The sequence below is a fragment of the Domibacillus epiphyticus genome (genome assembly GCF_001975785.1).
Lineage (GTDB): Bacteria > Bacillota > Bacilli > Bacillales > Domibacillaceae > Domibacillus > Domibacillus epiphyticus.
The window spans coordinates 1-115343 of sequence record NZ_MSFI01000006.1 but is presented as its reverse complement, the minus strand read 5'-3'; the positions used below and the strand labels follow the sequence as shown (position 1 = coordinate 115343).

The 115343-nt window shown below is 43.0% G+C and carries 105 protein-coding genes, 2 tRNA genes, 1 pseudogene and 4 riboswitches (1 of these 112 running past the window's edge); of the genes and pseudogenes, 23 read left to right on the top strand and 85 right to left on the bottom strand.

What is annotated here, in order from left to right:
- A protein-coding gene (pabA, locus tag BTO28_RS03755) for an aminodeoxychorismate/anthranilate synthase component II (RefSeq protein ID WP_076764164.1) crosses the window boundary here: on the bottom strand, positions 1 to 4 show its start. 587 nt of this gene lie to the left of the window's left edge; only the first 4 of its 591 coding nucleotides appear in the window; it begins with the start codon at positions 2 to 4; its stop codon lies beyond the left edge, outside the window.
- Positions 1 to 1371 (bottom strand): aminodeoxychorismate synthase, component I, encoded by a 1371-nt coding sequence (gene pabB / locus BTO28_RS03750; protein WP_076764162.1) that lies wholly within the window; start codon positions 1369 to 1371, stop codon positions 1 to 3. Before pabB ends, pabA begins: the two co-directional genes overlap by 4 nt.
- A 64-nt stretch (positions 1372 to 1435) precedes the next feature.
- A complete protein-coding gene (locus BTO28_RS03745; RefSeq protein WP_076764160.1) occupies positions 1436 to 1951 on the bottom strand; it encodes a class I SAM-dependent methyltransferase in 516 nt (171 codons plus the stop codon).
- Between the two features lie 73 nt (positions 1952 to 2024).
- Positions 2025 to 2126: riboswitch (SAM riboswitch) on the bottom strand.
- Positions 2127 to 2225: 99 nt separating this feature from the next.
- Between BTO28_RS03745 and BTO28_RS03740 the strand changes: the two genes are divergently transcribed.
- Complete coding sequence (locus BTO28_RS03740) at positions 2226 to 3002, top strand: carbon-nitrogen family hydrolase (protein ID WP_076764158.1); 777 nt, start codon at positions 2226 to 2228, stop codon at positions 3000 to 3002.
- Between the two features lie 98 nt (positions 3003 to 3100).
- Here BTO28_RS03740 and metA read toward each other — a convergent pair whose 3' ends face one another.
- A complete protein-coding gene (gene metA / locus BTO28_RS03735; protein ID WP_076764156.1) occupies positions 3101 to 4009 on the bottom strand; it encodes a homoserine O-acetyltransferase MetA in 909 nt (302 codons plus the stop codon).
- A 239-nt stretch (positions 4010 to 4248) separates the two neighbouring features.
- Positions 4249 to 6405 carry a DNA topoisomerase III gene (locus BTO28_RS03730; RefSeq protein ID WP_076764154.1) on the bottom strand — a complete coding sequence of 719 codons (2157 nt, stop codon included), beginning with the start codon at positions 6403 to 6405 and terminating at the stop codon, positions 4249 to 4251.
- A 255-nt stretch (positions 6406 to 6660) separates the two neighbouring features.
- On the opposite strand from BTO28_RS03730, the gene BTO28_RS03725 reads away from it, so the two are divergent.
- Complete coding sequence (locus BTO28_RS03725; RefSeq protein WP_076764152.1) at positions 6661 to 7110, top strand: C40 family peptidase; 450 nt, start codon at positions 6661 to 6663, stop codon at positions 7108 to 7110.
- 39 nt (positions 7111 to 7149) lie between these two features.
- On the opposite strand, the gene BTO28_RS03720 is transcribed toward BTO28_RS03725, so the two are convergent.
- Positions 7150 to 8475 carry a hemolysin family protein gene (locus BTO28_RS03720; protein ID WP_076764150.1) on the bottom strand — a complete coding sequence of 442 codons (1326 nt, stop codon included), beginning with the start codon at positions 8473 to 8475 and terminating at the stop codon, positions 7150 to 7152.
- Between the two features lie 111 nt (positions 8476 to 8586).
- The gene (locus BTO28_RS03715) at positions 8587 to 9618 is read right to left on the bottom strand and encodes an STAS domain-containing protein (RefSeq protein WP_076764149.1); all 1032 of its coding nucleotides are present in this window, start codon (positions 9616 to 9618) and stop codon (positions 8587 to 8589) included.
- A 132-nt stretch (positions 9619 to 9750) separates the two neighbouring features.
- Between BTO28_RS03715 and BTO28_RS03710 the strand changes: the two genes are divergently transcribed.
- Together BTO28_RS03710 and BTO28_RS03705 are read left to right on the top strand one after the other, a co-directional pair.
- The gene (locus BTO28_RS03710) at positions 9751 to 11307 is read left to right on the top strand and encodes an ABC-F family ATP-binding cassette domain-containing protein (RefSeq protein ID WP_076764147.1); all 1557 of its coding nucleotides are present in this window, start codon (positions 9751 to 9753) and stop codon (positions 11305 to 11307) included.
- 18 nt (positions 11308 to 11325) lie between these two features.
- Positions 11326 to 12000, top strand: a complete 675-nt coding sequence (locus tag BTO28_RS03705; RefSeq protein WP_076764145.1) for a Dph6-related ATP pyrophosphatase — start codon at positions 11326 to 11328, stop codon at positions 11998 to 12000.
- 47 nt (positions 12001 to 12047) lie between these two features.
- Here BTO28_RS03705 and BTO28_RS03700 read toward each other — a convergent pair whose 3' ends face one another.
- A complete protein-coding gene (locus BTO28_RS03700) occupies positions 12048 to 13193 on the bottom strand; it encodes a DEAD/DEAH box helicase (protein ID WP_076764143.1) in 1146 nt (381 codons plus the stop codon).
- 115 nt (positions 13194 to 13308) lie between these two features.
- Between BTO28_RS03700 and BTO28_RS03695 the strand changes: the two genes are divergently transcribed.
- Entirely contained in the window at positions 13309 to 13521 is a 213-nt protein-coding gene (locus BTO28_RS03695) for a hypothetical protein (RefSeq protein WP_076764140.1), read from the top strand.
- Between the two features lie 93 nt (positions 13522 to 13614).
- Here the strand turns inward: BTO28_RS03695 and BTO28_RS03690 are convergent, their stop codons facing one another.
- Both BTO28_RS03690 and BTO28_RS03685 read right to left on the bottom strand, forming a co-directional pair.
- The gene (locus tag BTO28_RS03690) at positions 13615 to 14235 is read right to left on the bottom strand and encodes a DNA-3-methyladenine glycosylase (protein WP_076764138.1); all 621 of its coding nucleotides are present in this window, start codon (positions 14233 to 14235) and stop codon (positions 13615 to 13617) included.
- Positions 14189 to 15433, bottom strand: coding sequence for a DUF2254 domain-containing protein (locus BTO28_RS03685; protein WP_076764137.1), 1245 nt, complete (start codon positions 15431 to 15433; stop codon positions 14189 to 14191). Before BTO28_RS03685 ends, BTO28_RS03690 begins: the two co-directional genes overlap by 47 nt.
- A 141-nt stretch (positions 15434 to 15574) precedes the next feature.
- On the opposite strand from BTO28_RS03685, the gene BTO28_RS03680 reads away from it, so the two are divergent.
- Both BTO28_RS03680 and BTO28_RS03675 read left to right on the top strand, forming a co-directional pair.
- Complete coding sequence (locus BTO28_RS03680; RefSeq protein WP_076764135.1) at positions 15575 to 15904, top strand: DUF948 domain-containing protein; 330 nt, start codon at positions 15575 to 15577, stop codon at positions 15902 to 15904.
- A gap of 292 nt (positions 15905 to 16196) precedes the next feature.
- Positions 16197 to 17846, top strand: coding sequence for a glutamine--tRNA ligase/YqeY domain fusion protein (locus BTO28_RS03675; protein WP_076764134.1), 1650 nt, complete (start codon positions 16197 to 16199; stop codon positions 17844 to 17846).
- Between the two features lie 42 nt (positions 17847 to 17888).
- Here the strand turns inward: BTO28_RS03675 and BTO28_RS03670 are convergent, their stop codons facing one another.
- On the bottom strand, positions 17889 to 19361 hold the full coding sequence (locus tag BTO28_RS03670; protein ID WP_076764132.1) for an alpha-amylase: 1473 nt from the start codon (positions 19359 to 19361) through the stop codon (positions 17889 to 17891).
- Between the two features lie 131 nt (positions 19362 to 19492).
- Entirely contained in the window at positions 19493 to 19951 is a 459-nt protein-coding gene (locus BTO28_RS03665) for an N-acetyltransferase (RefSeq protein WP_076764130.1), read from the bottom strand.
- Positions 19952 to 20117: 166 nt separating this feature from the next.
- Here BTO28_RS03665 and argJ point away from each other — a divergent pair, with 166 nt between their 5' ends.
- The 3 genes from argJ (at position 20118) to BTO28_RS03650 (ending at position 22015) form a co-directional block, all read left to right on the top strand.
- Positions 20118 to 21266 (top strand): bifunctional glutamate N-acetyltransferase/amino-acid acetyltransferase ArgJ, encoded by a 1149-nt coding sequence (gene argJ / locus BTO28_RS03660; protein WP_233129815.1) that lies wholly within the window; start codon positions 20118 to 20120, stop codon positions 21264 to 21266.
- Between the two features lie 102 nt (positions 21267 to 21368).
- On the top strand, positions 21369 to 21704 hold the full coding sequence (locus BTO28_RS03655) for a DMT family transporter (RefSeq protein WP_076764128.1): 336 nt from the start codon (positions 21369 to 21371) through the stop codon (positions 21702 to 21704).
- Positions 21701 to 22015 carry a DMT family transporter gene (locus tag BTO28_RS03650; RefSeq protein ID WP_076764126.1) on the top strand — a complete coding sequence of 105 codons (315 nt, stop codon included), beginning with the start codon at positions 21701 to 21703 and terminating at the stop codon, positions 22013 to 22015. Before BTO28_RS03655 ends, BTO28_RS03650 begins: the two co-directional genes overlap by 4 nt.
- Before the next feature lie 33 nt (positions 22016 to 22048).
- On the opposite strand, the gene BTO28_RS03645 is transcribed toward BTO28_RS03650, so the two are convergent.
- From BTO28_RS03645 to BTO28_RS03625, 5 genes are all read right to left on the bottom strand, one after another.
- Positions 22049 to 23380 (bottom strand): DUF2252 domain-containing protein, encoded by a 1332-nt coding sequence (locus BTO28_RS03645; protein ID WP_076764124.1) that lies wholly within the window; start codon positions 23378 to 23380, stop codon positions 22049 to 22051.
- Between the two features lie 255 nt (positions 23381 to 23635).
- Positions 23636 to 24529 carry an acyl-ACP desaturase gene (locus BTO28_RS03640; protein WP_076764122.1) on the bottom strand — a complete coding sequence of 298 codons (894 nt, stop codon included), beginning with the start codon at positions 24527 to 24529 and terminating at the stop codon, positions 23636 to 23638.
- A 92-nt stretch (positions 24530 to 24621) separates the two neighbouring features.
- Positions 24622 to 25311, bottom strand: a complete 690-nt coding sequence (locus tag BTO28_RS03635; RefSeq protein WP_076764120.1) for a phosphoribosylaminoimidazolesuccinocarboxamide synthase — start codon at positions 25309 to 25311, stop codon at positions 24622 to 24624.
- A gap of 123 nt (positions 25312 to 25434) precedes the next feature.
- Positions 25435 to 26130, bottom strand: a complete 696-nt coding sequence (gene tenA, locus BTO28_RS03630) for a thiaminase II (protein WP_076764119.1) — start codon at positions 26128 to 26130, stop codon at positions 25435 to 25437.
- A 104-nt stretch (positions 26131 to 26234) separates the two neighbouring features.
- A riboswitch (TPP riboswitch) is annotated at positions 26235 to 26340 on the bottom strand.
- Between the two features lie 44 nt (positions 26341 to 26384).
- The gene (locus tag BTO28_RS03625) at positions 26385 to 27377 is read right to left on the bottom strand and encodes a zinc-binding dehydrogenase (protein WP_076764117.1); all 993 of its coding nucleotides are present in this window, start codon (positions 27375 to 27377) and stop codon (positions 26385 to 26387) included.
- A 229-nt stretch (positions 27378 to 27606) separates the two neighbouring features.
- Here BTO28_RS03625 and BTO28_RS03615 point away from each other — a divergent pair, with 229 nt between their 5' ends.
- Entirely contained in the window at positions 27607 to 28167 is a 561-nt protein-coding gene (locus tag BTO28_RS03615) for a DUF3267 domain-containing protein (protein ID WP_076764115.1), read from the top strand.
- Between the two features lie 107 nt (positions 28168 to 28274).
- Here BTO28_RS03615 and BTO28_RS03610 read toward each other — a convergent pair whose 3' ends face one another.
- Entirely contained in the window at positions 28275 to 29279 is a 1005-nt protein-coding gene (locus BTO28_RS03610) for a zinc-binding dehydrogenase (RefSeq protein ID WP_076764114.1), read from the bottom strand.
- Positions 29280 to 29555: 276 nt separating this feature from the next.
- Between BTO28_RS03610 and BTO28_RS03605 the strand changes: the two genes are divergently transcribed.
- Positions 29556 to 30272 (top strand): MerR family transcriptional regulator, encoded by a 717-nt coding sequence (locus tag BTO28_RS03605; protein WP_076764112.1) that lies wholly within the window; start codon positions 29556 to 29558, stop codon positions 30270 to 30272.
- 107 nt (positions 30273 to 30379) lie between these two features.
- Here BTO28_RS03605 and BTO28_RS03600 read toward each other — a convergent pair whose 3' ends face one another.
- From BTO28_RS03600 to BTO28_RS03590, 3 genes and pseudogenes are all read right to left on the bottom strand, one after another.
- Complete coding sequence (locus BTO28_RS03600; RefSeq protein ID WP_076764111.1) at positions 30380 to 31048, bottom strand: thermonuclease family protein; 669 nt, start codon at positions 31046 to 31048, stop codon at positions 30380 to 30382.
- A 214-nt stretch (positions 31049 to 31262) separates the two neighbouring features.
- Positions 31263 to 31385: pseudogene (locus tag BTO28_RS03595) on the bottom strand (PadR family transcriptional regulator); the annotation flags it as partial.
- Between the two features lie 134 nt (positions 31386 to 31519).
- A complete protein-coding gene (locus BTO28_RS03590) occupies positions 31520 to 31915 on the bottom strand; it encodes a hypothetical protein (protein ID WP_076764109.1) in 396 nt (131 codons plus the stop codon).
- 325 nt (positions 31916 to 32240) lie between these two features.
- Between BTO28_RS03590 and BTO28_RS17855 the strand changes: the two genes are divergently transcribed.
- Positions 32241 to 32441 (top strand): YflJ family protein, encoded by a 201-nt coding sequence (locus BTO28_RS17855; RefSeq protein ID WP_076764107.1) that lies wholly within the window; start codon positions 32241 to 32243, stop codon positions 32439 to 32441.
- A gap of 108 nt (positions 32442 to 32549) precedes the next feature.
- Here BTO28_RS17855 and BTO28_RS03580 read toward each other — a convergent pair whose 3' ends face one another.
- The 3 genes from BTO28_RS03580 to BTO28_RS03570 form a co-directional block, all read right to left on the bottom strand.
- On the bottom strand, positions 32550 to 33158 hold the full coding sequence (locus BTO28_RS03580; RefSeq protein WP_076764106.1) for an AmiS/UreI family transporter: 609 nt from the start codon (positions 33156 to 33158) through the stop codon (positions 32550 to 32552).
- Positions 33159 to 33160: 2 nt separating this feature from the next.
- Positions 33161 to 34270, bottom strand: a complete 1110-nt coding sequence (locus BTO28_RS03575) for an AAA family ATPase (protein ID WP_076764104.1) — start codon at positions 34268 to 34270, stop codon at positions 33161 to 33163.
- Between the two features lie 70 nt (positions 34271 to 34340).
- On the bottom strand, positions 34341 to 35387 hold the full coding sequence (locus tag BTO28_RS03570) for an aliphatic amidase (protein ID WP_076764102.1): 1047 nt from the start codon (positions 35385 to 35387) through the stop codon (positions 34341 to 34343).
- Between the two features lie 291 nt (positions 35388 to 35678).
- On the opposite strand from BTO28_RS03570, the gene BTO28_RS03565 reads away from it, so the two are divergent.
- Entirely contained in the window at positions 35679 to 38009 is a 2331-nt protein-coding gene (locus tag BTO28_RS03565; protein ID WP_076764101.1) for a transporter substrate-binding protein, read from the top strand.
- A 157-nt stretch (positions 38010 to 38166) separates the two neighbouring features.
- Complete coding sequence (locus BTO28_RS03560) at positions 38167 to 39183, top strand: C40 family peptidase (protein ID WP_076764099.1); 1017 nt, start codon at positions 38167 to 38169, stop codon at positions 39181 to 39183.
- Positions 39184 to 39283: 100 nt separating this feature from the next.
- On the opposite strand, the gene BTO28_RS03555 is transcribed toward BTO28_RS03560, so the two are convergent.
- Together BTO28_RS03555 and BTO28_RS17645 are read right to left on the bottom strand one after the other, a co-directional pair.
- Positions 39284 to 41257, bottom strand: a complete 1974-nt coding sequence (locus BTO28_RS03555; RefSeq protein WP_076764098.1) for a methyl-accepting chemotaxis protein — start codon at positions 41255 to 41257, stop codon at positions 39284 to 39286.
- 296 nt (positions 41258 to 41553) lie between these two features.
- Complete coding sequence (locus BTO28_RS17645) at positions 41554 to 41682, bottom strand: hypothetical protein (RefSeq protein WP_269843856.1); 129 nt, start codon at positions 41680 to 41682, stop codon at positions 41554 to 41556.
- 72 nt (positions 41683 to 41754) lie between these two features.
- Here BTO28_RS17645 and BTO28_RS17235 point away from each other — a divergent pair, with 72 nt between their 5' ends.
- Positions 41755 to 43143 (top strand): RidA family protein, encoded by a 1389-nt coding sequence (locus BTO28_RS17235; protein WP_198936736.1) that lies wholly within the window; start codon positions 41755 to 41757, stop codon positions 43141 to 43143.
- Between the two features lie 146 nt (positions 43144 to 43289).
- Here the strand turns inward: BTO28_RS17235 and BTO28_RS16760 are convergent, their stop codons facing one another.
- The 5 genes from BTO28_RS16760 to BTO28_RS03515 all read right to left on the bottom strand — a co-directional run bounded on the left by BTO28_RS16760 (position 43290) and on the right by BTO28_RS03515 (position 49182).
- Complete coding sequence (locus BTO28_RS16760; RefSeq protein WP_456297748.1) at positions 43290 to 43775, bottom strand: methyl-accepting chemotaxis protein; 486 nt, start codon at positions 43773 to 43775, stop codon at positions 43290 to 43292.
- Positions 43776 to 43936: 161 nt separating this feature from the next.
- Positions 43937 to 45238, bottom strand: a complete 1302-nt coding sequence (locus BTO28_RS03535; protein ID WP_233129814.1) for a tryptophanase — start codon at positions 45236 to 45238, stop codon at positions 43937 to 43939.
- A gap of 454 nt (positions 45239 to 45692) precedes the next feature.
- The gene (locus tag BTO28_RS03525; RefSeq protein ID WP_076764093.1) at positions 45693 to 47366 is read right to left on the bottom strand and encodes a ribonuclease J; all 1674 of its coding nucleotides are present in this window, start codon (positions 47364 to 47366) and stop codon (positions 45693 to 45695) included.
- Positions 47367 to 47516: 150 nt separating this feature from the next.
- Positions 47517 to 48890 (bottom strand): 23S rRNA (uracil(1939)-C(5))-methyltransferase RlmD, encoded by a 1374-nt coding sequence (gene rlmD, locus BTO28_RS03520; protein ID WP_076764091.1) that lies wholly within the window; start codon positions 48888 to 48890, stop codon positions 47517 to 47519.
- Between the two features lie 16 nt (positions 48891 to 48906).
- Complete coding sequence (locus tag BTO28_RS03515; RefSeq protein WP_144289446.1) at positions 48907 to 49182, bottom strand: phospholipase D-like domain-containing protein; 276 nt, start codon at positions 49180 to 49182, stop codon at positions 48907 to 48909.
- A 139-nt stretch (positions 49183 to 49321) separates the two neighbouring features.
- Between BTO28_RS03515 and BTO28_RS03510 the strand changes: the two genes are divergently transcribed.
- Positions 49322 to 49738: a pyridoxamine 5'-phosphate oxidase family protein gene (locus tag BTO28_RS03510; RefSeq protein WP_076764087.1), complete on the top strand. Its 417-nt coding sequence runs from the start codon at positions 49322 to 49324 to the stop codon at positions 49736 to 49738.
- A gap of 61 nt (positions 49739 to 49799) precedes the next feature.
- On the opposite strand, the gene BTO28_RS03505 is transcribed toward BTO28_RS03510, so the two are convergent.
- The 6 genes from BTO28_RS03505 to BTO28_RS03480 all read right to left on the bottom strand — a co-directional run bounded on the left by BTO28_RS03505 (position 49800) and on the right by BTO28_RS03480 (position 56523).
- Positions 49800 to 51533 carry an ABC transporter ATP-binding protein gene (locus BTO28_RS03505; RefSeq protein ID WP_076764086.1) on the bottom strand — a complete coding sequence of 578 codons (1734 nt, stop codon included), beginning with the start codon at positions 51531 to 51533 and terminating at the stop codon, positions 49800 to 49802.
- Entirely contained in the window at positions 51514 to 53244 is a 1731-nt protein-coding gene (locus BTO28_RS03500) for an ABC transporter ATP-binding protein (protein WP_076764084.1), read from the bottom strand. The genes BTO28_RS03505 and BTO28_RS03500 overlap by 20 nt, the downstream gene beginning before the upstream one ends.
- Before the next feature lie 63 nt (positions 53245 to 53307).
- A complete protein-coding gene (locus BTO28_RS03495; protein WP_076764081.1) occupies positions 53308 to 54492 on the bottom strand; it encodes an MFS transporter in 1185 nt (394 codons plus the stop codon).
- Positions 54485 to 54913, bottom strand: coding sequence for a MarR family winged helix-turn-helix transcriptional regulator (locus BTO28_RS03490; RefSeq protein ID WP_076764080.1), 429 nt, complete (start codon positions 54911 to 54913; stop codon positions 54485 to 54487). Before BTO28_RS03490 ends, BTO28_RS03495 begins: the two co-directional genes overlap by 8 nt.
- 106 nt (positions 54914 to 55019) lie before the next feature.
- On the bottom strand, positions 55020 to 55937 hold the full coding sequence (locus tag BTO28_RS03485; RefSeq protein WP_076764078.1) for a diacylglycerol kinase: 918 nt from the start codon (positions 55935 to 55937) through the stop codon (positions 55020 to 55022).
- A 22-nt stretch (positions 55938 to 55959) separates the two neighbouring features.
- A complete protein-coding gene (locus tag BTO28_RS03480) occupies positions 55960 to 56523 on the bottom strand; it encodes a thioredoxin family protein (protein ID WP_076764076.1) in 564 nt (187 codons plus the stop codon).
- Positions 56524 to 56691: 168 nt separating this feature from the next.
- Here BTO28_RS03480 and argC point away from each other — a divergent pair, with 168 nt between their 5' ends.
- From argC to BTO28_RS03465, 3 genes are all read left to right on the top strand, one after another.
- Entirely contained in the window at positions 56692 to 57729 is a 1038-nt protein-coding gene (gene argC / locus BTO28_RS03475; RefSeq protein WP_076764075.1) for an N-acetyl-gamma-glutamyl-phosphate reductase, read from the top strand.
- 70 nt (positions 57730 to 57799) lie between these two features.
- On the top strand, positions 57800 to 58567 hold the full coding sequence (gene argB, locus BTO28_RS03470; protein WP_076764073.1) for an acetylglutamate kinase: 768 nt from the start codon (positions 57800 to 57802) through the stop codon (positions 58565 to 58567).
- The gene (locus BTO28_RS03465; protein WP_076764071.1) at positions 58564 to 59706 is read left to right on the top strand and encodes an acetylornithine transaminase; all 1143 of its coding nucleotides are present in this window, start codon (positions 58564 to 58566) and stop codon (positions 59704 to 59706) included. Before argB ends, BTO28_RS03465 begins: the two co-directional genes overlap by 4 nt.
- A 58-nt stretch (positions 59707 to 59764) precedes the next feature.
- Here BTO28_RS03465 and BTO28_RS03460 read toward each other — a convergent pair whose 3' ends face one another.
- The 39 genes from BTO28_RS03460 to groES form a co-directional block, all read right to left on the bottom strand.
- The gene (locus BTO28_RS03460; protein ID WP_269843857.1) at positions 59765 to 59992 is read right to left on the bottom strand and encodes a tautomerase family protein; all 228 of its coding nucleotides are present in this window, start codon (positions 59990 to 59992) and stop codon (positions 59765 to 59767) included.
- 90 nt (positions 59993 to 60082) lie between these two features.
- Positions 60083 to 60844, bottom strand: coding sequence for an alpha/beta hydrolase (locus tag BTO28_RS03455; protein ID WP_076764069.1), 762 nt, complete (start codon positions 60842 to 60844; stop codon positions 60083 to 60085).
- A 158-nt stretch (positions 60845 to 61002) separates the two neighbouring features.
- The gene (gatB, locus tag BTO28_RS03450) at positions 61003 to 62430 is read right to left on the bottom strand and encodes an Asp-tRNA(Asn)/Glu-tRNA(Gln) amidotransferase subunit GatB (RefSeq protein ID WP_076764067.1); all 1428 of its coding nucleotides are present in this window, start codon (positions 62428 to 62430) and stop codon (positions 61003 to 61005) included.
- 14 nt (positions 62431 to 62444) lie between these two features.
- On the bottom strand, positions 62445 to 63890 hold the full coding sequence (gene gatA, locus BTO28_RS03445) for an Asp-tRNA(Asn)/Glu-tRNA(Gln) amidotransferase subunit GatA (protein ID WP_076764065.1): 1446 nt from the start codon (positions 63888 to 63890) through the stop codon (positions 62445 to 62447).
- Positions 63891 to 63902: 12 nt separating this feature from the next.
- Positions 63903 to 64193: an Asp-tRNA(Asn)/Glu-tRNA(Gln) amidotransferase subunit GatC gene (gatC, locus tag BTO28_RS03440; RefSeq protein ID WP_076764064.1), complete on the bottom strand. Its 291-nt coding sequence runs from the start codon at positions 64191 to 64193 to the stop codon at positions 63903 to 63905.
- 172 nt (positions 64194 to 64365) lie between these two features.
- The gene (gene aceA, locus BTO28_RS03435) at positions 64366 to 65655 is read right to left on the bottom strand and encodes an isocitrate lyase (RefSeq protein ID WP_076764062.1); all 1290 of its coding nucleotides are present in this window, start codon (positions 65653 to 65655) and stop codon (positions 64366 to 64368) included.
- 148 nt (positions 65656 to 65803) lie between these two features.
- A complete protein-coding gene (gene zupT, locus BTO28_RS03430; protein WP_076764060.1) occupies positions 65804 to 66613 on the bottom strand; it encodes a zinc transporter ZupT in 810 nt (269 codons plus the stop codon).
- A 121-nt stretch (positions 66614 to 66734) separates the two neighbouring features.
- Positions 66735 to 67934: a CamS family sex pheromone protein gene (locus tag BTO28_RS03425; protein ID WP_076764298.1), complete on the bottom strand. Its 1200-nt coding sequence runs from the start codon at positions 67932 to 67934 to the stop codon at positions 66735 to 66737.
- Positions 67918 to 69927 carry an NAD-dependent DNA ligase LigA gene (ligA, locus tag BTO28_RS03420; RefSeq protein WP_076764059.1) on the bottom strand — a complete coding sequence of 670 codons (2010 nt, stop codon included), beginning with the start codon at positions 69925 to 69927 and terminating at the stop codon, positions 67918 to 67920. Before ligA ends, BTO28_RS03425 begins: the two co-directional genes overlap by 17 nt.
- A 17-nt stretch (positions 69928 to 69944) precedes the next feature.
- Positions 69945 to 72134 carry a DNA helicase PcrA gene (gene pcrA / locus BTO28_RS03415; protein ID WP_076764057.1) on the bottom strand — a complete coding sequence of 730 codons (2190 nt, stop codon included), beginning with the start codon at positions 72132 to 72134 and terminating at the stop codon, positions 69945 to 69947.
- Between the two features lie 32 nt (positions 72135 to 72166).
- A complete protein-coding gene (pcrB, locus tag BTO28_RS03410) occupies positions 72167 to 72865 on the bottom strand; it encodes a heptaprenylglyceryl phosphate synthase (RefSeq protein WP_076764055.1) in 699 nt (232 codons plus the stop codon).
- Between the two features lie 150 nt (positions 72866 to 73015).
- The gene (locus tag BTO28_RS03405) at positions 73016 to 73315 is read right to left on the bottom strand and encodes a YerC/YecD family TrpR-related protein (RefSeq protein ID WP_076764053.1); all 300 of its coding nucleotides are present in this window, start codon (positions 73313 to 73315) and stop codon (positions 73016 to 73018) included.
- Positions 73316 to 73317: 2 nt separating this feature from the next.
- The gene (locus BTO28_RS03400; RefSeq protein ID WP_076764052.1) at positions 73318 to 74292 is read right to left on the bottom strand and encodes a DUF3048 domain-containing protein; all 975 of its coding nucleotides are present in this window, start codon (positions 74290 to 74292) and stop codon (positions 73318 to 73320) included.
- A 35-nt stretch (positions 74293 to 74327) separates the two neighbouring features.
- Positions 74328 to 76064: an adenine deaminase C-terminal domain-containing protein gene (locus tag BTO28_RS03395; protein WP_076764050.1), complete on the bottom strand. Its 1737-nt coding sequence runs from the start codon at positions 76062 to 76064 to the stop codon at positions 74328 to 74330.
- A 232-nt stretch (positions 76065 to 76296) separates the two neighbouring features.
- Positions 76297 to 77565: a phosphoribosylamine--glycine ligase gene (gene purD, locus BTO28_RS03390; RefSeq protein WP_076764048.1), complete on the bottom strand. Its 1269-nt coding sequence runs from the start codon at positions 77563 to 77565 to the stop codon at positions 76297 to 76299.
- A gap of 16 nt (positions 77566 to 77581) precedes the next feature.
- Positions 77582 to 79117 (bottom strand): bifunctional phosphoribosylaminoimidazolecarboxamide formyltransferase/IMP cyclohydrolase, encoded by a 1536-nt coding sequence (gene purH / locus BTO28_RS03385; protein WP_076764046.1) that lies wholly within the window; start codon positions 79115 to 79117, stop codon positions 77582 to 77584.
- The gene (gene purN / locus BTO28_RS03380) at positions 79117 to 79701 is read right to left on the bottom strand and encodes a phosphoribosylglycinamide formyltransferase (RefSeq protein ID WP_076764044.1); all 585 of its coding nucleotides are present in this window, start codon (positions 79699 to 79701) and stop codon (positions 79117 to 79119) included. The genes purH and purN overlap by 1 nt, the downstream gene beginning before the upstream one ends.
- Positions 79698 to 80723, bottom strand: coding sequence for a phosphoribosylformylglycinamidine cyclo-ligase (gene purM, locus BTO28_RS03375; protein WP_076764042.1), 1026 nt, complete (start codon positions 80721 to 80723; stop codon positions 79698 to 79700). The genes purN and purM overlap by 4 nt, the downstream gene beginning before the upstream one ends.
- Before the next feature lie 18 nt (positions 80724 to 80741).
- Positions 80742 to 82175 carry an amidophosphoribosyltransferase gene (gene purF, locus BTO28_RS03370; RefSeq protein WP_076764040.1) on the bottom strand — a complete coding sequence of 478 codons (1434 nt, stop codon included), beginning with the start codon at positions 82173 to 82175 and terminating at the stop codon, positions 80742 to 80744.
- The gene (gene purL / locus BTO28_RS03365) at positions 82151 to 84379 is read right to left on the bottom strand and encodes a phosphoribosylformylglycinamidine synthase subunit PurL (RefSeq protein ID WP_076764038.1); all 2229 of its coding nucleotides are present in this window, start codon (positions 84377 to 84379) and stop codon (positions 82151 to 82153) included. Before purL ends, purF begins: the two co-directional genes overlap by 25 nt.
- Entirely contained in the window at positions 84363 to 85046 is a 684-nt protein-coding gene (gene purQ / locus BTO28_RS03360) for a phosphoribosylformylglycinamidine synthase subunit PurQ (RefSeq protein ID WP_076764037.1), read from the bottom strand. Before purQ ends, purL begins: the two co-directional genes overlap by 17 nt.
- The gene (purS, locus tag BTO28_RS03355; protein ID WP_018395498.1) at positions 85043 to 85297 is read right to left on the bottom strand and encodes a phosphoribosylformylglycinamidine synthase subunit PurS; all 255 of its coding nucleotides are present in this window, start codon (positions 85295 to 85297) and stop codon (positions 85043 to 85045) included. The genes purQ and purS overlap by 4 nt, the downstream gene beginning before the upstream one ends.
- A complete protein-coding gene (purC, locus tag BTO28_RS03350; RefSeq protein WP_076764035.1) occupies positions 85297 to 86010 on the bottom strand; it encodes a phosphoribosylaminoimidazolesuccinocarboxamide synthase in 714 nt (237 codons plus the stop codon). The genes purS and purC overlap by 1 nt, the downstream gene beginning before the upstream one ends.
- A 30-nt stretch (positions 86011 to 86040) precedes the next feature.
- Positions 86041 to 87336: an adenylosuccinate lyase gene (gene purB, locus BTO28_RS03345; RefSeq protein WP_076764033.1), complete on the bottom strand. Its 1296-nt coding sequence runs from the start codon at positions 87334 to 87336 to the stop codon at positions 86041 to 86043.
- A gap of 27 nt (positions 87337 to 87363) precedes the next feature.
- Positions 87364 to 88491, bottom strand: coding sequence for a 5-(carboxyamino)imidazole ribonucleotide synthase (gene purK, locus BTO28_RS03340; protein ID WP_076764031.1), 1128 nt, complete (start codon positions 88489 to 88491; stop codon positions 87364 to 87366).
- A complete protein-coding gene (purE, locus tag BTO28_RS03335; RefSeq protein WP_076764029.1) occupies positions 88484 to 88972 on the bottom strand; it encodes a 5-(carboxyamino)imidazole ribonucleotide mutase in 489 nt (162 codons plus the stop codon). Before purE ends, purK begins: the two co-directional genes overlap by 8 nt.
- A gap of 97 nt (positions 88973 to 89069) precedes the next feature.
- Positions 89070 to 89169, bottom strand: a riboswitch (purine riboswitch).
- A 74-nt stretch (positions 89170 to 89243) separates the two neighbouring features.
- Entirely contained in the window at positions 89244 to 89438 is a 195-nt protein-coding gene (locus tag BTO28_RS03330) for an NETI motif-containing protein (RefSeq protein WP_076764028.1), read from the bottom strand.
- Positions 89435 to 89977 (bottom strand): DUF2179 domain-containing protein, encoded by a 543-nt coding sequence (locus tag BTO28_RS03325; RefSeq protein ID WP_076764026.1) that lies wholly within the window; start codon positions 89975 to 89977, stop codon positions 89435 to 89437. The genes BTO28_RS03330 and BTO28_RS03325 overlap by 4 nt, the downstream gene beginning before the upstream one ends.
- Before the next feature lie 88 nt (positions 89978 to 90065).
- Complete coding sequence (gene ptsG / locus BTO28_RS03320; RefSeq protein WP_076764024.1) at positions 90066 to 92132, bottom strand: glucose-specific PTS transporter subunit IIBC; 2067 nt, start codon at positions 92130 to 92132, stop codon at positions 90066 to 90068.
- A gap of 178 nt (positions 92133 to 92310) precedes the next feature.
- On the bottom strand, positions 92311 to 93153 hold the full coding sequence (gene glcT / locus BTO28_RS03315) for a glucose PTS transporter transcription antiterminator GlcT (protein WP_076764022.1): 843 nt from the start codon (positions 93151 to 93153) through the stop codon (positions 92311 to 92313).
- Between the two features lie 93 nt (positions 93154 to 93246).
- A complete protein-coding gene (locus tag BTO28_RS03310) occupies positions 93247 to 94584 on the bottom strand; it encodes an NCS2 family permease (protein ID WP_076764020.1) in 1338 nt (445 codons plus the stop codon).
- A 97-nt stretch (positions 94585 to 94681) separates the two neighbouring features.
- Positions 94682 to 94783, bottom strand: a riboswitch (purine riboswitch).
- Between the two features lie 87 nt (positions 94784 to 94870).
- On the bottom strand, positions 94871 to 96424 hold the full coding sequence (gene guaA, locus BTO28_RS03305; RefSeq protein ID WP_076764019.1) for a glutamine-hydrolyzing GMP synthase: 1554 nt from the start codon (positions 96422 to 96424) through the stop codon (positions 94871 to 94873).
- Positions 96425 to 96597: 173 nt separating this feature from the next.
- On the bottom strand, positions 96598 to 97419 hold the full coding sequence (gene nadE / locus BTO28_RS03300) for an ammonia-dependent NAD(+) synthetase (RefSeq protein ID WP_076764297.1): 822 nt from the start codon (positions 97417 to 97419) through the stop codon (positions 96598 to 96600).
- Between the two features lie 169 nt (positions 97420 to 97588).
- The gene (locus BTO28_RS03295) at positions 97589 to 100804 is read right to left on the bottom strand and encodes a DEAD/DEAH box helicase (protein WP_076764017.1); all 3216 of its coding nucleotides are present in this window, start codon (positions 100802 to 100804) and stop codon (positions 97589 to 97591) included.
- A gap of 296 nt (positions 100805 to 101100) precedes the next feature.
- Positions 101101 to 103068 (bottom strand): methyl-accepting chemotaxis protein, encoded by a 1968-nt coding sequence (locus BTO28_RS03290; RefSeq protein WP_076764016.1) that lies wholly within the window; start codon positions 103066 to 103068, stop codon positions 101101 to 101103.
- A gap of 435 nt (positions 103069 to 103503) precedes the next feature.
- Positions 103504 to 104421, bottom strand: coding sequence for a DMT family transporter (locus BTO28_RS03285; protein ID WP_198936735.1), 918 nt, complete (start codon positions 104419 to 104421; stop codon positions 103504 to 103506).
- A 358-nt stretch (positions 104422 to 104779) separates the two neighbouring features.
- The gene (locus tag BTO28_RS03280) at positions 104780 to 105064 is read right to left on the bottom strand and encodes a hypothetical protein (protein WP_076764014.1); all 285 of its coding nucleotides are present in this window, start codon (positions 105062 to 105064) and stop codon (positions 104780 to 104782) included.
- A 240-nt stretch (positions 105065 to 105304) separates the two neighbouring features.
- On the bottom strand, positions 105305 to 106942 hold the full coding sequence (gene groL / locus BTO28_RS03275; RefSeq protein WP_076764012.1) for a chaperonin GroEL: 1638 nt from the start codon (positions 106940 to 106942) through the stop codon (positions 105305 to 105307).
- A gap of 59 nt (positions 106943 to 107001) precedes the next feature.
- Complete coding sequence (groES, locus tag BTO28_RS03270; protein WP_076764010.1) at positions 107002 to 107286, bottom strand: co-chaperone GroES; 285 nt, start codon at positions 107284 to 107286, stop codon at positions 107002 to 107004.
- A gap of 208 nt (positions 107287 to 107494) precedes the next feature.
- Here groES and BTO28_RS03265 point away from each other — a divergent pair, with 208 nt between their 5' ends.
- Positions 107495 to 108232 (top strand): CPBP family intramembrane glutamic endopeptidase, encoded by a 738-nt coding sequence (locus BTO28_RS03265; protein ID WP_076764009.1) that lies wholly within the window; start codon positions 107495 to 107497, stop codon positions 108230 to 108232.
- Positions 108233 to 108244: 12 nt separating this feature from the next.
- The gene (locus tag BTO28_RS03260) at positions 108245 to 108442 is read left to right on the top strand and encodes a YdiK family protein (RefSeq protein ID WP_076764007.1); all 198 of its coding nucleotides are present in this window, start codon (positions 108245 to 108247) and stop codon (positions 108440 to 108442) included.
- Positions 108443 to 108474: 32 nt separating this feature from the next.
- Here the strand turns inward: BTO28_RS03260 and tatC are convergent, their stop codons facing one another.
- From tatC to BTO28_RS03245, 3 genes are read right to left on the bottom strand one after another with little or no spacing between them, the layout of a single operon-like run.
- Positions 108475 to 109218, bottom strand: a complete 744-nt coding sequence (gene tatC / locus BTO28_RS03255; protein ID WP_076764005.1) for a twin-arginine translocase subunit TatC — start codon at positions 109216 to 109218, stop codon at positions 108475 to 108477.
- Between the two features lie 17 nt (positions 109219 to 109235).
- Positions 109236 to 109418: a twin-arginine translocase TatA/TatE family subunit gene (locus BTO28_RS03250; RefSeq protein WP_095532638.1), complete on the bottom strand. Its 183-nt coding sequence runs from the start codon at positions 109416 to 109418 to the stop codon at positions 109236 to 109238.
- Between the two features lie 58 nt (positions 109419 to 109476).
- Positions 109477 to 110130: a redox-sensing transcriptional repressor Rex gene (locus BTO28_RS03245; RefSeq protein WP_076764001.1), complete on the bottom strand. Its 654-nt coding sequence runs from the start codon at positions 110128 to 110130 to the stop codon at positions 109477 to 109479.
- 144 nt (positions 110131 to 110274) lie between these two features.
- On the opposite strand from BTO28_RS03245, the gene BTO28_RS03240 reads away from it, so the two are divergent.
- Entirely contained in the window at positions 110275 to 112197 is a 1923-nt protein-coding gene (locus BTO28_RS03240) for an ABC-F family ATP-binding cassette domain-containing protein (protein ID WP_076763999.1), read from the top strand.
- 164 nt (positions 112198 to 112361) lie between these two features.
- Here BTO28_RS03240 and tsaD read toward each other — a convergent pair whose 3' ends face one another.
- From tsaD to BTO28_RS03210, 6 genes are all read right to left on the bottom strand, one after another.
- The gene (tsaD, locus tag BTO28_RS03235; RefSeq protein ID WP_076763997.1) at positions 112362 to 113381 is read right to left on the bottom strand and encodes a tRNA (adenosine(37)-N6)-threonylcarbamoyltransferase complex transferase subunit TsaD; all 1020 of its coding nucleotides are present in this window, start codon (positions 113379 to 113381) and stop codon (positions 112362 to 112364) included.
- Positions 113381 to 113827, bottom strand: a complete 447-nt coding sequence (gene rimI / locus BTO28_RS03230) for a ribosomal protein S18-alanine N-acetyltransferase (RefSeq protein ID WP_269843855.1) — start codon at positions 113825 to 113827, stop codon at positions 113381 to 113383. The genes tsaD and rimI overlap by 1 nt, the downstream gene beginning before the upstream one ends.
- On the bottom strand, positions 113820 to 114530 hold the full coding sequence (tsaB, locus tag BTO28_RS03225) for a tRNA (adenosine(37)-N6)-threonylcarbamoyltransferase complex dimerization subunit type 1 TsaB (RefSeq protein ID WP_076763995.1): 711 nt from the start codon (positions 114528 to 114530) through the stop codon (positions 113820 to 113822). The genes rimI and tsaB overlap by 8 nt, the downstream gene beginning before the upstream one ends.
- A complete protein-coding gene (tsaE, locus tag BTO28_RS03220; protein WP_076763993.1) occupies positions 114511 to 114993 on the bottom strand; it encodes a tRNA (adenosine(37)-N6)-threonylcarbamoyltransferase complex ATPase subunit type 1 TsaE in 483 nt (160 codons plus the stop codon). Before tsaE ends, tsaB begins: the two co-directional genes overlap by 20 nt.
- Before the next feature lie 117 nt (positions 114994 to 115110).
- Positions 115111 to 115187: transfer RNA gene (locus tag BTO28_RS03215), tRNA-Asp, on the bottom strand.
- Between the two features lie 5 nt (positions 115188 to 115192).
- Positions 115193 to 115266: transfer RNA gene (locus BTO28_RS03210), tRNA-Met, on the bottom strand.
- Positions 115267 to 115343 lie beyond the last annotated feature (77 nt).

Sequence of the window (115343 nt, the reverse complement as noted above, 5' to 3'; positions counted from 1 at the left end):
TCATCGCTGTTCCTCCGCCAGTTCCATCGCTCTTAACATAGCCGCTGCTTTTTTAAGAGATTCTTTATATTCATATTCCGGTTTCGAGTCAATGACAATACCCGCACCTGCTTGAACATACCCATGACCATTTGCCGCAAGCATCGTCCGAATGACTATGTTCAATTCCATATCACCGTTGAATCCAATCCAGCCAATTGAACCTGTATATATACCGCGGCGCACTGGTTCGAGCTCTTCAATAATTTCCATTGTCCTCACCTTTGGGGCACCTGTTATTGTGCCGCCAGGGAATACTGCATCAATGACATCGGCGTTCGTTTTGCCATCCGCGAGCTCTCCCCGCACGTTCGAAACAATATGCATTACGTGTGAATACTTTTCAATGACCATGAATTCGTTCACATCAACTGTACCGTAACGCGATACGCGTCCAAGATCATTTCTCTCTAAATCCACGAGCATCACATGTTCTGCCCGCTCTTTTTCATTATGAACCAGTTCCGCTGCGAGCCGTTCATCTTCTGCATCGTCCTTGCCCCGCGATCTCGTACCAGCGATCGGGCGCGTCGATAGCTCTTTGCCATCTTTTTTCACAAGCAATTCCGGCGAGCCGGAGACCACTTGAAAATCTGGCGTATGAATGTACCCCATATACGGTGATGGATTCAATTCACGGAGTTTTGCATAAACAGCCAGCGGCGGCACATCGAGCTGTTTTGATCGCCGCACCGATAAATTCACCTGAAATACATCACCTGCGGCAATATATTCCCGTACTTTTTCGACAGCCGATTTAAATTGTTCCTCCGGAAATGAAACGTCTGTTTTCTCTTTTAATTCACCTGATGGCCATGTGACCGGTTGAGCCAGATCGAGCCACTGTTCGTAAAATTCCTCAAGCCCATCTTCATTTTCGCCCATTTTCATCACATACAATTCGTTCGTGTGATGATCAAATGCGGTCCATTTTTCAAACAGCAGAAACTGAATATCAGGAATTCCGATGTCTTCTATTGCCGTTTCCGGAAGTGATTCAATGAACCGGACGTAATCATAGCTGATCCAACCGACCGCTCCGCCTTGAAAGTCCGGAAGGTCTTCCCTCTTCGGAATCTTCCGCTCATCCAAAATCCGGATGAGCTGATGAAGCGGATTTCCTTTGTATATTTTCTCTTTTCCTTTTTCCTGAAGAAGAAGACCTTCATCAGTAGAAGATGCAATAGCAGATGGATGAATGCCTGCAAAGCTGTATCGCCCACCCCGTCCGCTTTCAAGCAGCGCATGATGCGTTTCGTTTTTTGTGAGGGCTGTATATTGATTGAAAAATTGATCTTTATCGTAACTGGTTTTTCGGTAAAAAATATTCACGTGGTGCCACCTTTCGGATCATTGTTGCTTTTATCATAATACGGCATAACGTGTTTGAAAATGGTTATTTTACGGCAATAAATCGATTCACTGTTACCGGATATTTTGCTGCTGCAAGTTCTGTCCAGCCATTTAAAACAGCTTCTTTCGCTGTCTCTGCTGACAGCTGATGAAATAAAATCGTCTTAAACCCTGCTGCTTTCAGCCGTTCCCAGTATCGGGGAAACGTTTCCGCGTATGGATAATCTGATGCGGATGGCAGCGAACTGGATTCCGCAAAGTCAACGACAAACCGTCCGCCTGTTTTCAGTGCGTCATATGCCTTCGATGTCCATTGCGCTCCTTCCGCATATTCATGAATCGAAAGGGGTGCCGCTACTGTATCAAAGTTACCATCTCTTGCCTGTGTAAAAGCGGCAACTGGCAAAACCACTGCCCCTGCATCAGAACATCGCGCAGTGAGGGTAGCCGATCCGCCGATCACCATGATCCGTTCTCCTGGCTGCGGCTGAATCGTGTTGTATAAGTTACCTGCTGTAATTTTCAATTCTTTTTCCTGTTGTTTCTCTGCGATGACCATACTTTTTCCTCCCTTGAAAATCAGAAAATTAAAAACCCCTCTTCTCGAATAAGAAGAGGGGCATTGTCGTATCTTCTTATCTCCCAGCCGAAACTGCAAGAATTAGCACCGTGCCTATAAAAGGTCGGTTGCCGGGCTTCATTGGGCTTGTCCCTCCACCTGCTCTTGATAAGATATATAAAATTGTCCGTTTATTGTTAAACAGGATTATGACACGTTTCATTTTCACTGTCAACCATGATACAATTTTTGAAAAGAAGCGGAGGATAGAGTTATGAAAATATCATGTTTACAAATGGATATCGCATTTGGCAGCCCGCATGTAAATTATGAACGGGCAGCTTCCTTGTTGGAGCAAGCTCATAAAGCCGGATGCAAAATCGCTGTATTGCCCGAGTTATGGACGACCGGCTATGATTTAACTCGTCTTGATGAGATTGCAGATAAAAATGCAGCAAAAGCGAAAACATTTTTGTCTGACACCGCAAAAAAATACGGCATGCACATTGTTGGCGGCTCCGTTGCAAACGATACGGAAGACGGTGTAAAAAATACGATGATTGTTGTAAACAACAAAGGTGAAGTCGTAAAGGAATACAGCAAGCTTCATTTGTTCCGCCTGATGAATGAAGAAAAATATTTAATTGCTGGTGACGAAGATGGATTGTTTGAGCTGGAAGGTGAAAAGATGGCCGGCTTTATTTGCTACGATATCCGTTTTCCTGAATGGTTCCGGAAACAAGTATTAAACGGCGCCCGCGTCCTGTTCGTTCCTGCTGAGTGGCCGCTTACACGTGTTGATCACTGGCGAACACTCCTCATTGCCCGGGCGATTGAGAACCAGGCCTATGTTATCGCGTGCAACCGCTCAGGATCCGATCCGGATAATAAATTTGCGGGCCATTCGATGATCATTGGTCCATGGGGAGAAGTCATTGCTGAAGCAGGAGAAGCGGAAGAGTTACTAGTCGGAGAAATTGACTTTGCATTTATTAAAGAGATCCGAAGCCGCATCCCGGTATTTGAAGACCGACGTGAATCATATTATTAATGCTGAGCGCCCCGATTAAATCGGCGGCGCCTTTTCTTTTATTTTTCATCAAAAAAACCCGTCCACTAGCTGTGAACAGGTTTTTGAGCCTTACTCTTTCATTTCCACTCATACGGCGTCTGCTGGTAAACGTAGTAGTTTAGCCAGTTGGAGTAGAGTAAATGAGCATGTGACCGCCATTTGTTCGGCGGTCGTTTCGTCGGATCGTCATCTGGAAAATAGTTTTCCGGCATAGCAATATCGACTCCTTTTGCAAGATCGCGCTCATATTCTTCCGCAAGTGTTGTCGCGTCATATTCAAGATGGCCTGTAATCATGATGTTTCGGGCATCCTTTGACATCATAAGAAGCGGACCCGCATCAGGCGACGAGGCGAGCAAGATTAAGTCTTCATGTGCTTCAATCGCTTCTATGCTCACATCTGTGTATCGAGAGACCGGCGAGAAAAATTCGTCATCAAATCCGCGCAATAATTTAATTGTCGGATCGGTTATCGAATGCTTGAATACACCGGAACATTTTTTAGGCAGTTCAAATTTCCCAATGCCATAATGATGATAAAGAGCGGCCTGTGCCCCCCAGCAAATGTGAAGTGTAGACGTCACATTTGTTTTTGCCCAGTTCATAATATCCTGCAATTCCGCCCAGTAATTGACGTTTTCAAATTCCATCAGCTCAATTGGCGCGCCGGTAATGATTAAACCATCATAACGGCGGCTTTTCGCCTCTTCAATTGTAATGTAAAATTGCTCAAGATGTGATTTACTTACATTTTTTGACTCGTATGTCGCTGTATATAAAAACGAAACATTCACCTGCAGCGGCGTGTTTCCGAGCAGACGCAGCAAATGGGCTTCTGTTTTTTCTTTTTCCGGCATTAAGTTCAGAATGAGAATATTGAGCGGGCGGATATCCTGCATCCGGGCACGATCCGCATCCATAATGAAAATATTCTCTCTCTCAAGAACCTCACGTGCCGGCAGCTGATATGGTATATTAATCGGCATTTGATTACCCCCCTTGAATTTTTACTAAATAGCGGCGTCGCTTGTCCATTCGCGGTATACGCCTGGATTGAACAAAGGCAAAATAAGCGCTCATCATCGGCACCTTTGTAACTCATATCGTGAGTGCCTTGATAACGCCCGTCGCTAGATACAGTATACTAATTATAGGCACCTTTTTCGAAAAAAAACAACCGTTCCTAATCATTATTTTCCAATAACAATTAGAAACGGCTTTCGATTTATAATTTCAAATTTTTCAGCGCATCAGCAAGTGCCGTATTGATAGGTTCATCGTTACTTTGCTTTTTCAAATATTGATTGACATCGCGTTTGTTCGCGGCACCTTTCCCGCTTTTTTGTTTCCGTTTTTCAAATGCAGACAGTTTTTCACGGTATCCGCATTTGCAGACAAACAGCCTTCCTTCTCCTTCGCCCCGCATTTCCATCTTTTTATGACAGTTCGGGCAGCGTGCATTCGTCAAGCGGGCAACCTGCTTACGATGACCGCATTCGCGATCCTGACAGACAAGCATTTTGCCTTTTTTCCCGTTTACCTCAAGCAATAATTTCCCACAGTCCGGGCACTGCTTTCCACTGATGTTATCATGCTTAAATTTAGCATCGCTATTTTTAATTTCATTCGTCACATCTTTTGCATAACGGCGAATGTCCGTCATAAACGACTCGAATTTTAGCTTGCCTTTTGCAATCGCATCAAGTTTTTGCTCCCAATCGCCTGTAAGTGCCGGTGTCTGCAAGTCTTCGGGTACAATATCAAGCAGCTGTTTCCCTTTCGACGTAACACGAATATTTTGCCCCTGTTTTTCGATTAAAAATGTATTAAACAGTTTGTCTATTACATCTGCTCGTGTCGCTACTGTTCCAAGTCCGCCTGTTGCAGTGAGCGTTTTCTTCAATTTCTGGTCATCGGCACTCATAAATTTCGCTGGGTTTTCCATCGCAGACAGTAATGTGCCTTCGTTAAAATAGGGAGGCGGTGCCGTTTCGCCTTCAGTCCCCTTTACGGAGCTAACCTCAAGTTCCACTCCTTTTTGTACAGAAGGAAGGGATGGCTCTGCATCGTCATCGTATCCGTACACCTCTTTCCAGCCTGCCGATTTGACAACATTTCCTTTCACCGAAAATGTTTCACTGCCTATTTTCGCTTCAACAGTCGTCTGTTCATATTCATAAGGCGGCATTAAAACGGCTAAAAAACGCTTCACAATTAAATCGTAAATTTTTCGCTCTTTATCACTTAATTCATTTAATAATGGCGGCTGCTCGGTCGGTACAATCGCATGGTGATCACTTACTTTTGCGTCATTAATAAAAGACTTGGCCGGTTTAATCCCCCGCCGCAAAACTTTTGACGCAAATGGTGTGTATGGACGCACTTCAACCGCTTCAACACGTTCTCTTAATGTTGACACCATATCTTCCGGCAAGTAACGGGAATCCGTTCTCGGATAGGTTACCAGCTTATGGCGTTCATATAAATTTTGCATGGCATTCAATGTTTCTTTTGCCGACATACCAAATAATTTATGCCCGTCGCGCTGCAGCTCAGTTAAATCGTATAGTTCAGGTGCAAAAGATTTTTTCGCTGTCATCTTTACATCCGTTATGACCGCTTTTTTTCCTTGAAGTGAATGTAACAGTTCATCCCGTTTTTCTTTTAAAAACGTTTGACTGTTCCCTTTTGCGTCCTTCCACGTCAGCTTCATGCCGCCTGCGGATGCTTGTATGCCGTAAAAGCTTTTCGGCTGGAAGTTTTTAATTTCCTCTTCCCGCTTCGCTATAATCGCTAGCGTCGGGGTCTGCACGCGTCCGCATGACAACTGAGCATTGTATTTTGTCGTCAGAGCCCGTGTCGCGTTAATGCCGACAAGCCAATCTGCTTCTGCTCGGGCAACAGCGGAACGATATAAATTTTCGTAGTCACGTCCATTGCGTAAATTTTTAAATCCTTCTTTTATCGCTTTGTCAGTGACCGAAGAAATCCAGAGCCGCTTCACCGGTTTTTTCGCATGTGCTTTCTCAATAATCCAGCGGGCTACAAGCTCTCCTTCCCGCCCGGCATCCGTAGCAATAACGATTGAGCTTACGTCTTTTCGAGTCAGCTGTGCTTTCACTGCATGAAATTGCTTGCTCGTCTGGCGAATGACAACCGTTTTTAATTGATCCGGCATAAGCGGCAAATCGGCGATATTCCATGTCTTATACTGGTCACCGTAACCTTCTGGATCCGCATGCGTTACAAGATGGCCAAGCGCCCAAGTGACAATATATTGGCTTCCTTCTAAAAATCCGTTCCCTTTTTTGCTGCATCCGAGAACGCGGGCAATGTCGCGGGCAACAGATGGTTTTTCTGCAAGTACAACTGTTTTGCTCATTCGAACATTCCTTTCTTCCTTTTCCTTCACATATTATATCATACCGGTAATTGTTATCCTGAAATAACAATACGAAAATATAACGCAATTTGATTGACTGTTAGAGAGCCTCTCAAGATCTTAAAATCGTTATTTGTAATAGAACTGTAACAAGAATAAAACCTATGTGTAACTCTATGAGCAGAACTTTCTGATATATTTACATTAATAAATAAGGACCGTTTTGAAGCGGATGATCTGACCGGAGGGGCTATATTGAAAAAATTGTTATTTGTTATTCTTAGTACTTGTTTCATGATTTTCGGTGTCATTGCACCTTCACAGCAAGCTGAAGCAGCTTATTCAGCTGGTGTAACGATTAAAGAAGCAAAAAAACATATTGGCACGCCTTATAAATTTGGCGGTACAACCCCGGCCGGTTTTGACTGCTCAGGATTTATTCAATACGCACATAAAAAAACAGGTTACTCATTGCCGCGTACAGCTGCTGAAATGTACAAAAAAGGAAAAGCTGTAGCGAAATCCAAAATGGAGCCTGGCGACTTAATGTTCTTTACTACATATAAAAAAGGTGCCTCTCATGTTGGCATTTATCTTGGTAATAATCAATTCATTCACGCTTCTTCTTCAAAAGGCGTGACCATCGATAAAACATCTAATTCATACTGGAATAAACGTTATATCGGTTCTAAAACACTTGATTAACGATTAAAAGGAGCGGCGCTGTTGCGCCGCTCCTTTTAATTATTCCGTAATTAATTCTTCTTCCGGTTTTGATTTTGCTTTTTTTGCTTCTATCGCATGAATGTGGTGTCCTTCAGCGTCACGAATAATGAACTCGTACCCATCCTGCACAATCGAGTCACCCAATTTTACGTCAATGTTTTCGGTAAGTGCCCAGCCGCCAAGTGTATCGACTTCCTCATCAGACAAATCAGTGCCCAGTAAATCATTGACCTCAGATACAAGAACACGGGCATTGAACAAATAATTTTTTTCTCCTAATTTCTGAATTTCCGGCTTTTCATCCGAGTCAAATTCATCACGAATATCTCCGACAATTTCTTCTAAGATGTCTTCAACGGTTACAAGTCCGGAGGTTCCGCCGTATTCATCCATTAAAACAGCCATGTGAATCCGCTCTTTTTGCATTTTCAATAGCAAATCATGAATCGGAATGGTTTCAATTACACGGATTACCGGCTTTACAAACTCTTCCAATGGCCGGCTGCGGTCACTATCACGGTTTAAGTAATAAGATAACAGCTCTTTCATATTAATCATGCCGAGAATGTTATCTTTGTCCCCATCATCAACCGGGTAGCGTGTATATTTTTCAATTTTGATTATTGATGTGATTTCATCCCATGTTAATTCTTTCGATAACGTAATCATGTCTGTGCGCGGCACCATGATTTCTTTGGCAACCCGTTCATCAAATTCAAAAATACGGTCGACATATTTATATTCAGATGGGTTGATTTCACCACTTTTCAAACTTTCTGATAAAATAATCCGCAGCTCTTCTTCTGAATGAGCGATTTCATGTTCCGAAGCTGGTTTCAACCCAAACAGCCCGACCAAAAGACGCGCAGAACCATTTAAGATTTTAATAAACGGATACATGACTTTATAAAAAAGAATGATTAAGGGTGCAAATGTCAACGTTATCAATTCCGCTTTTTGAATAGCGACCGTTTTTGGCGCAAGCTCCCCAACGACAACGTGCAAGAACGTGACAAAAGAAAACGCGATCGCAAAGGAAAGAATACTTGCAAGCGCCGGCTCAACTTCAAGTCTCTCAAACAGCGGATGAAGAATTTTTTCAACAGTCGGCTCCCCAAGCCACCCTAGTCCAAGCGCTGTTACGGTAATGCCGAGCTGACAGGCGGATAAATATTCATCCAGGTTCTTGACGACTTTTTTCGCCGCTTCCGCCCGCTTATTCCCTTCTTCGATCAGCTGGTTAATACGTGACATACGCACTTTTACGATGGCAAATTCAGTTGCGACGAAAAAGCCGGTTAGTACGATTAATAAGGAAAATATAAGTAAATTAACGAATATCAATATACGGAAAAAAACAGATACTCTGTTTTTCCCCCTCACCTCCCGGGTCAAAAAATAACGTGTTAATTCTATACCCGTTTTTCCCTAATCATAACAATCCCTTTTTAAAAATTATTGATTTCCAGCTCTCGTAATATGCATGCCTTCAAGTGCAATCGCGTAGTGAACAGCATGCTTTAATGTCGCGAAACATTTTAAATCTTTCAAATAGATGCCTTTCGATGCCATTTCCATCCCGAGTTCAGGTGAAATACCCGCAACAATAGGCACCGCGCCAATTAGTTGAATGGACTGTGTTACTTTCTCGAGCGTGCTTAAAACGAGTGTATTCATCTCTTTAATACCAGTGACATCCAATATAAGCATATTAGCTTTATGATCAACAATTGCCTGCAATGCTTTTTCAATAAAATCATCTGATCTCTCTTGGTCAAACCGTCCCATAAGAGGTGTAACCAGAATACCGTCCAAAACTGGAATGACCGGTGATGACAACTCACGGATCATTTTTCTAAGCTCCAGCGTCCGGTTTTCAACCATTGCCTCAAGCTGCATAATTGTCTGCTGCTCCTGGGATTGAATATGTTCACGCACATTTTCCGCTGGTGTCATTGGCGATGGGTATAGTTCAATTTCTTTATAAGAACCCATTTCATCCGCTTTATAGTCTACCACTTTATACCAGATCGTCTCGCCTAATAATCCGCTGAATAGGCCTGCCCAGTGGCCGCCAAGAAACGTGCCATGCCGTTCTTTTTCCTGTTCAAAGGCGACTTTGCTTTCCCAGTCGTTTCGAATTTCGAGCACTGCGCGTTTTTCTTTTAAACAAAGCCGCTTAAATTCCGTGGCACCCCACCCGGCAGACGCATAAATATCCGGCAGCGATTCAAGCACTTTTTGTATGTCTTTGCCGCCTGCTGCATAAAAACTGCTGACAATTTTCCCTGTGCGGTATCCCGCTGTTTCCATGACAACACGGGCAGAATCCCTACCGGTTACTTCTTCGATTGTATCAATAAACGTCTTAAGAGCGGTCTTTGTCCAAAATAAAACAACGTCTTCTCCTTCGAATTGAAACAATCCTTCTTCTCTATTCCAGTAAAGATTAGCTCCGCCTACTTTCGCATTATATTCATGCTCCATTACAAAATCCCTCCTGAATTTCCCTCATATCCCTATCTTACATTGAACATGTTTCATTCACCAGTTTCCCCCCCATTTTTTCATGAAAATGATATAATCATGTTAAAAATGAACGAGAGGATTTTTATACGTATGAGTATTTTATCAGTAAGCCGCCTAAGCCATGGTTTTGGTGATCGCGCTATTTTTAATGATGTATCTTTCCGCCTCTTAAAGGGCGAACATATAGGACTTGTCGGAGCGAATGGAGAAGGAAAATCAACGTTTATGAATATTATTACCGGAGAACTCCAGCCGGATGAAGGAAAAGTCGAATGGTCGAAAAATGTCCGTGTCGGCTACCTCGATCAGCATGCTGTATTAAAGCAGGGCATGACCATTCGTGACGTGCTCCGGACTGCGTATCAATATTTATTTGATGTGGAAACGGAAATGAATGAACTTTTTGGCAAGATGGGGGACGTGACGCCGGAAGAGCTTGAAACCTTGCTTGAGCAAACAGGCACCATGCAGGACCTGCTGACGAATAATGACTTTTACATTATTGACGCGAAAATTGAAGAAACAGCCCGCGGCCTTGGCCTTGATGATATCGGTCTTGAACGCGATGTTCACGACTTAAGCGGAGGCCAGCGGACGAAAGTATTGCTTGCCAAGCTGCTGCTTGAAAAACCGGATATTTTATTACTCGATGAGCCGACAAACTATCTGGATGAGCAGCATATCGAATGGCTGAAGCGTTATTTACAGGAATATGAAAATGCTTTTGTTCTGATTTCCCATGACATTCCGTTTTTAAACAGTGTTGTCAACTTAATTTATCATATGGAAAACCAGGAATTAAACCGCTACGCCGGCACTTATGATGACTTTTTGAAAGTTCATGAAATGAAAAAACAGCAGCTTGAAGCGGCGTATAAGAAGCAGCAGCAGGAAATTGCAGGTTTAAAAGATTTTGTTGCCCGTAATAAAGCGCGCGTCTCCACACGCAATATGGCGATGTCTCGTCAAAAAAAGCTGGATAAAATGGACGTTATTGAACTTGCAGCGGAACGTCCGAAACCAGAATTTCATTTCAAAGAAGGACGGACGCCCAGCAAGCTGATTTTCGAAGCGCGAGACCTTGTCATCGGATACGGCGAGCCACTTTCCCGCCCGCTGAACCTGCGCATGGAGCGCGGACAAAAGATTGCCTTAACAGGCGCAAACGGTATCGGGAAAACAACACTATTAAAGAGTTTACTCGGTGAGATTTCCCCGGTTTCCGGCAAGGTTGAACGCGGGGAAAACTTATTAATCGGCTACTTCCAGCAGGAAATGAAGACGGACTCCGGAAATACTTGCATTGAAGAGATGTGGACGGAGTTCCCTTCATATACGCAATACGAGATTCGCGCAGCCCTTGCGAAATGCGGATTGACGACTAAACATATCGAAAGTAAAGTCGCTGTGTTAAGCGGTGGTGAAAAAGCGAAAGTCCGTCTTTGCAAATTAATTAATCAGGAATCAAATATCCTTGTCCTGGACGAGCCGACTAATCACCTTGACGTAGATGCAAAAGATGAATTGAAACGGGCGATTAAAGAGTACAAAGGCAGCGTCCTTCTTATTTCACATGAGCCTGACTTTTATCAGGACGTTGTCACTGACATCTGGAATGGTGAATCATGGACGACTAAAGTCTTTTAATGAGAGGGCGATCGAAAAATGAATAAAAGATATGCATTGTCCTGGAGCGGCGGAAAAGACTGCACGATGGTGCTGCATTTGTTAAAAGCACAAGGTGTTGATGTCGCCTGCCTCGTCACAACAGTTCCAATCGAAACCGGCCGCACGTTCGGGCACGATGAAAAAATGGACTTAATTGACGCGCAAAGTAAATCACTCGGTATTCCGGTTCATTTCATCCAATGCAGATATGATCACTATACGGAAGATTTTATTCATGATTTAAAAAAGCTGAAAGATGAGTTTGCACTCGATGGTATTGCTTATGGTGATATTTACCTTGATGGGCACTTTGAATGGGGAGAACGTACAGCAGAAGCAGCCGGTATCGAAGCAGTATTCCCGTTGAAAGGCAAGCAAGCTGAAAGTGCAGCCATGCTCGATCGGTTTATTGAAACCGGCTATAAAGCTTTGATTATTCGCGTTCGGCGCGATAAGATGGATCCGAAGTTTCTCGGCCGGAAACTGGATGAATCATTCGCTGAAGATGCAGCTAAAACGGATTGCTGTCCGATGGGTGAAAATGGTGAATTTCATACATTTGTGTACGACGGCCCGCTTTTCTCTGAGCCTATCAATATCGAACCTGGCGAAGTCATTGAGTCCGAAGCATCATTCCGGCTCGATATTTCTCTCAGCATACCTGCTCGTTAAGTATTTAAATACACTAAAGCCCGCTCATCCATTGAGCGGGCTCTTCTTTATTTTTTCGCAGGAACAGCTTTCCCTTTAAAAAACTCATATTTTTCGAGTTCAACACCTGTTTGTCTGGCGATTTTTTTGAGTTCTTTTTCTTGAAACTCACTTGTAATGAGTGTTATCACGGTTCCATCTTCACCCGCGCGTCCTGTACGCCCGGAGCGATGTGTATATTCTCTTGCATGATGTGGTGCTTCAAAATGCAAAACGTGTGTTAGTCCTTTCACATCTAAACCTCGTGCAGCAACGTCCGTAGCAAATAAAATCGGCGCTGTTCCATTTCGGAATTCTCGTATCGCTTTTACGCGCTCTTCTTTTCGCAGTTCACTGTGCAGTACGCCATTCTTCCATCCTTTATACGCAAGCTTTTCAGACATGACATTGACGTCTGTAATATCTTTGATGAACGCCAGCATTCGCTCAGGATCAAAGGCACGCATTACTTTTTCGATCATTTGCTGCTTTTCTTTCCACGTGCATGTGAAATATATGTGGCGTACTTCCCCTTCTTGCGGCAAGCTTCCTTTTGAAATTTTTACCGTTTCCGGATCATTCATAATTTCTTTTGCTTTTTCTTCAGCCGCAGCCGGTAATGTGGCGGAAAAGAGAGCAAGCTGACGGTCTTTCATAGCAGACTTAATAACAGATTGAACCGGTTCAGCAAGCGCTGTTCCAAAAAGCTCATCCCCTTCATCGAGCACAATCAGCTTTACTTCATGCATTTTCAGTTTTTTCATTTGAATAAGTTCAAGCAGCCGGCCTGGTGTACCGCATACAATGTGAGGCGGCTTTTTCAACCGCTCGATCTGACGTTTAATGTTCGCACCGCCAATCATACCGGCTGATGTGACAACTCCACCGCCAAACGTGCGGATTTCTTCTTGAATTTGCATAATCAGTTCGCGTGATGACGCCATTACAACCGCCTGGACTTGCTGGCGTTTTGGGTCAATTTTATGAAGCATTGGCAATACATATGCGAGTGTCTTTCCTGTTCCTGTTGGCGATTCAGCGATGACATCCCGTCCTGTCATCAAAAGCGGAATCGCTTCTTCCTGTACAGGCATTGCTTGTTTAAACGCCGCTTTTTGCCATGCTTCCTGCAAAAACGGCTGTAATGATGATAAAAATGTTGGTTGATTCGACATATTGACTCCTTCTCGTTTTTGTCCATTATCCATTGTTTTCATCAGGAGTGCAATGATGTTTAATCCTTCTGAAATACGGTTAGAGTAAATTAACTAATCATGATGGGGTGAAAAGATGGAAAACAATGATAAGCAGCCATTAAATAAAGGGAAAATGGATAATCCTGATCAGATGAATACCGAGAGAGAAAGCATATACGACAAATTTGAAGAAGAACAGACAGTTGACTCGATTCCTCTTGAAGATTTAAGGATTGAGCAGCAGGATGAAAAAAAGAAACATCATACAAAGGATTCTTCGTCCAGTGAAAAGAAATTTCCTGGATAAAGAAATATAAGCCCTAGAGAATGTATATTTCTCCAGGGCCTTTTTCATTTCACGTCCATTTCATGATTAGGAAGTAATGATAAAAGGCTGCTACTATCTCGACACATGCATGTTTCCAGTAACCCAAAACCGCCACGGGTAGTCTTTTGCCTCTCCGCTATTTGGAATGCCAATTCGCGGACCGGATGAAATATCATCCGGCGTATATCCGGATGCTATATAAATAGGGGGTTCATGAAAACAGCGTCCGTAATCCTCCATCGTAATGCCAAGCGCTTTCGTCAATTTTCCCGGCCCGCTTGTTACATTTTTCAACGTTGTAACACCCCTCCGCTCCATCATGAGATCGATCCCTTCATACGGTTCGACCGCACGAATTAAAACCGCTTCGGGTACGTCCACTTCCCCACTAACTACATTCACTAAACAGTGCGTGTGCATCACATATGTGTAAACGCGTCCAGCTTCGGCAAACATGATTTCCGTCCGCTTCGTCCGCCGGTTGTTAAAACTATGAGCTGCCTGGTCAAGTGGTCCGCGGTATGCTTCTGTTTCCACAATAAAACCGGACGCCACTCCTTCTTCCGTTTCCTTTACAAGCAGGCAGCCAAGTAAATTTTTAGCCATCTGCAACGTCGGTCGTTGAAAAAAATCTGCTCCAACGGGTTCATAATTGCATAAATCTCTCGGTAATTTTTCGCCGGTCCGTCTCATTTAGTATATCCTCCTCCACTTTTGCCCGCACATACTCGCCAAAATTCCTTACTTTTGCTTTAATCGACGGCGTATTTCCATCCGAGATCATTTCAAGCGCTTCAAATACTGCTAACAGAACTGAAACGCGGTCACGGCCGGAATAACATATTTCATATAATGTTTCATATAAAATTTCTTCAAACGGACGCTGCGGAATGATCAGCTGCACTGTTTCCCTGTCTTTATATATAATATATTTTCCATCAAGACGGCTCGCTTCATCAAGTGCCATTCCGATATGACGAATGCCGTCAATGGCTGTATTCGGATCATTCGCCCCCGGAGCCAATGCCCTCAGCGTAATCTCGCTCATTTTCTGAATCGCAAACTCAAGATCCTGTGCAATGGTTCGATCGTCTCCAATCTTTATATACTTTCGAATATCTTCATACCCATTTTCTATCTTGTATACTTTCCCCAATGGTGTTTTCTTTGTTACAAATGAGCCAATCGGCAGTGTTAGTTCGATAACGCATTTATGCCTGCGGGCAGTCTCAAGCAATTTATTCACTTCATAAAGCTGAAGATAGCCTTTATTTTCGGCCAATAGCATGGCGGGTGCTGTATCAGGCAGCTCGGGACGAGTTTTTACCCGCATGCCTGATGTTTCATTTTTTTCGACCAATTTCACCGCATCATCCGCAAGCCGGTTGATCAGTTTCGTCACCTGAATCGAGTTCGCAACGTGCTGTAAAAAATGTGCAAAATAAGCGAGACAAATGAAGGCAATAAACACACCAACTGCAGCTGAAATAACCGGGTCATCATTATTCACTTCTCGAATAAACAAAAGGGAAAACATCGAATAAACAAAACCGCCCATGAAGACGCCTAGCACACGCAGCGTCACTTTATCTTGAATAAAATTTTGCAGAATCCGCGGTGAAAACTGGCCTGAATAGGTCGTTAAAACAACCATTAACGTCGAAAACGTAATGGAGGTCATCGTAAGCAATGAACCCGCAATCGACCCGAGAATCGTTTTCGTCAACTCGGTGCTCGTTAGCAATCGATTGGGGACTATTTTCTTGACTGTTTCATAATGAGAAATATCTATCCATATGACGATCATCGCCAGAATAAATGCCGCTAAACTGTAAAAGCCGGGCACAATCCATATGTGCCGCAAAAATAGCAGCCAAGTCCTCTCCTTCATTACCATCCACTCCTCACTCTTCTTTTTTCCTTTTTCATCTTCAATTAATCCGTTTCATCCATTTTTCAAACATTTTACTGTTACAATTGCCATCATTCAGGGTACAGTAATTAGAAAGCGCAATTAATCAGGAGGGATTTTATGGAATGGATTGGGTGGCTCAGTCTGGCTATTGTGATCGCTGGACTTGTTTATTTCGGCGTTTCGGCGTTTTCAACATTTAAATCAATGAAGCCGAAAATCGACCGGTTAAAAGAAGCACAGTCGCACATTCAAACACAGACAGATAAAATTAAGGGTGAGACAGACGAATTAAAAGTTCACCAAGAGCAAATTATGGCCGATGTGGATCATGCAAAGCAGGCGGTTACATTGACAGTAAATGAAGCAAAACAAATTCCGAATAACGCGGTCTTTTTAGCTAAAACAACCATGGATTCGGTAAAAAACAACAAAACGGCAAACTCTTGATAAAGAAAAGCGGGAGCATTTGACACAAGTCAGATGCTTCTTTTTGTATTAAATCGTTAACGATTTTAAACTGTTCTTTATCGGGTATAAAAAACGTCTAATGAAACAGACTACCATGCCTGAAGACCAGGGTTTCCTTCCATCTCATCGTCTCTCATGCAAGATTACTTTTACTGACTGATTCGATGGATTTACGGTGAAAATGAAAGAATCATGTCCGCCCCTTTCTTTCGAGCGGTCAGTGAAATATAATAAGCATACATGACTTCAACAGAGAAAGGCTGGTATCACTTTGGAACAATCATCCAATTTTATCAGAACAATTATTAAACAGGACCTGGAATCAGGGAAACGTGACCACGTTATAACCCGCTTCCCTCCTGAACCGAACGGCTATCTTCACATCGGCCATGCAAAATCAATTGTTATCAACTTTGGTTTAGCAGACGATTTCGGCGGCAAAACGAATTTACGTTTTGACGATACAAACCCATTAAAAGAAGACCAGGAGTATGTTGATTCGATTAAAGAAGATGTCGCATGGCTTGGCTACGAGTGGGATGAGCTCCGCTACGCATCTAATTATTTTGATGAAATGTACAAGAGAGCGGTTTTGCTCATTCAAAAAGGTCTGGCATACGTGGACGAATTGACTGCGGATGAAATTCGTGAATACCGCGGTACGCTGACCGAAGCAGGAAAAGAGAGCCCTTACCGTCATCGTACGAAGGAAGAGAATCTTGATTTATTTGAACGGATGAAAAATGGCGAATTTACGGACGGTAGCAAAGTGCTTCGCGCGAAAATTGATATGGCATCTCCAAATTTAAACTTGCGCGACCCTGTCTTATACCGTGTCTCACATACGTCTCATCATAATACGGGTGACACGTGGTGTATTTACCCAATGTATGATTTTGCACATCCGCTGGAAGACGCGATCGAAGGCGTGACTCATTCACTCTGCACAACGGAGTTTGAAGATCACCGTCCGCTGTATGACTGGGTTGTGCGCGAATGCGAAATGGACATGCAGCCGCAGCAAATTGAATTTGGCCGATTAAATATTACAAATACGGTCATGAGCAAGCGGAAGCTAAAGCAGCTTGTCGATGAGAATCACGTCGACGGCTGGGATGATCCCCGTCTTCCGACAATCTCCGGCATGCGCCGCCGGGGTTTTACAGCAGAGGCCATTCGTGATTTTGTAAAAGAAACGGGTGTATCAAAAGGATCAGGTACCGTTGATTCAGCGATGCTCGATCATTTCGTGCGTGAAGATTTAAAGTTAAAAGCTCCACGGACAATGGGTGTGCTTCGTCCGTTAAAATTGGTTATTACAAATTACCCAGAAGATCAAGTGGAATGGCTGGATGCAGAAGTAAATCCAGAAAATCCTGACATGGGCATGAGAAAAATTCCTTTCTCCCGCGAGATTTACATCGAGCAGGAAGATTTTATGGAAGATCCGCCGAAAAAATATTTCCGCCTCTTCCCTGGAAATGAAGTGCGTTTAAAACATGCTTATTTCGTCAAATGTGAAAATGTTATAAAAGATGAGGATGGCAATGTCGTAGAAATTCATTGCACGTATGATCCTGAAACAAAAAGCGGTTCCGGATTTACTGGCCGTAAAGTAAAAGGAACGATTCACTGGGTTGATGCAGCGAATGCAATACCGGCAGAGTTCCGCTTATACGAACCGCTTATTTTAGATGATGAGGCCGATGAATCAGAAGACAAAACATTCCTTGATCACGTGAATCAAAACTCACTGGAAGTGATTAATGGGTTTATTGAACCGAATTTGGAAAACATTGAAGCTCAGGAAAAATTGCAGTTTTTCCGCCATGGCTATTTCAATGTCGACCCGAAACATTCAGAAAAAGGGAAGCCGGTCTTTAACCGTATTGTTTCATTGAAAAGTTCATTTAAACTATAATAAAAAAGTTCCTGCAGCGATGCAGGAACTTTTTTTGCAACTTTATTCTACATCTTGATCCGGAAGCCCCCAGACTGACACACTGCCAGCATTTACCGGGAAGACCGCCCAGCCGTCTTCACCAATTTCAATAGTTTCTTTACAAGACTTCAAGAAATCGACCCAATTCTCACCAGCTCTATCCTCACCTACATACATTTTTTTGCTTCCGCCTTCTTCGCTATTGTTTATTACAACTGCACAGCCTGACCGCTCAATTTCCTTCACACCCCTGCGAACCCATCCAATCGTATTCGGATGATCAAAATAGTCCTCTTGTTCGCCGTATGCTTTATGCAGTCTGCTGTATAATAAAGGGTCAATGGCTTCTTTCTTGCCGTCGACTGGCTTCTCCCCGCCTATCCCGTAGTAATCCCCGTAAAATACACACGGGTAGCCATCTTTTCGGAGCAGGATCAATGCATACGCACTCTGTTTAAACCAGTCCGCTAAAAATGATTCAAGTGATTCCCCGGGCTGCGTATCGTGGTTGTCGACAAATGTCACCGCATTTAGCGGATAATTTTCAACAATGGATCCTTCAAAAATTTTTGTCAAATCGTACTTAGCCCCTTCCTGTGAGGCGTTAAATAGATTGTATTTTAGCGGTACATCAAACAAATGAATGCGGCCATCTGTTATTTCAATCATTTTCGCACAGTCATCAAGCTCCGGCACCCAAAATTCTCCGACATAGAAAAAATCATCCCCGCGCTCTGACTGTATTTCTTTCGTGAATTGATCGATAAATTCGTGATCAATATGCTTGATTGCATCAAGCCGAAAGCCGTCACAATCAAGCGTCTCGGCTATCCATTTCCCCCAGCGGATCATTTCTTCCCGTATTTTCGGATGATTGTAGTCAATGTTTGCAAACATTAAAAAGTCATAGTTTCCAAACTCATCGTCCACATTTTCGCTCCATTTTTTATTCTCTCCTTCGATACGGAAAACGCCATTCCGATCTTTTTTCGCATCATAATCTGTGCCATTGAAATGTTCAAATGTCCAAATAAAATCAGAATACTTTCCTTTCCGTCCAGGGAACGTAAATTTCGTCCATCCTTCAATATCAAACGGTTCTTTCGAGATGACCTTTTCCCGATTTTCCTGATCCACTTCGACAACTTTAAATACTTCTTTTTCGTCCGCACCCGCTTTATGATTCATGACCACATCAATATATACAAACACACCAGCATCGTGGCATGCTCTTATCGCATTTTCAAGCTCTTCTTTTGTTCCGTATTTCGTTGGGATTGCCCCTTTTTGGTCAAATTCTCCGAGATCATAAAAATCGTACACACCGTACCCGTTATCCTCACTTGACACCCCTTTTGTCACAGGAGGGATCCATACAGCACCGATTCCCGCTTCTTTTAATTCTTTCGCCCGTTCCTCCAGCCGGATCCAGTGCTTATGATCGGGCTGCAGATGCCACTCAAAAAATTGCATCATTGTGCGGTTGCGTTCCATTTTCCTCTCTCCCATCGTCTGCTGATGAAAACTATACAGCTTTACTTATACCCGAAATTGAGAAAAAAACGTCCCGCTGCATAAAAAATAAAGGCTGCCCCGATATATACGGAACAGCCGATTATTTTGTTTTACGCTGTTTGAATCGCCATCGCAATTTCATCACAGCTTGGAAATTTTGGACAGTGAATGCAATCTGTCCATACTTTTTGCGGCATCTCGGTTTTTTGAATGACTTTAAAACCGCATTTTTCAAAAAAGGCAACTTGATAGGTCAGGGATATAAGTTTTGGGATACCAATTTTTTTCGTTTCTTCAACAACCCGAGCGACAAGCATTCTTCCAATTCCTCGTCCTTTTGCTTTTTCCGACACGGCGAGGGAACGAATTTCGGCGAGGTCATGCCCGAGTATCGCAAGGCTGGCAATCCCGAGAATCTCCCCTTCCTCTTCCGCAACAAAAATCGACTGCAAATTTAAAACAAGAGAGTCTCGTGTTCGTGGCAGCATCAGCCCTTCATTAGCATATTGATTCACGAGTTCAAATACTTGCTCCACGTCTTTCAGTACCGCTTTGCGTACTTCGATCATGATTTCTCACCCTTTCTGTCAATGTTTTCTTTCTATCTTACTCATTTTTTTTACTATGTCAATAGTTTTTATTCATTTTGTTTGAATAAATATTCAAAACTTCTTCACGTACATCAGTGTTCCGTTGTATAATAAAAACAATATGATGAAACTAGGAGGTTTTTCTTTGAACACTTTTCCAAAAGGCTTTATGTCTTGCTCTATAAATGCAGGTATAAAAGATAATACGCTGGACTTTACTATTTTATATTCAAAAGTTCGTGCTTCTGCAGCAGCCATGTTTACAAAAAACCAATTTTGCGGCGCACCGGTTGTGATTGGGAAACAAAATGCAGCAGACGGTTATTTACAGGCAATTGCCGTTAACAGCAAAAACGCAAATGTGGCAACAGGTGACAAAGGTCTTAAAGACGCCCAAAAAGTGACCGAGGCGGTTGCAAAGGAACTCTCCATCGATTCACGTGATGTCCTCCCTTCCTCCACTGGTGTCATCGGTGTACCCCTGCCTGTTGAAAAAATATTGACGTCTATTCCCGGCCTGAAAAATCAGCTGACTGAAAATGGACTTGAACAGTCAGCTAAAGCGATTATGACAACGGATACGTATCCAAAATTCCGTACAAGAAAAATTGGTAATGTGACAATTTCTGCGATGGCAAAAGGGTCAGGGATGATTGAGCCAAATATGGCGACAATGCTCAGCTACATTTTGACAGACGCAGCGATCGAGCCGGCACAACTGCAAAAAATGCTCAAAAATGCCGTCGATGTTTCATTTAACAGCGTGTCAGTTGATGGTGATACAAGCACAAGCGACACAGTGGTCGCCATGGCGAATGGGCTTGCCGGAAAAGTAGATCTTGTTGAATTTGAAGCGGTATTGACGGATCTTTGCATTGAGCTTGCAAAAGAAATTGCCCGTGACGGTGAAGGTGCAACGAAGCTTGTCGAAGTTCAGGTAACAGGTGCAGATGATCACGTTATTGCAAAAAAAATCGGAAAATCTATCATTAATTCACCGCTAGTCAAAACAGCGATTTTTGGTGAGGATCCGAACTGGGGCCGTATTATGTCGACAATCGGAAACTCAGAACACCAGGTAAATACAGGAGCTGTGTCCGTTTCGTTTGGTGATGTGTATGTGTTTAAAAATGGTGCGCCTGCTGAAGATAAACGGACTGAACTGGAAGAGTATTTAAAAACAAATGAAGTACTGATTAAAATTTCACTCGGGGATGGACAGGGATCTTCAACCGTTTGGGGCTGTGATTTGTCGTATGACTATGTAAAAATTAATGGTGAATATACAACGTAATACAAAATGCTCGATTAAAAGCAGCGATGATTTTAATCGAGCATTTTTTGTCTATTTATGATATAAGTACGGAAACAGGATAAAGAAAGGAAATTTATAAAGTTGAATAGGAAATGGATTCTTGTATTATTTGCCGGATTTTTTGAAGTTGGCTGGGTAGCAGGATTGAAGCACTCAAACAGTTTCATCGAATGGATTTTAACTTTTATTGCGATTGCGGTCAGCTTCGGGTTACTTATCTATTGCTCAAAACAACTGCCAACAACCACCGTATACGCTGCGTTTGTCGGTCTTGGAACGGCCGGTACGGTTATTCTCGAAATGACACTATTTGATGAGCCGTTTAGTTGGGTGAAAATACTTTTAATCGCTGTCTTGCTGGCGGGAATTATCGGCTTGAAAGTTGTTACATCTGAAAAGGATGCCGCCACTTCATGATGTGGGTATTATTAATTATAGCCGGATTATTCGAAGTCGTTGGGGTAACGGGCATGTCGATGGTAAACACAAAAAAACATGTGCTGTCTTGGATCGTTCTGATCGGCGGTTTCAGCCTTAGCTTTCTCTGCTTGTCTATTGCCATGACAGCCATTCCAATGGGGACTGCATACGGCGTCTGGACCGGTATCGGTACCGTTGGCAGCACGATTGTCGGCATGACGATATACGGTGAACCCCGTGATGTGAAACGGATCTTCTTTATTACAATGATCATCGTATCCGTTGTTGGATTGAAAATCGTATCGTAATACAAAAAAACTGCCGCCACCTGGCAGTTTTTTCTACGAAAACTTATAATTCAGCCAGCCGCAAAACAGCACGTAGTCTTGTTTGACGCGCTCTTTGTATGCATTCGATAAGAATACGATCTGGGCAGCAAATGCGTCATAGTCATCCCCGATGGCATTTAAAATTTCCTTTTCACTATGGTATGAAAGCAAGGAATGGTCAATATCCACATCAGCACGAGCATGAATTTTAGCAGCAATCCCGCCAAACACTTCAAGCACCTTATCAAATTCCTTGGCGTTTTCAATGTCTTCCGGCTTCACCCGTTTTTTATAAGGTGATCGTTCACGCACGTAAAAATGCCTGTTGTCGATCGTCACAAAACCAAGTAAAGGATCGTCGTGATGGTGCATTGCTTTTTGCGTCGTCACAACACGCTCCCCTTGATGGCTGTATGACGCCCAAAAATTTTCATTGTACGGCACAAAATAGGCCGGAACAGGCGCGCGCACTTCTTTCATTTCTAAAATAATATCATCTAGATGCTCTTCACAATCTTGTTTTCCTTCAATTAAAATATAATAACGATCAAGACCGATTGATGCCGTACCGGAGCCTTGCTTCCGGACAATATGCTTGATTTCATAAAACTCGCTCTTTTCCCGGTCTGCATCGTCCAGACTCTCTATATAATCCTGCCAGACAGCTTCAATTTTTTCACGTTCTTTATGAGTCAAGTGAATAAGTTCATCCGACAGTTCAAACATGCGGGTCCCGTCTTCCCGAACCGTCCATTTTTCCAGAAGCCGTGATGATTCTCGCTTCTCAAGCTTTTTCAATACTTTCCTGATGGGTCCTTTCGTATGATCCGCCGTATAAAAAAACGTGACGGGATCTTCTGTTCCTTTCACAAACTTTTTTAGCTGCTTATAATATGACTCAAGAAAGGTGTGCATTCTTTCTTCAGCATTTTCAAATCCGTACTGTTCGCAGTAAAGGGCGATGCTCACGGTCATCCGAAGCAAATCGTACACGTATGAACCCATATAGCCTTCGTCAAAATCATTCACATCGTACACAATATCGCCTTCGCTATTTTGAAAAGCGCCGAAATTCTCAACGTGCATATCTCCTTGTATCCACGTCGGTTTATCATCAGGTGTATGAAAAGAAAATGGAATTTTCGTCACATCATAATAAAATAAATACGCGCTGCCTCGGAAAAAACGGAATGGATTTTCAGCCATTTGCCGATATTTATGCTTCCGCTTTTCATGATTTAATCCGGTAATACGAGAGTCAAACTCATTGAGCACTGTTTCAAGTAAATTCGAACGAAGCGCCCGCCGCGTTTTCTGTACTTCTTCCATCCAGTTTTCAATCATCCTCAGTTCCCTCCCTGTCGTATTTATTTTATCATATGAAAAAAGCATGACGTAACAGAGTGTCTTAATAGCTGCAGTAATTATCTTTTCAGCGAGGAAAATGAAAGAAAAGACGTATACCGCTGTAAAAGATGAATATAATTCTAAGCGGTCTAACTTTTCTTCTGAAGTTTCAATCTTGACTATATACTCCTTATGGTTGATCAAATGTAGATTAATAAAAAAATCCCGCAAATAAAGCGGGACAACAGATCATTATGTTTGTGATCGCATAAAGCGTTCCTTCACGCGTTTCATGCGGGCATGATAATTTAAAATATCGAGCCGCGCCTTTTCAGCTTCTGGCGCGATCGGGCGCAAGTTTTCGATATCCCAATAGTCAATAATAACATCCAGCACCTGGTCAAAATATTCGAGCGGGCCATAGTTTGCCTCTTTTGCAATAATCGCCATGCGGTCTTCAAAATCAGGCATAACAGCACCGGGCATCTGGAAGTTTTTAATCACATGCCCTAAGTGGTAACAGTAGTTCGGTTCTAGCTGCAAGTGGAACTTAATGACATCACGGTAAAACGCGTAATGAAGCGTTTCATCTTTTGCCAGGCGGCGCAAAATTTTGCCGAGATCCGGATCATGCTTGTTGGCTTCTTTTGAAACATTGTTGTAAAAGACCATCGTTGCAAGTTCCTGCATAGATGTGTACACCATTGTTTCAAAAGGTGTGTGGAAGTCCGGACTCCAGCCATTTTCCACCGTCATCTTGTGAAGTTCATGAAGACGGCTTGGGTCCACACTTCGCGTAATAAGCAAATAGGTTTCTAATAAATTTGAATGCTGATCTTCTTCTGCTGTCCACGTATGGACGAAGTCTTGAATAACTGTCAGTGATCCTTTAAACGTCTGTGCTAAATGCGACGTGAACCACGGCAAGTTTACTTCCGTTAAGAGAGCGGTTTCAATTGCTGTTATAACACTTGAGGGCAGCGTTACCTGGCTCGGGTCCCAAGGTACACGGCGAAAATCCTGTGCTTTATCCCACGGCAAAAATTCATGGTAGCCCCAGTCAATTTTTGCCGAACGTTTTTTATGTTCCTCATATAACTCCAGCAATCGCGGTTCTAGGCGAAAATCAAGATCATTTGTTAACAATACATCTTCCTCCTTCGTAAGACCTTTCTTCTATTTTACATGAAAACTGAAAAAACTACCCGAAAAGTCTGTATTTTCGGGCAGTTTGTTCCTTATTCTCCCGCAAGCATTAACTGCTCTAGTTTGAGCGGCTCGATATACTCGCCATCTTTGTACGCACGCATGTTGCCTCCGGAAATTTCATCAATCAAAATGATGTTTCCTGTCGCCTGTTCGCGGCCAAATTCAAATTTAATATCGTACAAATCAAGCCCTTTTTTCGCCAGTTCTTCTTTCACAACAGCACCAATTTTTTGTGTCTGCTCTTTCAATACGGCGTATTCTTCTTTCGTCAGAATGCCAAGCATATCGAGTGCATCACTTGTAATAGGGGGATCTTCACGTTCGTCATCTTTTATAGTAACTTCTACGAACGCATCAAGCGGCTGTCCGTCCTTTGCATACGCACCGTAACGGCGGAGAAAGCTTCCGACTGCACGGTAGCGGCAAATTACTTCAAGACCTTTTCCGAAAACATTAGCGGGTTTTACTGTCATGGTCGCTTCTTCAATGTTTGCGTCAACGTAATGTGTGTCAATGCCTTTTTCCTGCAGCTTTTCAAAAAAGAATTTTGTTAAACGGAGCCCAGCCTGTCCGGCACCCTCAATTGTAAGCCCTACTGTGTTCGCACCCGGATCAAATACGCCATTTTCCCCAGTTACATCATCTTTAAATTTAAGAAGGAAGTTTCCATCTTCCAATTTAAATACATCTTTCGTTTTCCCTGTGTAAATCTGTTCCATTTCACCACTTCATTCCTCTCATCGGAAAATTTCGAACATTTTCTATTATACAAGAGAAATCATTCGGAAAAAAGAGATGATTCAGGCATATTCATGAATAATTCTTCCACATTCAAGTCTTTTTTAAACAATTCCTTTGGAAATTCCCTCATTTCCTGGCCACATTTCTCCATTATACGCCATGTCCCAAAACATGTATTCAAAACGGGTAGTATTCAGAAAAATCCCTTCCAATTTAGTAAGCTCTGCTTCTGCCTTACCCGCTGTATGCTGATCGAGAAGATCGATGCACCACTGTGCCATCTGGCTAAATTCATCAGAGGCGTACATGTTAATCCATTCACCGTACAGCTCATGGTCAGCAGCGCCCGGAATGGCGTACAGTTCTTTTCCGATTTCCCAGTAGCTCCACGCGCATGGCAGGACAGCAGCAATTACCTCTGCCAGCGTTCCATTCTGCGCCGTATGCAGCATATAATGTGTGTAAGCGAGCGTAATCGGTGACGGTTGAGCCGTTTCAAGCTCTTCTTCTGTAATGCCAAAGCGGGCCGCATATTGCCGGTGGAGTGCCATTTCTTCGTTTAATGTACCGTCTAATAGTGCGGCGAACTTTCCCATTGTCTCAAGATCATCCGCTTTGACTGCCCCGAGCGCGAATACTTTTGCATACCCGATTAAATATAAATAATCCTGGATCATATAAAAGCGAAACTTTTGCGGATCAAGTGTACCGTCTGCCATCCCTCTTACAAAAGGGTGGTGATGATTTTTGCGCCAAATAGGCTGCAGTTTTTCATGCAGCCGCTCGCTAAATTTCATTAGGGTATGCCTCCTTTTTACATCCAGTTGTAGTCTGAAAAACAAAAAAGCCGTTTCTTCGCCAGGAAGAAGCGGGTGTCATGACGTTATAAAGAATGATACAACGACTCAAAACACCCCTTCCCTACGCCGGCATGATCCGGTTCAGGTTGTAAGAGTTAAGGCAGTTCGCCTTTCTCAGCTCAATTGCGAGCACCCCTAGCGGTGATTCCTATTTAATTTATGTTAGAAAAGTTTCATCAAAGCAAATTGTTTTATTCAATCGCAAAAGCAATTTTCCCAATCTGTTCCGCTTTGTCCATTCGTGTAAATGCCTCTTTAAATTGATCAAGAGGGTACACACGATCGATGACTGGTTTGATATTATGTTTCTCAATGAATTGGATCATTTCCCGAAGCTCTTCCCCGCTGCCCATTGTCGAGCCATGCATGTTGAACTGACCATAAAAAAAGGTTCTCAGGTTTATTGTCACTTCATCGCCTGCTGATGCACCAAATGTAACAATCGTACCGCCTATTTTCAGCTGATCTAGTGATTTGTTAAACGTTGCTGCCCCGACGCTTTCGATAACGAGATCCATCTTTTGACCACCGAGCGCTTCTGACCAGTCACCTTCTGAATCAATTGCTTTGTCCGCACCAAGTTCCAGAGCTTTTTGGCGTTTTGCTTCTGAACGGGATGTAACATACACTGTCGCTCCTGCTGCTTTTGCAAATTGAAGCAAGAAAGTTGCAACACCGCTGCCTATCCCCGGGATAAGGACATTCATGCCTTTTTGTATGTTTCCTCGTGTGAAAAGAGCACGGTATGCGGTCAGTGCCGCAAGCGAAAGAACACCCGCTTCTTCCCACGATAGATGGGACGGTTTTTTGACAGCATTTTCTTCCGGAATCACAATCGATTCCGCAAATGTACCGTGAAACGGCAGACCGACAATTTCAAATCCTTCCGGCGGTGCATCGCTTTTGTTTGGCCAGCCAAGACCCGGATTGACAATTACTTCATCACCTACATGGACAGATGTAACACCTTCTCCAACTGCATCAACAATACCGGCTCCATCTGATCCAATGATGAGCGCTGGTTCATTTTCTTTATGGCGGTGCAGGACGAACAAGTCGCGATGATTTAACCCTGCGGACTTTAATTTCACCCTTACCTCTTTCGCAGACGGTGCAGCTTCTCCGATATCACGATATGTGACGCCTTGTAAACCAGCTGTTCCTTCATGAATGATTGCTTTCATTAGAAATCCCCCCAAAATTATGTACGTATGCTATGATTTTACCATATACTGTTTTGTTCGTAACGTCATACGAATGTTAGAAACATTCGATGGCTGGTATATAAAGCATTTTTTCACAGGAGAAGCAGCACGTAATGAAGGAAAGCTGCACCAGGGCACCAGTCATGCGATCCAATGTGTGCTTCAAAAAGGATGATGTATAGCGAATCAAAGAGGAGAGGTTAATAACATGGACTTACCGCGTGAACCGGATCGAACCATTACGTTTCATATAAAAAAAATTCAAATTCAGGCACTAATTATCACTATCGCAACTTTAGTATTGGGCGCTGTTATGATGGCGTTCATCCATTTGGAAAGTGGTTTTAACATTACTTTCTTGAATTTCTTTTTATGGCTGGTTTTATATATCATATTGATCATTTTGCATGAAGTGTTTCATTTGATCGGTTTTGTTATATGGGGAAAGTGTAATAGAAGCGATCTGGTCTACGGCATTAACCGCGAACTCGGTGTCGCATATGCCGGAACGAAAAAAATTATACAAAACCAAGCGATGAAAAAAGCGCTCCTTCTGCCGTTCTGGTTGACGGGCTTTCTGCCTTTCATAATCGGCATCTGGCTGAACAGTGCAGTTCTCATGACCGTCTCCGCGTTTTTAATCGGCGGCGGCGCCGGTGATTTTTCAATGTATCAACAGCTTCGAAAAGTCAAAAAAGATGCGTATATTATTGATGATATAAATGAGCCAAAGTTATATGTGTTTGAAGAAAATCCTATAACTGATTAATACGTTGAAAGTGGCGCGCCCTTATCACGAGGGTGCGCGCCTTTATTGCGGATTTTGATACAAAAATCACCGCTGTTCATTAAACCACCTTAAAAAGGCATCCTTGCTTATGAAATATCCAGCACAATTTTCCCGAATACGCTGCCTTCCTCCATATATTTCAATGCAGATGCGGCGTCGGCAAGAGGAAATTGCTTGTCGATGACCGGCCGGATTTCGTGCTGCTCAAATAATTGAAGCATGTCCGCAAATTCTTGAGGGCTTCCCATCGTTGTCCCTCGTATATCAAGGTGTTTGAAGAACACGCGCGGCAAAACAAGCTCTGGGACGGGACCGGCTGTCGCGCCAAAGTTAATGATTTTCCCTCCTGGTTTTGCAAGATGGATAAGATCTTTAAACGTTTCACCGCCAATCCCGTCGATAATCACATCGGCACTGCCCATCTCTTCTTTCAAAGTTTTCACCCAACTTTCCGAGCGATAATTTACCCCGCCTTCAGCGCCCATTCGTTTCGCCCGCGCAATCTTTTCATCACTGCTTGACGAAACAAAAACGCGAGCCCTTCTTGCAATAGCAATTTGCAAGGCAAACAAGGCGACGCCGCTTCCGATGCCAGGAATAAACACAACAGTGCCGCTTTTCACATCACCACGTGTGATAACGGCGCGGTATGCTGTAAGTGCCGACAATGGGATTGCCGCTGTTTCCATCCAAGATAAATAAGCAGGTTTTCGGTAAACATTTTCAGACGGCACTTTTATAAATTCCGCAAATGTACCGTCCGCCGGCATTCCTAAAACATGAAAGTCCGGTGCATTATAATTGATGTCGGGACCCCAATTAATCCCTGGATTAATGACAACCTCATCCCCTACCATCAAACTCTCCACATTATCACCAACAGAATACACAACGCCTGCACCGTCCGCACCTAAAATTGACGGCAAGTTCATCCCGGGATACATTCCATATGTAATAAATACATCACGCCGATTTAATGAAGCGTTTTTCAGCCGCACGACAACATCGCCAATGCCAGGTATCGGTTGTTCTACATTCATATATTGAACATTGTCCGGTCCACCGGTTTCACTTAATAAAATGCCTTTCATTTAGTCATCCCCTTTGAATAAGTGTTTTTTCCTTTAATGCCAGCGTTGAGGAAAAAAGAATTACACGGCAATTCCCATAACTAGCGCTCAATTCTTAATATGTTCTATGCAGTGGATACACAGTCATCGTCTTTTTCCTATACCCATCCCCAAAAATGGAAGCGTTATTATTAATTTATCATAAAACGACTGGATTGGTCTGTCCATGTACCAATTAAGATTATTGACTCTCACGTATCGTTATACTTTATAGTGATTTTTGAAGGGGGAAGATAAATGAAAATTAAAGAAGCAGCCGATTTAGCAGGGATCAGTGTGCGTACACTGCATCATTATGATGAAATTGGATTGTTGACTCCAGAATCTATAACGGAAGCCGGATATCGTGTTTACTCGGATGAAAACCTTGAAACATTGCAACAAATTTTATTCTTTAAAGAACTCGGCTTCCCTTTAAAGAAAATTAAGGAAATTATCAGCAATACGTCATTCGACCGATTCGAAGCGCTTAAACTGCACGAAAATATGCTTTTAGAAAAACGGCGCCGGCTTAATCTAATGATTGAGACCGTCCAAAAAACCATTCAGCATGCGAAAGGAGAAATTGACTTGACGAATGAAGAAAAATTTGAAGGATTTGATTTCAGCCACAATCCATTCGAACAAGAAGCTCGTAAACGTTGGGACGACAGAGCAGTAGATGATGCCAATAAAAAAATAAGCAGCTTGTCAAAAGACAAATTCAACGCCATTTACAAAGAATTAGCGGGCATCCGCCACCTCTCGCCAGATTCAAACGAAGCTCAAACTTCAATTACAAAATGGTACAAGATGCTTAACAAAATTGGGAGTTATCCACCTGATGTTTTTAAAGGACTCGGGCAGATGTATGTGGACGATGAACGATTCACGAAAAACATCGACCAGTTTGGTCAAGGACTTGCCCAATTTATGCGGGACGCGATGGCGGTGTACGCCGATCGGAATAAATAATCACCATCAAGCGCATGGAGAAGTCCATGCGCTTGTTCATTCGGTGAATATTTCATAAAATCACGATCCAGTTCCTTGCCCTTCATTTAACAATACAAGCAATCCGATTACTTTGATTGAAAGCCCCGATCTGTTACGTAATTTTCAATCGCCCATATGCCGATTTCTTTCTTTTTTGCTGTCTCTTGTTTTATCTCAAAATCATTCAAATAACGTGTATTCGGGGGATATATATACGCTACCCGTGCCATCCCTTCTTCAAGAAGCGTTTCCTGTACGCTTTTTCCGTTAACATACACATACACAAGAATGCGGTCATATTTATCCAGCCTCTGTCCAACATCAAATTCAATTGTAACGTCTCCGCTTTCCAGCAATTCCTCTGTCCTTTTTTTCGCTTCTTCACCTAGCGGCTGTTTTCCAAGCTGCGGATGTCTCGTTTCAGGCGTATCGATTAATAAAAAACGGGCGCTGAACTCCTCATCATTTCCATCTCCGTCCGCATCAAATGCAAACACTGCCGTATCGCCATCAACTGGTCTGACCAGCATAGCCGGAATCGGATCGGTTATTCCCTTTGTTTTTAATAAATTCGTCGAGCCACTAACTGGCTGGTCTTTATCTTCTGAATTTGATTTTTCTTGAGCCTGCTCATTTTCAATTGCTTTCAGTACATCATCCGCCACGTCCAATAACTCATTTACTTCCTCAACTGAGCATGCAGTCAAAAAGAAAAAACTACTCAATAAGACAGCCAGAATACGTCTGCTTCTCATACATCATTTCCTCATTTCTTTCCATTCTCTCTATTAAAATCGTTCTCCATAAAAAGACATCTCCTTTTTCAGGAGACGCTTTTCATTGTATCATTTAATCAGCCTGAAGCTTAACATCACCTGCTTCATAAATTCACAGTAGGACCGCCTGGTTGAACTGCACCGCTGAAATCATTAAACGGCATTTATGTCTGAATGTCCACCGTTATCATGGTCCCTTCTGAATTTCAAATTTCTTTGAAATCTCTTCCGACAATTCATAGCCGCAGCGGTCTTTTTTCGCTGTTAATGTACGCCCACAAAGCTCCAGTACACTTTTTTTAAATTGAACATTTATGCATTCTATCATCACTTTACCCAGTACTGTTTATTGAAAGGCACCTGACGATAAACTTTTACACGCAGGAGAATTTTTTCCTTATTAATGTAAATAACCTTTCTCATGGTATTTGAGAAAGGTTTTAAATGAATTTACTCCGCCTCGGCGGATTGTTCTACATACTCCGCAATAACGGGAATCGTCAATTCAATATTGCTGGTAGCTAAGCTGTTTCTTACATACACCGGCTTGCTTCCGTCACTTGCATACGGCTGAATCCCCAGCACATTATTAATATACAAAATTCCTTTATTCGTAATCATCGGTTTAATAATCTGTCCGTCTGTCTCATCATACAAACGAATTTTTTCCAGTCCATTGATGAGCTCTTTATCAAACAAATCATTCATCGCAATCTCATAGACCGCAGGCTCCATATTTTCACTCATGCGCTCATGAAGTTCATACATCGTATCCGGCGTGTTTTTCAAGTAATACTGCACGTAATACGCGAGAAGCACTTGCTCTTTTACGGCTAGTTTCCCCACACACATTCCTCCTTTTCCTCTTCTCTCCATCATATTATTTCGCCATACTAACTAACATTCCCTCTTTTCTTCTTTACATTTCACTATAGGAATGTCCGGTATAAACGATTAAAGAGGAGAGCGATCCCATACATACAATCATATTCGATAATATGAATTTTAGACTAAAAATATTTTCCTTCCTTAACTCATTTATATGCAGAATTCTTCTCCCCGTCGCTGCACGACACCGACTATATCCATTCCACCTCTTTAAAAAAATAAACTGGAAGAACGTTGTAACAATATATCTGCATAGTATATAGAAAGGAAAGGAGGAATCCCATTGGCTCATTTAGGATCAAAAGGATGGTATGTAAAAAGGCTAAAAGAAGATTGTAACGTATCAAAATTGGAAGGAAAAAAAGTAGAAACCTTTAAAACACATATTTTGCATAACTATTATTATCGTTTACTGGAAAATTCAACAGGAATGGATGAAACCAACAGCCCATCCCCTCCACCAACAGATGGCTCTATTAAATAAGATCTTCCCAGACACCTCTATGTATACCCAAATAGTAATCTTCTGCAGTTTTACAGATCATAAATAAAAAAACGAATCGACTTTAAACTCGATTCGTTTTCATTACAGCTAACTCAGCTTCATTTTTTTCACTGAATGGTGCTGTGTGATATAAATTAGCAAAAACAGCACAATCACGCTGACAAAAACCGTGCACGCTGCAAAAAAAGAGACGTGCTGCCAATAACCAATAAGCGATAGAAATGCTGGTATTGCTGCCGTCACCCAAGACTGGATAATCGCTACCCAACCCGTAAATACCGCGATTTCCTTTTTCTTTGCAAGAAGAAGGTAAAAGAGAGCCCACAAGAATGACCAGAACAGCCAAATGACGCCAAACTTAAACTCTTGGAAATGAATGAAGTTTACGAGAGAATAGCCGACAGCTAATATGGATACCCAAAGCGAGTAGTAGCCAATGCCACTGGAATCTGCATTCATTAAATTAGCGATCCCGACATACAAATACGTAAATCCAAAGAGGAAAATACCAGACGCCTGAAAAATGGACCAATTGTCGCCTTCTGCTGTGATGATTAAAAAAAGCGGAGTAAATACTTGGAGCGCACCAACAAAAAGATTAAAAATACCTGCACTTTTTGGTTCTACTTTCCCAATAAGCATTAACCCATTTATGAATAAAACAGCACCAACGTACAAAAGACCGACATTTGACATCTTTATTCCTCCTTTTCGACTTGAATAAAGGTCAGTTTTCTGCCATCCGATGAAACAGTATAATACACTTTCTTTTCATGATGCGCTTGCTCTAATATCGTTGCGAGAGGAATTTCAAGGTACTTTCGAATGCATCGTTTAAGTGCCCGTACACCGTATTGTTTGTCATAGCCGTTTGTAATCAGAAAATCTTTCGCTGGTGTCGTTACCTCTAGTTCAATATCGTACTTTTCGAGACGCTTATTTATTTCAGCGGTTAGTTTGTCAATAATGGAATGAACCGATCGGTCATTAATAAAATTAAAGACAAGGATATCGTCAATTCGATTAAGGAATTCAGGACTAAAACGTTGTTCAAGCTGTTTTTTAATGATCCTATTTAATATGACTTGATCCGCTCCAGACCAGTTTCCTGTTTTAAGTCGATAGAAATATTTTTTTAATTTTGTTTTCACATCATTTTTTGAGTATTCTATGATTTCTTTTGATCCCAGGTTGCTTGTCATGAAAATCATGGAGTTTCGGAAATCAATTGTATGGTCACCAGATGCAATTAAAAGCTTTCCGTTGTCCATGACATTTAGAAGCGATTGAATGACCGTACTGTCCGCTTTCTCAATCTCATCAAATAAAACAATACCGGGTTTGCTGAATGTACCTTTAATTTTCTCTTCATCAAATAATGTAGTGCCTTCTTTACTCCCTACATACCACGGGGGAGCGCCCGTTATCGCTGCCGCGTAATGTTCCTGTGCCAGTGTATTCATATCAATTCTGCTTAACGCTTCCCGATCCCCGTAAATGGATTGGGCTAGAATGCGAACCGTCTCTGTTTTTCCAACACCGGTCGGCCCTAAAAAAAGAGCAACATAAAGGGGTCGATGCGGCTCCGTAATATCCACTCGGACAACACGCAGCAAATTTTCAATTTGATCGATAACGTCATCCTGTCCAAAAATGGCGTTGCGAAGCTTTTCGACTATAGCTTCCGGCTGTAAAATAAATCGGCTTTGGTTTTTATTCATCTTTCTTGCCATTTGCTCGTCATCATCCGTTTTGCTCATTTTCAGCTTTTCTTCATTCGCCCGCATCCGATCCGTGATAAAAGGCATATGCATTCCTCCTTGCACATGTATAGGAATGGAGGCAGACCAGACGGCGTGCCTCCATTTCATCATCTATTTATCTTCCTGCTTCCATTTCCTTTTTTTCATGAGGAAGTCCTTCAATTGGACATTCCGCTGTTCCGACCGTCCGCCGGGTAATTTTCTCTACATTTTCCCGCGCCTGTTCCGCATCCATCACCCATGTTCGGTAAAAATCAAAAGGACACTCTGCGACACCTTTATCTCCGTCGCCTGATTTAATGGTTCCTGTGTAACCCCGATGGAGCAGCTTGAACAAATGATTTTGCGACTGCCAGTTTTGTCGTGCATCACGAATTTGCGATACGGAAAGCTCCGCATATTGAATACCATTTTCTTCTGTTCCGCAAGCACCCAGTACACTTCCATCAAATCCAATAAGGCTTGAATGCCCAAAGAATGAATAAACGCCGTCAAAACCGCTCGCATTAGCTACTGCTACATATGATGTATTCATCCATGCCATTGTTTTCGCAACCATGATTTGCTGTTCTTTTGCTGGATACATATACCCTTGGCAACGTACGATTAATTCTGCTCCTTTCATCGCACAATCACGCCAAATTTCCGGATAATTCCCGTCATCACAAATGATCAAGCTAATTTTCAATCCTTTCGGTCCTTCTGCAACATGTGTTGTATCTCCAGGATACCAGGCTTCAATCGGGTTCCACGGCAGTATTTTCCGGTACTTTTGGACAATTTCCCCGCGATTGTTCATTAAGATCAATGTGTTATACGGTGTTTTCGCAGGATGATTTTCGTGACGTTCACCTGTTAACGAGAACACGCCCCAAACATTCGCTTTACGGCAAGCTTCAGCAAAAATATCGGTTTCAGGTCCTGGTATAGTAGTGGCTGTTTCGTTCATTTCCTGTTCGTCATACATGATCCCTTGGGTACTGTATTCAGGAAATACGACAAGATCCATTCCAGGAAGACCTTTTTTCATTCCGATGATCATATCGCTAATGTTTCTGCAGTTATCCAAAACTTCTTCTTGTGTATGAAGCCGCGGCATTTTATAATTGACGACTGCTACACCTACCGTATCTTTACTGCTGCTAATGTCTCCGTGTCTCATTTCATCCTGTCTCCCTTCGATTTTTATTCGTCCCCTTTTCATCCTCACTATAAGCTGGGAATTACCAGGGGTTATCTTACTATTGCAAGTTAAGTGCCAACTTTACAAAGAGGATATTCTCAAGCTTTAAGGGTGAATGTTTCAATAAAAGACTGTTTTAATTTGATACAAACAAAACAGATATAAATTTTCAGAATTATTAAAATAGCGTATAATTAAGTTTCCTATTAATATGTTCTATTTTGATACACTGTCCTATTTTGACACTACCAATTAGGGGAGGAAGCATATATGCATACAATTGGTTTGTTATTTTCATTGACTGGCACGACCTCTTTCACGGAACAAGCCATATTCGATTCATCTATTTATGCATTAAATGAACATAATGAAAATTCCTTGAATAGTAATGACCTCGTTCAATTTATTATCCGCGATATTAAATCAGATCCAGAAGAATCAAGAAAACAAGCAGAGGAACTGGCCAAATCCGGTGTACGTCTTTTTATCGGGACATACACTTCCGCATGTCGAAAAGCCATCTTGCCTGTACTGGAAAAGTATAACTGCCTATTGCTATATCCCGCTTTATACGAGGGGAACGAAACACATCCTCATGTATTCTACACCGGAGAAGTGCCCAACCAGCAAGTGGATACGATGATGAAATTCATTGTTGAAAACTTTGGCCCCAACATTTATTTAATTGGAAATGACTATATCTACCCTCAAGAAACAAATAAACAAGCAAAAAAGTATATAAAATCATTAAATGGGAAAGTGGCCGGTGAACGTTATGTTCCTTTTGGGTACTCGCAATTTGCGGAAGAATATCAGAAGATCAACGCCAGCAAAGCAGATGCTATTTTCTCAACGATTGTCGGTGACAGTCTCATTCCTTTTTACAGAACATATTACCAGCTCGGACTTAATCCAAAGAAACTGCCAATTTTCAGTGCAATCACAAAAGAAACTGAGATTAAAGCGATTGGCGAAAAATACGCGGCCGGCCACTACGGTGGAGGCAGCTACTTTCAATCAATCGATTCCATAGAAAATCATGAATTTGTGACGAAAATGAAAAGTCGTTTTGGAAATGACATCGTCGTATCCTCTTTAATGTTTAATACGTACATCGGCGTAAAAATTTTGCTGGATGAACTTAAAAACAAACCCCTATTTCATTACAAACAGGTACTTCTATCAATAAGAGAAAAAACCTTTCAGACGCCGTGCGGCTTAGTAAAAATTGAAAATAACAGCCAGCATTTATCCAGGCCTGTCCGAATCGGAAAAATCGATAGCTGCGGGCAATTTTTGATTTTATGGGACTCAAAAGAGTCCGTTCAAGCGTTTCCTTATTTCCAAAAAAAACCGAACTTTTTTGAGCTGGAACAACTCAACTGGAAAAAGGCTGTACAAGGCTGGGCACATATAAGTGATGAAATGGTTCTTGTCATCAATGATGAAAAGGAAGTTATTTTCATCAATGCGAGTGCCGAAAATGAGCTCCATCTTCAAATCGGTCATTTATTTACTGAAGAAATGATCCAAGAGTTAAAAGAACAATACAACTATCATTCTATTGATGTTGATATATTTAACATGAATAAACTGATTATTTTAAAGAAAAAAAAGGATTTGGTAAAAGCGGATTTTCAAAATAAAGCCGTGAGGAAGTTTCATAACATTCAGACCCGAAACCCTTCCTTTCAAAACGAACTAAAAGTAGCGAAAGGGGCTGCTGCGTCGGATGCGAATGTATTGATTTTTGGAGAAACTGGCTCAGGAAAAGAAGTACTGGCGAATGCAATACACAAAGAAAGTGATCGTAAAAACGGTCCATTCATTGCCATTAATGCCGGCGCAATTCCCCGTGAATTAATCGCAAGTGAGTTGTTCGGATTTTCAGATGGCGCTTTTACAGGCGCCAAAAAAGGGGGACAGCCCGGTAAGTTTGAAGCAGCAAACGGCGGAACACTTTTCCTTGATGAAATCGGTGAGATGCCGCTTGATTTGCAAGTATCTCTTCTGCGTGTACTCGAATCAAGGAAAGTAACAAGATTAGGTGAACATAAAGAACGGCCAATTGATGTTCGAATTATAGCTGCCACAAATCGAAATTTGAAAGAAGAGATTGCCTATCAAGGTTCATTCCGATCAGATTTATATTACCGCCTTCATGTATTATCTATTACAATTCCGCCGCTTCGAAAACGGATTGAAGATATTCCGCAGCTCGTTGAACAATTTGCCAGCCATTTTCACGATCATTATGGAAAAGGACCATTGAAAGTGTCAAATACAGCATTAGAGTTGTTACAAAAATACCAATGGCCAGGAAATCTTCGTGAGTTGAAGAATATTATTGAGCGTTCGTTTATTCTTGCTATGAGCAGTGACTGCATTGACACGGATCATTTCTCTTCTGATTTAAAAAACGGTTTAGGAAAAACCGACGGTGGACCATATTCTTTGCAGCATGCGGAAAAAAAGCTGATTGAAACAGCCATTATGAAAGCAGGCAGCATAAGTGATGCGGCCAGTCATTTAGGCATTTCACGAAGCACATTATATAGAAAAATGAAGACATATGGATTAAAAACCACTTCTTTTCATTAAGGAACTGCCTTATCATCTTCATTCCAGAAAAGATATTGATGGATTTTAGTTAAACTATTTGGTTCATCAACCGAAAGAAATATAGAAGAATAGAAGTTTATTAACAAGACTGTGAATTTATTCTATATAACTTTAACCAAACAACCGAGGTGATGACATGAAGTTCAAAATGACGATTATTATGGCACTGCTTGTCTCTTTCTTTTCATCTGTCGTTCCACAAGAAACGGAGGCTGCTGCTGCTCCAAGCTGTTACTCGCCAAAGCAAGCAGCGAAAACATATGTGAATGTTTCTGTTGCTACCCTGTGGAAGACACCGGGTCAAAAGAGATCCATTGATAAATACTCTTTATCTAACCCCGTTGATATGCGGACATGGACTGCGAAAATGCCAGGCGTTAAGGAACGTATTTGGCTAACCGGTAAAACAGAATCGCAAGCATTATATGGACAAGAAGTAAAAGTACTTAAAACAAGTGGAAGCTGGGTTCAGGCTGCAGTAAAAGACCAATACACACCGAAGAGCAAATACGGATACCCCGGCTGGCTGCCAAAATCACAAATCACTACACAGCAGGCCGGCTACGAAAAGTGTCAGATTGCTAGCGTAAAATCCAAAACCGCGTACCTTTTTCACGATAAAAACAAAAAATTTATAGAAATTAGCTTTAATACAAGACTACGCATTTTAAAAACGGAAAAAGATTGGATTCAAGTGATGACGCCATCCAATAAAGCAAAATGGATTAAAAAAAGTGATGTGAACGTCTATGCTTCTACGCCGGTTATTTCTAAACCAAAAGGTACAGACTTATTAAAGACTGGAAAAGTCTTTGTCGGTTTGCCTTACTTATGGGCTGGCGTTTCTGCTTATGGATTTGATTGTTCGGGCTTCACGTACTCGGTATACAGATATCACGGGATCAGTATCCCGCGCGATGCTTCCGAGCAGTTCAAAAAAGGAAAAGCCGTTTCAAAATCGAAACTACAGCCAGGAGATTTAATGTTCTTCGCTTATAACAATGGGAAAGGCAAAGTGCATCACGTTGCGATGTACGCCGGCAACGGAAAAATGATTCATTCACCTAGAGCAGGCAAAAATGTTGAAATTATCTCAATCAATACAGCACCATATAAACAGGAGTATGCAGGTTCACGGAGATACATCAATTAATCAAAAACCACTCGAAAAATCGAGTGGTTTTTATCGTTTATAATCCCCTTCATCATAAAAAACCGGCTCCATTCAGGAAGCCGGTTTAAGCAGTAAAAATTTAAATTTTAAAGTTTCTAATCAATCCTTGTAATTCTTCCGCCATTGTCGATAATGAAGCGGCAGATGCAGATACTTCCTCCAGTGAAGCTAATTGTTCCTGAGTTGAAGCTGATACATTGTGTGTACCCGTTACAGTATCTACAGCCACTTCTGAGATGACGTTAATAGAAGTAACGATCATGTTTGCACTATCGGCTATTTGTTGTATAGCCGATGCAACTTCTTCTGTTTGTTTCGTTACATCATCCGTTGCGGTTTGAATTTCTTTAAATGATTGTCCCGCTGTATTTACCAGCTCTATTCCTGCACGAACTTCCTGTACAGTTGCTTCCATTGTTTTAACTGCCGCGTCGGTTTGATGTTGATTTTGAGAAATAAGTTGTGTAATTTGCTCTGCAGATGCGGCTGACTGCTCCGCTAATTTGCGAACTTCATCTGCTACCACTGCAAATCCTTTACCGTATTCCCCTGCTCTCGCTGCCTCAATCGCCGCATTAAGGGCAAGTAAATTCGTTTGTCCGGAAATATCTGTAATCGTTTGGATAATATCGCCGATTTGCTTTGATTGGCCTCCCAACCCTTTTACCTCATCTGCCAGGCTGTTTACGGTCGTTTGGATGGCACTCATTTGTTCGATCGTTTTTTGAATCGCTTCGTTTCCTGTACCAGCTTTATCAGCTGTATTGCCGGCATTTATCGAAACGCTTCTTGCATTCTCTGTTATTTGCTGAACACCATAGGACATTTCATTAACGATTTGCGTTGCTTGTTCGACACTTTTACTTTGTCTCTCCGTGCCAGCTGCAACTTCTGAAATGGTTGTTGAAATATGTTCTGCTGCTTGACTCGTTTGGTCAGAGCTTGCTGACAATTGAACGGACGATGTAGAGATTAGCTCAGAGTTTACGGAAATTTTACCAATTACCTTTTTTAAACTCTCACTTGTGTCATTAAGGTGGTTAAATATTTCCCCTATCTCGTCTTTTCGTCCGGAATCCAATTCATATGTTAAATTACCTGAAGCTATTTCTTTCATTGCCTCTTTTAAGTCTTTAAGTGGTGAAGTAATCGAGCGCACGATCCAAAATACGAGCAGGATTCCAATTAAAATGGAGATCACAATAACTGCAATTGTCGTATAAAGAATTCCTTGAGTGGCGTTTGTAATTTCCTCCATCTCGATGGTTCCAGCAATTTTCCACCCTGTCAGCTCATTCGTAACAAACACGATTCTTTCATTTTTTCCTTCATAATCAATTGTTCCGGAATCTTTCTCATAAAATTTTGGAACAAAAGACTCTTTGCTTTCAGTCCCAGCCGCAATCGCAGGGTGTGTAAGATACTTTCCATCCTTGTCGAGAATAGAGATGAACCCTTTTTCACCGACTTTGATGTTATTCACTTGTTCAGAAAGATTTGTCAAGCTTAAAACGACACTCACTACTCCGGATCCATCTTCCGTCGCTTTTGATGGAACAACGATCACCTTTCCATCTTGAGCGACAATCGGATTGTTAACGAGTGCCGTCCCTTTCTTTTCAATTGCAAGGCTATACCAAGGCCGCTCCCTAGGATCAAATCCGGCTTCAAATTTTTGTTGAGGAGAGTTCAACAATACTCCGCTGCTCGTTGCGAATTGTACGTGGTCGTATTCTGGTTTCACAGCCTTTATGGGTTCTAGGACTTTTCTCAGTTCCGGACTCGCTTCGCCCTTCACCATATTCCCATTAACAGTTTTTGATAAATAATCCAAATCCGATAAGCTTGTAGAGAAAAGTTCATTAATCTCACTGTTCACAGATTGAACACTTTGAAGAGCATTTTGTTCGATTTCGGCTGCAATCTGATTCTCTGCCTTCTGATAAGAAAACCATCCAATCGCAGAGCTTGGTAATATTAAAATTGCTAAAAAGGCGATGATTAAACGGTTTTTAATCGTCATGTTGACTTTCACGTTTCTTTTCCTTTTCATTTCGTTCCTCCTACTGTACCTGTCTTTAAAATCCAGGATTATGTGATTCAAAATTTCTTTGCTGAGGGATTCTTTCTCTCGAGCAAGTTAGTAACCCATTGATACATCCCCTATGCGCTTAACAAAACCCCCTCCAAAAACAGAGGATATTCTTATCACTTGCAATCGACAAATTTCAACATTTTTCATTATAGTCTATTTGTCTTGAATGAACAAGAAATTTCAAGTATAAACTAGTCCAAATAACATGCATAAAAAGAAAAATCGGATTGACTGTTACGACTTTTGTGGTATATTTAGTCTTGTTTTGTCGGAAATTGTCGATATTTGAGTCCTGTTAATAAAATGTGCAGCGCAGCCCCTAGTACAATTTTGTTATAAGAGCTCGATTCGATAATTTGTCCGATGCAGAATTGTTTTTTCATCTGTCCGGATCCTTCCTGGGTTAGGACGGAATGAATGTCTGCAAAATACTACTTACACTGGAGTGAGACACAATGTTTAAAGGAAAATTAGGGAAACATTTCCCTCGGGTTCTGGTAACAGTCCTTATTTTTAGTCTTTTTGTGACTGGTTACAGTTCCCTGGCTTCAACCTCTTCAAATACCGAGTCATCAACGGAACAAAGTGACCTATCACCAAATGGTGTGAAAACACTTTCTCCAGATGGAGCTATTCAGCCGACAGGAACTTGGAACCTTGGAACATACGCAGGGGATTTTATTCATGTGGCTGGTATGAGAGGAATTGATCCTAAAACCAATGCTTTAGTAGCAAATGAAAAAGACCGTATTCGTCAAGCGTTTCTCAACATGGAACTGATTGCAGAATCTGAAGGGGCATCGCTTAAAGATGCAACTCGCCTCGTCGTTTATGTCACAGATATGTTCAGATACCGCCCGATGGTAAATGAAATTCAAGAAGAGCTTTGGGGTAAAGGTCCTTACCCTCCACGTACGATCGTTGAAGTGGATCGCTTGAATCAAGATGATATTGTGGAAGTGGAAGGGACATTTTATGCTCCTGAGAAAAAACGTTTAAAGCGAGTGAAAGGCAGCACCCTTTCTCCAAATGGCGTTAAAACACTTTCTCCTGAAGGTGCCATCCAGCCGACTGGAACATGGAATCTTGGAACACGTGCAGGTGATACCGTTTCTGTAGCCGGAATGCGTGGAATCGATCCTGAAACAAATGCTCTTGTAAAAGGCGAAAAAGAACGCATTCGTCAAGCGTTTTTGAATATGAAACAGATTGCGGAATCTGAAGGTGCATCACTAAATGATGCAACACGTATCGTTGTCTATGTTACGGATATGTTCAGATACCGCCCATTGGTAAATGAAGTTCAAGAAGAACTATGGGGAGATGGCCCTTATCCTCCACGTACAATCGTTGAGGTAGACCGATTGAATCAAGATGATATTTTTGAAGTGGAAGGAACGTTCTATGCTCCTTTGAAAGATCGCAAACATCCAGATGAACCAAATGTGGAAACATTGTCTCCTGAAGGAGCTATTCAGCCGACAGGAACTTGGAATCTTGGAACACGTGCAGGTGATTCCATCTATGTAGCTGGTATGCGTGGAATTGATCCTGAAACAAATGCTCTTGTAAAAAATGAAAAAGACCGTATTCGTCAAGCATTTTTGAATATGAAACTGATTGCGGAATCAGAAGGAGCCTCACTCCAAGATGCAACACGTATCGTCGTGTATGTCACGGATATGTTCAGATACCGCCCATTGGTAAATGAAATTCAGCAAGAGCTATGGGGAGATGGCCCTTATCCTCCTCGTACAATCGTTGAAGTGGATCGATTGAATCAAGATGATATTTTCGAAGTAGAAGGCACGTTTCATGCACCTCAAAAAGGGAGCAATAAGTAAGTAACATTCTGTAACGGAATAATGGAGACTATTCTGTTTACGCAACAAAAGCGAAATTCCACGTCTATTCAAAGTGGAATTTCGCTTTTTTTTATATATTACAAATAAAAAGCTCTTTCTTTCATGAAAGAAATTAGATTTTAAATCTACTGATCGCCATTTGCAACTCCTCTGCTTGATAAAGAAGAAGAATGAGAGATTTCTTCCATTGATGCTAGTTGTTCTTCTGTTGATGCGGAGACCTCTTGTGTTCCACCCGCCGTCATTTCTGTCATTTCTGTCATTTCTGTCATTTCTGTTATGACTTTGACTGTTTGAACGACTTCTTCTGTTCCAGCAGACATTTGCTGAACAGCTGAGGAAACCTCCTGGATTTGATAAGCAACCTCATTTATGGATTGTTGAATTTGTTCAAATGAACTTCCTGCAATTTCAACCGCTCCGATACCCTGTTCAACTTCTTTCGTAGCATTTTCCATGGATACGATCGCTTTGTTTGTATCTTTTTGAATGGCAGACACTAACTCGGATATTTGATGTGCAGACTCAGAAGATTGTTCTGTTAATTTCCTAACTTCATCTGCAACAACTGCGAATCCTTTTCCATTCTCTCCTGCTCTGGCCGCTTCAATCGCAGCATTTAATAAATTCGTTTATGCAGAAATTCCAGTGATGGCTTCGGTAATTTGACCAATTTCTTTTGAACGGTCACCTAATAAAACACCCTCCTGATCGTCGAAATTAGTTTTTACAATTTCGATTCAGAGGGTGTTTTTTACTTTACTCTTATTATTTAACTACGAATTACAGACTGTCGCCAAAATCCGCCCGGAACTTGGCTGCTAATTCTGTTTCCCATTCTGAAGAACTTGTTAATTTTCCTAAAGAAGAAACGCAGCACATTCGGTTCTTCGACAAACTTCAATCCACCAATCAATTGACGGTTTTCATACAGCCATGCTATCCGGTCAACCGCGTATTTAACTTGGGAAAGAGTAAAGACACGGCGAGGCATAGCGAGACGAACCAGTTCCATATGGGATAATGTTTCATTGCCATTTTCATCCCTTTGTTCTGATAAGGTTCCTCTTTCCATTCCTCGTACACCGCTTACGATATAAAGAGCTGCAACAAGAGCACCTGCCGGATATTCATTTTGCGGAATATGATCGACGAATTCCATCGAGTTAATATGGCAGCCTAAACCGCCAGATGGCGTGACGACAGGAACACCAACCGGCATCCCTCCATATGTAAGGAATCCTTCATAAAGAGTAATGTATTCACGCATTTTCATATAAATGTCTTTATTATTTGTACAAATGCCGCCACCACGTGCACGACCGAGTTTACGCGCAGAAAAATAAATAATATCGGAAAGATCCGCGATCGCACGGGTAATTTCCCGAATGCTCATGTCTTTGCAGCTTTCTTCCCGCTCTTTAATAAAATAAAGATTATCCGCTAAAAGGCTGGCATCTAAAATGAGCATAAGACCAAATTCATCGCACACTTTTCGAACCTCACGCATATTTTCAAGGGCAAATGGCTGTCCGCCAATTAAATTTGTCCCTGCCTCCAAACGGACAAAAGCGATTTTTTCAGCGCCATTTGTTTCAATAATGTCCTTCAGTTTGGCAAGATCCATATTGCCTTTAAAAAGATTGTCACTAGTTAAGTTCAAGGCTTCATCAATAAAAATTTCATCTACTGTGCCGCCATTTAACACAATATGAGCTTTTGTCGTCGTAAAATGGTAGTTCATCGGAACGATCGACCCTTGCTTCACAAATGCTTGAGAAATAATATTTTCACATGCTCTTCCCTGGTGTGTTGGCAGGAAGTATTCTTTACCGAAAATTTCTTCAATTTTATTTTCCAATTTTGTAAATGTTTCAGACCCCGCATAGCTGTCATCTGCCTCCAGCATTGCAGCCTGCTGCTTATCACTCATCGCATTTACGCCGCTATCTGTAAGCATGTCCATATCGCGATTTTTCAATAAAAATGTATTAAAACCCGCCTCCTTCATCGCTTCCAGGCGGCGTTCAATTGGCGGCAAGTTTAATTTTTGTACAATCCGTACTTTGTGCATCTCTAGCCGTACATTCACCCGAATAAAATTTTATGTTTGTCATGTCTTTTCACTCCCATTGTTTATTAAGAATGTAGTGTTACCCTTTCTTGTCACTCTGTTATGTATTGCTTCCGATCCCCCTTTTTTACTTTGTTTATGGGTTAACCATCCCCTGAATATTCGTACAATTTTGAGAAAAGCAATCCATTCGTATGTATTTTTCTGCGTCTTATTACGCAAATCTAAAACTCTTCGCACCAACACTTTAACGCGTTGACGCAAAAAATTTATAATTAAATTTTATCTTATTCTATAATTTTTTAAAAGACTCCTGAAAAAGAAAATAGTAACGTTTTAAGAACAATAAGAATTTTTCGTTTTCCTTTATTTAGCGCAAGTATTCCTGAACTTCAGAAAACAATAAAAGCCTCCTTAAACCTAAGAGGCTTCCTGTCTGTGTCTTGTTTATTATTTAAACTTCAATGATGATCGGAACAATCATGGGGCGTCTCTTTGTTTGAGCATATAAAAATTTCCCGGTCGATTCTTTTACACTTTGTTTCATCACCTTCCATTGGGTGACATTCTCTTCTTGTAATTTGTTAATGGTCTTTTTAACGAGCTGGTTCACATCATTAAGCAGCTCTTCCGACTGGCGGGCATACACAAATCCACGAGATATCGTATCCGGACCGGAAATAATTTTGTTTTCCTTTTTACTTAAGGTAATAACGATGATCAGCATCCCATCCTCAGAAAGTTGTTTACGATCACGTAAAACAATGTCCCCCACGTCCCCAATCCCTAAACCGTCAACAAATATGTTCCCCCCAGGTATTCTACGGGTTTGACGGGCTTCCGAATTGGTTATATCGACTACTTCGCCATTTTTTATCACGAAAATATTTTCCTTCTTCACACCAACCGATTCGGCGAGCACGCGGTGCTGATGCAGCATTCTATATTCCCCGTGAATGGGAATAAAGTACTTCGGTTTCATTAATGTAATCATTAATTTTAATTCCTCCTGGTATGCATGTCCGGAAACATGCATACCTGTGGCAGTTCCAGATCCGTAGATCACTTTAGCCCCTAACAGAAATAAATTATCTATAATGCGTGCAACGTTCCGTTCATTTCCCGGGATTGGTGTGGAAGAGAAGATGACGGTATCGCCCGGCAAAATTTCAACCTGGCGATATTTTGAATTAGACAGACGGGATAAAGCGGCCATGGGCTCTCCCTGGCTTCCGGTGCACAGAATTGCAACTCTTTCCGGTGCCAGCTCGTTTACTTCATTTGTCTCAATTAACATATCATCCGGCATCTTCAAATAACCAAGTTCCATTGCAACTGAAACAACATTCACCATACTTCGGCCAAGCAATGCAAGCTTTCGATTGGTTTTGATCGCGGCATCCACTACTTGCTGCACGCGATGAACGTTTGATGCGAAAGTCGAGACGAACACTTTTCCGTCCGCTTTGGTAAATGCTTCTTCAAGATGCTCGCCTACAAGCTTTTCTGATGGCGTAAATCCTGGACGTTCCGCATTCGTACTTTCTGATAAAAGCGCCAACACACCGTTCTTGCCCAATTCGGCCATTTTATGAATATCCGGATAGTGATCATTCACTGGCGTTAAATCAAATTTGAAGTCACCGGTATGGACGACTGTCCCTTCAGGTGTATGAAAAGCAACACCCAGGCAATCAGGAATACTGTGGTTCGTTTTAAAAAAAGTCAGCTTGAACGTTCCTAACTCAATACTCGAATCGGAGTGAATCGGAACTAGCTTTGTGTCTCTAAGAAGCCCATGTTCATTTAACTTAATCTCAATTAAACCAAGCGTTAATCGCGTAGCATAAATGGGCATATTTAATTGTTTTAATAAATAAGGAATACCGCCAATATGATCTTCATGTCCATGGGTGACAATTAACGCCCGGATCTTGTCCTTATTTTCCTTTAAGTATGTAATATCCGGGATAATCAAATCAATGCCTAATAAGCTTTCATCTGGAAACTTGGAACCACAGTCGATGACCACAATATCGTTTTCATATTGTACCGCGTACATATTTTTCCCGACTTCATTCAAACCGCCTAAAGCGAATATCGATAATTTATTTTCAGCAGTAGTCAAAAGTTAGTCCTCCCATTTTAAAATCGTTACTTAGTAGTGTTCCCATTTAAAGACCATATATGCTTTTTTAGAAATTTAATGACGCCCCTCCTCTTTTCGGAAACGTCAAAAAGCCTCTTCATCGTGAAGAGGCTTTTCTTTATGTTAATTCTAATATAGTGTCAGCACCGCCACTGCTTCTACGTGCACGGTTTGCGGAAACATGTCAACTGGCTGCACTTCGCGTGTTTTGTATCCGCCGTCTTCAAGCGTCCGCAAGTCACGGGCAAGAGTGCCCGGGTTGCAGGAAACATATACAACGCGTTTCGGTTTCATATCTAGAATCGTCTGTAAAAGTGCTTCATCGCATCCTTTTCTCGGGGGATCGACGACGATGACATCCGGACGAATTCCTTGCTTATGCCAAGCTGGGATGACTTCTTCTGCTTTCCCTGCTTCAAACGCAGCATTTTTAATGCCATTCAGCTCCGCGTTTTTCTTCGCGTCTTCAATTGCCTGCGGGACAATTTCAACGCCATACACTTCTTTTGCCTTTTTCGCTAAAAACAATGAAATGGTTCCGATGCCGCAGTATGCATCGATGACCACTTCATTTCCCGTCAACTCAGCATACTCAAGCGCCTTTCCATACAGCACTTCCGTCTGTACCGGGTTCACCTGATAAAACGAGCGCGCAGAAATTGCAAATTTCACATCGCCGATCGTATCATAAATAACATCTTCTCCGTATAATGTCCGTGTTTGATTCCCAAAAATGACGTTTGTTTTATCCGGATTGACGTTTTGAACAATCGACGTAATACCAGGGACAGCATCACGGATTCCTTTAATAATGGCCTCTTTGTTTGGCAAATCAGCTGTCCTTGTGATTAAGACAGCCATTTTTTCACCGGTCTGATAGCCGATCCGCGCCATAACGTGGCGGATAACGCCTTTATGACGCTTTTCATCATACGGCATCACCCCATTTGCTGCACATACATCTTTTACTTTTTGGATGATCTCGTCGCTTTGTTCGTGCTGGATTAAGCACTCGTTCATATCGATAATCTCATGACTTCTCTTTTTATAAAACCCGGCAACAATGCTCCCACCTGACAGCCCAACTGGCACCTGCGCTTTATTCCGGTAGCGCCACGAATCTTCCATGCCAAGCACGGGATGAACCGGGACATCTGGCATCTTCGCGATCCGGTTCATTACATTTCGAACCTGGTTATACTTCATGTTCAACTGGCCTTCATACGTCATATGCTGCAGCTGGCAGCCGCCGCACTCATCATACACACGACATGGCGGTTCCTGGCGTTCCGGCACTGTTTTGTCTAAACGAACCAGTTTCGCAAAACCGTACCCTTTGTTCAATTTTGTCACTTCAATTTCGCCAGTTTCATCCGGCAGTGCACCTTCGACAAACAGCGGATAGCCATCTACCTTTGCCACCGCTTTTCCTTCATGTGTTAAATCGGTAAACGTGACGTGCAGTACGTCTTTCATTTTTACCGGGGCTTGAATCTTTGCCACAATTACTCCCCCTCAATTATTGAAAAAATTCATCGCGCTCTCTGGAAATCCACGTTTCCATTACTTTTTCTTTTACAATCCTGTTGACCAATATATCATGCCAAATATAGTTTTCAAGCAAATAAATGTGAACGGGTTCATCAGTATAATAAAACGCCATTTCCCATTCTAGGACAGACGGACCATACAGCATTTCGTTTCCGTCAATCGAAAGTATAACCATTTTCTCTTGCCTATGATCAACAAAACTTGTCTTCCTATGAACATCAAGACCGTATAACGGTTCATTCACTTCAAAACAATACCCTTCATCTTACAACGGCGCGCCGCTTCTTTCAACTCCTGCTCGAGTTCCACCTTTTTGGTTCATCATATCATGTTTAAAAAATCCATGAAAAGGAATAGTAAATACCACAAGGAGATGAGTCAGAATGAGTCAACTTAAAGACGAGATTTTAACGATATTAAAAGAAAGCCGGGTTGGAACGATGGCTACGATCCATGGCAATAAACCCCGTTCACGCTACATGACGTTTTTTAATGATAGTTTGACGCTGTACACCGTGACGAGCAAAGACACGCACAAAACAGAAGACATTGAACAAAATCCATACACCCACATATTGCTGGGTTATGAAGGAGAAGGATTTGGCGATTCTTATGTAGAAATAGAAGGAAAAATTATCGAATCGGATGATCAAAGCATGAGGGAAAAAGTGTGGAATCCACATCTTGAGCCCTGGTTTGACGGTCCTGAGGATCCAAGGCTGCTCATTTTACAAATCAATCCGGAGCAGATTCGATTAATGAATAAAAATGGCGAACCCCCGCAATCACTTGATTTATAATAGACAAAAGGCACCGGAATCGTTCCGGTGCCTCTTTTGTACCTTTAGCTCTTTTTGTTCCTTAGGCATTCTCAATCCCTACAACATCTTTGTATGTCCCAATTGCTTCAACCCTTCCTTCGCGCAGTGCAATCACCTGATCGGCACGACGGATTGTATTCAATCGGTGTGCGATGACAAAGCTTGTTCTCCCTTCCATCAGCCGACTAAGCGCTTCTTGGATATGAAGTTCTGTCATTGTATCGATGCTGCTTGTTGCTTCATCCAATATTAATAGAACCGGATCCGCTAATACCGCCCTTGCAATTGCGATTAATTGCCTCTGTCCCTGACTGATCCCTGAACCGTCCTGGCTCAATTTTGCCGCATAGCCATCCGGCATTTTCATAATAAATGCATGGGCATTCGCAAGCCGGGCCGCTTCGACCACTTCCTCGTCTGTCGCATCCAGCCTTCCATAGCGAATGTTTTCCATCACTGTTTCTTCAAACAGCACCGTGTCTTGAAGGACGAACCCCATCTGCCTCCGCAAATCAGATCCGGAAATCTCCCGGCTGTCAACGCCGTCAAATAAGATAGACCCGAGATCCGGTTCATAAAACCTCGCCAGCAGATTCATAATGGTCGTTTTACCGGAACCAGTCGGTCCAATCAGCGCAATCATTTCTCCTTTTAACGCACTGAATGATACGTCTGAAAGTGTCTCTTTCCCTTTTTCATAAGAGAAGGACACGTCTTGAAAGACCACTTCTCCTAAAATGTGATGATGGCCGCCTGTCGACTCGTCAATCGCTTTATCTGTGTCCATTATGTCAAATACACGCTCCGCCCCAGCGACAGCAGACAAAAGCGTGTTGTACTGATTTGCCAGGTCATTAAGGGGACGCGTGAACTGGCGGGCATACTCGGTGAAAATCACAATCGTCCCGACCGTTGCGTGTCCTTTCAGCGCAAGAATTCCTCCGGCAAGCGCGATCATGGCAAAACTTGAATTATTCAACACGTTCATCAGCTTTGGTATGAACCCTGAATATGCCTGCGCCAAATAACCAGCTTCTCTTAAACGGCCATTCTTCTCCATAAAATCAGCGATCATTTCGTCCTCCCGCGAAAACATTTTCACGATATGACGGCTCGAAATGGCTTCTTCAATGAAGCCGTTCAAATCACCGAGATGACGCTGCTGTTCTTTAAACTTTGGACCCGTCCGGCTTGTGATCCACTTCATTCCCAAAAACATAAGTGGAATAATTATCAATGTAACAGCCGTTAAAATCGGGCTTAAATAAACCATGACCACGATAGAACCAGCGAGCGTCAATACACCTGACCCAATTTGGATGATCGTACTATTTAGCGTACTGCTAATATTGTCAATATCGTTCGTCACTCTGCTCATCAATTCTCCGTGACGCCGTTTATCAAAAAAGGCGATCGGCAGCATATGAAAATGACGGAACAAGTCGTCACGCAGTTCGTATACCGACTTTTGGGCAATGTCTGCCATCCAATAGTTTTGCAAAAACATGACTGCTGAATAGCTTATATAAACGAAGGCGAGTCCCACAAGCAGCCATAAAAGACCACGCTCGTCTCCTGCCGCTATGTAGTCATCAATGGAAACGCCGATTATAAAGGGGCCGGCCAGTGCTAAAACGGAGCTCAATGCAACCATGATCATCGTTAAGATCAGCTTTGCTTTTCGTTTCATTAAATAACCGGCTAAACGCTTCAATGTACCTGACATATTGGTTATTTTGGGCTTTGTCTTCAGATTAGCGCCCTGTTTGTTCATATGCGTCTTCCTTTCTACCCTGCGACTCCATCAGACGTTTATACAAACTATCTTCAGCGGCGAGTTCCGCATGTGTACCGGAAACCGATATTTTCCCATCTTCAATGATAAAAATACGATCCGCCAGCTGCGCCGTTGAAATTTTTTGAGTCACAATAAAAATCGTACACTCTTCTTCTGTCACTGCATCGATTAATGCCGTTTCTGTTTTTACATCAAGTGCGCTCGTACTGTCGTCGAGAAGAAGAATATCCGGTTTTCGAATGAGTGCCCGTGCAATCGATATTCGCTGCTTTTGACCACCTGACAGCGTCACCCCTTTTTGACCGATGACTGTATTGTACCCGTCCGGCAGCGCTTCGATCGTTTCATGAATTTGGGCTTTCCGGGCCGCTTCCACCACTTCTTCTTCCGTCGCATCTTTTTTGCCCCAGCGAATATTGTCAAGTATTGAACCGCTAAACAGATGCGATTCCTGCGGCACAAAGCCAATTTCACGGCGAAGCAAATCCATGTTCATACGGCTAATGTCGCGGCCGCCTATTAAGACCACACCTGAATCCGGCTCGTATAAACGCGGAATAAGCGATAATAACGCCGATTTACCCGATCCTGTTTCACCGAGGATCGCCGCCATTTCCCCACGTTTAACGGTCATCGTCAACTCGTTTAGAACTGGTGACGTCCCCCCAGGATACGTGAACGTGATTCGATCAAACTCGATAGCGCCCTCTTTTGGGTACGTATCTGTAACCGGCTTCAATTTCTCCTCTTCAATTTGCAATACTTCATCGATCCGCCCGGCAGAAGCTTTCCCGCGCGCAAACGCAATCGTGATGAACGTAAAGATCGACAAAGAAATAATGATACGGGCCGCATAGTTGATTATCGCAACAATCTCACCTGTCGTTGCCGTACCGTTTTGCATCTCTACAAAGCCGAACCATAAAATGAAAATGAGACTGCTATTCATCACCAGCAATAAAATGGGAACGATGCTTTCAAACGTGCGAATGACGCGGATTGTTTCATTCATGAGTGCAGTTCCAGCCTGCTGAAACCTGGTTTTCTCATACTCACTCCGAACAAACGCTTTAATTAAACGAATGCCTGTTAAATTTTCACGCATCACGCTGTTCACTTTGTCGAGTTTCTTTTGAACACGCTGAAACATGCGAGCTCCCCGGCTCATCATCCATAACATAAAGATCGTCATGACTGGCACGGTAATAAGCAAGACAATCGATAATCCAAAATGAACGTACACGGCCATTACTGTTCCAAAAATAATCATTAGCGGTGCACGAAGCATGATTCTTAAACTCATAAAAACCGCATTTTGCAGCTGGGTCACGTCGTTTGTCATGCGTGTAATCAGTGTCGATGTATCGAAATGGCCGTACTGGGCAAATGAGAAAGACTGTACTTTTTCAATTAATTTTTTCCGTATATCATATCCATAGTTTTGGCCGATTCGGGCCGCGATAAACGAATTAGTAATACCGGCCGCAAATGAAAACAAAGACAACCCGATCATAATCGCTCCCCACCGGATTACCGTATCCAGATCGCCGGCGAGGATCCCATCATCAATCATTTTCGCCATTAAAATCGGGAGGACGAGCTCAACAGCAAGCTCCAGCAGCATGAGCCCCCAGGCGGCCGCCATCTTTAACCGGTACGGCTTTAATAATGAAAGTACACCATTCATGCTTATTCCTTCTTCCAATTTTTCTTATTCACAGTGTAGCAAATATGAAAAAAGTTCGCCTGTTTAAAGAGGCGAACTTTCCGGTTTTTTTCCTGCTTTTTGTACAAAGTAGTAAACAATGATGCCTATGAGTACGTAGACAGCACACGCAGCGTACAAGGTTTTAAATCCGAGTCCTGCTGCAGCCGCGCCGATGACGAACGATCCCAATCCAATGCCAAGGTCAAAGAGTGATAAGAACGTGGCCGTAGCCAGTGCTTTCTTCTCCGGTCTCGCTCTGGAAATCGCAATCGTTTGAAACCCTGGAAAGAGTGTACCCCATCCGAGTCCAATCACGCCCGCTGCAATCAAATAAAATGCTGGACCTCCTGCCAGGCTGAGGACAAGCATTCCGACTGCAAAAATCACTATCGACGGATAGACAATCCTATTTGCCCCGTATTGATCAAACCATCGACCTGTAAACGGACGAGACAGTAGAATGATGATTGCATAAACTACAAAGAAATAACCAGCGACTTCTCCAAGGTGCAATTCTTCTGCATAAACGGAAACGAATGATAATATCGCTGAATAGACAATCGCGAAGAAGAGACCCGTTAACGAAATGGGCACCGCTGATTTTTCAATTAAATTTCCGGGACTTAGATCCATTTTGAATCGTTCTTCCGGCTGCCGTTGCAATTCATCTTTTTTCAAAGAAAGGCCGGTCAATAAGGCAGCTGCAGCGATCGTGATACAGACAAGAAATCCTGTTTTGATGCCCCACTCGTTCATGATTGCAAGACCTGCAAAGGGTCCAATGGCCATGGCGAGATTCATCGACATGACATAATAGCCCATTCCTTCGCCGCGGCGTGAATTCGGGATAATATTTGCAACGACAGCACCTGCCGCAGTTGTCGCCATTCCAAATCCAATCCCGTGAAAAAAGCGAAGAATAAGAAGTGCCGTCAGTCCATTTATAAACGGATATAACATCGTTGCCGCAAGGAAAATAATGAGTGAAGCAATAAGTACTCGTTTTTGCCCGAAGTGTTCGACCCACTGTCCGGAAATAAATCGAATGAGAATAGCAGAAATTAAAAAGACCGTTATCGCCAGACCCGCTTCTGTTTCTGAACCGTTCATCTCATTTAGAACAAATATGGGCAATGTGACAAGCAAAAAATAAAACGACATAAATACGAAAAAATTCGTTAACGCAATTCCAATAAAATCTTTTGTCCATAAAGCTGGTTTACTCATGTGAAACTCCTTTCAAGGTGCCGAGCCATGATGCGAGTAGTGTTTGCATAACAATGCGTTTTTCATCCGGCATACCAGCTAGGAGCTTCTCGTTCGCCGATAGGACGGCCTGTTCCCATTCTGGATATGCTGTTTCTGCTTTTTCGGTTAGATGAATCATTTTAACGCGCTTGTCTGCTCCCTGTGTATATCGTACGTAGTCCTGCTTGATGAGACGTTGAATCGTCCGTGTCATCGGCGGGGCTTCCACTGCCAAGTATTCGCATAGATCAGACTGCGACATACTTCCTTCTTCCTTCAATACAAATAAAACAGCCCATTGAGCGCTGTAAAGTCCAAAAGGCTGAAGTGTTTGGTTGATCAGTTTCGTCAGTTCTCGAGACAGTTGATGAATCGTATGAAACAATTCGTGTGTTGCCATAAACGCCTCCCAATTAGTTACTCAGGTAACTATTTTACCATACTTTTCGCAATACGAAAGGTTTTTCATAAAAAAAACTGTCTCATTGATATGAGACAGCTCTTCATTAATAGATCCGATCCTGCGGGCGCAGTTTATCAATTGGGGCGAATACATCAAGATGGCGGTACAAATTTTCAAAGTCTGCTGGAATTTCCCCGCCAAGTTCACCATCCAAATTAATCAGCACCTGCTCGCTTGATGATACTTTAATCCGCTTCGCTTTCGTATAAATAACGTGGGGATCATTTAAATGCTCTCCTCGAAGCGCCAGTCCGGCAATGCGGATAAATTCAGCAAGATTCGTTTTTTTCAGGATGAGCAGCGTAAACAATCCGTCATTCACAGACGAATCAGGCGCAAGTTTTTCAAAGCCTCCTACTGAATTTGTCAGCCCAATAAGAAAAAGCAATGATTCTCCTTCAAAGACTTGCCCATCATATTCAATCATCACATCGGTCGGTTTAATGGATGGCAGCATTTCGATCCCTTTCAAATAATAGGCAAGCTGTCCGAGCATCGTTTTTAGCTTGCTCGGCACTTCATAGGTGAGTTCCGTCAAGCGGCCCCCACCGGCAATATTAATGAAGTAGCGTTCATTCATCCGGCCGACATCAACGGGAATCGTATCTCCCTCTGTGATGACATCCACCGCACCTTGAATATCTCTTGGAATGTGCAAAGCGCGCGCGAAATCATTTGTAGTCCCCATCGGTATGACCCCAAATTTCGGTCGGTGTTCGTGACCTGCAAGACCGTTCACCACTTCATTTAAGGTGCCATCGCCACCGGCTGCAATAACCACATCAAATCCCCGTTCCACCGCGGTGCGTGCCGCAATTGTCGCATCGCCTTCACCGGTTGTCGCGTGGGCTGATGTTTCATAGCCTGCCCGCTCTAACTTCTCCAGTGCTTCCGGCAAATGTTTGCGGAAAAGCTCTCGGCCGGATGTTGGATTGTAAATAATTCGTGCTCTTTTCGTCATGATTATCCCAGTCTTTCTTCTATTAATATAATCGTTCCGCAATCGTTGTCTTCAAGCTGCGGTATACTTCCTGCCAGAGCGTTTCATCCGTCCGATACGCTTCTGTGAGCCTTGTGACCATTTCACGACTTTTCTCTTCAAAATCATGATGATCACGCGGCGGCAAAGACGAACGGTAATTTGTTACCATTTCTTGAACAGCTGGCGCACGAGGACCCCATACAGCCTGCTCTTCACCTTCTTCATTTATAAATATAAAAATGGGAATGGCACGTGAAGTACCATTTGTTAAATATTGATCCATTAATTCGAGATTTTCATCGCGAAGTAATAAACGAACATCCATATCTGCTGCTTTTGCGAGCGCGAATAAAATCGGCACATTCAACATGGCATCTCCGCACCAGTCTTCTGTAATGACCACAACCCGCCACTTTGCCTCCCGCAGTTTATTTACGAGCGCGGCTTCATCTCCGGACAAGTGAAATGTTTTTAATACGTGAAGAAAACTTTCTTTATGTTTTGACATCTGTTCTATATATTGTTCGGGCGTCAGCCCTTTTTCATACCATTCATGCAACTCCATCTTTTCTCCCCCGTTGCAGATTTTTCTAATCTTTCCCTGTCTCCATTATGCACAAAAACAAGTCATTTGACAAAATCGGTTGATTTAAAGAGAAAGCAATTTTATAATGAAAAGACATACTTTAATAATTATAAATAAATATAAATAAAAATACAAAGGAGTATTCATATGAAAGCATCAGTTATCGGCGCTTCTGGTTATGGAGGAATTGAACTTATACGTCTTTTATCCAATCACCCCAATTTTGAATTGCATGCAATTTATTCTTCAAGCAAAGATGGTGTCCCGGTTACGGAAGAATACCCTCACCTGGCAGATATATGCCCGCTTCCACTTACTAAAATTGATACAGAAGTCATTAAAGAGACGGCTGATATCGTCTTTTTAGCTGTCCCATCAGGAGCTGCTGCTGCACTTGCACCTCAGCTTTCAGGAGGACATGCAAAAGTCGTGGATCTATCCGGTGATCTTCGCCTAAAAGAAACCGCAGATTATCAAAAATGGTATAAAAAAGAACCGGCAGACCAGTCGTTTGTTGCAGAAGCGGTATACGGCTTAACCGAATGGAACCGCGATAACGTGAAGACGGCTAAAGTACTGTCAAATCCAGGCTGCTACCCAACTGCCGCACTTTTAGGCCTTGCGCCTGCCGTAAAAAATAATGTGATCGATGTAAAGAATATTATTATTGATGCGAAATCAGGTGTATCCGGTGCCGGCCGCGGTTTGTCCCCGGTCGTTCACTTTGCGGAAATGAACGACAACTTCCGAATTTATAAAGTAAACGAGCACCAGCACATACCGGAAATTGAACAACAGCTCTCCTGGTGGAATGAAAACACAGCACCCATCACATTCTCGACACACCTTCTTCCCGTCTCACGCGGGATTATGGCGACAATGTACGCACCGCTTACAAAAGCTATGACGACTGAGGACGTTCATGCGTTATACGAAGAAACTTATAAAAATGACCCATTCGTGCGCATCCGTCCATCTAAACAGTTTCCTGGCATTAAAGAAGTAGCAGGTTCTAACTATTGTGATATTTCTGTAGACGTCGATGTACGCACAAACCGGCTTGTGATCGTGTCAGTTATCGATAATCTCGTGAAAGGCGCCGCGGGGCAAGCTATTCAAAACGCGAATATTATGTTTGGATTTGATGAAACTGCAGGGTTAAAAGGATTCCCTATGTACCCTTAAATATTGTTAGCGAGGGCGGTGACACGCCTTCCAGAACCGCATTAGCGCTAGACAATAAAGGAGGATTTATATGAAAACAGTAGTCGTTAAATGCGGCGGCAGTGTATTGAAAGAACTATCGGACAGTTTTTTTAACAGCATGAAATCACTGCTTTCAGACGGATATAAAATCGTATTTGTTCACGGCGGAGGTCCGGAAATTAATGCGATGCTCGAAAAAATGAACGTGAAAAGTGAATTTAAAAATGGCTTGCGTGTAACATCAAAGGAAGTACTCGAAGCTGCGGAACTCGTTTTGTCCGGCAGTATGAACCGGAAACTCGTCCGCCTTCTTGAAGTGCGCGGCATCGCTACCATCGGCCTTCAGTCAAGCGACCATGGAATTTTAGAGGCAGATTTTATTAATCAAGAAGAACTTGGTTTTGTCGGTGACGTCACATCCGTCAACAAAACAGTGCTAGAGACACTTTTAAATATTGGCCTTCTTCCTGTCCTAACACCCATTGCAAAAGGTCCAGATGGTTCCGTATTAAATGTTAACGCGGATCACGCAGCTGGTGCCGCTGCACATGCTCTTGCCGCTGAGCACTTGCTGATGGTGACAGATGTAGACGGTGTTTTAAATAATGGCCAGCTTGTACCGGAATTAACAGGATCACAGACTCAGGAACTAATTAACACAGGCGTCATTAGCGGAGGCATGATCCCGAAAGTGAATACAGCCTTAAAAGCGCTTGAAAGCTGTGGACATGTGCATATCGTATCCGGTAAAAAACCATTTTACGAAAACGGCAAGTGGTACGGTACACAGTTTAATAAAGAGGAGGAAGAAAATTGAGTCATTTATTCCCGACATATGCGCGCTGGGATGTAACGCCTTTGAAAGCGAAAGGCGCTTATCTCACGGCAAAGGACGGCAAAGAATATCTTGATTTCACATCAGGTATCAGCGTTTGCAACCTTGGACACGCACCCGAAAATGTGAAAAAAGCTGTAGAAGAACAGCTTGAAAACTTCTGGCATACATCAAACTTATTTCAGATCGACCTGCAGGAAGAAGTGGCAAAACAACTGACAGATGCATCGGGTCTCGACCTTGTATTCTTCGGAAACAGCGGTGCGGAAGCAAATGAAGCCGCGATTAAACTTGCCCGAAAAGCAACTGGCCGCACGAAAGTGATTACATTTATCGATTCCTTCCATGGCCGGACATTCGCTACAATGGCAGCAACCGGACAGGACAAAATAAAAACCGGCTTCGGGCCAATGCTTGAAACGTTTGAATATGTAAAAATAAACAATTTGGATGGGCTAAAAGCCGCACTTGATGAAAATACGGCAGCGGTTATGTTTGAAGTCATTCAAGGAGAAGGCGGAATCAATGAAGGCAATGCTGACTTTTTGAAAGAAGTTGAAAAACTGGCACATGAAAATGGCTCCCTTGTCATCATTGATGAGATTCAAACAGGGATTGGCCGGACAGGCAAGCCTTTTGCCTTCCAGCATGCTGGACTTGATCCGGATATTATTTCTGTAGCAAAAGCTATTGCCAATGGCTTCCCCCTCGGTGCAATTGTCGGAAAAGCCGCTCTGGCAGAAGCATTTTCTGCAGGTTCACATGGCTCAACATTCGGTGGAAATCCCGTTGCTCTTGCAGCGGCTAAAGAAACGTTGAACACGATTTTCGATGAAAAATTCCTTGCAGATGTCACAGCAAAAGGGGAAAAACTGAACTCCTTATTAACAGATGCCCTTTCCGGGGTTGATTCCGTCAAACAACTAAAAGGAAAAGGGTTAATGGTTGGAATCGAGCTGACAGATGAAGCGGGTCCTTTCGTCACGAAAGCTCGCGAACACAATTTGCTTATCCTGACAGCCGGCACGCACGTACTTCGCCTGCTTCCTCCATTGAACGTGTCTGACAAGGAAATAGAAAAAGCAGTGACAATTCTTGCAGCTGTCTTAAAAGCTGAATAAACGCTGCAAGATAGAAGAAGACCGCCCTGAGTCAAACTCAATGGGCGGTTTTTATTCATTATTTCTCTATCCCTTTCATGCCAAAACCTTCGCCGAACTTTAATGAATGAAGTTCACCGCTGGATGCCCAGTTCTCTCTTTCATACTCATCAAAGATCACCGTCACCCATTCTTCTTTTACATTTAGCTTCTTAACAGCTTCGTTTGTCACCACTTCAACAAATTGCTGTTTCTGCTCAACCGTCCGCCCTTTCGCCAGCTTTACAGTAATAACAGGCATGCTCATCATCCTTTCTATCTCTTATCTCTCTACCAAATTATACTACTATCTTTTCAAACACAAAAAAACCCCTAGCTTGACACTAAGGGTCCCCATTTACACCGCAGCTTTCGAGCGGATTTGATCAAGGACAAATTCAGCTGCTGCATTGACAATGGTGTGTTGATCGTGATCCATTGTTGCAACATGGTACGAGTTTGGCAATGTGATGATTTGTTTTTGCTTTGATGAGATCGACTGATAAATAAATGATGTATTCTCGGGCGGAACGACATGATCGACAGCCGATTTTATGCATAACGCAGGCACTTGAATACGATGTAAAAGCGCCGGCACCTTTTTCATCAGTTTTTGAAGCTCCCGAATGGATTGAACAGGTGCTTCTTCATACGTAATTTCTTGAACGTTTTCTTTTTTAATATCCGGTGCACCTTCTTCTATAAAGCGGGGTGCAGGGTCATTTTGCAAATACTCAAGTGATGGAAGTGTCAATGCTGCATTGATCGTAATGATCCCTTCAATGCCGCGGTGTTCAGAAGCAAATTTCAACGTCAATGTGCCGCCCATTGACTGACCCATTAAGAAAATGCGCTTGTTGCGTTTCTTTAAAAAACGATAAGCACGTGAGTAGCTTTCATACCAGTCTTCATAAGTGCAGCGTTCCATATCTTCCGGATGCGTTCCGTGTCCTTTTAAGCGCGGTGCAATAACGGAAAATCCTCGGGCATTCAACCCTTCCGCCACATCACGAACACTTTGCGGTGTACCGATGAATCCGTGTGAAAGAACAATACCGATATCGTTTCCTTCAAGGTAAAATGATTCTGCTCCCGGCATAACTGCATACTCTTCTCTCATGATCATATCCTCCATCAATTTTAATTCCGATTATTTTTATAGGTTATATATAATTTAATATATCTTTTCCGACAAGTCAAGTTGGAATTAACAAAATGCTAAAAGGGCCGTGATTTTTGCAAAATAAAAACCGCCGGCATTAGCCCGGCGGAGTTTCATTATCTTTTTGCAATTTCTTCTGCAAGCAATTTGTTGATAGCTTGCGGGTTTGCCTGTCCTTTTGACGCTTTCATAATCTGGCCGACAAGGAAACCAATTGCTTTTTTCTTTCCGTCTTTAAAGTCTGCGATCGACTGTGGGTTCGCATCAAGCGCATCGTTAACAAACTTTAAGAGCGCTGATTCATCAGAAATTTGAACAAGCCCTTTTTCTTTCACGATTGCTTCTGCATCGCCGCCGTTTTCAATGATTTCTTTGAAAACCGTTTTCGCGATTTTTGAAGAGATTGTTCCTTTTTCAAGAAGAGAAATCATTCCTGCTAAGTTTTCAGGCGTTAATTTTGTCTCAGAAAGCTCTTTGCCTTCCGCGTTTAAATAAGCCGGAACTTCGCCCATGAGCCAGTTTGATGCTTGTTTTGCACCAGCACCAGCTGCGACTGTCGCTTCGAAAAAGTCAGCAATTTCTTTTGACATTGTGAGCACTTTTGCGTCATGAGCAGGAAGTTCAAGCTCTTCCATGTAACGCTTTTTGCGTGCATCAGGAAGCTCAGGGATTGAAGCACGGACGCGTTCTTTCCACTCTTCGTCAATGAATACCGGAAGCAAGTCCGGTTCCGGGAAGTAACGGTAATCATCCGATCCTTCTTTCACACGCATAAGCAGTGTCTTGCCTGTTGATTCATCAAAACGGCGCGTTTCCTGCTCGACTTTTCCACCTGATGAAATGACTTCCGCCTGGCGTTTTTCTTCATATTCAAGCCCTTTTCTAACAAAGTTAAATGAGTTTAAGTTTTTCAGCTCGGTTCTTGTACCGAACTCTTTCTGGCCGAATGGACGGATGGAAATGTTTGCGTCACAACGAAGTGAACCTTCTTCCATTTTACAGTCTGATACTTCTGTATATTGAATGATCGCCTTTAATTTTTCCAAAAACGCATATGCTTCTTCCGGTGATCGAATATCCGGCTCTGATACGATCTCGACAAGCGGTGTTCCCTGGCGATTGTAATCACACAAAGAATGTTTGCCGGCATGTGTTAATTTCCCGGCGTCCTCTTCTAAATGAAGACGTGTAATTCCGATACGCTTCGTTTCGCCGTTCACTTCAATTTCAATCCAGCCATGTTCACCAATTGGCTTATCATTTTGTGATACTTGATACGCTTTTGGATTGTCCGGATAAAAATAATTTTTCCTGTCCCAGATTGATTCTTCCGCAATCTCACAGTTGATTGCCATTGCGGCTTTCATCGCATATTCAACCGCTCGTTCGTTCATGACCGGCAAAACTCCCGGGTACCCGAGATCGACCACAGTAGTGTTTGTATTCGGCTGCGCACCAAAATGTGCCGGTGCCGATGAAAAGATTTTTGAATTTGTTTTTAATTCAACATGGACTTCTAGTCCAATGACTGTTTCAAATTCCACCTATATGCCCTCCTTTACAGTGCTGGTTTTTCTTTATGAAAATCTGTTGCCTGCTCGTACGCATGTGCAACACGATATACTGTTTTTTCATCAAAATGACGGCCGATAATTTGGAGTCCAAGCGGCATGCCATCCGAGAATCCACATGGAACAGAAATTCCTGGTACCCCTGCCAGGTTTACCGGGATAGTTAAAATGTCGTTCGCATACATTGTGAGCGGATCGTCGATGATCTCGCCGATTTTAAACGCTGGTGTCGGTGTTGTTGGTCCGATAATGACATCATAGCTTTCAAAGACGTCTTCAAAATCCTTTTTAATAAGTGTGCGGACTTGCTGCGCTTTTTTGTAATACGCATCATAATAGCCGGAGCTAAGTGCGAATGTACCGAGCATAATACGGCGTTTCACTTCATCTCCAAAGCCTTCAGCACGCGTTTTTTTGTATAAATCGATTAAATTCTCCGCATTTTCTGCACGGTAGCCGTAGCGGATGCCGTCAAAACGCGCCAGGTTCGATGACGCTTCTGATGAGGCAAGTAAATAGTAAGTCGCAACGCCATATTTAGAGTGAGGAAGAGAGACTTCTTCCCACGTTGCGCCAAGCCCTTCAAGCACTTTAAGCGCTGCTAAAACAGACTGTTTTACTTCTTCTGAAACCCCTTCGCCGAGGTATTCTTTTGGAACAGCGATACGAAGACCTTTTACATCCCCTGTTAAGTTCCCTGCAAATGATTCGCCAGGAACATTTGCAGATGTTGAATCGTGCGGATCTACGCCGACAATCGCTTCAAGCAAATGCGCATTGTCTTCTACGTTACGTGTTATTGGACCGATTTGGTCAAGTGATGAGGCGAACGCGATCAAACCAAAGCGCGATACACGGCCATACGTTGGTTTTAGACCGACTACGCCACAAAATGAAGCCGGCTGGCGAATAGATCCGCCTGTATCTGAACCGAGTGAAAATGGCACTTCACCTACTGCAACTGCCGCTGCAGAACCGCCTGATGATCCACCTGGTACTCGGTCTAAATTCCAAGGATTGCGTGTTTTTTGATAGCTTGAGTTTTCAGTGGAAGAACCCATAGCAAATTCATCCATATTTAACTTGCCGACTGTAATCGTTCCTGCTTCGCGCAGTTTATTTACCACCGTTGCATCATAGATCGGGTCAAAGTTATGAAGAATTTGGCTGGCCGCTGTTGTGCGGATTCCTTTTGTTACAATATTATCTTTCACGCCAATCGGCACACCGTTTAAAATACCTGTTTTGCCGGATTTCTGCAGTTCTTCTGCCTGTTTACGTGCATTTTCTTCGTCCAGTGTTAAAAATGCCTGCACATCACCGTCTACTGCCGCGATTCGTTTAAACGATTCGTCAACAAGGTCGGGGATCGTGATTTCTTTTTTATGTAACATTGACTGAATCTCGTTCAGTTTATGATCAAATAATGACACTGTCTCTCCTCCTTACTCAATAATGGACGGTACACGGATTTGTCCGTCCTGCTGATCTGGTGCATTTTTCAATACTTCTTCCCGGTCAAGACCCGGTGCCGATTTGTCCTCGCGCAGCACATTTTTCATATCTAAAACGTGTGAAGTTGGTTTCACGTTTGATGTATCAAGTTCATTCAGCTGCTCCGCAAACGTAATAATTGCATCGAGCTGTTCTGTAAATTTATGCACTTCTTCATCCGTGACGGCAAGACGTGCCAAATGCGCGACATGTCGTACTTGCTCTTCAGAAATTCTCGTCAATGGAATCCACCTCCGTAAAAATTTTGGCATTCTTTTAATTGCACAAAGTTTATTTTACCACGATTTACGCCTTCGTGGACAATAAGAAAGACCGTCCTCAAAAGTGAAGACGGTCTCACGAATCTATTTTACATCCCCCAATGTAACACAGACCCCTTTGTTCGGATAAAAATCAGTTTGTCTGGAATTGCGCTTCTTCTGTTGAGCCTTTCAATGCAGTTGTAGAAGACTGTCCGCTTGTTACAGCCATTGATACAGCATCAAAGTAGCCAGTACCTACTTCACGCTGATGGCGCGTTGCTGTGTAGCCGTCTTTTTCAGCTGCAAATTCCGCTTGCTGAAGTTCAGAGTATGCGCCCATTCCACGATCTTTATATCCGTTCGCAAGCTGGAACATACTGTAATTTAATGTATGGAAGCCTGCAAGTGTAACGAACTGGAATTTGTAACCCATCTTGCCAAGTTCCACTTGGTATTTCTCGATTGTTTCATCATCAAGTTTCGCTTTCCAGTTAAACGATGGCGAGCAGTTGTATGCAAGCAGTTTGCCCGGGAATTTTTCATGAATTGCATCCGCAAATCGCTGTGCGTCCTCCAAATTCGGCTCGGATGTTTCGCACCAGATCATATCCGCATAAGGAGCATACGCCAAACCGCGTGCAATCGCCTGGTCAAGGCCTGATTTTGTCCGGAAAAAGCCTTCTGACGTGCGTTCGCCTGTAATGAACGGGGCATCAGTCGGATCGATATCGCTCGTAATCAAGTCCGCTGCATCCGCATCTGTACGTGCAATTAGGATTGTTGATGTTCCCATAACATCTGCTGCAAGACGTGCGGCAATTAAGTTGCGAACCGCTGTCTGTGTAGGAAGCAATACTTTCCCGCCAAGATGTCCGCATTTTTTTTCAGAAGAAAGCTGATCCTCAAAGTGAACACCTGCCGCGCCTGCTTCAATCATGCCTTTCATCAGCTCAAATACATTCAGCTGTCCCCCAAAACCAGCTTCAGCATCTGCTACGATTGGCGCGAAGTAGTCAATTGAATCATCGCCTTCCATGTGGGCAATCTGGTCTGCACGCTGCAAGGCCTGGTTAATGCGCTTTACAACGTTTGGTACGCTGTTTGCCGGGTATAAACTTTGATCCGGATACATGTTGCCTGAAAGGTTCGCATCAGCCGCTACTTGCCAGCCGCTCAAATAAATCGCTTTCAAACCGGCTTTGACTTGCTGTACAGCCTGGTTTCCGGTAAGTGCTCCGAGTGCATTAATGAAATCTTCTGTATTCACGAAGTTCCATAATTTTTCCGCACCGCGTTTTGCAAGCGTGTGTTCAATATCCATTGAACCGCGAAGTTTGATAACTTCTTCCGCCGTATATGGACGCTCAATCCCTCTCCAGCGTGATTCGTTTGCCCACTCCTGCTTCAATTGCTGTACACGTTGCTCCGTCGTATTCCCCATTTTACACATCCCCTTTGTTATAAAACAGTTATTGTTTACAATTTGTATTATATAACAGTAAGAAAAGTTTGCCAACCCCTTTTTTTCGAAAAAGTTTTTATTTACAAAAAAAACACCAAAACCATTAAGGTTATGGTGCATCATCCTTTTACATTAATAACAATAAGCTAAGTGCCATGACGATCATGCCTGAGACAACGCCGTAAATAGCAAGATGCGTCTGATCATATTTTTGGGCGGCCGGCAGAAGTTCATCAAGTGAAATAAATACCATAATTCCTGCTACAGCCGCAAAAATGATCCCAAACATTGTATCTGTTAAATATGGCATTAAAATGAGCCAGGCAACGATTGCCCCGACCGGTTCAGAAAGCCCCGATAAAAATGACCATTTAAACGCTTTTTTCCGGTTTCCTGTTGCAAAATATAACGGTACCGCAACAGCAATGCCTTCGGGGATATTATGAATAGCAACAGCAATGGCAATGGCTATCCCCAGACTCGGATCTTGTATCGCAGAAGCAAACGTCGCGATCCCTTCCGGAAAGTTATGAATGGCAATCGCCAAAGCAGTGAAAATCCCCATTTTTTTCAATCGTTCGAGATCCTCTTGTGTTGGTTCCTTATGAAATTCCTCTACCGTTTTAATTTCATGAGGATTTCCTGCAGTGGGGATAAATTTATCAATTAAAGCAATAACGGCCATCCCCGCAAAAAATCCGATCACCGTCATCCAATATCCTGTTGTCTCCCCTTGCTCGCTGACAAGGGAATCTTTCGCTTTCACAAAGATTTCGATCATCGAAACATAAATCATGACCCCTGCTGAAAACCCGAGCGACCAGGCAAGAAACTTTGTATTTGTACGAGATGTGAAAAACGCAAGTGCACTGCCAATACCCGTTGCTAAACCTGCAAAAAGTGTTAAACCCAGTGCCAGCAAGACATTTCCGTCCATACACACCATCCTTTTTTCTTTTTTTAATATTGTATGCGAAAAATTGCCCTTATGCAACTTTCTTTGTTTAGGTAAATAAAAAGAGCCTGATTTGATCGTTGCTGATCAAATCAGGCTTTCCTTATTCGTAAATATGAACGAACGGTTCTTCCGCATTGGCTTCTTTTACAATAAGCGCTTCTGTTCCACTCGTTGATGTTATGCTTACTTCAATCGGCACATAAGCAGGGAAATGCTCCATGACAAGTCCGGTCACAAACTGCGTAAAACCAATCGCTTCCGCTTTTCCATAAAACTGAATCGGGATTTCAATTTTCAAGCTGGATAATTCGCCGCCACTGTATAGTGCCCTGCCGACAACTCCATTGAAATTATTAAAATACTCCTCAACGTCCTGTTTAAAATTCAAGAAATAGGTTGCGTCTTCACGGTGTGCTTCTTCAGCAGCCGCCGATGGGAAAAGCACATACTCTTCATCTAAGTTTTTCCAGTCATTCACCTCTTGATCACCCGCATCTAGATGCGTATAGGCAATAAAATTGCCGGCAACAACAGAGTTTTGAGGCGCTTGTTTAAATAAAGCGATGGTGATCGGTATGTCTTTTGTTTTATCCATTGCCCGGAGACGTGACGCAACCTGATCAGCAATTTTTTTGCCTTCTTCTTCAATCGTCTCATCCGGTATCGTAAATTCGTACTGCGCGCCATATTGTTCACGCTGATAATAATGAACCGAATTCAATGCCAGCCCAATCACTACACCGTCAAGCTGCAGGGAATTATCGTCTTTTTTTGTTAAATAATTATGCTCCATAATATGCGCAAGGTAAATAGGAGCCCGCTCATTTCGTTCATCTACGGAACCTTTTCCGTTATCAACCGGATTCAATCCAAGGTTTTCTTCTGGTGTCAATTCATTTTCTTTCAGCTGAGCATCTGTATATTTACGGCGCATCCATGATCGGACAACATCTTTTTCAAGGACTTGTCCCTCTTGAAAAAAATGATCGTCAGGAGAAAAATTCTCCTGAGCAATTCTCATTAATCCTGTTTCAAATTCAATAATGTCAAACCGTGTGTTCAAATTTGATACGACCATTCCGCGCGCTTTTCCCGGTTCAAACGGTACGATTGTCCGGTAATAGTTTTCAGAAATTTGATAGCTTGGAATGACCGCGGTCTGCTCATCACCATTTTCCTGCGTGACTTCATCATCTTTTTGCAGAGCAGGTGCACATCCTGTTAAGAGCAATACAATGGACACTGCCAACAGAAACCATTTTCTTTTCAAAAAAAGCCACCTCTTATTTTGTAAGTTCATCCAGTAAACGTTGTTCATCCCATACTTCCACACCGAGTTTTTCAGCCTTTTCAAGTTTTGATCCAGCTTCAGCACCAGCAATGACAAGGTCTGTTTTTTTACTGACGCTGCCGGTTACATTTCCTCCTAGTGCTTCAATCCGCTCTTTCACTTCATTTCGCGTCATTTGTTCCAATTTTCCGGTCAGCACAATGGTTTTACCCGCAAATGGCGAATCCCCTTCTATTTCCTGCATGCGGACCGGTCCATCATACGTCATATTTACTCCAGCGTCCCGCAATTTCCCGATCAGTTCTGACACTTCCGGCTGCTCAAAATACTGAACGACCGCGTCAGCCATTTTACTGCCGATTTCATGTATCCCTGTCAGTTCTTCTGCAGACGCCTCTTTTAACCGGTCCATCGTCCCAAATTCCATTGCCAATGTCTTCGCCGCTTTGGCGCCTACATGACGAATGCCAAGACCAAATAAAAGACGTTCCAGAGAGTTTTGTTTGGACAATTCAATCGCTGCCAGTAAATTATCAGCTGATTTCTCTCCCATCCGTTCCAGCTGAATTAACTCCTCTTTTTTCAGTGAATATAAGTCGGCAACATCTTTAATTAATTTTTCACGGTACAGCTGGGCAACCACTTTTTCGCCGAGCCCGTCAATGTTCATTGCATTGCGGGAAACAAAGTGGTTCATCCCTTCACGAATTTGTGCCGGGCACTGCGGGTTAATACAGCGAAGTGCCACTTCTTCTTCCAAACGGACGAGCTCACTTTCGCATTCCGGGCATTCAGTCGGCATATGGAATTCTTTTTCTTCCCCTGAACGGCGGTCTGTCAAAACACTTACAACTTCCGGGATAATATCTCCCGCTTTTTTCACCACGACCATATCGCCGATGCGAATATCCTTTTCACGAATTAAATCTTCATTGTGAAGCGATGCGCGGCCGACTGTCGTTCCAGCAACACGTACCGGCTGCAGCACAGCAGTCGGCGTGACGACCCCCGTTCTGCCGACGCTTAATATAATGTCAATGAGTTTCGTGACTACCTCTTCTGCCGGAAATTTATACGCAGTTGCCCATCGAGGGCTTTTTGCCGTATAACCCAGCTCATCCTGCTGGCTGAGTGAGTCCACTTTAATGACAATTCCATCAATGTCATACGGCAGACTTGCCCGCTTTTCCGACTGATCGCGCACATATTGAATGACGTCTTCAATCGTTTTGCATACACGCCGTTCTTTGTTCGTTTTAAATCCAAGGGAATCAAGCATATCGAGCCCTTCGCTATGTGATTCAACATCAATCGATTCTGGATTCGCGATGCTGTATAAGAAAATATCAAGATTGCGTGACGCCGCATTACGCGGGTCAAGCTGTCGAAGAGACCCTGCGGCCGCATTACGCGGGTTCGCAAATGGCTCTTCACCTCGCTCATCCCGAATAGCATTCAGGGCAATAAACGATTGCTTCGGCATAAACGCTTCACCGCGCACTTCCATAGTAAACGGCTTTTTCAAACGGAGCGGGATCGAGTGAATTGTTTTAAGATTTGCGGTAATGTCTTCCCCTGTTGTCCCGTCACCGCGTGTCGCACCTTGGACAAACAAGCCATTTTCGTATTTTAGTGAAACCGCGAGACCATCAATTTTCAATTCACATACATAAGAATAATCGTGACTGCCAATCAGTTGTCCGACACGCCGGTCAAAATCACGTAATCCCGCTTCATCAAAAGCGTTTCCCAGACTTAACATCGGCACATCATGCCGCACTTTTTGAAACGCATCAAGCACCGCGCCACCTACGCGCTGCGTCGGTGAGTCCGGTGTCTGAAGCTGTGGGAATTCCGCTTCTAGATCCGAGAGCTCTTTTAACAGCCTATCGTATTCAGCGTCAGGAACAGAAGGCTGATCGATGACATAATACTCATAACTGTACTTATTTAAAATCACATGCAGCTCCTGCACCCGTTGTTCCGCAGCGGTTACATCCATATTTTTCGTCCTTTCGATTACGCTTTTTCAATCGGCGCAAATTGTGCTAATAGTCGTTTTATGCCGGTTGGGCTAGGAAATGCAATATCAAGTTCTGTGCTGTCGCCGCTTCCTTTGACAGCCACAACCGTTCCTGTCCCCCATTTTTTATGTGCCGCTTTATCGCCGACTTTCCAATTCAGCTGTGCAGCTGCATTTGGTTGTGGACGTACGGCAGGACGGCTCTTCTGCCCAAAAGGACCAGGTTTTTTCACTTGGCTGGCCACGTTTTCTGCTTCAAGCAAATCTTCCGGAATTTCACTGATAAAACGCGACACAGGATTCATATTGGTTCTGCCGTATAACGTGCGCATTTCCGCATTTGTTAGATACAGTTCATTCTCAGCCCGCGTAATCCCCACATAGGCAAGGCGCCGCTCTTCTTCCATCTCCTCATCGTCCATAAGCGACCGGCTGTGAGGGAAAACACCTTCTTCCATTCCAATCAAAAAGACAACTGGAAATTCAAGACCTTTCGCAGAATGAAGCGTCATCAGCACGACCGATTCAGTCGGTTCTTCTTCTTTCCCAAGCTGGTCAATGTCAGCGACAAGAGCTAGATCTGTCAAAAAGGCAATCAAAGTTTTATCTTCACTCGATTCTTCAAACGCTTTAGTGACAGATAAAAACTCCTCAATGTTTTCAATTCTTGTTTGTGATTCAATCGTTTTCTCCGCTGCTAGCATGTCTACATAGCCAGTTCGGTCAATTACTTCTTCAACAAGTTCAGAGACAGATAGATATTCCTGCTGCTGCGTATAAATATGAATGAGATTTCGGAAATCTGCAGCCGCGTTTGCCGCTTTTCCGCTTAATCCAATAAAATCGACTTCTGCCAGCGCATTATACATCGATATATCATGTTCCTGTGCATAGCGGGCAATTTTATCAAGTGATGTGGAGCCAAGACCCCGCTTCGGCACATTGATAACGCGCGCAAGGCTGATATCGTCATCCGGGTTCGCAATAAGACGCAGATACGCCAGCAAATCTTTAATCTCTTTCCGGTCGTAGAACTTAATCCCGCCGACGATCGTATAGTCAATGTTCGACTTCATAAGTGTTTCCTCAATAAGACGCGACTGCGCATTCGTTCGGTACAAAACGGCAAACTCGGACATTTTTCGTCCTGAAGCCGATAATTCTTTTATTTTCCCCGCAACAAACTCCGCTTCTGTCCGCTCACTGTCTGCACGGAAATAAGCTATTTTTTTCCCGTCTGCATTTTCTGTCCAGAGCTTTTTCGGCTTCCTGTTGGAGTTATTTTCAATTACTTCATTTGCTGCCTTCAAAATCCGTTTGGTTGAGCGGTAATTTTGTTCAAGAAAAATGGATACAGCATGTGGATAGTCTTTTTCAAACGATAATATGTTGGCAATATCTGCACCGCGCCAGCGATATATACTTTGATCACTGTCACCGACAACACATAAGTTTTGGAAGCGGCTCGCGAGTAATTTCACGAGCGTATATTGCGACTTATTCGTATCCTGATATTCATCCACATGAATGTATTGAAATTTTCGCTGATAAAACTCAAGCACTTCCGGCACACGTTCAAACAAGCGGATCGTCAGCATAATTAAATCGTCAAAATCAAGCGCTTGATTTTTTTTCAATCGCTTTTCATATTCCTTATATACATCAGACGTCACTTGATCCTGGTAGCCGCCCTGTCGCTTTGCGAATGTGTCCGCGTCAACGAGAACGTTTTTCGACGAACTGATTGCCCCCAGCAATGCACGAGGATCAAATTTTTTCGGATCAATGTTGAGGTCTTTTAAAATACTTTTTATAACGGACAGCTGATCGGCGGTGTCTAAAATGGTGAAATTCCGGCTATAGCCTATCCGGTCAATATCACGGCGTAAAATACGCACACACATTGAGTGGAACGTTGACATCCAAATTTCTTCCGCCGCTCCGCCAAGCAATGCGCCTATTCGGTCTTTCATTTCCCTCGCCGCTTTATTCGTAAATGTCAACGCAAGGATATTATATGGATTCACTTCTTTTTCAACAATTAAATACGCAATTCTATGTGTCAAGACTCGCGTTTTGCCGGATCCGGCACCCGCCATAATTAAAAGCGGTCCTTCTGTCGTCTTTACAGCTTCCTGCTGTTCCGGATTCAAGCCGTTTAATAATCGATCAGTTAAAAATTGCATGCTGCCACCACCATTCAAAACGTTTGTTCTTATTATACATTATTTTTGACCGCCTCGACGGTTTTTAACGCTTCTTCCGGCATATCATAAATGGAATTTCCGACGACGATCACATCGGCATACTGTCCAATTTCTTCCGCCTGTTCTGCTGTACGGATTCCGCCTCCGTAAATGAACGTTGTATTTGTGTCACGTAAAATATCCGCCGTCTTTTGAACCGCCGTAATATCTCCGTACATGCCGCTGTATTCAAGATAAAAAACCGGCAGTTTTAACAAATGACCGGTCATCCGGGCATATGCTGCTATGTCTTCCGTATCGAGTTCCTTCTTGGCCTGCGTTAATATTGCCGCTTTGCTGTCTGGATTTGCAATACAGTAGCCTTCTACGATCAATTCGTCCGGATTCATCAGCTCGCCGTATTCTTTCATTGCTTCAAAATGAAGTCCGGTAATCCAGTTTGAATCTGTACTGTTTAAAACAGTCGGAATAAAATATAAATCAAAGCCCGGTGTCACCATCTCAATAGATGACACTTCCAGCACACATGGCACTGGATAACGGCGCACACGAACCAGTAAATCAAGCACATTCTCAAGCGTCACTCCATCTGATCCGCCGACCACAACCGCATCGGTATTGGACTCGCACACGCGCTCAAGCAGCTCATCATCAATCTCTTTATTAGGGTCTAATTTAAACACATGCCGCCACTCACGAACATCATACATGCGTGGAAACCTCCAATCATTCAGTTACAACTCCCTATTATAACATCGAAATGCATAGTTCGCCTGCTATTCGAAACGGTTGTGAGAACCGTTCTTACATCCTTCTTTTGCACACAAGAAAAGCTGTCCCTAATCGAGACAGCTTCCACATCATTCTTCTTTTCCATGAACTCGTTTTAATACAAATTCGTATCCGTCGTTGCCGTAGTTCAAGCAGCGTTTTACACGTGAAATCGTTGCCGTTGAGGCCCCCGTTTCCGTTTCAATTTTATGATACGTTTTCCCTTCCTGAAGCATACGCGCCACTTCTAAACGCTGTGCAAGTGATTGAATTTCATTAACTGTGCACAGATCGTCAAAAAAACGATAGCATTCTTCCATATCCCGAAGAGATAGAACTGCTTGAAACAGCTGGTCAAGCTCTTTTCCCCTTAGTTTATCTATCTGCATGATCAGCTTCCATTCCCTTCACCCTCATTTTCTACATCCACTGCTTTATTCAGCCCTCTAGAAGCAGGTACAACATGGATCCACGTTCTTCCCGGTGTAAATGCTGCACCTTTTTCTGTGTACGGTATAATTCGTCCGTTTTGATTTTGCCATTTCACCATATTCATTACGCCATTTTGAATTAAAAAGGCATCTCCCCCTGATGTCAAATCAATATCAAGACGGCCTTTTCCATCAACAACACGATGATCCGCTTCCACAACAAATATATTTTGAGCGGTCAATTCAACTCCGTCGATCTTGCGTATATACGATTCACCGTCAAACTCATACGCTGCATCGAACAACTCATTTTTGGAAGAGCGTACAACAACGTTTGAAGCAGGCTCTCCACTCAAAGATGACTCATCCTCTTTTGATAAAAATGTTATCCTTGATGGAGCAGAATCCATCTTATATTCCTTCTTTTCAGCCGCTTCAAGCGCTTCTTCAAAATACACATAAGAGTTATGAGGCGCTTTGCGGGCACGATCCCGTTTAAATATATCTCCATCGTGCTGTATCCCATTTAGTTGGTCTATGCTGCCGGAAAAAAGCATCTCTTTTGCTTCCGGGCTATAGCCGTGTGCCAAAAATAACGCATCGTAACCTGAAGACAATTCGACAAAATAATCTCGTGCACTGCGAACCGGACCAGCAATTTCCGGATATTCACTTTGATATATAGCAAGAAAACGTGTTATATTGCCTTCCGTCAACATTTCATACACAAGATCCGCATCTTCCAGCGCCGTTTGCGGACGCGCTTCGGGATGATTGCTGATGACAACTGCCACCGCACGGCGATCTACATTATTCTTTTCTAAACCGGTAAGCGGACTTGTTTTCATTTGTTTATTATTATGAACTGGCTGCGAACTTGCACAACCGCCAAGCAATACAGCCGCTGCAACGACTGCAATCCATTTTTTTCTCATATCGACACTCCGAAAACAGTTTTCACTTTACTATTTTAACGCATTATCGTCGGAAAGAGTACCGTTTTCTTCATAACGTCGTACATGCCCTGCGATGTAAGTCTAATATACGGTAAATGTGTCGATGTTAAAAATAATAACGAATAAATGGGATCATCAAAAGGATACCCTCGTTCAGTAAGCAGTTTCTTCAATGTCCGTTCCTGTTCAATCACCGTTTCAAAAGGCTGATCCGACATAATTCCAGATAAAGCAAGAGGTATCTCGTGTATAATTCTCCCATTTTCTGATAAGACAATTCCGCCGCCAATTTCCTGCATTCGGTCAAACGCGCGTTTCATTTCTTCTTTTGATGAACCGATTAACACTATATCCTCGGTGCTCGAAAAGGAAGAGGCAAAGCCCTGTACGTTATTTGCAAAACCTTTTATTGTCGTATTGACACGCCACTTTCCTTGATAATCAAGGAGCACAAGATAATTTTGATCTTCATCCATATAAAAATGTTCACCCGCCATGTCTTTAATCACGTTACATGGCTTCGTAATAACATTGTTCACCATTTCTATACCGAAAGGCATCGAAAACTGCAGATCATCTTCAGTCAGTTCCCAATCGAAACGCATTTTCATATGGCCGAACTGCTGCCACTGCACGTCCATAAAAGGAGCGGCTTCCATTCCGCTTTTCTTGACCCAAATTCCATTTGCCAGAACCGCTTCTGGGGTTGGATGAAATTCATCTATTAAAATATTGACACTTGCCAGACGTCCCGGTGCAATCATGCCATGCAAATGTTCCATCCGATAATAACGTGCTGCATTGTAAGACGCCATATGATACGCATCTATTGGCGGCACACCGTGATTGATGGCGATCTGTATCATTCTGTCCGTAATGCCCTCTTCGCAAAAAGACGGAGACGGACCATCTGTCGTGAACATCATCATATCGTATTGATCAAGGTCCAGTTCTTTCATTTCCGTCAACAGTTTCTCCAGATCCGGTCGAATGGATGAATGGCGCAGTGTTACCATCATCCCATTCATAAGTCGTTTGAGAACATCTTGACCGCTCATTGACTCATGATCTCCGTCTGCGCCTAACAGCGTCATTTTCATTAATGTTTTTTCAGAAGCACCTGGAAAATGGCCTTCAATCCGTTTTTTCATTCCTCTTGTTTCCTGCATCCAGTACAACATCATATCATCGCCGTCTAAAAGCTTCGGCCAGCCAGTTAATTCACCGCCTTGAATCACACTATCATGCTCCAGCCATGAATTAATTGTTCCATTTGCAAAAATGTCATCTTCATTATCAGGCTCTGTCTGTGCATCATACCGGCACCACCAATACATTGAAACCGGCAGACGGTTTAGTTCTTCGATTAACGAAAACGCTTTCTTTTTTTGAAGAGCCAAAAGCATCATTAAGTTATCATTAATAAAGGTTGTCGTGCCTCTCTGAGATGCATATTCTGCAAACGTCTTTGGATTGTAGAGCAAAAATGGATGTACATGCGGTTCAATGTAGCCTGGTACAACCGTTTTGCCTGAACAATCGTAAATTTCACCAGCTGAAACCGGCATGTTATCGCCTATATATACAATCCGATCCTCATACACCCATATGTTTCCGGTCATCCAGCGTTTCAGAGCAGAGTGTAAATACCGGGCATTTTTCAGTACAAGAGTCGGTGCTTTTTTATTTTCAATAACTGCGATTTGTTCACGCAGCTGTTTATTTTTCCATCTATATTTTCCATCAGGCATGACAATCGTCCCTCTCAAAAATGACATCGCTTTCAATTATATGATTGCCATCATCTTACCATATATCACATATTAACGCACTAAAGAATAACTGAAATTGTGAATAAACTTTGAACCTTTGGCAAGAAACTTGCATGCAACGTTTCATCAGGATTTTTCATCGCATAAACTTACCTATTCTCGTCCCATTTTACACAAAAAAGACTGCCTCGAGAGGAGACAGTCTTATCAATTACAATCCCGCTTTTGCAATGGCACGGCTGCCGATATCGCTGCGGTAAAAGAAGTTTTCAGTATCGATATTCTTGATTTTTTCATACGCTTTTTGCTGCGCTTCTGTCGGATTCGAACCGCTCCCCGTCACAAGCAGAACACGTCCGCCGTTCGCACGAATTACCCCGTCACCTTCAGAATACGTGCCGGCATGAATAACCGAACCGGACTCGATTTGATCAAGACCTTTCAATTCATTGCCTTTATCATATGCTTCCGGATAGCCTTTCGCTGCGAGAACAACTCCTAAAACCGACTCGTCTTTCCAAGTGAGCTGTGGGTCTTTCCCATCAAGCACATCCATCATCACCTGGACAAGGTCGTTTTCAAGACGCGGCAAGACGACTTGTGTTTCCGGATCACCGAAACGGGCATTAAATTCAATTGTTTTCGGTCCTTCTTCCGTCAGCATCAAACCGGCAAAAATGATACCCGTAAACGAACGTCCTTCCTGCACCATGCCTTTTGCAATTGGACGAATAATTTCTTCAACAGACTGGTCATTGACCGCCTGTGAAATATGAGGTACAGGTGAATAAGCACCCATTCCGCCTGTGTTTGGACCTTCGTCGTTATCATATGCACGCTTGTGGTCTTGAGCAGCTTCCATCGGATAGACATTTTCACCGTGTACGAATGCCATTAGTGAATATTCTTCTCCCTGCAAATACTGTTCTACAACAACACGTGCAGACGCATCGCCAAATTTTTTATCCAGCATCATGTCATCAAGAGACGCAAGCGCATCTTCGAGAGTCAATGCCACTGTTACACCTTTACCGGCAGCTAGCCCGTCTGCTTTTAGAACGATCGGTGCGCCTTCTTTTTCAATGTAAGCTTTCGCAGCTTCATAATCTTCAAACGACTGGTAGCGGGCTGTTGGAATGTTGTACTTTTCCATCATCATTTTAGAAAAGGACTTGCTTCCTTCCAAAATCGCCGCATTTTGATTTGGGCCAAATACGTTTAAGCCTTCTTTTTTCAAATAATCCGTAATCCCTGCTTCTAACGGGTTTTCAGGTCCAACGATCACAAGACCTACTTTTTGTTCCTTCGCAAAAGCCGCAATGTCTGCAAAGTTCATTTCATCGATATTCACAATATGTGCATCACGGCTGATTCCGGCATTTCCCGGCGCGCAAAATACATTTTCAACCAGCGGGCTCTCCGCCACTTTTTTGCAGATGGCATGCTCCCGTCCGCCCCGTCCGACTACGAGTACGTTCATATGAAGTAACCCCCTATTAATGTTTAAAATGTCTGATGCCCGTCAAGACCATTGCAATGCCGTATTCATCAGCTTTTTTAATTGAATCTTCATCTTTAATCGATCCGCCTGGCTGAATGATCGCTGTAATGCCGGCTTTTGCCGCCGCCTCTACTGTATCATCCATCGGGAAGAAAGCATCTGATGCAAGAGCAGCACCTTTCGCTTTTTCGCCTGCCTGCTCAAGCGCAATTTTCGCCGCGCCTACACGGTTCATTTGACCTGCCCCGACGCCAAGCGTCATTTTGTCATCTGTTACGACAATTGCATTTGATTTCACATGTTTGACGACTTTCCAGCCAAGTTTCAATGCTGTCCATTCTTCTTCAGTCGGTTCACGTTTCGTCGCCACTTTTACATCTGCATTCGCTAGAGACAACTCGTCGAGATCCTGTGCTAAAAGACCGCCTTCAACAGACGTCAAGACTTTTTCCCCTTTTTTGCCGTTTGCAAAATCAAGCGTTAAAAGGCGAATGTTTTTCTTTTTAGAAAGCACTTCAACCGCGTCCTCGTCAAATGAAGGAGCAACGATGATTTCAAGGAAAATTTCATGTAACTTTTCAGCAAGCTCTTTTGAAACAGGACGGTTAAGAGCAACAATCCCGCCAAAAATAGACGTTGGATCTGCTTCGTATGCACGGGCATATGCTTCTTCGATCGTAGCGCCGGCGCCAATGCCGCATGGATTCATATGCTTCACCGCAACGGCTGCCGGTTCTTCGAATTCTTTAACGATTTGAAGTGCAGCATCTGTGTCACGAATGTTGTTGTACGACAGCTCTTTTCCGTGAAGCTGTTTTGCACGGGCAACCGAAAAAGAAGATCCTAATGGCTGCGAGTAAAACGCCGCTTTTTGATGCGGATTTTCCCCGTAACGAAGCGACTGCTTTAATTCGTATGTCACCGTTAATTTTTCTGGATTTTCTTCGCCTGAAAGATCTGTCATGAAACCAGCGATCATTGCATCATACGCTGCAGTGTGACGGAATACTTTCGCTGCCAGTTTGCGGCGTGTTTCAAGCGTCGTTTTTCCATCGCCTTTCAGTTCCGCTAATACTTGCGTGTAGTCGCTTGAATCCACAATGACTGTTACATATTCATGGTTTTTTGCGGACGCACGCAGCATTGCCGGACCGCCGATATCGATGTTTTCGATTGCATCTTCCGTTGTGACGTCTGGTTTTGCGATTGTTTCCTGGAATGGATACAGATTGACACAAACGATATCAATCGGCTGAATGTTATGCTCGTCAAGCTGTTTTTGATGGTCCGGTTCACCATGTTTTGCAAGCAGTCCTCCATGAATATATGGATTGAGTGTTTTCACACGGCCTTCCAATATTTCTGGAAATCCTGTTACATCTGTCACACCTTTTACCGGTACACCTGCTTCTGCAAGCATTTTTTTCGTTCCGCCTGTTGAGACAATTTCATAGCCAAGCGCTGCGATTTCTCTCGCAAATTCAGTCACTCCGCTTTTGTCTGATACGCTGATTAATGCGCGTTTTGTCATCAGTTCTGTTCCTCCCTATTTCCATTCAAAAGATTTGTTATGACGTTCGGATAAAGACTGTGTTCTATTTTTTGAATTGCTTTTTGCAGGCCATGTCGAGTCATGCCATGTTCGATCCGCAGGCATTCCTGATCAATAATCGGGCCTGTATCCATGCCTTCATCGACAAAATGGACAGTGACACCGGTTATTTTCACACCCGCTTCAAATGCCTGTCCAATTGCATCTTTTCCCTGGAAAGCAGGTAAGAGCGATGGATGTATGTTAATAATGCGGTTACGGTACGCTGCGAGTAATGTTGGACCAATCAGCCGCATATAGCCCGCTAAAAAGATATACTCCGCCCCTGCTGTGTGGAGACGGGATGCGATTTCGGCTTCAAACGCTTCTTTCGATTCGAAACTTGCCGGCTTAAACGCGAATACCGGGATGCCTAGCTTTTCAGCACGTTCCACAACGAATGCATCCGGTTTGTCGCAGACGAGCAAGACGATCTCGGCAGGTACTTTCCCTGCTTCAATCGCCTCTGCAATTGCCTGCACGTTGCTCCCGCTCCCGGAAGCAAATAAGGCAATTTTCGTCATTGAACGGTAACTCCTTCGCCGCTTGCCACTCGTCCGATTGTGTACGCTTTTTCACCCGCTGACTCAAGTACCGCTTTTACGTTTTCTTCCTCTTCCTGAGCAACGATTAACACGAAACCAATACCCATGTTAAAAATGTTGTACATTTCTTGCCGATCAAGCTCACCGTAAGTTTCTAAAACATTAAAAATGTCTGGAACCGGCCATGAGCCCTCTTCAATTGATGCACCAAGTCCATCCGGAAGCGCGCGCGGAATATTTTCAACAAACCCTCCGCCTGTTATATGCGCCATTCCGTTCACTTTTGCTTCTTTCAATACAGAAAGAACAGGCTTTACATAAATACGAGTCGGTTCAATCAATGCTTCACCAAGCGGTACAGATAAGCCTTCCACATTCGCATCAACTGAAAGGTTATGCTTTTCAAAGAAGATTTTCCGCACAAGTGAATACCCATTGCTATGGATGCCACTTGAAGCAAGACCAATCAATACGTCGCCTTCTTTCACATTCTCACCTGTTACAACGGCGCTTTTTTCAACCGCACCGACTGTAAAACCTGCCATATCGTATTCTTCTTCATCATAAAGACCAGGCATTTCCGCTGTTTCGCCGCCAATTAGTGCACAGCCTGCCTGTTCACAGCCATCTGCAACACCTTTAACGATTTGCTCGATTTTTTCCGGTACGGCTTTACCGCACGCGATGTAATCCAGAAAAAAGAGCGGTTCTGCCCCTTGTACAACAACATCGTTAACGCACATCGCAACGCAGTCCACGCCGATTGTGTCATGTTTATCCATCATGAACGCAAGCTTCAATTTTGTGCCGACGCCGTCCGTTCCCGAAACGAGAACCGGCTCTTTTAAATTTAAAGAGGACAGGTCAAACATGCCGCCAAAACTGCCGAGCGCCCCCATGACACCGGCCCGTTTCGTGCGCTCTACATGTTTTTTCATTCTTTCAACCGCTTCGTAGCCAGCTTCAATATTTACACCGGCTGCTTCATACGACTTTGCCATTGTTTCTCCTCCTTAAAGTTAGCACATAATTTCTTTATCATGTGGATGCTGTGTATCCGGGAAAATTTCCGTCGGGTACTCCCCGGTAAAGCAAGCCATACACTGACCGCATTCACCGAGCTCATTTTTACGATGTCCGATTGCTTCAATGGTGCCTTCTACACTTAAGTACGTTAATGAATCGGCACCGATCAGTTCGCGTAATTCCTCATTCGAATAATGTGCTGCAATCAATTCGCCTTTTTCAGACGTATCAATACCATAAAAGCACGGATGTTTAATTGGCGGTGAACTTATAACCACATGGACTTCTTTCGCCCCCGCTTCTTTCAGCATCGTGACAATCCTTCTGCTGGTCGTGCCACGTACGATCGAATCGTCCACCATGACAACTTTTTTCCCTTCAATTACGCCGCGGACAGGAGAAAGCTTCATCTTTACCCCTTGCTCACGAAGCGTCTGAGAAGGCTGAATAAATGTCCGGCCCACATAGCGATTTTTAATAAGACCTAATTCATAAGGAATGCCTGTTGCTTCCGCAAAACCGATTGCAGCAGAGATGCTGGAATCTGGAACACCCGTCACGACATCCGCTTCTAATACAGCCGGGTCCACTTCTTTTGCGAGCATTTTCCCAAGGCGTTTCCGAGCACTATGAACATTAATTCCATTAATATCGCTGTCTGGACGGGAGAAATACACGTATTCCATCGTGCACATTGCATCACTTACAGCGGCTGCAAACTGCTCCGAATGCAGGCCGTCTTCATTAATCGTAATGAGCTCGCCCGGCGCTACGTCGCGCAAAAATTCAGCGCCGATAATATCAAATGCACACGTTTCAGATGCAACAACATATGCGCTGCCCAGCTTGCCGATTGACAACGGTCGAAGTCCCTGTGGATCGAGGGCAACGTGCATTTCTTTTTCTGTCATGATAAGAAATGCGTAGGCCCCTTTCACCATCGAAAGCGCCGTTTTCAACCGGTCTTTCATCGAACCGTAGCTGCTGCGCCGAATTAAATGCGCGAGCACTTCTGTGTCAGACGTTGTCTGGAAAATGCTGCCCTGCGCTTCCAGTTCACGCTTTAACGATGTCGCATTAACGAGGTTTCCATTGTGGGCGAGCGCCAGGCTGCCTGTCTGGAAATGAAACAAAAGCGGCTGTACATTCTGGTAGCCGCCTCCTCCTGCTGTCTGGTAACGCACGTGTCCGATTGCTGCTGATCCTGTCAGTCCGTTGACGATATCTTGATTGAAAATTTCTGTGACAAGTCCTTCACCTTTATGACCGCGAAGCCTCTCGCCGTCACTCATGACGACGCCAGCGCCTTCCTGTCCGCGGTGCTGCAAGCTTTGAAGACCGTAATAAGTGATTTGTGATGCATTTTCATGGCCAAAGACACCGAAAACGCCACACTCTTCATTTAAGCCTCTGAGTTCAGCAAGCATGGAATAGCTCCTTTCCAGGCATCCTCGCATTTCTTGACTGGTGCCTGTACCACTTCTTCTCCGTTAACTTGAATTGAAACGACTTGTTCCGCTGTTACTTCGCCGATATGTTTTGCATCTTTTACTGCTGCTTCAAATGCTTCTTTATTTTCTGCTTTTACTGTCACGATAAAACGGGATTGCGTTTCCGCAAATAATGCTGCTGTCGCTTCACCTTCAAGTGAAACGTTAGCGCCAAAGCCGGTGCCAAATAATTTTTCAACAAGTGCAACCGCAAAGCCGCCTTCTGAAATATCGTGCGCTGACTGAACAATACCTGTTTGAATCGCCGCAAGTAAAGCGTCTTGGCGTGCTTTTTCAACCGTTAAATCAATCACCGGTGACTTTCCGAAAATTTCGCCGCCGTTAGTCATTTTTTGCAATTCACTTCCGCCAAATTCGTTTTCAGCGTCGCCAATTACATAAACAAGGTCGCCAGCCTGTTTTGCTGCCTGCGTTGTAATGTGAGCAACATCTTCGATTAAGCCAACCATCCCAATAATTGGTGTCGGGTAAATCGCTGTGCCGTTTGTTTCGTTATATAACGATACATTTCCGCCGATAACCGGTGATTGAAGTGCAAGACATGCTTCACTAATGCCGTCAGCTGACTCTTCCAGCTGCCAGAACACACCTGGATTTTCAGGGCTTCCATAGTTTAAGCCGTCTGTGATGGCGAGGGGGCTTGCACCTGAACAAATAATGTTACGCGCTGCTTCTGCCACTGCAATTTTCCCGCCCGTTTTCGGATCAAGGTAAATGTAGCGGGAATTACAGTCTGTTGTCATCGCAAGTGCCTTGTTTGTACCGCGCAGACGAATAACGGCTGCATCAGAACCCGGTGCGACCACTGTATTTGTTCTTACTTGGTAATCGTATTGATCGTATACCCACTCTTTGCTTGAAATGGTCGGCTGCTGCAGCAATTTCACGAGTGTTTCGTTATAGTCTGCAACCTCAGGCGTTTTTGGTTCCATCGCCTGGAAATCACGGAAGTATTGAGGTTCAGCAGATGGTTTATGGTAAACCGGTGCATCTTCTGCAAGCGCATCAACCGGTACTTCTGCCGCTACTTCTCCTTTGTGAAGGAGACGAAGCATTTTATCATCCGTTACAACACCAACAGATGCCGCTTCAAGACCGTATTTTGCAAATAAGTCTTCAATTTCTTTTTCGCGTCCTTTTTTCACAACGATCAACATACGTTCCTGTGATTCAGAAAGCATCATTTCGTACGGGGTCATGCCCGTTTCACGCTGTGGAATTAAGTCAAGGTTCATTTCCATACCGGAACCGGATTTTGATGCCATTTCAGCAGATGAACTTGTAAGACCCGCAGCACCCATATCTTGAATGCCAATAAGAGCATCGTTATGAATGAGTTCAAGGCACGCTTCCAGAAGCAATTTTTCCATGAATGGATCGCCTACTTGTACAGCCGGTCTTTTTTCTTCAGAACTTTCACTTAGTTCTTCCGATGCGAATGTTGCACCGTGAATACCATCGCGCCCTGTTTTCGCTCCAACATACATGACCGTGTTGCCAACGCCTTTTGCCTGTCCTTTTTGAATGTCTTTATGGTCAATTAAGCCCACACACATTGCGTTTACAAGCGGGTTGCCATCATAAGAAGGATCAAACTGAATTTCACCGCCGACTGTTGGAATCCCGATGCAGTTTCCGTAACCGGCAATTCCAGCAACAACTTCTTCAAATAAATATTTCACACGAGACGTTTCAAGTTCACCGAAACGAAGGGAGTTTAAAATCGCCACCGGACGCGCACCCATAGAGAATACGTCACGGATGATGCCGCCGACACCCGTTGCAGCACCTTGGTATGGCTCAATCGCTGATGGATGGTTGTGACTCTCGATTTTAAATACAACCGCTTGCCCATCACCAATATCCACAATGCCGGCACCTTCGCCCGGTCCTTGAAGAACGTGCTCGCCTTCTGTCGGGAATTTGCGAAGAACGGGCTTTGAATTTTTATAACTGCAATGCTCGGACCACATAACGGAGAAAAGACCTGTTTCCGTGTAGTTTGGTAAACGTCCAATAATTTCTGTTGCTTTTTCGAATTCTTCGTCCGTCAAGCCCATTGTACGGTACAGCTTTTCATCTTTAATTTGTTGTGGATTTGGTTCAAGCGTTAACGACATGAGAGTCCCTCCAGTGTTTCACAATTGATTGGAAAAGTTTAAGTCCGTCTGCGCTGCCAAGAAGATCATCAACAGCCCGCTCCGGATGCGGCATCATGCCGAGTACGTTGCCTTTTTCATTTGTAATGCCAGCGATATCAGAAAGGCTTCCATTCACATCGCTCGCATACGTAAATGCGATTTGATTATTGGCTTGCAGCTTTGCAAGTGTTTCATCATCGCAGTAATAGTTGCCTTCACCGTGCGCAACTGGAATGCGGATTTTCTCGCCTTTTTCGTATAGAGAAGTAAACATTGTTTCGTTATTTTCAACCGCAAGTTCTACTGTACGGCAAATGAATTTCAAGTTTTTGTTTCGAAGCATAGCCCCTGGAAGAAGACCGGATTCAAGCAAAATTTGGAATCCGTTGCATACTCCAAGAACCGGCTTTCCTGCTTCTGCTGCTTTTTTCACGGCTGCCATCACTTTTGACATATGCGCGATCGCGCCTGAACGCAAGTAATCGCCATATGAGAAACCGCCTGGAAGCAAAATACCGTCGTATTGGTCAAGATTATCTGCATCGTGCCATACTAAATCAACTTGTTCACCGAGCTCGTCTTTTACTGCATGGTACATGTCCACATCACAGTTGGACCCTGGAAATACGATGACTGCAAATTTCACTGTTTCGCACTCTCCTCGATTTCATATCGGTAATCTTCAATAACCGGGTTAGACAATAGTTTTTCACACACTTCTTTCACAGTGCCCTCTACATCCGTTACTGTATCGTCAAATTGAAGCTCCATGTATTTTCCGATGCGAACGTCTTCCACACCGTTGTAGCCCAGGCTTGATAATGACTGCTGAACAGCTTTTCCTTGTGGATCCAATACGCTTTCGCGAAGTGTGACGTAAACTTTAACTTTATACATTATAGAGTTCCTCCCAATCGGTTATAAATTTCCGTATATGCTTCTGTTAACCCGCCAAGGTCACGGCGGAAAAGATCCTTATCCAACTTGCGCTTCGTGCCTTTTTCCCAAAGACGGCATGTATCTGGAGAAATTTCATCCGCCAGCAAAATGCTGCCGTTTTTATCTTTGCCGAGCTCGATTTTAAAGTCGATTAACTCAATATCCATATCGCTAAAAAGCGGTACAAGAACCTCATTCACTCGGAGTGCTTCTTTTTTCAAAAACTGCACTTCTTCTGGTGTCGCTGCTTCTAAAATTTTAATGTGATCTTCTGTCAAGAGCGGATCACCAAGCGCGTCATCTTTATAATAAAATTCAACAATCGGTTCTTTGAACGGTGTACCTTCTTCAAAACCGAGACGTTTTGCAATGCTGCCTGCCGCAGCATTTCGGACAACAACTTCAAGCGGAATGATATTTACATGCTTCACGAGCTGCTCGTTCTCTGACAGCTGCTCGACAAAATGAGACTCGATTCCGTGTTCCGCGAGTTTTTTGAAAAGAAGACCGGTAATTAAATTGTTAAGGCGCCCTTTACCGTCAATTTCTGCTTTCTTTTCGCCATTAAAGGCCGTTGCCGAGTTTTTATATTCAATCCAGACGATATCTTCCTGATCCGTTGCATAAATACGTTTTGCTTTTCCCTCATAAAGCTGTTTCCCTTTATTCATGTCCGGTTCCTCCCTATTTAGGAATAAGCGTTATTTAAGACCAATACGGTCAAAGATCGTGTCAACGTGCTTTAAATGGTAGTTGTAGTCGAAACAATCAGCAATTTCCTCAGCTGTTAACTTCGATGTAATGGTTTCGTCAGCTTCCACAAGAGAACGGAATTGAACTTGCTTATCCCATGCTTCCATCGCGCGCGGCTGAACCGTGTCATATGCTGCTTCACGCGCCATGCCTTTGTCGATCAATGCAAGAAGCACGCGCTGTGAATAAATTAAGCCAAGTGTGCGGTCCATGTTTCGTTTCATATTGTCCGGGAAGACTGTCAAATTTTTCACTATGTTGCCGAAACGGTTCAGCATGTAGTTAAGGGCAATTGTCGCATCCGGTAAAATAACGCGCTCTGCCGATGAATGTGAAATATCGCGTTCGTGCCAAAGAGAAACGTTTTCGTACGCTGTCACCATGTGGCCACGGATGACACGAGCTAGACCTACCATATTTTCCGATCCGATCGGGTTGCGCTTATGCGGCATGGCGGAAGATCCTTTTTGCCCTTTTGCGAAAAACTCTTCCACTTCACGCGTCTCTGATTTTTGCAATCCGCGTACTTCTGTTGCAAATTTTTCGATAGATGCTGCCACGAGTGCAAGTGCTGCCATGTAATGAGCATGACGGTCACGCTGCAGTGTCTGCGTTGATACTGGAGCCGGCTTTGTTCCGAGTTTTTCACATACGTATTTTTCAACAAACGGGTCAATGTTTGCATATGTTCCGACAGCGCCCGAAATTTTTCCGTATTGAACACCTTCTGCTGCGTCATTGAAACGTTCAAGATTTCGTTTCATTTCTTCGTACCAGAGTGCCATCTTCAAGCCGAATGTTGTCGGCTCAGCATGAACACCATGCGTACGGCCCATCATCACTGTATGTTTATGTTCAATCGCCTTATTGCGGAGGATTTCGATGAAATTTTCGATGTCTTTACGCAAAATGTCGTTTGCCTGTTTAAGCAAGTAAGAAAGTGCTGTATCGACAACATCTGTTGACGTTAAACCGTAATGAACCCATTTACGCTCTTCGCCAAGCGTTTCAGAAACAGCACGAGTAAATGCGACAACATCATGACGTGTTTCGAGCTCGATTTCATTAATGCGGTCAATGTCGAAGCTTGCATTCTCGCGTAATTTTTTTACGTCTTCCTTCGGGATTTCACCAAGCTCAGACCATGCTTCACAAGCTAAAATTTCTACTTCAAGCCATGCTTTAAACTTGTTTTCTTCTGTCCAGATGGCGCCCATTTCCGGTCGCGTATAACGTTCGATCATTTTGTCATCCTCCGATTTTTATGAGTCTTATTTAGTCCAGATGCTGCTTTCATCTATATCTTGAAGCGCTTCTTCTACCGTATTGGCTAGAATGGTCACATGACCCATTTTGCGCTTTTCTTTTGCTTCGTCTTTTCCATACAGGTGAACCGACCATTCCGGTTTATTCGGTATGGCTTGAATGAGACCTTCCACATGCTCACCAAGAACATTCACCATGATCGCCGGCTTTAACAACTCAGTGCTTTTTAACGGCCAATTGCAAATGGCGCGAATGTGCTGGCCGAACTGGGAGATCCCGCACCCTTCAATTGTATAGTGCCCTGAATTGTGAGGACGGGGCGCCAGTTCATTAATGTAGATTTCTCCATCTTTTCCGACGAACATTTCGACAGCAAGCGTTCCGACAAGCGACAAGGCTGAAGCAATTTTTTCCGCTGCCGCGATCGCTGCCTGATTCGTTTCATCGGATATGCGGGCCGGTACAATCGATTCATGCAAAATATTATCAACATGAATGTTTTCTGCAACCGGGAAATAGGTCGTTTCTCCTTCAGGGTTTCGTGTAACAATAACCGAAATTTCTTTTTCAAATGGCACCCACTGCTCCAGAACACATTCACCATGTGTTAAAAGAGCCGCCGCTTGGCTTATTTGTCCCGCTTCTTTTAGTACGTATTGCCCTTTGCCGTCGTATCCTCCCGTTGCTGTTTTCAAAACAGCCGGCAGCCCGAGTTCCTTGATCCCTTCTTCGATGTCACTTTCTGAACGAATCACCCGGTAGGGCGCTACAGGCACACCCGCATTTGAAATGGCTTCTTTTTCAAAAATGCGGTTTTGTGTAATGCGGATCAGCTCTGCTCCCTGCGGCACATACGCTTCTTTCATCAGTTCTTTCAAGCCTTCGAAGTCAATATTCTCAAATTCATACGTAATAACGTCACTTACATCGGACAGACGTTTCAGTGCATCTTGATCATCATATGGTGCTTGAATGACAATATCAGCTGTCTGTGTGCAAGGTGCGCCTTTTAATGGTTCTAATACAGCGATTTTAAATCCCGCTTCTTTCGCCGCGAGCGCCATCATCCGGCCAAGCTGTCCGCCACCGATAATCCCAATTGTTTTGCCTGGTTCAATGATAGTTCTATTCAAGTTGATCACTGCTCTCCAACACGATTTTTTCTGTTTCTTTTCGGCGATTATCTAACTTTTCAGCAACTTTTGCGTCAGTGATAGACAAAATTTGCGCCGCCAGCAGTCCTGCATTCGTTGCACCTGCTTTGCCGATTGCCGTCGTTGCGACTGGTACACCGCCCGGCATTTGTACGATGGACAGCAAAGAATCAAGGCCATTCAGCGCTTTCGATTGCACCGGAATGCCAATTACAGGGAGCGTTGTTTTTGCAGCTGTCATGCCCGGCAAATGAGCCGCCCCGCCCGCGCCGGCTATAATTACTTTTATGCCTCTTTCGCGAGCTGTCTCGGCATATTCAAACATTAAATCTGGCGTGCGATGCGCCGAAACGACACGTTTTTCGTAAGATATTCCGAGTTCATCCAGCACGTCGCATGCATGTTTCATCGTCTCCCAGTCAGATGTGCTGCCCATTATAACACCAACTTCAACCGTCATGTTGACCCTCCAGTGTGTGAGATTTTTTTACGTAAAAAAGCGGACAGACCACTTTCCCCTTTTATATGGAGAAAGCGATTCGTCCGCAGCCGATCGAGATTCGAATGCTTTCCCCCATAGTCAGCTGTTTACGGCAGCCGGTAGAAACTCGCGGGCCATATCCCCGCTATTATATGAGGTGCTTTATTGTCATCTACATATTAACAACGACAAAGAGCGGTGTCAATAAAAAATCGAACGATATTTATCTTGTTTATTTTAATGTTCGTATTTACGTTACTATTTTCCCTTCAAATACAATTTCACTGCCAATTGGGACATGAATTATCTCCCCATCTTCCTTTCGCTCTTCAAAAACTGGTTTTTCCATTCGCCGCACAGGGAGGTATCCTTCTTCCTTCATCCTGTTCAAACAGTCAGCAATTGTTTCATGTTCTTCTACTCGAAATAGTTTCTTTTTACTCATCGCATCAATTTTCCTTTTCGTACCGCTTTGACCCAGAAGCCGCCATGAATTGTTTTCGGTTCATAGGCAATAATAAATGCTTTCGGGTCCAGCTCTTTAATTTTATTGTATAGTTTCAGTTCGTACTTTCGCGGTGTTAAAATCTGCAGTGCCATCCGGTCACCTTCAAGACCGTTTGCCGCCCATTGCGTCACACCATAACCTTCCGCACGGAGCGCTTTCGGCAGATCTTTATCGTATTCTTTCGTAATCACATTGACCGTAATGTAGCCGAGGGCCAGTTTTTCTTCAATTTTCATCCCCACGATCACGCCGATACCGTAACCAATCGCATACGCAATTAAGTTTTGAATTTCATTTAAATTATCAAGGACAAGTCCGAGGCCTACAACGTAAATAACGACTTCAATCGTACTGACAAAGGCGGCGGTGTACCGATATCCTTTTAACGTTAAAATCATTCGGATCGTAAAAAATGACACGTAAACAATATTAATGACTAAAATGATCACGACCATAAGAAAGGCGTTATCCATCATGCAAATTCACTCCTCTTTGACGGCAGTTTATCACACACAGCTCAAATAAAAAAGCCTCAACCATATTGCCGGTTGAGGCCATTTGCTTCTATTTAATTGTGATAACGTTCTCCTCGCCGGATGTTACTGCACCCGGTTTATCAACAACGACCGATTCACCTTCCGCAAGGTTCGTGAAAATAATCGGTGTAATGGTTGAAGTTGCATTTGCTGCAATATACTCGAGGTCCACTTTTAGAAGAGGCTGCCCGGCTTCCACCGTATCGCCCTCTGCAATAAGTGTTTCGAACCCTTCCCCATTCAACTTCACTGTATCAATACCAAAGTGAATTAATACTTCACGCCCGTTATCCGCAACAAGGCCGATCGCGTGCTTCGTCGGGAAGACATTGATCACTTTACCGTCAACCGGCGATACGACAGTTCCATCAGCTGGTTCTATCGCAAACCCATCACCCATCATTTTTCCGGCGAAAACAGGATCGGGCACTTCTGTGATTGGAAGAAGTTTCCCTGTAATTGGCGCCACAAAACGGCTGTCAATATCGTTGCGAATTGCCGGATGAGCAGCCTGTTCCACTTCTTTTTGCACTTCTTCGCCTTCTTTAATCGAAACAGGACGAGGTGCATTGCCTTTCATAATATCCGCCATTTGATGGCGAAGACTATCTGAACGGGGACCGAAAATCGCTTGAATGTTATTTCCGACTTCAAGAACACCCGCCGCCCCAAGCTGTTTCAATCGTTTTTTATCAACATTTGCGCTGTCATTTACCGAAACACGGAGACGTGTAATACACGCATCAAGGTTGGCAATGTTTTCTTTGCCGCCCATTGCTTCTAAAATCTCATACGGAAGTTCACTTGCCACAACTGCAGGCGCATCGTTTTCTCCATCTGTGCTTTCCGGCTCACGTCCCGGAGTAGCAAGGTTAAACTTCCGAATGGCAAATCGGAAACCAAAGTAATAAATAACCGCGAATACTAGACCGACTGGAATCACAATCCATGCATTTGTTTGTGGATTAATCGCACCGAATAATACGTAGTCGATCAAGCCTCCTGAAAATGTCATGCCTATTTTCACATCGAGAAGGTGCATGGTCATAAATGAAAGACCCGCAAAGATCGTGTGAATGGCGAACAATATCGGTGCTACGAACAAGAATGAAAATTCAATTGGCTCTGTAATCCCTGTTAAGAAAGACGTTAACGCTGCAGAACCCATAATTCCAGCTACCAGTTTTTTCCGTTCCGGACGCGCTTCGTGGTAAATCGCAAGCGCCGCTGCCGGAAGACCGAACATCATGAATGGATATTTACCCGTCATAAATGTACCCGCTGTCAGCTCTTGAACACGGTCTTTAATCTGCGCCTGGAAGATGGCATTATCACCGCGAATGGTTTCTCCGGCCTGATTCACGTATGAACCGAACTCAAACCAGAATGGCGTGTAGAAAATATGGTGCAAGCCAAACGGAATGAGCGCACGTTCAATGACACCAAATACAAAAGCGGAAGCCGCCAGGTTCCAGTTTAATATGAAATGTGAAAATGTATTTAATCCACTTTGAATTGTCGGCCAAACAAGGATCATCACTAACCCTAATACGACAGATGAAGCCGCTGTCGCGATTGGAACGAAACGCTTCCCTGCGAAGAAACCAAGGTAGGATGGCAACTCAATGTTATAGAATTTGTTGTACATGTAAGCCGCGAGCACACCGACAATAATCCCGCCGAACACTCCCGTTTGAAGCGATGGAATACCAAGAATCAATGCGTTTGCAGGGTCTCCTGCCTCTAAAACGGCAATTCTCTCAAGGCCTAATGCTGTCCCCATCGTTGCATTCATAATTAAGTAACCAACTAACGCAGCAAGTCCAGCTACACCGTCTCCTCCTGCAAGTCCAATGGCTACGCCGAGTGCAAACAAGATTGGCAAGTTGCCAAACACAATATCTCCTGAATTCTCCATTACGGATGCAATTTGGACAACCCAGTTCGCTTCAAGAAATGGAGCAAGTTCAGTAAGTGTTGGGTTTTGTAGCGCATTACCAAATGCAAGAAGCAAGCCAGCCGCCGGCAAAATGGCTACAGGAAGCATGAGAGCTTTCCCGATTTTTTGCAAAACGCCAAAAAGTTTTTTAAACATATGCATGTTCCTCCTTCATCATTTGTTATTATGTGCTTTTAAAAGTTGAAACAGACAAACAAGAACAAAAAAGACATGAGGAAAGAAGACAATAGAAAATAGAAGTGGCTATACCCCTATTTTCTCTATCTCCTTCACTCATGCCTGATCGTATCAGTAACACGTAAAGAACAGTGTATTATTTCATTTTTGTCTGAATCCGCTGCAAGTGCATGGTTAAGTAGACCGCTTCCGCATCATACACCGGATTTTTTAATGTCTGCTGCATCACTTTAATCAGCTTCCAAGATAAATTATAGCATACCGGATATTCCGCTTTCAATAGGCTTGCGATTTTATCTGGTTCTTCTACCTTTTCGCCTCTGACAACACGCTCGATTGTGTAACGGATATGACGGACAAGACGCATATAATCAATGCTTTCTTTGTCCAGTTCGACATCCAGCTGCGTTTCAATCATTTGGATAAGTGCAGCGATCAATTCCGAATGGCGGCTTACATCACGCACATCTTTATTCGCAATGGCACTATGGATATGCAGCGCAATAAATCCCGTTTCTCCTGGAGGCAGTGCAACCGTAAGACTTTGATTAATCAGCTTTGTCACTTCTTCCGCCACTTCATATTCAAACGGATAGAGCGCTTTCGTTTCCAGCAAAAACGGATTACGGATGCCCAGCCCTCTCACAATCCGGTTCACGGCAAATACAAGGTGATCAGTCAGCCCGACGTGAATATGCTCATTCAACGTTTCGCCAACACGGCCACGAATTAATTCGACCGCCTGGATAATGACTTTCAACGTTTTATCATCAATGTTCGGCAGCAGTTTTTTATATTGCTCCTGCTCACTCCGATCAGTTAACACAAACAGCTTCTCAACTGAATCTCTCACAATGCTGTCTCCCTGCTGGCGGCCAAAACCAATACCACGCCCGATCAGCACGACCTCGACACCATCTTTCCCAGTTGCGATAAGCACATTGTTGTTCAAGATTTTTTTCACAAAAAATGTTTCCACAGCAGTATCTCCATTGTTTTTTGTTTTTTACAGTATAGCATGATGTTCTAAACAAAAAACACCTTCTCGTATGAGAAGGTGTTTCGTTTCGTATTACTTTTCAAGGAAAACAAAATATAGAATAAAGATTACAAATAGCCCATACATAATTGGGTGTATTTCTTTCCCACGGCCTTTTACGATCATTGTAATCGGGTAGAAAATGAAACCAATTGCGATACCAGTCGCAATGCTGTAAGAAAGCGGCATAGCAATTACCGTAAGGAACGCTGGAACAGCAATTTCAAATCTAGTCCATTCAATTTTTCCTAAAGCCGACACCATTAGAGCTCCGACGATAATAAGTGCCGGTGCTGTTACCGGCGCCGTAATTACCTGGAGAAGCGGGAAGAAGAACAGTGACAGCAAGAAAAACAATCCTGTTACGACCGCCGCGAGACCAGAACGGGCTCCTGCGGCTACACCTGCAGAAGACTCGATGTAAGAAGTTGTTGTTGATGTACCAAGAACAGCACCCACTACTGTACCACATGAATCTGCAAGCAATGCTTTTCCGGCACGTGGCAATTTGTCGTCTTTCATTAATTTTGCCTGATTCGCAACCGCAAGAAGTGTACCTGCTGTATCAAAGAAGTCTGCAAATAAGAATGTCAGGATCACAACAAGCATTTGAAGAGTAAATACTTCCGCAGGAGATTGGAAAATATTCTCAACAGCCACACCGAATGTCGGTGCCAAACTTGGCACGCCATCGACGATTTGCGTCGGAGGATTAATCAATCCAGCAATCATGCCAACAATTGCTGTAAGAACCATCCCGTAGAAAATTCCGCCATTAATGCCTTTTGCCATCATAATGACCGTAACGAAAATACCAAAAACAGCAAGGAGCGTATTGCCTGAGGATAAATCCCCCAGTCCTACGAGTACAGCATCATTGTTTACAATAATACCAGCATTTTGAAACCCTACAAATGTGATAAACAAACCAATACCGGCTCCAACCGCATATTTTAGTTCGGCAGGAATCGCATTAATAATTTTCTCCCGAAGTCCAGAAGCGGTCAAAATAATAAAGATTAAACCGGAAAATAAAACGCCTGTTAACGCTGTTTCCCATGGAATACCGTACGTTAAAACAACCGTGTAAGCAAAAAATGCGTTCAATCCCATACCCGGCGCCAACGCGATCGGATACTTAGCAAATATACCCATTATAATAGAGCCAAGTGCTGCGGCAAGTGCTGTCGCTGTAAAGACGGCTCCATAGTCCATTCTCATTGCATCCGGCAAATCCGGCACTGATTGCAGTGACAGTGTAATTGGGTTAACAATCAGAATGTACGCCATTGATAAAAAGGTCGTCAAACCACCGATAAATTCACGACGATATGTCGTCCCCAACTCTTCCAGTTGGAAAAACTTCTTCATAATAATTTGTTCTCCTTCCGATCTTATATACGAACGAAAAAATGCCCGGAACAGAGTGGCTCCGGGCATGACTAAGAAAAGATAACAGAAAGAGAACATTCCCTTTCCACTCATTCGTAGTCGGACCATTTACGGCAGCCCGGTAGAAACTGTCAAGCCTTATTCTCGACGATATACGATACAACGTGAAAAATAATGTAGTTCCCTTTCATTTTACTCATATAACAAACGTCCGTCAATACAAAACACGAACAAAATCGATATTTTTTTTATTTTCGTTCGCCTTTTATTCCCATTCGATTGTTGCAGGCGGTTTGCTCGTAATGTCATACACTACGCGGTTCACATGTGCCACTTCATTGACAATGCGGGTCGAAATCACTTCAAGCACTTCCCAAGGGATACGTGCCCAGTCAGACGTCATGCCATCGATCGATGTCACCGCACGAATACCAATTGTATAATCATACGTACGCGCATCGCCCATTACACCGACACTGCGGATATCGGGAAGAACCGTGAAATACTGCCAAATTTCGCGCTCAAGACCGTGATTGCGCACTTCTTCACGCAAAATCGCATCTGATTCACGCACAATTTCCAATTTCTCTTCCGTAATTTCCCCAAGAACACGAATACCGAGACCTGGACCTGGGAACGGCTGGCGCCAAACGATATGTTCCGGAATACCGAGTTCAGTACCAAGCGCACGCACTTCATCTTTAAACAATGTGCTAAGCGGTTCAATCAGCTTAAACTGCATATCTTCCGGCAGCCCGCCAACGTTATGATGCGACTTGATTGTTTGGGCTGTTGCTGTGCCGCTTTCGATAATATCAGTATATAGAGTTCCCTGTGCAAGGAATTCAATACCTTCAAGTTTTGATGCTTCATCGTCAAATACGTAAATAAACTCATTGCCGATAATTTTCCGTTTTTGTTCCGGATCGGAAACTCCTGCAAGTTTCGTCATGAAACGGTCTTTTGCATCTACTTTAATAATGTTGATATTAAAGCCATTCGCAAATGTATCCATTACTTGTTCTGCTTCCCCTTTACGAAGAAGACCGTGATCAACGAAAATACATGTTAATTGATCGCCGATTGCTTTATGAATCAGAACCGCAACGACAGATGAATCCACGCCGCCTGACATCGCGCACAACACTTTTTTATCGCCAACTGTTTGACGAATTTTCTCCACTTCGACTTCAATGTAATTCTCCATTGACCAGTCACCCGTGCAGTCGCAAACACCAAACACGAAGTTTTTCAAAATATCGTTTCCATAAACGGAATGTTTTACTTCAGGATGGAATTGAACAGCATACAGATTTTTCTCCGCATAGCTCATCGATGCAATCGGGCATGACGGGTTTACAGCATCAACTGTAAATCCTTCCGGTGCCTGTGTTACAAGGTCGCTGTGGCTCATCCATACCACTTGCTCTTTCGGTAAATCAGCAAATAGTGCTGATTCAGTTTGTACGTTAATCGCTGCTTTCCCGTATTCACGGTGAGAAGCAGATTCTACTTTCCCGCCGAAATGTTTCGTCATCAGCTGCATGCCGTAGCAGATACCGAAGATCGGAATGTTTAAGTCGAATATACGCTCATCACATGTAAATGCATCATCTGCATAAACACTGTTCGGACCACCCGAGAAAATAATCCCTTTCGGATTGATTTCTTTAATTTCTTCCGCTGTAATCGTGTGCGGATGAAGCTCACTGTACACACCAAATTCACGAATGCGCCGCGTGATTAACTGATTATACTGACTGCCAAAGTCAAGCACGAGAATCATTTCCTGGTTTTGAAATTCTGATTTCCCTGTCATCGTTCCACTCCTCTTTTTTATCAATTCCGTATTATCGGAAACATCCATCTATTGTTTGTTCGTGTTCACATATTTTGAACTCATTTTATATCTATCAAGGTAGGTGGTCAAGGCGTAGTCTTGTTTATTGAAAATTCAGATTAAAAAACGCTTCCGGCTTGAGCCGGAAAGCGTTATTTTTTCCAAAAATCGTCATACACCGTAATTGGCAAATGCCGTTTATGCGCCGATTTCTTATAAAGCTCTTCAATTCGCTGTGCCGCTGCATCCGGCACGCTTTTCCCTTCCAGGTAATCGTCGATCTGTTCATACGAGACGCCGAGCGCCACTTCATCCGGCAGCTGAGGGCGGTCTTCTTCTAAATCCGCTGTCGGCACCTTTAAATATAAATGTTCGGGAGCACCCAACAGCTCCAGCATTTCCCGTCCCTGACGTTTATTTAAACGGAAAAGAGGGACAACATCCGCTCCTCCATCACCGTATTTCGTATAAAAGCCTGTTAACGCTTCTGCTGCATGATCTGTTCCGATTACAACAGCGCTTTTCATCGCAGCAATGCTGTACTGTACTTTCATGCGCTCACGTGCTTTTTCGTTCCCTTTTGCAAAATCGGTCAAGTCAATGCCGATTTCTTTTAATGCGGATTCACTTGCCTGTACTGCTTCTTTAATATTCACGGTGTACGTCACATCCGGCTGGATAAAAGCAAGTGCATCCTGGCAATCATTTTCATCCAATTGAACACCATAAGGAAGACGCACAGCATAAAACGTATAGTTATCAGAACCTGTTTCTTCTTTTAACTCATTTACGGCTATCTGAGCGAGCTTCCCTGCAAGTGTGGAATCCTGTCCACCGGAAATGCCAAGCACAAACCCTTTTAAAAATGAATGATGGCGCAAGTACTCTTTTAAGAAATCCACACTTCTTCTAATTTCTTCCTGCGGGTCAATGGTTGATTTCACTTGGAGTTCTTCAATAATCACTTTTTGCATCTCTCGCAAGATCGACATCCCCTTCCGTCTATTATCATTATCCATTTCATTCTATCATACCACTTCCTTATATCATTCAATCATCAAAAAGCGCGGAATCCTTTATTAAGAGACCCCGCGCTTATCGTTCTGTATATATAATTAGGGAATAATGAGATTCCTAACTCCTCTAGATCATCAATATCTCCCGAATATCCTCTTCGGTAAGAGTAGACGGCGATTTTTCTTTAGAATGAATAATTTCTTCAATTAGATGTCTCTTTTTCTCTTGAAGTTCATTCATTTTTTCCTCGATCGTACCGCGGGCAACAAGCTTGATGACCTGTACATCATTTCTTTGGCCAATGCGATAAGCACGATCCGCTGCTTGCTCCTCGACTGCTGGATTCCACCACGTGTCATATAGGATCACTGTATCGGCACCCGTCAGATTAAGACCGGTTCCGCCTGCTTTCAATGAAATGAGAAATAAATCACGTTCACCGGCATTAAATCGATTGCATTTTTCCATTCGTTCTTCTGACGGGGTTTGTCCATCCAGATAGAAAAAAGGAAGCCCTTGATTCGCCAAATCCCTGCCTATTAACTCCAGCATTTTCGTAAACTGTGAGAAAATCAACACTCTTTTTCTAGAAAGCCTGGATTCCTCTACAATCTTCAACAGCTGTTCGAATTTCGCTGAGCTTCCTTTATATCCATCCACAAACAAGGCTGGATGACAGCAAATCTGCCGTAAACGAGTTAAACCAGCAAGGACTTTGATACGGTTTTTCCGAAGTGTATCTTTGTCCAGATGCTTTAACGTGTCATGCCTTAGTTTTGCCAGGTAGGCAGCATATAGCTTCTTCTGATCAGGAAACAAGTCCACTGATTCCATCGACTCGATTTTTTCTGGGAGCTCTCGAAGTACGTCTTCTTTCATCCTTCGAAGCAAAAACGGACGAATCCTTCTAGCTATCTTCTTCCTTGAGAGATTGCTGTATTCCTTTAAACCGAGAAACAGTTCAGGGAAAACAACATGAAAAATCGACCACAGCTCCTCCAATGAATTCTCCACTGGTGTTCCTGTAAGGGCAAAGCGATAATCGGCCTGTATCTTCTTCACTGCTTTTGCTGTTTGTGTCACAGGGTTCTTAAAAGCCTGAGCCTCATCAAAAAACACTGTGTGAAAGGATTGTTTCTCGTACCATCCTATGTCCCTTATTAACAAAGGATAGGAGGTAATGACAACGTCCACACCCGTTAAATCCTTCTGTGTATTGAACCGTTCCGTTTTATTTCCATCAATGACAACCGCTTTTACTTCCGGGGCAAATTTCGTGATTTCGCCAAGCCAGTTATACGTTAAAGATGATGGGCAAACAATAAGGACCGGGAGATTTTTTTGATGGATAGCAGGAAGCTCTGATAAAATAAACGTAATGCTTTGCAATGTTTTACCCAGTCCCATATCATCTGCAAGAATCCCTCCGAATCCATAACGGGCTAGCGTCTTCATCCATTTGTATCCATCCTTTTGATAGTCATGCAATATTGATTCCAGCCTTTTCGGCACTTTGAACTCCAAACTGCCTGGATGACGGATGGTATCCAAGAACTGACGGAACGATTCCTCCAGCGTAAATATATTATCATCAGAATCAAGAAGCTGAAGCCCCCGGACAACGGGAACATTCACGCCGCTTTCCAAATCTTCATATTGGACCGGAAGTGCTTTAAGAAAACGATTAATTTCTTCAAATTCCCTTGTCTCCAGTGAGAGGAGTGATCCGTTCCGCAAGCGGTAATAGTTCCGCTTCTCCTCTAGAGCCAATAGAACTTCACGTATCTGTTTTTCAGCAATGCCATCCATTTCAAATTTAAACTCCAGCCAATTGGCCCTTTCCTTTTTGACCCCAACCCTGATTCGCGGATGAGCATTCCCTCTCAAAACCCGGTTTCTTACTGACGTAGTGGCGTATATTTGTACAAGCTGTTGTAGTTTCGGAACAACATGATACAAAAAGGTATACTCCAACTCTTCATTATGCAGCAAGTATCCGCTGTCAGTCTTGGCAAACGAGCTATCCTCCATCAGCTTCAGGATCGCATCTTCCTTCTCCACATCCCTTATCAGCATAGAGCCTTCCCGGAACTCCCGATTCTCCAATGGATTTATGATGATACTTTCATAGTGAAATTCCAGCCCGGCAAGCAGGCGGTTTTTCACACGATCTAAGTATAGTTTTGCAATCAGCGGTGCCTTTAATAATTTCCTGGAAATAGCTTCTGATATGTGGACACCGCCAAGTTTTTTCAAACCCGGAACCACTTTTTGTAAGAAATATTCAATTTGCTCCTGAGGAATCAGAATTTGATTGGAGCCTGAGGCTTCTACCATCTGTTTTAGTTCTGACAGGCGCTCACTTTGCTCACTTTTTAGCTGAATTAATTTCCCGCCAGATAGAACAGACCGATACGAATTCAACAAAATGATCCTGTTCAACCCTTTAATCTTCAGTTGACAGCCTTTGCCCTCCGTTTCTGCAAAGTCAAATCGCAAAGGGAGCTCTCCATCTGAAAAGCGTAAACCATCCAATGTCTTCCCATCACACTCCAGCCTCACGGATGGTGCTTTTGCAAATGAAGGGACAAGTCGTTCCCAGGAAGATGGCGGAACGAGCAGCGTGTTATTACTGATTGTATCGACAGGTTTGTCTGGAAATGATTCCATATATACTTTTTCATCATGGACTACTTGGATAAGCTGCTGAATAACCGCATCTGTTTCTTTTTGAAAGCAATGAAGGCTTGGATCATATGTGAAGGAAATCGAAAGCCGGCTTGGCTGCCCTTCTTTCACTTTCCCCAGTAAATCCCGGATATTTTGAACATTGGCCGAACCAATCCTCATTTCTATTCCAAACATGAATTGCCCGTGGCCTATGTTGACAGCTTTACACGTAAACACAGTATCGAGAACTTGCCTTTTTTCAAAGTGAAGCTGGTGCCCGCTTGGCCGTTTAGGCTGATCGTTGAAAAGGTTTAGCAAACCTTCTGCCAGTGCCTGGTGTGTTGAGGAATCCAACTGGCGGTCACCTGGAATAATAGGGGTAGTTCCTTTCCGCTGATGCTCGTAAATAGACAGTAATACGGCTGCAATATGCTGACAATCGTTTTTGAAGGAAGCTAGCGCAGGGCAGCTGCATTTCGTGTGCAGCCCGCCACTGGGATCGATTTCTATCTTGACATGAAAGTCCTCAATTCCTGTAACAGTTGCTTTACAGCCTTCAGGACTGTATCTATCGAATGTTACTTTATTCGCACGGAAAAAAGAATCTCCTCGTTTGAAGGAGACGGTACCGCACATTTCTTTAATGAGTTTTTGATTTAATTCTATATTCAAAATGCTTTGCTCCTTCTTGAGGATCTAATTCTCTAAATCGAATATCACGATTGTACCACAAGGACAGAATATCTAAGTGCTATACCTTTAAAACCCCATTTACTTGTAATAAGGTCAAAATAAAAGTGCTGCAGGTTTTCAAAACAATCCGAAGAACACTTGATCGGCCACAGTTCATTTCTGGAGTGATTTTATCCTTTCAGTAACAAAAAGAACTGTCTAACAGTAATATCCTCAGGATATCGACTGTTAGACAGTTTTATTGATTGGCAGGATCATCGAGAATCCTGTTTTACTTAATATTTAAACTTGGAAAGTAAGCTGTTTAACTCTTCTGCCATGGAGGAAAGAGATTCAGCCGATGCAGAAATTTCCTCCATCGAAGCTAATTGTTCCTCTGTAGACGCTGCCACTTCTTCTGAAGTTGCCGCATTACCATGCGCAATATTGGATAGTTCTTTCGCAGTCGCAGTAACTTCTTGAACTGCTGCCGACATCTGCTGTGCAGTTGTGTTAATTTCCTCCATTTGCGGGGTGATCTCTTTTGTACTCTGGAGGATTTGATTAAATTTTGCTATCGCTTCATTAGATACCTCTACGCCAGCTTGTACATCATTCGTAACACGTGCCATGACTTGAACGGAGTTTTCCGTATCCTTTTGAATTCCTTGAACGATTTCATGAATTTCCTTTGCTGACTGCTGAGACTGCTCGGCTAGTTTCCGTACTTCATTAGCGACAACAGCAAATCCTTTGCCATGCTCACCAGCCCTCGCTGCTTCAATTGATGCATTTAAAGCAAGCAGGTTCGTTTGATCCGCAATTCCCGTAATCACATTCAAAATGGAACTGACTTCCTTAGAGCGTTCAGATAAAGATTTTATCATGGTATTGGATTCTTTTACGGATTCATGAATGGAATTCATTTGATTCACTGTATCGGAAACCGCCTGACCACCTGATTCTGCCTGCGCAGTTGTATGATGGGCAAGCTTTGACACTTTCGTAGAATGATCGGCAATTAGGGAGACGCCATCCGAAATTTCAGCTAGAATCTGAGCGTTTTGATCCACTCCACTTGTTTGTTTCTCCGCACTGCTTGCCACTTCCTGGATAGAAGCTGATACTTGTTCAGTAGCGCTGGCTGTATGTTCAGCATTTGCTGTCAATTCTGCTGAGGAGGAAGCGACTTGTTCAGCATGATGTTCTACTTCTTGAATTAAACCTTTAAGACTCTCCTGCATTTCATTAAAAGCAATTCCTAACTGTCCAATTTCATCATTGGAATGAACATCAATATTCTCTGTCAAATCCCCTTTACTGACGGTAATTGCCTTTTCTTTTAACCCTATGAGCGGCCTAATAATTGACTTTACGATAAGGAAAACAAAGAAGGCACCTATTATCATAGCAATCACGATAACGAGGACCGTTTTTTTCAAAATTGGGGATGCAGCCTCACTGACTTCTGAAAGTTCCACGGATCCCCCTATTTTCCAGCCAGTCAATTGATTGGTCGCAAAAACCATCATTCTTTCAACGCCCTCATACTTATATTCAAAATTCCCGTTTTCTTGTGCATACATGTTATTGTAAAAATCTTCTTTCCCTTCAGTTCCTGCCTCTGTTGCAGGATGTGCAATGAATTTTTTATTTTTATCTAGAAGAAAAGCATATCCTTCATCGCCTATCTCGACCTGATTTATTAACTCTTGCAAGTGGCTTAATTGTACATTGACCGCTACTACCCCTGACTCATCTTCAAGGACACGAGCGATGGTTACAACCAGTTCACCTGTGCTGGCAGAAATGTCAGGATCTGATATAACGATTTTCCCTTTATTTTCGATCGCATCTTTGTACCAATATCTTTCTCTCGGATCGAAATTCGGATCTTTTTGTTTGTTAGGTTCTTGAATAAATAAGCCTTCTTTTGTACCAACAAAAATACTATGGGTTTCAGGATGTAAATTCACATACTGATCAAAAATTCCACGTAATTTTGGACTGCTGGCTCCCTGATAGTCATTTGATGTAATCTTTTTAGAAAGTGTTTCTATATCATGTGTTTTAGACTGCATTGTATTATCAATTGATGCGTTTAATAAATTTACAGTCCCAGCAAAGCCATCCAGCATCTCATTGTTAACCGCATCTTTAGCAGTTGTATACGAAAGCGATCCAATAATAATGGCAGGAACAATTAAAATGAAAGAAAAAGCTAAGAATAATTTTGTTTTTATATTTCGAAAGATGTTTTTCATTAAAAGGACCCCTTTTTTGTTTTAATCTATTAAAATAACTAAGTTAAATTAGCTATAAACCATTGGGATTTGAAATATACCAACCTTGAAATAATTGAACTTAAAACCTTTACTTTTTCTTTATGTATTTCTGCTTCCTTCACAATTGTATGCGTTTCCAAAAACAGTGATCACTTATCGTTTTTTGCCGAAAATTTGGCGCCGGGCAGTTTTATAGGACTTTAATCTTTCTATATCCTTTGTGCGAAGGACTAATTACCTAATAAAGAAATTATAAACCTATCTTCCTAATATTTCAACAAATTTCTATATACTGTCTATCACTTATTCTAAAACTCTATCGGAAGAATAAAAAACCCCGAAAATTGGACTTATGTAAGTGTCCGCTATTCGGGGTCAGTTTACCTTTTGTGCAGATTACAAATTTATTTAATGTTATGACGAACTGTCGGCTGCCTTTATATAATTTTTACTTTTTACCTGAATGGATGTAAATAGGATGCCTAGACAGATAAAGACAGCGCCGATTAATATATTGCCAGTCATTTCTTCACCTAATTGAAGCCACCCGAAAAACAACCCGAGTAAAGGCACCGACATTAAAGAAATCGAAGCTGTGGATGCCTGTATTTTGCCTAACACCCAATTCCAGCCAACGAAGGCAACAGCTGATCCTAGAATACCGTTATAGAGCAAAGCGAATATAGACGATTTTGATAATGCTATTCCAGCTATAGCTTCATGCTCAGTTCCTAAGGATATAATGAATATGAAAAAGCCGCCCATCAGCAACTGCCACATTGTCATTTTCACTTTATCATGAGCATGACCAATTTTTTTCGTATAGATACTAGCCCATGCCCAGAAGAAGGCGGAAAGTAATATAATGAGTTCTCCTAGTAAAGAAAGATTCCAGGATAAATGCAGTAAGTGGGGGCCCATAATGAATAAAAGGCCAATTGCTCCAGCAACGAGGCCAATGACTTTATTCAACGTTAAATGTTCATCCAAAAAGAAATGCGCGAGCAGCGTAATAATGATCGGCATTGTGTAAACCAGAACGGATGATAAACCTGAATCTACAAACTGCATGCCGTATGTTGAAAAAGCATAATAACCGATACACATTAATAAACTTAAATAGAAAAATGGTGCCCACTCATCTTTTCGGGGTAATATTTCCTGTCTTTTTACTAACAAAAAAAGAAATAACACAAAGCCCCCTATTAGAAGTCTTGCGGATGAAAAGAAAAAAGGCGGCATAGCCTCTAAACCAATTTTCACGGTCACCCATAAGTAGCCCCAAATTAAACTAATCAACACGATCATACTAACAACTTTTAACTGATTCACGATTATGATGCTCCTATAGAAATAAATTTTACAATAAATGAATGTGTGGAAAATTCCAACGCGTTTATGTATAAATAAATCATTTATTCGCCTCTCGTAATATACCAATTTTTTCATAACAGCGCAATGTATCAGCTTTACATCCTGTTAACCTGTGCAGCTTTTCCAGTAGATTTTCGCTAATATGAGTTTTATGATCTAAAAGAAAAAGAAAAAAGGGCCAAACCCTGATAATTCAAGGTTCGACGCTTTCCGAGGGGATTGTATGAAGTAACTCATGATTTATTAATTAATAGAAATTGATTGACCATTTAATGAGAAAAGAAAGTAAAATTGCTTAATGAACAGTACATTGAAGTTATTCACGGCGAACTTTCTTTAAATACGATACAATGCTTGTTTTTAATGAGGCGTAAGAACCGATTGCCGCATATCCGTAAAACCAGCCCATGAAAATACCGGCAACTACATGCCCTCGGTGGCTGATGAAAACAGAAATAAGTAAACCTATGATCAATGCAATGAAAGGAACAAAAGGTTTCGGAGGCTTAAAAAATAATTTGATTAACTGCGTCAGGATAAGAACGACAGGGACCGCAATGACAGCATCCCAGAAATTTGTATGTATTGTGGGGAAATCCATTGAGATATCATCCTTTTTTAATGGTATCATGTTGAAATTTCGAAATTTTATTCAACAGTACGTCTCTACTGTACAATAAAACGGTTGAACTTTTCCAAAATTTACAACTGTATTTAAAGCTACAACTTAATAACACATTAAAAATCTCATTTAAACATTAGCTGTTATGAATATAAAAAACAAATAAAAAAGCGTCAAACCCTGATAAATCAAGGTTTAACGCTTTCGAAGGGGATGATATTACATCATGCCGCCCATTCCACCCATGCCGCCCATATCAGGCATGCCCATGCCGCCAGCTCCAGCTGGTTCTGGCTTGTCTGCAACAACAGCTTCTGTTGTTAAGAACATTGCTGCAACAGATGTTGCATTTTGAAGTGCTGAACGCGTTACTTTTGTTGGATCCACGATGCCAGTTTCGATCATGTTTACCCATTCGCCAGTTGCTGCGTTGTAGCCTACGCCGACTTCTTCGCGTTTCAGGCGTTCTACGATAACAGAACCTTCAAGACCTGCGTTGTGCGCGATTTGACGGACTGGTTCTTCTAGTGCGCGAAGAACGATTTTCACGCCTGTTGCGACGTCGCCTTCTGCTTGTACTTCAGCTACTTTGTTGTATACGTTCACAAGCGCTGTACCACCGCCTGCTACGATGCCTTCTTCAACAGCTGCACGCGTTGCGTTCAAAGCATCTTCAATGCGAAGTTTACGCTCTTTAAGTTCTGTTTCTGTTGCTGCACCGACTTTGATTACCGCTACGCCGCCAGCAAGTTTCGCTAAACGTTCTTGTAATTTTTCGCGGTCGAATTCAGACGTTGTGTCTTCAAGCTGCGCGCGGATTTGGCTTACGCGGCCTTGAATGTTTTGTGATTCGCCTGCACCTTCAACGATTGTTGTGTTTTCTTTTGTCACAACAACTTTTGATGCGCGGCCAAGCTGTGTAATTTCAGTTGTTTTCAAGTCAAGACCAAGCTCTTCTGTGATGACTTCGCCGCCCGTTAAAATCGCAATGTCTTCAAGCATCGCTTTGCGTCGGTCACCGAATCCAGGAGCTTTTACCGCTACTGCATTAAATGTACCGCGCAGTTTGTTCACAACAAGCGTAGCCAATGCTTCGCCTTCTACATCTTCAGCGATCAAAAGAAGCGGTTTGCTTTGTTGAACGACTTGCTCAAGAACTGGAAGAATTTCTTGAATGCTTGTAATCTTTTTGTCTGTGATCAAGATGTAAGGATTCTCAAGAACAGCTTCCATTTTATCTGAATCTGTGATCATGTATGGAGACGCATAACCGCGGTCAAATTGCATACCTTCTACAACATCAAGCTCTGTTGTGAAACCTTTTGACTCTTCGATTGTGATAACGCCGTCGTTTCCAACGCGTTCCATTGCTTCCGCGATCAATTGACCAACTTCATCGTCAGCTGAAGAAATCGCCGCAACCTGTGCGATTGATTCTTTGCCTTCGATTGGTTTTGAAATGTCTTTCAATGCAGTAAGAGCAGTCGCAACCGCTTTGTCCATTCCTTTGCGAATGCCGACAGGGTTTGCGCCAGCTGTTACGTTTTTCAAGCCTTCACGGATCATCGCTTGCGCAAGAACTGTAGCTGTTGTTGTACCGTCACCGGCAACATCATTTGTTTTGCTTGCTACTTCTGCAACCAGTTTTGCACCCATGTTTTCGAATGCATCTTCTAGTTCAATTTCTTTTGCGATTGTTACACCATCATTTGTGATAAGTGGTGAACCGAATTTTTTCTCAAGAACGACGTTGCGTCCTTTTGGTCCAAGTGTTACTTTTACTGCATCCGCAAGCTTGTCTACACCTGCAAGCATTGCGCGGCGTGCTTCTTCACTAAATTTAATATCTTTAGCCATTTAAAAGTGCCTCCTCGAATTTTTTTGTATTTTATACGATTTGTTATAGTTTTAAGTGATCAGCCGATAACAGCTAAAATATCGCTTTCGCGGAGAAGCAAGTATTCTGCTCCTTCATATTTTACTTCTGTACCTGCGTATTTTGAGAAGATGATGCGGTCGCCTTCAGCTACTTCTAGTGCTACGCGCTCGCCGCTGTCTAGAACACGTCCTGTTCCAACTGCCACGACTTTGCCTTCCTGCGGTTTTTCTTTCGCAGAATCAGGAAGTACAATTCCGCTGGCTGTTTTTTCTTCAGATTCTACTAGTTCAATTACTACGCGGTCACCTAGTGGTTTTAACAAGTGAAACCCTCCTCAAAAATAGATAAATAGTTTTTATTAGCACTCTACTCTAATGAGTGCTAACACAATTATTATAATAAATGAAATCATCTTAATTTTGCAAGCGTAAAGCAAAAAAAATTTCCAACACCGTGAGACCGCTTATTTGAAGGGGGTCACGTTTATTAGTACAATGGACAGTAAGTGAATAGAATAAAGGAGTTTTCATGTGAGAAAAGAATATGGGCTTGTCTTGATTACGTATATTTTAATGCAATTTTCCGGCTTCCTCGGAATTCCCCTTCTTTATAAGATCGGGGTTTCATCCGATCTTGAACCAAACCGGGCAGAAGTGGTCGCTGCAGGATATTGGACGGTGATCAGTTTTGCTCTTGCCACTGTGATCATCCTGTTTATTTTAAAAAAGAGCACCTATACGAATAAAATTGAATCGCAGACGCCCATGTCCGTCGGAAAATCAATCTTCTGGTCAATCGCCGGTGTATTCCTTGCCTATTTCTCCCAGACCATTGCCATCAGTATCGAAACGGCACTTGGGATTGAGCAAGGATCAGAAAATACACAGTCCATCATTCAGCTGATTGAATGGGTGCCGCTGACGATGATATCTGTTGCCGTATTCGGTCCTATTTTAGAAGAAATTGTTTTCAGAAAAATATTGTTCGGCTCATTGTATGAACGAATGCCCTTTTTCTTCGCCGCATTAGTTAGCGCGTTCGTATTTTCCGTCGCACACGCAGAGCTCGAGCACATTCTATTATATGCAGCAATGGGATTTACATTCGCTTTTCTTTATGTAAAAACAAAACGGCTGATCGTGCCGATTGTGGCGCACGTGGCGATGAACTCATTTGTCGTCATCGTTCAGTACGTTTTTAAGGATGAATTGGACAAGATGATGAAAGAAGCGGAACAAATGCAGCAGTTTATTGCATGGCTTTTGTAAGGAGGTATTAGGATGAGACAGTCACCACTGGCATCAGGGATTTTTTATAATATACTAGGCGTCTTTTTCGTTTTTCTCGCCATTCAGGATGTAAATGCAAACAGCTTCGGCTTTTTCACCTATTTGCTTATTCTGCTCGCAACACTCGACATAGGAACCGGTCTCCGGCTGCTTTTTCTTCACTTTAAATTAAAAAACGGCCAGAAATAAAAACTCCGCCCTGAATGAGGGCGGAGTTTTTATTATTCAGCCGCAGACTGTGCTTCTGCCTGCTGTGCTTTATTATAGCCAATTTTCGAAACGAAAATACTCACTTCATATAAAATAAACAGCGGTATACTCACCATCATATGCGAGATGACATCTGGCGGTGTGATAAGTGCGGCAATGACCAGCAAAATGAAATATGCATAGCGTCGGACTTGTCCTAAAAACATAGGAGTTATAATACCAAGCCGGGTTAAAAACAGCGTAACGACCGGAAGCTGAAATAAAAAGCCGAATGGTATTGTCGTTTGGAATAAAAATTGAAAGTATTCGTTAATGCCGATCACCTGTTCAATATTCAAGTCACCCGACAAGTTCATCATAAAATGAATGATGTACGGGAACAATATGAAGTAGGAAAAGGATAACCCGCCTAAAAAAAGAACCACCGATGCGGGTATGTAACTGAGTGTCACTCTCCGCTCTTTTTCATGCAATCCGGGACTGACAAATGCCCATAGCTGATACAATATGACCGGCGATGTTAAAATAATTCCGATGACAAATGCCATCTGGAAATATATTTTAAGCGGATCCGTCACACGAAACGCATTCATCGTCAATGCCGCTGCTTCATCCGCATGCTGCAAATAATGAATAAGCGGCTTTGCAAGAAACAGTCCTCCGATAACAGCTATGAAAAAGAAAACGACGACAATCATGAGTCGTTTTCGAAGTTCTTCGAGATGTTCAAATATCGTCATATCTTGTCGACTCATTGTTATTCATCCTAACATTACTTGGACTCTTTTTTGTCCTCGGTCTGTTCATCATCATCGGCTAAGCCTTTTGTTGAATTTTTAAATTCTCTTAATGTATCACCGGCTGCCCGTCCAAGTTCCGGAAGCTTTTTTGGACCGAAAATAAGCAAAGCGGCGGCGCCGATAATCACCATGCTGCCAACACCCATCATTGGCAAACACCCCCTTTCCCTTCATCATAACTGATTTACTGCGTAAATTCCATAAATTCCATGATCATTTTCCAACAGATTCCTCAGGGTAGTTTTTCAAGAAATAAACGAGCGACTGGAGTTCAATCGCCAGATCAATATGATGAACCCGAATGTCCGGCGGCACATTCAAACGAGCGGGCGTAAAATTCAAAATTCCTTTAATGTTTGATTGGACTAGACGATCTGTAATCGTCTGTGCAGCCGACTGCGGAATCGTTAAAATCGCCACTGGCACTTCAAGTTTGGCAAGCGTTTCTTCTAACTCATCCATATGATATATCGGTACTTCGCCAATTTTCGTTCCGACCTTGCTTTCTTCTACATCAAACGCGACTTGAATTTTTGTGTTGTTGTTTTTTAAAAAATTGTAGTTCAAAAACGCTGTACCAAGATTCCCAACACCAATCAACGCGACGTTTGTCACTTCATCCTGATCAAGTGTTTTTCGGAAAAAGGACAATAAATAGCTCACATTATACCCGTATCCTTTTTTACCAAGTGCGCCGAAATAGGAAAAATCTCTCCTGATCGTCGCTGAATCCACTTTTACCGCTTCACTTAATTCTGCCGATGAAACACGCTGTTTCCCGGAAGAGTGCAAATTTTGTATAAACCGATAGTATAACGGCAGGCGTTTCGCGGTTGCCTGTGGAATTCTCATCGAATCGCTATTCATTTTTATCCCCCTAACTTGATGCCGTTCAAGGTTCGCTTTTTTTATACTTCAATCATAATTGTTTGCCGCCTTTTTCACAAGATCTCCTTCTTTTCCATTGCCCGCTGTCCCTTCCTAAAGTAAAGTGAAGATGAGGTGAAAAATATGATACTTCTTCAAGTACAGCAGCTTTCGAAATATTATGGAGCTGAACTGATCTTATCGAATATTAAGCTCGAGGTGCAGTCAGGCGACCGAATCGCTCTCGTTGGACGAAACGGTGCCGGCAAATCGACGCTTTTAAAAATAATTGCCGGCCAGCTTTCACATGAAGCCGGTGCGATTATGAAACCAAAAGACGTGACAATCGGGTATCTCGCCCAGGATACCGGTCTTGAATCCGATCTGTCGATATGGGATGAAATGAACAGTGTTTTTGATGGAATCCGCCATATGGAACAGCAGCTTCGGACGCTTGAGGCCGATATGGCAAATCCCGGCGTATACGGCGACCCGAAACGGTACGAGCAGGTCATGACCGCTTACGACCAGCTTCAAAATAAATTTAAAGAAGCAGGCGGATATCAATATGAAGCGGATTTACGCTCCATTTTACATGGCTTCCATTTCCATGAATTTGATTACGGCACACTCATTTCTACATTAAGCGGCGGCCAAAAAACTCGATTGGCTTTAGCCAAATTGTTGTTAACAAAACCGGATATCTTAATACTTGATGAGCCGACCAACCACCTTGATATTGATACGCTTTCCTGGCTTGAACAGTATTTACAGGGGTATTCTGGTGCCATTTTGATCGTTTCCCATGACCGTTACTTCCTTGATAAAACGGTTAATCAAGTGTACGAAGTGTCCCGCCATAAAATTCGTAAATATACGGGCAATTACAGCAAATATTTATCCCAAAAAGCGGAACAGTATGAACGGGAAATGAAGCAATTTGAAAAACAGCAGGAAGAAGCGGCGAAGCTGGAAGCATTTATTCAGCGAAATATTGCACGTGCCTCCACTACAAAACGGGCGCAGAGCAGACGGAAACAGCTCGACCGGATGGAGATGATGGCACGGCCTGAAGGTGATGAAAAGCCGCCGGGTATGCTGTTTGACATTAACCGTCAAAGCGGGAATGAAGTGTTGAAAGTAAATCAGGCGGCAATCGGCTACGATGAAAATAAAATCGCATCTGATTTATCATTTGATATTTCCAGAGGCGAAAGCATTGCACTCGTGGGCCCGAACGGGGCAGGAAAATCAACATTGCTGAAATCCATTACCGGCGCCCTGCCGCTCCTATCAGGTGACATTCATACAGGTGCGGGTGTTGAAATCGGTTATTATGATCAAGAACAGTCACACTTAAACCGCTCGAAAACAGTGCTTGCAGAACTTTGGGATGACTATCCGGGTACACAGGAAAAAGACATACGGACGATTCTCGGCACCTTTCTTTTTTCAGGAGACGACGTATTAAAGCCGGTTGCTGCTTTAAGCGGAGGCGAAAAAGCTCGTCTTGCACTTGCAAAATTGACGATGGAAAAAGCAAATTTATTAATACTTGATGAGCCGACAAACCATTTAGACCTTGATAGTAAAGAAGTACTTGAAAATGCACTGATCGACTACCCAGGGACTCTTCTGTTTGTCTCACATGACCGGTATTTTATAAATCGGATCGCCACGAAAGTCATTGAACTCGATAAATCTGGTGTGACCGTTTATCTTGGCGATTATGACTACTATGTAGAAAAGAAAAATGAGCAGGAAGAACTCGCCGCACTTGATACGGTAAACACGATTTCGTCCACACCAAAGCCTGCAGCCGCAGATTCCTATAAAACAGACAAGGAACAGCGGAAGCGGGAACGGCAAAGAATACGGCGTATTGAAGAAATCGAATCGGAAATCTCCATTCATGAAGAAAAAATAAAGGAAGCAGAAGAACTTCTCTGCCTCCCGGATATATATGAGGACCATGAAAAATCTCTCGCTTTGCAGCAGCAGCTGGAGCAGTCAAACAACGCAATTGAATTATTGATGGAAGAATGGGAATCGCTTCAGGATAAATAAAAAAGCATGGTGCTATCCACAGCACCATGCTTTTTTATCCACAAATTTATCGATCTATCTATAGCTTAACAAAAGCTTTCCACAGCAGTTATGCACATTATCCACATAAAACACCTGTTTTTGTCCACACTGTCCACAAAAAAAGACAGGCATAAGCCCGTCCTTTAAAATTGTTCTATATCAAGACCCGGATGACCGTTCATATCGAGTCCATCACGTTTTCCCTGTTCGAATAAAACGGTTCCCGCTGCAGCAATCATGGCTGCATTATCTGTACATAATGAAATTGGCGGAATAATTAATTCCAATTGATCCATGTTGATAAAAGCTTGCTCCAGAGATGAGCGCAAGCCTTTATTTGCTGCAACACCGCCAGCTAATAAAACTTGCTTCACGTTATATTCTTTCGCCGCCCGTACTGTTTTTTCCGTCAGCACTTCCACAACACTCGCTTGAAAACTCGCTGCCAGATTTACAGGGTTAATCTCTTCACCACGCTGCTCCGCGTTATGAACAGTATTAATAACAGCTGACTTCAATCCGCTGAAGCTAAAATCATATGACCCTTCATCCAGCCAGATGCGCGGTAAGGCATACGTATCTTGGCCTTCTGCAGCCAGCCGGTCAATATGGGGACCGCCGGGATAAGGTAGATGCAGCGTACGCGCCACTTTATCGTAAGCTTCTCCTGCTGCATCGTCACGAGTCTCTCCGATTACCTCAAATGAGCCGTGTTCTTTCATATAAACGAGTTCTGTATGGCCTCCGGAAACAACAAGCGATAAAAGAGGAAACGACATTTCCTTCACTAAACGATTCGCATAAATATGACCAGCAATATGATGAACGCCAATTAGCGGGATCCCATGTGCAAAGGCTATCGCTTTCGCCGCATTTACTCCAACTAACAATGCTCCTACAAGACCTGGTCCTTTCGTTACCGCAATGGCATCTATCTCTTGAAACGTCAAATCAGCCTGTTTAAGCGTTTCCTCAAATACAGAAACAATTTGCTCCACGTGATGTCGTGATGCAATTTCCGGCACAACACCGCCAAATCGTTTATGGCTTTCAATTTGGGACGAAACGACATTTGACACTATTTCCGTACCATTTTTAATGATCGATGCGGCCGTTTCATCACAGCTCGTCTCAATTCCGAATACAAATGTATCTTTTTTCATCATAAATTCACCCACATTACTAAAGCGTCTTCTAAATTATCTGTATAATACTGCTTCCGGATTCCACCCGGCTGCAGTCCAAATTTTTCATATAGGGACCGCGCCGGTGTATTGCTGACCCGCACTTCTAAAGAAAGTACCGCGCCGCCATATCGTTTTGCTTCTTTCATGACATACGCCATTAATTTTTCACCATAATGATTTCCTCGATATTCCGGCAAAATCGCGATGTTCGTTATTTGAACCTGGTCATATACAACCCACATGCCACAATAACCAATCACCTGTCCGTTTATTTCTGCCACATGATAAAGCGCAAATCGATTGGACGAAATCTCACGTTCAAACGCTTCTTTTGACCATGGAATTGCAAAACTGACCAGCTCCACTTCATAAACTGCCGGAATATCCTCCAGTGTCATTGGACGAATCAGAAGCTCACTCACTGGACTTATCCTTCTTCGCATTGGATTCTAGCCACTTCGCTTCTGCTTCCGCAAGACGCGCGTAATTGGGTATAACAACCGCCGGATCCTGATGCTGGGCGCTTTGTCCTAGAGAAATAAGGGCCGCCGGACGCGTATAGGGAACTGAATTACCTGCAAATGCCGCGGCACTGCCCATAAGTTCTGCAATAACCTTTTCATGAAGTACACTTTCCTGACCGACGAATAAGACAGGTTCGTCCATTTCAATCAGTTCATGGCACCAGTCAACAATCGGTATGTTTCGATCTTCCTTTACTGTCTCCACAAAACCGTTTGATAAACGATATAAACCTGTAAAAACTTGTCCTCTTCGCGCATCAAATATCGGGCAGACTAGACCTTGAATTAATGGAGCAGAAGCCGCAAGAGACGCTAGACCGGATACAGCTGTAATCGGAATTTGAAGCGTCCATGCCAATGTTTTTGCAATTGTTACACCAATGCGCACTCCTGTATAAGAACCCGGTCCATTCGCAACGATAATTTTATCCAGCTCATCGGGCCTCATTTCTACTTCATTCATAAGTGATTCAATGGCCGGCATCACCCTGACCGAATGATTTTTTTTCACATTCGTCACTTGTTCAGCAAGCATTGTATCGCCGTCAGATAACCCAATCGACAATGTATATGTAGATGTATCAATCGCTAAAATGTTCATAACGCATCACCTTCTCACGTAATCGTTCATAACGATCGCCTTTTATATTCAAAACCACTTTACGCTGTCCTTCAACATCCGTATGGTAAAGAGTAATGGCCACATACTCATCGGGCAGTTGATCCTCAATATAATGAGCCCATTCCACAACAGAAATTCCGTCTCCATAAAAATATTCATCAAAACCAAGATCCTCTTCTGAATCTTGACCGAGCCTGTATACATCCATATGATAGAGCGGATATTTTCCTTTATATTCTTTTATAATCGTAAACGTTGGGCTGTTCACATTTTTTTTGACGCCCAGTGCTGCGGCAAGTCCTTGCGTAAATGTTGTTTTTCCTGCACCAAGATCTCCTTCTAATAAAAGAACATCTCCAGGTGCAAGCAATGATGCTACATACGCGGCGAACCTATTCATTTCTTCTAGATTAGAAATCATAATTGTATAAGAAGACGACATCCTTTTACCTTCTTTCCTCGAAAAAAAACCTTAGGATCATACATCCTAAGGTTTCCTATTGTATCAATATTATATCGAATATGTACGAATAAAAAAAGAATTCTTCTTTAATAAAAATGGCGGTCCGGACGGGACTCGAACCCGCGACCTCCTGCGTGACAGGCAGGCATTCTAACCAACTGAACTACCGGACCAACAATTGCGGGGGCAGGATTTGAACCTGCGACCTTCGGGTTATGAGCCCGACGAGCTACCGGGCTGCTCCACCCCGCGACAATAAAAAGACTTTTGTTTATGACAAAAGTTTGCCAGGCGGCGTCCTGCTCTCACAGGGGGAAACCCCCAACTAC

Coding starts and splice junctions, on each gene's coding strand:
- BTO28_RS03745 (WP_076764160.1), bottom strand. CDS start 1,951: ATGGTCATCGCAGAGAAACAACAGGAAAAAGAATTGAAAATTACAGCA.
- BTO28_RS03740 (WP_076764158.1), top strand. CDS start 2,226: ATGAAAATATCATGTTTACAAATGGATATCGCATTTGGCAGCCCGCAT.
- metA (WP_076764156.1), bottom strand. CDS start 4,009: ATGCCGATTAATATACCATATCAGCTGCCGGCACGTGAGGTTCTTGAG.
- BTO28_RS03730 (WP_076764154.1), bottom strand. CDS start 6,405: ATGAGCAAAACAGTTGTACTTGCAGAAAAACCATCTGTTGCCCGCGAC.
- BTO28_RS03715 (WP_076764149.1), bottom strand. CDS start 9,618: ATGGAGCATGAATATAATGCGAAAGTAGGCGGAGCTAATCTTTACTGG.
- BTO28_RS03710 (WP_076764147.1), top strand. CDS start 9,751: ATGAGTATTTTATCAGTAAGCCGCCTAAGCCATGGTTTTGGTGATCGC.
- BTO28_RS03705 (WP_076764145.1), top strand. CDS start 11,326: ATGAATAAAAGATATGCATTGTCCTGGAGCGGCGGAAAAGACTGCACG.
- BTO28_RS03700 (WP_076764143.1), bottom strand. CDS start 13,193: ATGTCGAATCAACCAACATTTTTATCATCATTACAGCCGTTTTTGCAG.
- BTO28_RS03695 (WP_076764140.1), top strand. CDS start 13,309: ATGGAAAACAATGATAAGCAGCCATTAAATAAAGGGAAAATGGATAAT.
- BTO28_RS03690 (WP_076764138.1), bottom strand. CDS start 14,235: ATGAGACGGACCGGCGAAAAATTACCGAGAGATTTATGCAATTATGAA.
- BTO28_RS03685 (WP_076764137.1), bottom strand. CDS start 15,433: ATGAAGGAGAGGACTTGGCTGCTATTTTTGCGGCACATATGGATTGTG.
- BTO28_RS03680 (WP_076764135.1), top strand. CDS start 15,575: ATGGAATGGATTGGGTGGCTCAGTCTGGCTATTGTGATCGCTGGACTT.
- BTO28_RS03670 (WP_076764132.1), bottom strand. CDS start 19,361: ATGGAACGCAACCGCACAATGATGCAATTTTTTGAGTGGCATCTGCAG.
- BTO28_RS03665 (WP_076764130.1), bottom strand. CDS start 19,951: ATGATCGAAGTACGCAAAGCGGTACTGAAAGACGTGGAGCAAGTATTT.
- BTO28_RS03650 (WP_076764126.1), top strand. CDS start 21,701: ATGATGTGGGTATTATTAATTATAGCCGGATTATTCGAAGTCGTTGGG.
- BTO28_RS03645 (WP_076764124.1), bottom strand. CDS start 23,380: ATGATTGAAAACTGGATGGAAGAAGTACAGAAAACGCGGCGGGCGCTT.
- BTO28_RS03635 (WP_076764120.1), bottom strand. CDS start 25,311: ATGGAACAGATTTACACAGGGAAAACGAAAGATGTATTTAAATTGGAA.
- tenA (WP_076764119.1), bottom strand. CDS start 26,130: ATGAAATTTAGCGAGCGGCTGCATGAAAAACTGCAGCCTATTTGGCGC.
- BTO28_RS03625 (WP_076764117.1), bottom strand. CDS start 27,377: ATGAAAGCAATCATTCATGAAGGAACAGCTGGTTTACAAGGCGTCACA.
- BTO28_RS03615 (WP_076764115.1), top strand. CDS start 27,607: ATGGACTTACCGCGTGAACCGGATCGAACCATTACGTTTCATATAAAA.
- BTO28_RS03610 (WP_076764114.1), bottom strand. CDS start 29,279: ATGAAAGGCATTTTATTAAGTGAAACCGGTGGACCGGACAATGTTCAA.
- BTO28_RS03605 (WP_076764112.1), top strand. CDS start 29,556: ATGAAAATTAAAGAAGCAGCCGATTTAGCAGGGATCAGTGTGCGTACA.
- BTO28_RS03600 (WP_076764111.1), bottom strand. CDS start 31,048: ATGAGAAGCAGACGTATTCTGGCTGTCTTATTGAGTAGTTTTTTCTTT.
- BTO28_RS03580 (WP_076764106.1), bottom strand. CDS start 33,158: ATGTCAAATGTCGGTCTTTTGTACGTTGGTGCTGTTTTATTCATAAAT.
- BTO28_RS03575 (WP_076764104.1), bottom strand. CDS start 34,270: ATGCCTTTTATCACGGATCGGATGCGGGCGAATGAAGAAAAGCTGAAA.
- BTO28_RS03570 (WP_076764102.1), bottom strand. CDS start 35,387: ATGAGACACGGAGACATTAGCAGCAGTAAAGATACGGTAGGTGTAGCA.
- BTO28_RS03565 (WP_076764101.1), top strand. CDS start 35,679: ATGCATACAATTGGTTTGTTATTTTCATTGACTGGCACGACCTCTTTC.
- BTO28_RS03560 (WP_076764099.1), top strand. CDS start 38,167: ATGAAGTTCAAAATGACGATTATTATGGCACTGCTTGTCTCTTTCTTT.
- BTO28_RS03555 (WP_076764098.1), bottom strand. CDS start 41,257: ATGAAAAGGAAAAGAAACGTGAAAGTCAACATGACGATTAAAAACCGT.
- BTO28_RS17645 (WP_269843856.1), bottom strand. CDS start 41,682: ATGAAAAAACAATTCTGCATCGGACAAATTATCGAATCGAGCTCTTAT.
- BTO28_RS17235 (WP_198936736.1), top strand. CDS start 41,755: ATGTTTAAAGGAAAATTAGGGAAACATTTCCCTCGGGTTCTGGTAACA.
- BTO28_RS03535 (WP_233129814.1), bottom strand. CDS start 45,238: ATGCACAAAGTACGGATTGTACAAAAATTAAACTTGCCGCCAATTGAA.
- BTO28_RS03510 (WP_076764087.1), top strand. CDS start 49,322: ATGAGTCAACTTAAAGACGAGATTTTAACGATATTAAAAGAAAGCCGG.
- BTO28_RS03505 (WP_076764086.1), bottom strand. CDS start 51,533: ATGAACAAACAGGGCGCTAATCTGAAGACAAAGCCCAAAATAACCAAT.
- BTO28_RS03500 (WP_076764084.1), bottom strand. CDS start 53,244: ATGAATGGTGTACTTTCATTATTAAAGCCGTACCGGTTAAAGATGGCG.
- BTO28_RS03495 (WP_076764081.1), bottom strand. CDS start 54,492: ATGAGTAAACCAGCTTTATGGACAAAAGATTTTATTGGAATTGCGTTA.
- BTO28_RS03490 (WP_076764080.1), bottom strand. CDS start 54,913: ATGGCAACACACGAATTGTTTCATACGATTCATCAACTGTCTCGAGAA.
- BTO28_RS03485 (WP_076764078.1), bottom strand. CDS start 55,937: ATGACGAAAAGAGCACGAATTATTTACAATCCAACATCCGGCCGAGAG.
- BTO28_RS03480 (WP_076764076.1), bottom strand. CDS start 56,523: ATGGAGTTGCATGAATGGTATGAAAAAGGGCTGACGCCCGAACAATAT.
- argC (WP_076764075.1), top strand. CDS start 56,692: ATGAAAGCATCAGTTATCGGCGCTTCTGGTTATGGAGGAATTGAACTT.
- argB (WP_076764073.1), top strand. CDS start 57,800: ATGAAAACAGTAGTCGTTAAATGCGGCGGCAGTGTATTGAAAGAACTA.
- BTO28_RS03460 (WP_269843857.1), bottom strand. CDS start 59,992: ATGAGCATGCCTGTTATTACTGTAAAGCTGGCGAAAGGGCGGACGGTT.
- BTO28_RS03455 (WP_076764069.1), bottom strand. CDS start 60,844: ATGAGAGAAGAGTATGCAGTTATGCCGGGAGCAGAATCATTTTACCTT.
- aceA (WP_076764062.1), bottom strand. CDS start 65,655: ATGGGGAATACGACGGAGCAACGTGTACAGCAATTGAAGCAGGAGTGG.
- zupT (WP_076764060.1), bottom strand. CDS start 66,613: ATGGACGGAAATGTCTTGCTGGCACTGGGTTTAACACTTTTTGCAGGT.
- BTO28_RS03425 (WP_076764298.1), bottom strand. CDS start 67,934: ATGAACTTACAAAATAAGAGGTGGCTTTTTTTGAAAAGAAAATGGTTT.
- ligA (WP_076764059.1), bottom strand. CDS start 69,927: ATGGATGTAACCGCTGCGGAACAACGGGTGCAGGAGCTGCATGTGATT.
- pcrA (WP_076764057.1), bottom strand. CDS start 72,134: ATGCAATTTTTAACTGATCGATTATTAAACGGCTTGAATCCGGAACAG.
- pcrB (WP_076764055.1), bottom strand. CDS start 72,865: ATGTATGATGTTCGTGAGTGGCGGCATGTGTTTAAATTAGACCCTAAT.
- BTO28_RS03405 (WP_076764053.1), bottom strand. CDS start 73,315: ATGCAGATAGATAAACTAAGGGGAAAAGAGCTTGACCAGCTGTTTCAA.
- BTO28_RS03400 (WP_076764052.1), bottom strand. CDS start 74,292: ATGAGAAAAAAATGGATTGCAGTCGTTGCAGCGGCTGTATTGCTTGGC.
- BTO28_RS03395 (WP_076764050.1), bottom strand. CDS start 76,064: ATGCCTGATGGAAAATATAGATGGAAAAATAAACAGCTGCGTGAACAA.
- purD (WP_076764048.1), bottom strand. CDS start 77,565: ATGAACGTACTCGTAGTCGGACGGGGCGGACGGGAGCATGCCATCTGC.
- purH (WP_076764046.1), bottom strand. CDS start 79,117: ATGACAAAACGCGCATTAATCAGCGTATCAGACAAAAGCGGAGTGACT.
- purN (WP_076764044.1), bottom strand. CDS start 79,701: ATGACGAAAATTGCCTTATTTGCTTCCGGGAGCGGGAGCAACGTGCAG.
- purM (WP_076764042.1), bottom strand. CDS start 80,723: ATGGCAAAGTCGTATGAAGCAGCCGGTGTAAATATTGAAGCTGGCTAC.
- purF (WP_076764040.1), bottom strand. CDS start 82,175: ATGCTTGCTGAACTCAGAGGCTTAAATGAAGAGTGTGGCGTTTTCGGT.
- purL (WP_076764038.1), bottom strand. CDS start 84,379: ATGTCGTTAACGCTTGAACCAAATCCACAACAAATTAAAGATGAAAAG.
- purS (WP_018395498.1), bottom strand. CDS start 85,297: ATGTATAAAGTTAAAGTTTACGTCACACTTCGCGAAAGCGTATTGGAT.
- purC (WP_076764035.1), bottom strand. CDS start 86,010: ATGAATAAAGGGAAACAGCTTTATGAGGGAAAAGCAAAACGTATTTAT.
- purB (WP_076764033.1), bottom strand. CDS start 87,336: ATGATCGAACGTTATACGCGACCGGAAATGGGCGCCATCTGGACAGAA.
- purE (WP_076764029.1), bottom strand. CDS start 88,972: ATGACGGTTGAAGTTGGTGTTATAATGGGCAGCACATCTGACTGGGAG.
- BTO28_RS03330 (WP_076764028.1), bottom strand. CDS start 89,438: ATGAGTAAAAAGAAACTATTTCGAGTAGAAGAACATGAAACAATTGCT.
- BTO28_RS03325 (WP_076764026.1), bottom strand. CDS start 89,977: ATGATGGATAACGCCTTTCTTATGGTCGTGATCATTTTAGTCATTAAT.
- ptsG (WP_076764024.1), bottom strand. CDS start 92,132: ATGTTTAAAAAACTTTTTGGCGTTTTGCAAAAAATCGGGAAAGCTCTC.
- BTO28_RS03310 (WP_076764020.1), bottom strand. CDS start 94,584: ATGAAGAAGTTTTTCCAACTGGAAGAGTTGGGGACGACATATCGTCGT.
- guaA (WP_076764019.1), bottom strand. CDS start 96,424: ATGACAGGGAAATCAGAATTTCAAAACCAGGAAATGATTCTCGTGCTT.
- nadE (WP_076764297.1), bottom strand. CDS start 97,419: ATGCAAAAAGTGATTATTGAAGAACTCCAAGTGAAATCAACCATTGAC.
- BTO28_RS03290 (WP_076764016.1), bottom strand. CDS start 103,068: ATGAAAAACATCTTTCGAAATATAAAAACAAAATTATTCTTAGCTTTT.
- BTO28_RS03280 (WP_076764014.1), bottom strand. CDS start 105,064: ATGGATTTCCCCACAATACATACAAATTTCTGGGATGCTGTCATTGCG.
- groL (WP_076764012.1), bottom strand. CDS start 106,942: ATGGCTAAAGATATTAAATTTAGTGAAGAAGCACGCCGCGCAATGCTT.
- BTO28_RS03260 (WP_076764007.1), top strand. CDS start 108,245: ATGAGACAGTCACCACTGGCATCAGGGATTTTTTATAATATACTAGGC.
- tatC (WP_076764005.1), bottom strand. CDS start 109,218: ATGAGTCGACAAGATATGACGATATTTGAACATCTCGAAGAACTTCGA.
- BTO28_RS03245 (WP_076764001.1), bottom strand. CDS start 110,130: ATGAATAGCGATTCGATGAGAATTCCACAGGCAACCGCGAAACGCCTG.
- BTO28_RS03240 (WP_076763999.1), top strand. CDS start 110,275: ATGATACTTCTTCAAGTACAGCAGCTTTCGAAATATTATGGAGCTGAA.
- tsaD (WP_076763997.1), bottom strand. CDS start 113,381: ATGAAAAAAGATACATTTGTATTCGGAATTGAGACGAGCTGTGATGAA.
- tsaB (WP_076763995.1), bottom strand. CDS start 114,530: ATGAACATTTTAGCGATTGATACATCTACATATACATTGTCGATTGGG.
- tsaE (WP_076763993.1), bottom strand. CDS start 114,993: ATGTCGTCTTCTTATACAATTATGATTTCTAATCTAGAAGAAATGAAT.